The following is a 115,343-nucleotide window of genomic DNA, read 5'->3' on the forward strand; positions in this document are numbered from 1 at the left end:
TTGCTGTTATGGGGGCCAGAAGCCCAAGGCGACAAGGCGACCTCACCCGTTGGTTCCAATTGGGTGGGTTGTGGCCATTCGTAGCCCTGCACGGAGCCTTCGCATTGATTGGCTTCATGTTGCGGCAATTTGAAATTGCCCGGTTAGTAGGAATTCGTCCCTACAATGCCCTAGCATTTTCAGCCCCAATCGCGGTATTTGTCAGTGTATTCCTGATGTATCCCTTGGGACAAGCATCTTGGTTCTTTGCTCCCAGCTTTGGTGTCGCCGGAATCTTCCGTTTCATTCTATTTGTCCAAGGTTTCCATAACTTTACTCTCAACCCCTTCCACATGATGGGGGTAGCAGGTGTATTGGGTGGTGCGCTATTGTGTGCGATTCACGGAGCCACCGTGGAAAACACCTTGTTTGAAGACGGTGAAGCAGCTAACACCTTCCGGGCATTTAATCCGACTCAATCAGAAGAAACCTACTCAATGGTGACGGCAAACCGTTTCTGGTCACAGATATTCGGTATTGCGTTCTCTAACAAGCGCTGGCTGCACTTCTTTATGTTGTTTGTGCCAGTAACAGGCTTGTGGATGGCAGCGGTTGGTATTGTCGGTTTGGCACTCAACCTGCGGGCYTATGATTTCGTCTCCCAAGAATTGCGGGCGGCGGAAGACCCAGAGTTTGAAACTTTCTATACCAAAAACATTTTGCTCAACGAGGGTATCCGCGCTTGGATGGCTCCTCAAGATCAGATCCACGAACAATTTGTATTCCCTGARGAGGTATTACCTCGTGGTAACGCTCTCTAATAGACCAAATATTTTAGGCGGCACTGGACGCGACCAAGAATCTACCGGGTTTGCCTGGTGGTCTGGTAACGCCCGTTTAATCAACCTATCTGGCAAACTACTGGGCGCTCACGTTGCCCACGCTGGTTTGATAGTATTCTGGGCTGGAGCGATGACTTTGTTTGAAGTCGCTCACTTCATTCCTGAAAAGCCCATGTATGAGCAGGGCTTTATCCTGCTACCTCACCTCGCCACCCAGGGTTGGGGTGTTGGTCCTGGTGGTGAAGTCATCGACACCTTCCCTTACTTTGTTATTGGTGTACTCCACCTGATTTCCTCAGCCGTACTAGGCTTTGGCGGTATCTATCATGCCATCCGTGGTCCAGAAACCTTAGAAGAATATTCCTCATTCTTTGGTTACGACTGGAAAGACAAGAACAAGATGACCAACATCATCGGGTTTCACCTGATTATTTTAGGAGTCGGTGCGCTGTTGTTGGTGCTGAAGGCAATGTTCTTTGGTGGTTTGTATGACACCTGGGCACCAGGCGGTGGTGATGTTCGTATTATTACTAATCCGACACTTAACCCAGCTGTTATCTTCGGTTATTTAATCAAGTCTCCCTTCGGTGGTGAAGGCTGGATTGTCAGTGTCAATAACTTGGAAGATGTTGTCGGTGGTCACATATGGATTGCCTTGATTTTAATTGCTGGCGGCATTTTCCACATTCTGACTAAGCCTTTTGGTTGGTCACGTCGTGCATCCATCTGGTCTGGTGAAGCTTACCTCTCCTACAGCTTGGGTGCCCTCTCGCTGATGGGCTTCATTGCCTCAATCTTTGTTTGGTTTAACAACACTGTTTACCCCAGCGAATTCTACGGTCCTACTGGTCCTGAAGCTTCTCAAGCTCAAGCTATGACCTTCTTGATCCGTGACCAACGCTTGGGTGCTAACGTTGGTTCTGCTCAAGGTCCCACAGGTTTGGGTAAATACTTGATGCGCTCTCCAACTGGTGAAATCATCTTTGGTGGTGAAACCATGCGCTTTTGGGATTTCCGTGGTCCTTGGCTGGAGCCTCTGCGTGGTCCCAATGGTCTAGACCTGGACAAAATCAAGAATGATATTCAGCCTTGGCAAGCTCGTCGCGCTGCTGAATACATGACCCATGCTCCTTTGGGTTCTTTGAACTCTGTAGGTGGTGTGGCTACCGAAATCAATTCCTTCAACTACGTGTCTCCTCGCGCTTGGTTGGCTACTTCTCACTTCGTATTAGGATTCTTCTTCCTAATTGGTCACTTGTGGCACGCTGGTCGCGCTCGTGCAGCCGCGGGTGGTTTTGAAAAAGGTATTAACCGTGAAAATGAACCAGTAATGTCGATGGACTTCCTCGACTAGGTTACAAAGTTTCTTTCATCACTGACAATCAAATAGTTTACAGACTCTTGCATTAAAGCAAGAGTTTTTTTTATAAAAATAGTATTTAAAGGAAAATTAGAGATTATTTATCAAGTAATACTATTTAACCAAAAAATGATAAAGATAGTTAAGTCAGAAATATGTATACTGAAAACCCGTCTCCAAACCTCCCAGAGAAACGGAGAGAACCATTGAAACCCCCATTCCTTGATAGGTGTTGCGGGGCACGGGATTAAATTTAGGAAGTCTGAGCTATAGCTGCTTCCCCTACTTAAGATAGACTTTCATAGATAGCCTGTTAGTAATCTACTGAAGTAATTAATATTATGAGTGATCCAAATTTTATCGACGCTTTGCGCTGGACAGGTGAAGCCAAGGAAAAGTTGCAAAATATTCCCTTTTTTGTGCGTCCTCAAGCTAAAGCTCGAATTGAAGCTTTGGCTCGTCAAGCTCAGCAAGAAGTTGTGACGGGTGATTTGGTAGAACAGGCTAGGCTTGAGTTTGGACAATAAAATATTTGGGATTTAGGATTTTATAGAAATATAAACTAATTATTGATGATTTTTGCTCAATACTGTAAACTTGTAAATTTTGCGTAACACGTTCACAACTAAGTTGTGTGATAGGGATAATTATAAAAATAGTATATAAAGAAAATATCCCTATTTGTCCAATAAATAACCCAATAAATCGAAGCAACTTTGGTTGAATAGTAAAGTTAAGTTTATTTTGCGTTTGCTCATGAATTTTTAGATTTTTGCCTCTAGACAAATCCCAAATTAAAATTAAGTTGATAATTAATAATACATAATTTCAAAAAGAAGCTTTATTTTCCATTTTTTGAGTAAAATGTCTCTGTTTTGAAGCTCAACGATGAGATTATTTATCTACAACCCAAACTATCTCGCGTTGACACACCAGTAACCGGATTTATACCATCGGCTCTTTCACATAATAGTGATGCTTGATAGCGGTCAATTAAAGCATCGCTAAAATCAGCCCCAGTGACATTTGCATCATAAAAGCGGCTACGGGTTAAAGTTGCCTCTGTAAAGATGGCATTTTTCAGGTTAGCACCATCCATAGTCACGCGATCCACTAAAGCCCCAGTCAGATTAGCGCCTTCTAGATTTGCGTTTAATAAAACTCCTTTAGTAAGAATTGCGTTGGTTAAATTTGCTTCCTGAAAATTAGTCCCTCGCATTTCTGCTGCGACAAAAGTTACACCTGCCAAATCAGCATGAGAAAAGTCACGATTTTCTAAATTTATATTGTTGTAATTGATTGTGTTTAGTTGAGCAAAAGCAGGTTTGGGATTAAGTATTATCCACACAAATGCTAGTGTCAAAATTACAATCAAACTCAAAAAGCGGAATAAAATCTTTTTCATAACTTTATTATTTGTCCTTCGTCATTAGTCTTTGTTCTTCGTACTTTGTTTTTAGTCATTAGTCCTTTGTGCTTTGTTAGTTAACAATGACTAATGACTAAGCGCAAAGTCTGAGCCGAAGAAACCTCTGCTCAGAACTTTGTAAGAATGACCAATGACTAATGACCAATGACTATTTCCAATCTTTACCAATGCGAATTGTGAGGTCAGATTCTAAATCCCCAATTGCCGATACGTCTATTTGACCTAAGCCTAAGACTTTTTGCAAATCAACTCCTACTTGTCGGTTACCTTTTTGAACAATAATCTGAGTTTGGCGTTGAGTATCTGACCAATCGGGCACTTTGTAAATATTAGTAAAGCCTTTCTGTTTAAGATAAGCAATAACTTTTTCAGTTAGTTGAGGTTGATTGGAAGCATTTTGAATAGCAATTTTGAGGTTAGGAACCCGGCGGGTATCTGGTTTGAGACCAGGTACATTTACCCCAACATAATCATTCAACAGGCTTTGTTGTCCGGTCATGTTCAGCCAATAGCTATCAGGGTCTTTGCTAAAGCGGCTAAACGTACCAGGCAATACGGTCATTTGGAAGTTATCTCGATTTAAGTTCAGACCGAAGTTCACCAACGCCATCATTTCTTCCAGTTTCAGGTTGGTATCAAAGTATTTTCGCATTAGGCGAGTTAATTGAGGCAACCTAGGTAAAACGGTAGGACTATTAAGGCGTTGCAGTAGCGCTGCTATGAGTGCTTGTTGACGCTGTACTCTTGGCAGATCTCCCAAACCTGGTTCGCGGAACCGGACAAACTGTTCTGCTTGCTCGCCGTTGAGGGTTTGCCAGCCACTGACTAAATTAATTGACAGTCGACTGCTAGAGTCTTTATATTCCATAGATTTGGGAACAAAGACTTCTACTCCGCCTAACTGATCGACTAACTCGCGTAAACCGCTAGTAGAAATACGAATATAGCGATCAATTGGAGCATTATTTAAGGTGCGGCTAACTACCCGTGCAGCCAAGACTGGGCCTCCTTGGGCATTGGCATCAGATACCTTAGTTAAACCCTTTTCTCCCTTTTCTGGGATGGCAATCATTGTATCTCTGGGAATCGAAAGCACCCGTACAGATTTTTCACTAGGATTGAGCCTTACTAGCTGCATGGAGTCGCTTTTACCAGCAAAGCTTTCTGGCGAACCATCAACAGTACCGTTGACTGGTTGAATCCCCATAATTAAGATATTCATCGGCCGTGAAAGCTGGTATTGGGAGAGTTTGCTCCATAACTCCCCTGGTAATGGGATGTTTTGCTCATCTTTACCAGCAGTTCCTAAATCTTCATCTGTTCGATCTAAGTTGTTGCTCCATAACGGAGTCCAAAGTGCTAACGTTGACACCAGTAAACCTGATAAAATGATGCCGATAACGACCGTCATCATCCATAACAGCCATCGAGGCATGGTTAAGCCCAGTCTCTCAGAAAGCTGATTGGTAATTGCACCTACAGATTCGACAACACTACGGCTCGTGTTTGCTGGCGCTTTGATTTCTACCTCCTCTTGGAGGTCTGTTATTGGTGCCGATGTTGCTTGATTTTCCGGGTGTTGAAGTTGCGGTGATCGCACTTCGGTTTCAAACTCTGCTACTTGCCCAGATGTGACTTGATTTTCCGACCATTCGACTTGTTTTATCACAATTATCTCCCCACTGAACCACTCCCTAAAAGTATGTTAATGCAAGCTACAAATATTGCCAGTGGAAAACCTCACTGTAAACTTGTAATGTTCTTCAGTAGACGTGTATGACAACATGAATACTTTATTGTTCCCTGTAATCCTTGCTGGTGGTAAAGGTGAACGTTTTTGGCCCTTAAGTCGGCGAGACCGACCTAAACAATTTTTAAGTCTTGATGGTAGTTCTAGAAGTTTATTACAAGCAACCGCCGATCGCTTGTTAACACTCGCAGGCGGTGAGTCCAGCGCTGTAGCAGGGAAACCCTCGTTAAGCGACTGGGGAACCCCTACGGGTTGGGATTCCTTGTGGGTTATTACTTCTAGTCAGATAGCTGAAGGGGTACGACAACAATTACCCGATTTACCATCTGGGAACTTACTAATTGAGTCAGAAGGAAGAGACACCGCCGCCGCCGTTGCTTGGGCAAGTTTAGAAATCAAACAGCGTTATGGAGAAGACGCTGTGATTGGCTTTTTCCCTGCTGACCACTGGATTGCAGACCAAGAAGCGTTTGCACACACATTAAGTGCGGCTACACAACTGGCGACAAGCACAGCAGCCATCGTCACACTGGGGATCAAGCCTACTTTTCCATCAACTGGTTACGGTTACATTGAACAAGGTGAAAAAATAGGTAGCTTTAATGAGTTGCCAGCTTATCACGTCAACCGCTTTACTGAAAAGCCCAACCGTGAAATAGCAGAAACTTTTTTATCTACGGGACGTTTTAGCTGGAATAGTGGCATGTTCGTCTTTCGAGCAGGAGTTGTTCTCAAGGAACTACACACCCATGCTCCAGAAATCATTGAACCTTTAGAACAACACGGGCCCAATATCTATCCTCAGTTACCTAAAAAGAGTATAGACTATGCACTCATGGAAAAGACAAGTCTAGCATACGTATTGCCAGTTGAGTTTGGTTGGGATGATTTAGGAGATTGGAATGCGATCGAACGCTTACTGAAAACAGAAGATGCTCCTAATGTAGAACTTGCTACCCACGTGGGATTAAACACGCAGGGGGCAATTATTTATGCCTCAAATCCAGAAGATGTAGTTGTTACTATTGGTTTAGAGGATGTGGTGATTGTGCGCGATCGCAATGTCACCCTTGTGGTCAAAAAAGAACTTACCCAGGAAATCAAGCAGATCCTAAAAATTCTCCAAACAGATTCCCGATTTAGCGACCTACTATAAAAGTTAAAACCCCTGGCAGAGGCTAAAAAGCCTATTTTCCTATTATAACTTGACTGCCTATGATTTCATCTAACAGTTATGCAGATTATTAGCTTTGAGCCTCTAGCCAAGACAATAGCAATTGAGTCTATTACTGCCTATCAAAAATATATTTCTCCATCCAAAGGATTTTGTTGCTCCCATCGCTTATTACACGGCGGCGATTCCTGCTCTAATTTCGTCAAACGAATGCTGAACGAACAAAATCTGCACCAAGCCGTACAATTATCCATAAAAAGATTTCAAGACTGTGCCACAGCTAGCAAAACTTTAACAAGTAACAAAGCTAGAGCCGACTTCCGTTGTATCGTCATCCCCTGTTGCTTACCTCTTTAATTCCTCTGCATCTTTGCAGCTGTTTACAAAAATGTTCCTCACCCAAACTGTTCCCCGTCAACGAGAAATTATTGAAGTCTTCCTTCGCAATGGCTGGGACTACATGCGAAGATTGCTTACTGGTGGCAAAACTGATGAACCCCAGCTACCTACACCTGCGGTTTTAAAAAATATCCTAGTAGACTTAGGCCCAGTCTACGTTAAACTTGGTCAGCTACTTTCCACTCGTCCAGATTTACTCAGCGCCGCCTACATTGAGGAACTATCAACTCTCCAAGACGAAGTACCACCAGTTCCCTGGTCAGAAATAGAAGTAGTTATCCGCAAACAACTAAAACAATCACTAGCAGAAACCTTTAGCACAATTAACCCGATCCCAGTAGCAGCAGGATCGATTGCCCAGACACATCGAGCTACATTAATAGATGGTCGAGAAGTCGCGCTCAAAGTGCAACGTCCGGGGATTGATATTACTATTGCCCAAGATATTGCCTTAATTCAAGGCATTGCTGATTTAGTGGCGCGTACTGATTTTGGGCAAACTTACGAAATCAAATCCATTGCTGAAGAGTTCACTAAAGCATTAGAAAACGAATTGGATTTTACCCGGGAAGCGGGTTTTACAGACCAACTGCGGCGTAATTTATCTCAGAGTCGCTGGTACGATCCCACAAAAATAGTGGTTGCAGAAATTAACTGGGATTTGACCACTGAAAAATTACTGGTAATGGAATGGCTCGATGGGGTGCCTTTCTTAGAGGCGGATTTAAACAGCAACAATAACGGTAAAGACCCTGCTGTAGAGCGTCAAGAAATAACCACTTTGTTATTTCGAGTATTTTTTCAGCAACTATATATGGATGGCTTTTTTCATGCCGATCCTCATCCCGGAAACTTGTTTTATCTCAAAGATGGTCGTGTTGCCCTTTTAGATTGTGGTATGGTGGGGCGACTCGATCCCCGCACACAGCAGATATTAACAGAAATGCTGTTAGCGATCGTAGATTTAGATGCTCAAAGGTGCGCTCAGTTAACTTTACAGCTATCGGATTCTGGTCAGCCAGTAATTTTGTCGCGGTTAGAAAATGATTATGATCGCATGTTGCGAAAGTATCACAATGTCAGCCTAACGGAAATAAACTTCAGTCAGATCATTTATGAAGTTTTACAAGTTGCCCGCAACAATAAAATTAGGTTGCCGAGCAATATGGGATTGTATGCTAAAACTCTGGCAAATTTAGAAGGAGTGGCGCGGACATTCAACCCGGAGTTGAATTTTTTCGATGAAATCAAGCCATTAATTACAGACTTGTTTCGTCGGCAATTACTAGGTGATAATCCATTGCGATCGCTTTTGAGGACAGCTTTGGATATTAAAAGTCTGTCTCTCCAATCGCCGCGCCAAATCGAACTGTTATTAGACCGAGTTACCTCAGAAACCTTACAGTGGAATCTATCGCTGCGGGGTTTAGATGGCGTGCGGCGGACTATGGACGATGCGGCAAACCGACTATCTTTCAGTATCTTAGTCGGTTCGCTGATTATGGGTGCGGCAATCATTTCCACCAGAGCGCAGACAACTCAGCTATCCTTTTTAAGTACCGTTCTGTTTGCAGTTGCTAGTTTATTAGGTTTTTGGTTAATTATTAGTACATTGCGATCGGGACGTTTACGATAAAATTGATGCTCTTTGGCTGGATAATTCCCAATATGGGAACTGATGATTACTAAATCCGCATTTAATTATTTAGAACTAGAGATGAACACAGATAAATTTATCTGTGTTCATCTGTGTTTATCATGTGCATTTAAATTGCCAACGATAAATTACCAAGAGTTTAACTAGAAAAATTTTTCTTTCTGACTTTTAAATTGATTCTCTATGGTTATAAGATAAAAAATATGTCAATTATCATTGTTGAAAAGCTAAGCAAATCTTATCCGGTAGCAATCAAAAATCCGGGTATTAAAGGCACAATTAGCCACTTTTTCCGCCGCACTTACCGCACAATAAAAGCAGTTCAGGATGTTTCCTTTGAAATTGCTCCTGGTGAAATAGTGGGGTTTTTGGGACCCAATGGTGCTGGTAAAACCACCACACTCAAAATGCTTACAGGGCTGATTCATCCTTCTAGCGGTGCAGTCACAGTCGCAGGACAAGTTCCCTTTCGCCGCCAAGAAGCATTTTTGCAAAAAATTACTTTGGTGATGGGACAAAAGCAGCAGTTAATTTGGGATTTACCAGCGCTGGATTCTTTGAAAATTAATGCTGCTGTATATAATATCTCTGATAAAGAGTTCCAGCGGCGCGTGGGAGAATTAACAGAAATGCTTTCCCTTGAGGGCAAACTTACCCAACCTGTGCGGAAGTTGTCTTTGGGTGAACGGATGAAAGCAGAACTATTGGCAGCACTTTTGCACCGTCCCCACGTACTATTTCTAGATGAACCAACGCTGGGACTAGATGTCAATGCTCAAGCGGCGGTGCGTGATTTCTTGCGTGAGTACAATCAACGTTATCAAGCTACAGTACTGTTAACTAGTCATTACATGGCTGATATCACAGCTTTGTGTCAACGGGTACTATTGATTCACCAAGGAAGGCTGATGTATGACGGTAGTTTAGATGGATTGTTGGAACGTTTTGCTCCTTACCGTGAAGTCGATATCGAGTTAGCCCAACCTCTACCAATAGAAAAACTCACCAGCTATGGTAATGTGCAACTTTTAGAAGGGCGAGCAGTGCGTTTTCTGATCCCACGAGAGACGCTTACCCGGACTATATCTCAGATTTTAACGGATTTAGAGGTAATTGATTTAACAGTTACCGAACCGCCTGTAGAAGAAGTGATTGGGCGAGTGTTTCAGGCAGGGGTTGTGGATTAAAGACGCGATTAATCGCGTCTCTACTACAGGAGTCGAAAGTGCTGAGTTCCAACTTCTCAATTGTGGGTGGTGGGTAATTTTTGTTCTGGGGAGTGAATAAATGAAGCGGATATTTAGAAAAATTTTAACTTTGCTCTCAGTATACTATGCCTATATGGTTGAGTATCGAGCAGAACTAATTTTCTGGGTTTTGGCTGGGACTTTGCCGATTATCCTGATGGGTGTCTGGATACAAGCAGCCCAAGGTGGGCGATTTGGGCTATCACCTGTGGATTTTGCCCGTTACTTCATTACGGTTTTCATTATCAGGCAACTCACTGTTGTTTGGGTAATTTGGGACTTTGAAAGAGAGGTAGTAGAAGGCAAACTTTCGCCTAAATTGCTACAACCACTCGACCCAGCATGGCATCATATTGCAGGGCATATTTCTGAAAGATTTGCCCGCTTAAGCTTTGCTTTTTTGTTAGTAGGATTATTTTTTATTCTTTATCCTCAAGCTTTTTGGTTACCAAGTTTCAGTAAATTTTTGCTGTTTACGTTGGCGGTGGTGCTAGCTTTTACTTTGCGGTTTACAATTCAGTACACCTTTGCTATGTTCGCCTTTTGGACAGAACGGGCTAGCGCTTTAGAAAATTTTTGGTTGTTGTTTTATATATTTTTATCTGGTTTGATAGCACCTTTAGAAGTTTTTCCTGAACCTGTGCGGAAAATAGTAACATTTACACCGTTTCCTTATTTGATTGATTTTCCTGCGAGTATTTTGGTAGGGCTACCTGTGGATGTATGGCAAGGATTTTTCTCAATGGTGGCTTGGATATTAATATTTTTGGGTGCAAATCGTTTACTTTGGCGTGCAGGTTTGAAGCGATATTCTGGGATGGGAGCATAACAATTACATGACTACGGAGAACAAGGTAGTTAGTAATAGGGTGTTAGGGTTAGAGTGTGGGGTGTAGTGACGTTTGTAACAGCGTTGACGTAGCAAAGAAGTTTATTAATGTCCGCACTTTTATTTACTTTTGTTGATTTTTCCTACACCCCACTCAGCTACCCCCAATACCCTGCCCCCACGCGTGCTTTCAGCTTTTCTTAGTGCTATTCCCCTAAACTCATATCTTGCACCCCACAAATAGCCCCAACGGCGCTTGGTGATATCCTGGGGGATACTGCTATTTCTTGAGAGCGTTTTGAGCATCAGTAAACATCTGTATTTTATCCTTTGAGGCTTAGCCATCCAGGGGCTAGAATTGTTACGATAGTTTCAGATTAGACGTTGAAGCCTTGATCCAATCTGAAACCTTAGAACTATTAGAATGGCATCGTCTGTGCCAGCACCTTTCCACCTTTGGGGCCACTAAACTAGGGGTTATAGCCGCGCGTCATCTGAAAATACCCGATTTTCAGGCAGAAAGCGAACAGTTGTTAGAGCAAACTAAAGAAGTCTATCAACTGGAAACTCGCCTGACTACAGGGCTGTCATTTGAAGGAATTCAAGATATCGGTGATTCCATAGAACGGGCAGAACGCAGCGGAATTTTGGCAGGAGATGAACTCTTAGCGATCGCCACCACCCTAGCTGGTGCAAGAAATCTGCGCCGTGTAATTGACAATCAGCAAGATTTGCCAATACTCACTAATTTAGTTGCCGATTTGCGAACTTACCCAGAACTAGAACAGGAAATTCACCGTTGTATTGATGAACGGGCACAGATAACTGATCGCGCCAGTTTAAAACTGGGCGAAATTCGCACAGAATTGCGGCGATTACGTTCGCAAATTACCCAAAAACTGCAAAACATTATCCAGGCAAAATCAGGTGCAGTTCAGGAACAAATTATTACCCAACGGGGCGATCGCTTTGTAATTCCCGTCAAAGCACCCCAAAAAGACGCGATTCCCGGTATTGTCCACGATACCTCTACCAGCGGTGCGACGCTCTACATCGAACCTAATTCAATCGTACCTCTGGGCAACCAACTGCGGCAAATCATTAGAAGAGAGCAAGCGGAAGAAGAAGCAATTCGCCGCGCTTTGACAGAACAAGTCGCCGCAGTCAAACCGGATTTGGAAAGGTTGTTAGCAATTGTCACGACTTTGGATTTAGCAACCGCTAGATCCCGATATAGTTACTGGCTAAAAGCCAATCCCCCACAATTCATCCAGCCGCCAGAAAATGAAATAATTACTTTGCGGAACTTGCGGCATCCTCTGTTAGTGTGGCAACAACAGCACGAACAAGGGCAACCAGTGGTTCCCGTGGATTTACTCATCAGTCCCTACATTCGGGTAGTGACAATTACCGGTCCAAATACAGGTGGAAAAACTGTAACCCTAAAAACTCTAGGGTTAGCAGCATTGATGGCCAAAGTCGGTTTATTTGTCCCCGCCCGCGAACCAGTGGAAATTCCTTGGTTTGACAAAGTTCTAGCAGATATTGGCGATGAACAATCCTTACAGCAAAGTTTATCTACATTCTCTGGGCACATCCGCCGAATTAGTCGGATTTTAGAAGCGTTGGGCGATGGGGACTCGGGACTAGGGATTAGGGATAAAGAACTTCCCAATCCACAATCCCTAGTTTTACTCGATGAAGTCGGTGCAGGCACCGATCCTGCCGAAGGTAGCGCCTTAGCGATCGCCTTGTTGCAATATCTGGCTAATCACGCCCAGCTAACCATTGCCACTACTCACTTTGGCGAACTCAAAGCCCTGAAATATGAAGATGAGAGGTTTGAAAATGCCTCTGTGGAATTTGATGAAACTACTCTCTCGCCCACTTATCGTCTGCTGTGGGGCATACCTGGGCGTTCTAATGCTTTAACAATTGCCTTGCGCTTGGGATTAAAACCAGAAGTAGTAGAAGTGGCAAAAACTCAAGTCGGAGAAGCAACTGATGAAGTTAATCAGGTGATTGCTGGGTTAGAAGCCCAACGCCGTAGTCAGGAAACCAAAGCTGCGGAAGCTCAAAATTTGTTGCAGCAAGCGGAACGTTTGTATAAACAAGTATCTGCTAAAGCTACGGCTTTGGAGGAGAGAGAAAGCGCTTTGCGGGCTTCACAAGAAATAGCAGTACAACAAGCGATCGGCCAAGCAAAAAATGAAATTGCCCAAGTGATCCGCCGCTTGCAACAAGGTACGCCCACAGCCCAAGACGCCCAACAAGCAACTAACGCTTTAAATAAAATTACCCAGCAATTTCAGCCAGTAACCCCAGCAAAACCAAAACCTGGGTTTATGCCCAAAGTAGGCGATCGCCTGCGCGTTCCCAAACTCGGACAGACAGCGGAAGTGTTAACTGCACCCGACGCCGATGGAGAGTTAAGCGTTCGGTTTGGGCTAATGAAGATGACTGTGAAGTTGCAAGATGTAGAATCTTTAGATGGTCAAAAAGCAGAACCAGTTGTCAAGCCCAAACCAGCCCCAGCCGCAGTTACACCACCACCCCAAAATGTTCCAGCAATTCGCACCTCAAAAAATACCATTGATTTACGTGGTAAGCGGGTAGCTGATGCGGAATTGATTCTCGATAAAGCCATCTCCGAGGCTATAGGTCCGGTATGGATTATTCACGGACACGGTACTGGGAAGCTGCGACAAGGTGTCCACGCCTTTTTGCACCAGCATCCGAGAGTTGACCGCTACGAAGCCGCAGAACAAGCAGATGGTGGGAGTGGTGTTACCATCGCACATATATAGCAGGAGGCAGCTATGCTGTTCTTGCTGGAGGTAAAACATTACTATTCCTAGCATCCAGGCTTGTCATTATGTCCTAACCTTTAATTTGCTTGCGATAAATTGAATTGCTTAGGGGTACTCGTGAGAAACAAAGGGGATTTCTACTACTTCACCCTCAGTTTCTCCGACTCGAACTTTCAAGCCTGCACCACCAGCTTTGGTGCGGATGTAACCTAGTCCAAAGTAACCATCAGGAGTTTGTGTATAACTGGTAAGTTTACCCACCTTTTCATCTCCAATGGCGATCGCACTTCCAACTTCCGCAGCAGCACTGAGGTTTACACCGAATAAGTGTTGCTTTACACCTTTATATGTGTTTAACCGAGCAATGGTTTCTTGCCCAATATAACAACCTTTATTAAAAGAAATTGTTTGCCACAAACCAGCTTCTAAGGGATTGTAATCATCAGTAAGTTCTGCCTCCGGGGCTGGGCGTCCTTGTAAGATTCGCAACATATCCCAGGCGCGATCGCTCATCTCTACTGCTCCAGCTTCTAAGAGTTTGTTCCACACCGTTGCTTTGTCAGTATAGGGAAAATTAAAAGTATATCCAGGAATCGCTAACCCACTACCTACAGCAATTCGCACTCCTTCGGCGGGTGCAATAGTATATACTTGGTGACTACCGTAAGGTTGCCCAATGAGTTCCCCAATACCCAACTTTTGGATTACAGCGTCGCTTCCCGGGCCAATCAGGCTGAGGGTGTTGGTGTATTGTGTAATATCAGATAATTCCACTTTATCGGCAAAGAAAATATATTTGTCCAGCCATTCCATGAGAAACTGGCGGCGGTTAGGCGAAACGAGCAAGATTACCGCATCTTCTCTGACGTAGGCAGTTACTAAGTCAATCGTTCTGGCTGTGGAAGTGACGAAAACTGTATCACAACCTTGTCCTGGCTTGAGTGCGAGGAAATCATTAGTACTTTGGTTGTGTAAAAAGCGGAGTCGGTCATCGCCAGACACTTTAATCCGTCCCCAGTCTGAGCGATCGCATATTGCAACCCCTTCTGTTGCAGCTTGGATAGCAGCTGCGTCTTGAGCGTCAATTGTAGATGTTGGCATGATGAAGAGTTGCCCTGTTTGAATGTTGTCGCACTAGAAATCTTAGCAAATAAGCGTTTGCGGCTTCAATCACTACTGCTGGCGACAGCTATATCAAGATTAGTTACGACCGAATAAAAATTTATGCATTTTTACTCACCATGAAATTAAAGTGTGAAATTTATTTGCTTAAATTTATATCTGGTAATTGTAAACCTGATATGCCTAATCTAGATTAGTAAAAATAGAACACTTTAAAGTATTATCTGCTGCATATTATGGCTCCTAGACGTTCTTCTAAGAAATCTCAAAGCGATACCACCGCAGCTCAAACCTCTACACAAAAGCAGCAGGACGATGAAAAAGAATTATTTCCGATAGTCGGCATGGGAGCCTCTGCGGGGGGATTGGAAGCATTTACACAATTGCTGAGCAATTTACCTAATGATACTGGTATGGCTTTTGTGCTGGTTCAACACTTAAGCCCCGAACATAAAAGTATGTTGAGCCAGATTCTTTCTCAGTCAACCCAGATGCCCGTACATGAAGTACAGGATGGTATGGTCGTAGAACCGAATCATGTTTACGTGATTCCACCAAACAAAAATATGAGTATTTCTCAAGGGGTGCTGAAACTCACAGCGCGCGTGAAGACCCGCGGTCAATATATGACAGTCGATACATTCTTTTTTTCGCTAGCAGAATACGGAAGTAGAGCGATCGCCATTGTGCTATCGGGAGGCGATGGAGATGGCACCCGGGGAGTGCAAAAAATCAAGGAAGCAGGTGGCATTACCTTTGCTCAGTGTGAGAACACGGCACAAATCAGTAGTATGCCCAACACCGCTGTAGCTTCGGGTTATGTAGACTTTATTCTGCCCCCGCAAGAAATTGCATCTGAACTGGCAAAGCAAGTCTGAACCTGCTAAAAATGACAAAAGAAGGATTACGGTTTGAGCTACGCAATGCCATTCAACAAGCAAAAGAGCAGTTAGCGTCAGTAAGAAAGGAAGACTTACAACTTAGAGAGTCAGATAGACTGAGGCTTGTGAGAGTTGATGTGATTCCATTTAAACCTTTCACAGACGAAAGACACTACTTTTTAATTCTATTTGAGGATACACCATTTTTAGAGCATTCTGACTCCGTGGAAGTTAGAGATCGCACAAACAAATCTAGGCAGCGCCAGCAATTGAGTCTTAAGCAAGAGAATATCCTACTCAAACAGGAGCTAGCAAGCACTAAAGAGTATCTGCAATCGAGTATTAAGGAACACCAAGCCACTAATCAAAACCTGAAAGCTGCCAACGAGGAAATTCTATCGAGCAACGAAGAGTTGCAAAGTACTAATGAGGAGCTGCAAACAGCCAAAGAAGAAATTCAGGCAACCAATGAAGAACTGAACACGATTAACGATGAACTGCAACGGCGCAATGTTCAATCAGTTCAGGCTAGCAACGATTTGCAGAATGTGCTTAGCAGTATTAACATTCCTATTCTTATATTGGAAAGCGATTTGCGAGTCCGGCGCTTTACTCCGGTAGCGGCAAGAATCTTCAACCTGATACCGACAGATGTAGGACGACCGCTTAGTGATATTAAACATAACTTAGATATCCAAAACTTAGAGCAAGAGATTTTAGAAGTAATTAGCACCCTCAACTTAAAAGCTCAGGAAGTGCAAGACCAAGACGGCCATTGGTACGACCTACGAATCCGACCTTATAAAACATCAGACAACAAGATTGACGGCGCTGTGGTGGTATTAGTTGATATTGATACTATTAAAACTCGTGCATAGCATGGCTAATAGTTGTTTAAGGTAGTGGTGCTTTGCGAAAAGTCTTAATCTAGCTAGATGAGTCAAGAGGTAGTTAGATGCTATGACATTAATTAAGTAATACAGGTATTGGCATTATGCATGAGATCTCACTACAAATAGCACAAGAGGAACTCGAACATGCCAAAACTTCCCTAAGGCATGGCGAAATCGTCGAAGAAATTGGTCATGCGCTGAAAAATAGGGACCAAACCGAGCAAGAACGCGGTCAACGGATTGTAAAGCATGGAAAAAATATTCAAAAATACGCACAGCAATCTATGCGTAAGGCGCAGGAATTAGCAGAAAATCGCTCAACAGAAGTGCTTGCCGAAGCTTTGCAAGCGCATATAGATGCTACTCAAAGCTATGTTGAGGCGGTGACAGAATTTCAAAAGGGATTGGAGACTCATTTACAGCAGCAGAATGATCGCTCTGAGTAAAGAAAGCAGCGTTGCTGAATTGAGAGATAATATAGTGTCAGGTTAAAGACTTATCATTAAGAACCGCACGGGGGCAGAGGAGCAGAGGGCAAGGAGCATGGGGGCAGAGGGGCACAAGCAGAGGCACAGGAGCAGAGGAGCAGAGGGGCAAGGGAGAGTGTAAATACGATTCATCTCTCTCAAAGCTTCATTTATCCACCTCAAAGATTCGCTCACGAATATTAAAGAGGCATTAATGGAGTTCAAACACTCATTCACAAATATCAAACACTCATTAATGGAGTTCAAACACTCATTAATGGAGTTCAAACACTCATTAATGGAGTTCAAACACTCATTCACGAATATCAAACACTCATTAATGGAGTTCAAATACTCATTCACGAATATCAAACACTCATTAATGGAGTTCAAACACTCATTCACGAATATCAAACACTCATTAATGGAGTTCAAACACTCATTCATCTCTCTTGAAACTTCAAATTCCCCTGCTCCTCTGCTCCCCTGCTCCTCTGCTCCCCTGCCCCTCTGCCCCTCTGCCCCTCTGCTCCCCAAAGCAATTGATTATTCTTTGTTTGGATGTCTCTTAGGTTTCACATTGCCCAAGTCTAGAACTTCCTCGATAATAACAGAGTGCTGCTGAGCATCCTGTGCTTGTTGTTCTAATTCCTCAGCTGCCGCCAGTTGGTTGCGATCGCGCATTCTTGAAGCTATTTGCTGTGATAGCCTAGCTTTCTCTTGCAATGCCCTAATAGCACTCCACAATGCCTCTTCCATTTTCTCTGATTGCATTGCCAGCAAAGTTTCTGCACCAAATGCATGACCTACGTGGCAGCGAAAGCGCAACATTTTCMCCTCCTGGATCTCCCAGAGTGTGCCACCGCAATCAGGACAGGTGAAGGTTGATGGTTTACCAGGGGGGTTAATGCTATTCTCTAGTAGTTCTGTATTCAATTGCGCCATATCTGATTCATACTCCATTTGGCTTGGTACAGAGTTTTGGGCTTCTGTTGCCGTCGGTGTATTAGCCAGAGCTACTAAGATGGATGGAATTTCTGGCAGTGGCAAAATATAATCAATATCTTCTACATTCGCGATCGCACTATTTGGCATTCCTGAATACAATGCATCATCGGGGTTTTGCACAACTGCCACACCACCGCGCATTTTCACTGCTATCAGTCCTGCGGTGCCATCATCCAGCATACCCGTTAGAACTACAGCGATCGTTCGCTGTGCGTAAGCTCGTGCCGCAGTGCGAAATAATGGATCGATAGCTGGGCGATGATGGTTCTCTTTTGGCCCCCGTGTCAATTGCAAATATCCCCGTTTCACCAACAAATGGTAATCAGCTGGGGCAACGTAAATTTGCCCGGTCTTGATTGCTTCACCATCCTCAGCTAGAAAGGCTGGTAATTTTCCAACACCATTCAATATATGGTGCAGAACATTAGGGCTTTGACTGGCTACGTGAAGAACTACAATTACAGCAGCATTTAGGTCGGCTGGTAACTGCTGAACTAAATAAGTTAAAGCCTGCACTCCGCCTGCCGATGTTCCAATAACAATCAGGTCGTGTGTAATCGCTTGCCTTTGGCTATGAACCATTTATATCCTTGCTGGATTAGCACAAACGTTTATTGCCATCCAAATCTTGATGAATTCTATGAATGAGGATAGAGGATTTATCAGAAACTATGCTTATCCCTAAAGTACACTATCAGTATTAATTTATTTTGCTAACATAACCGAACAATTCGTAATTACAACCTGCAAATTGGGAATTGATTTATTATGTTAATAAAAATAAAAAAGCTAAAACTCTTATTCTTATTGCCTATTGCCCGTAATTAGGCTGCGTACTACTTCCTACAAACTGTAGGTTCAACAGGCTTTATTGGTATAACGGCAGAATTATATTCTCCAAGCTTCAACTTTCAGGTAAACTGGCAAACGCCTGCTCAACTAACTCCTTTGCCTTGGCATCCAAACGCAGCCAATCCACTTCACCGAGTTCATCAATCAAACTAGTATCAATATTAGCCGCTTCCTTCTGTTGATTGTATTCAATAAAACACACTTGATAACACAACTCCCATAAATCGATACTCGCTTGTTGCTGTTGACGCTGCAAAAGTAAATGATATCCTGGATGGGGCATCGGCAGACGAGCCAGAGTGTGTCTGATTTCATCGGCTTCTTCGGGTGTTGCAGTTTCCATTGCTTGCAACAGTTCACTCACCAATGCTTTGATTTCATCAGTGGTGCTAGGCGGCCAAATCAGGACATCATGGTAAGTTCCCGTCCAAGAAGATTCATCAAGCTGCTTGCGGATATTATCGATAACGCGAATAAAAGCAGGTTGCATGAGGATTTCAGCCTGTTGCCATGCAACTGAGTTTGTTATTTTAGGTGGCATTGGTAATAAACAGGGGCACTAAAAGAGAAATAAACAGTCTGCGTTTATTAAAAAGCTATATTTTTAATCTAAATCTTTTCTCAAGATAGCGGATTTCATTAAACAAAATTTGGAGATATTTATTACTAGTGGAAAAATTAGGCGATCGCTCTGGGGAGGGAATATGATAGGCAAGCTACTAGACCATCGTTACCAAATAATTCGAGTCCTCGCTACGGGAGGATTTGGTCAAACCTACATTGCGGAAGATACTAGGCGGCCAGGTAACCCTATTTGCGTTGTCAAGCACCTCAAACCCGGAACTGACCCCAGAGTTTTTGATACAGCTAAGCGCCTATTCAATAACGAAGCCGAAACTTTAGAAAAACTCGGTTATCATGACCAAATACCCAGACTACTGGCTTACTTTGACGAAAACCAAGAATTCTATTTAGTACAAGAATATATTGAAGGACATACCTTAGCTGAGGAACTTTTAGCTGGTAAGCGCTGGAGTGAAAGCCAAGTAATTCAATTGTTGCAGGAAGTTCTGGGAATTCTCGATTTTGTCCATCGCCAAGGTGTGATTCACCGCGACATCAAACCAGATAATATCATCCGTCGCACCTTAGATAATAAGTTAGTTTTAGTAGATTTTGGGGCAGTGAAGCAACTGCGTACACAACTGGTGACAGTTGGCGGACAGCCTTCTGCTACAGTGGTTATCGGCACTCCTGGCTATATGCCCACAGAACAAGGACAAGGTAAACCCCGCCCCAACAGTGATATTTATTCCCTTGGAATTATTGCTATTCAAGCATTAACAGGGTTGCAAGCAACAGAATTACAAGAAGACCCGGAAACGGGGGAAATCATCTGGCGTCATACAGTAACCGTGAACCATCGTCTAGCAGCAGTGTTGAGTAAGATGGTGCGTTATCACTTCAAAGACCGCTACCAAAGTGCTACAGAAGCACTGCAAGCATGTCAAGAGGTGATTAATCCTGTAGCTGCACTTTCCATACCTCAAGAATCTGCTAAAAATTTCAGCTACCAAGCAGCCAAATCCCGACCCCAACCAGTATCTCACCAGCACACTATTGCAGTTGCACCCGCAAATCATGTTCCCCCGAGGCCTGTCCCTCAGAACTCTAGCAAATCCGACCCATGGCCGATATTAATTGGTATATTGTTGGCAGGTGGTGCAGCTGCTTTAGTCGCAAATGTATATCCGAATGTGAAAAATTTAGCTGCTAATTTTACAGGTAATGATAGCGCTTTAGTAAACAAATGCTCGGCTATTGTTGTCGGAAATTCTAATATCCGTTCTGAACCTAGTTCGATAAATTCTGATAATATTTTGCAAACCGTTGGTGATAATACCAGCTTCGAGGTAACAGGCAAGCAAACAAAACGAGGCTGGATAGAAGTTAAACTCAAATCAGGACGTTTGGCTTGGGCGCACCCAGATGTGATAGCCAATAAACAACAATCGGCTTCTTGCCTGCGGGAAAAAGGTATTGCAACTAAGACAATAGATGATAATAMCTTAATTAGTACTCGACCAATTCCCCAGGCAAAACCAAAATCTCAGGATGTAGTAACTTCATCACCAGAAAAATCAAAAGCCTCAACTGTTGCTACTGGAAAATTAGAACGATCGCAGCCTAGCGATAATAGTGCCCAGATTTTAGAGCAAGCAAGAAATAAGTATGAATCCGGAGATTTAGTTGGAGCGATCGCACTTTTAAAATCAATTCCGACAAAGGCTGCTTCTGATATCCAAGAAACAGGTAAAGTCATTACCCAGTGGCAACAAGATTGGAGTAAGGCGGAGGCATTATCTAATGAGATTAACAAAGCAATAGATGATGGTAAATGGGATAAAGTTTTAGATTATAGAAACCATCCAGAAAAACTGCCCAATACTCAATATTGGCGAAATAAAATAGAACCATTATTTCAAGAAGCCGCTGAAAATCTCGCTAAACAAGTACTACCTAAAACAGATAATCAAAGTAATCAGAAAAATTCTAAAAAAGAACTTACCAATACTAAGCAACCTGCAACTATAGAAACTCATAAAGGCAGTTTGTAATGTCAAAGTTCGTCATGTCTGCCAAATTACGCATAATAAAAGAATCCCACCCCCAACCCCTAAGAGCAAGTTCTTAGGGGAGCTAAAGCACAGCTTTTGCAGGGTGGGGTTTCAGGTATTTTAGTAATTCAAGCAAGAGCCAATCACTGAAATTATCTCTTGGTAATACTTTTATACTATTAAGTTGCGATCGCGCTGTGCCAGTTGCGTAAGTCCATAAAATAGAACATTCCAGACATCGTAGTCCTGTGAATTTTTCCCTTAACCTTTTATGCGGATTAATTGCTTATTGTTATCAACCTAAGGAACATAGCCTTGGACTGGTTTTTACCTTCTTACCTTTAACCCGAACTCAAGTTATTTAGCATATTTTTCCAATTTCTAATAGGCGATTCAACCTCAGCATTCGACGAAACATCTGCTTGTTGAGCCATACTTACCGCTTTGCTTCGCGCTTCGATAATTTGACTAATCTCACGTCCCAAGCTTGGTTGACGTTCAATCATCATATTTACAGCATCTGAGTAGATAACAAGAACTTGCAAATCGTCAACTGCTTTGATTGATACCGGACTCGGTTCCCCAGTAAACAGTGCCATCTCACCAAAGAACTCACCACGCAAGATAGTCATTACCTCCAATTCCATGCCAAACTCGTTTTTGACGGTGACTAGAGCCTGACCCGCAATGATAATATACAAAGCTTTACCAGGCTCGCCTTGCCGGATAACTTTCTCGCCCACACCGAACTGTTGTACAATAGTTTCCTTAGCTAAGTCATCCAAATTCTTCGGCTCCCTAGTTAAAGGCATAAATCCGGGAATTGAATGCAAGTGGTTTAACTTACTTGCAGCACTATCTGCCTTATCAGCAGCTTTTACAGCTAACTCGTATCGGTAGCGATATAGCGTCAGGTTGTTTCGCTGCGCTGCGTACCAGACTCGCGTCATAAACCTATCAAGTATCTGCTCCACATCCTCAAAGTTTTTGATAAAGAATTCCACTTCATAGATAATTGCAGTCTCATCATAGGATGTAGTTTTGCTCTCTGGTTCGGGTTCGCCTAATATTCCCTGTGTAGCCAAAGCTGTACTTGTTAGTACCTGCTTCACGAGGTTAGGAGGGCTATCGTAGGAAAAGCCAATGTTGATGCGTTGGTTGTAAATGCGTTCTGGTTGGCTGTAATTATGGATTATTTCTTTGCCAATGAACTGATGGGGAACGATAATTACCTCCTGCTGGAGAGTTAGCAGGCGAACAGATCGCCAATTGATATCAATTACCTGCCCTTCGATCGCCTGGTCTTCGCTATTGCCAACGCGCAACCAATCACCGACACTGAAGGGGCGTTCCAGAAGCAACGCAATGCCAGACATGATGCTACCCAATGTGTCCTGAAGCGCCAAACCAATTACAATCCAGCTAACGCCCAATCCGGTAGCTAGACTCGCCAAATCTGCACCCCACACCGCTGCCAGGACGATCGCGCTACCTACATAGCTCTGAGGGAATTCCGACAGCAGAAGCGCTTACTGCCCTAACCAAGCTTCCTAATAAGAAAGCAGCAGCATAAAGCAAAATTGCCCACATAATTGACAGATCGTTGATCTGTTTACGCACCGAAGCTGTACCGCCGGATTCCTTATTGCGAAACTTGACTAGCTCCTCACCACTGAGAGCTTTACCGTTAGGGAGTTTCAGATGTTTATAATCAGTCGGTGGTAAATCACTTAAATAAAGTGCTAAAGGCTCCAATACATATTGGTGGCACACTACTAGAACAGTTTCACCCCGTTTCAAGTGCGGTACAACCCGCTCCTCATAGAAAGAAGCAGCGCGTCCGTAAACTTGTGCAATCTTCTCGCCAGCCGGAGGTGCTTCGTTGTGTGAATGCAGCATTTCCTCAAAGCCTTCGTAGCCAAGGGCAAGACGCAGCAGATTCAAGTTACGTCCCGCAAAGATGCCAAAGGATTTCTCACTAATTCGATGGTCGATTTCAACAGGAATATCGGGTGATTTCAGCGCTTGACTTTCAGCAAGGGCGATTTCACAAGTTTGCCGCGCCCGCCTCATGTGAGAGACATATACTGCATCAAACTTCACACCTTTTTTCTTAATGTCAACACCTGCACGCCGTGCCTGCAACCTACCAAATGCTGTCAGATCAACATCCAATACTCCAGCAAAAATATTACGTTCGTTACTGGTGCTTTCACCATGTCGAATAAAGTAAGCTCGTCCGGGATAATCATCCTTTTGTACAGCAGACAAGTTGATATTACTAGTTTTTGCCACGAGTGTTAATGAACATTTTCAAATCTAATTATGTAAAAGTACAATAATACTAAGTTACAAATTTATCAATAGTTCCTTGAGAAAACTTCATGCTCAGAACTGCAACAACCGAGATCCAAGGGTGAATAATGGTGATTGAAAGGCAATGTCTGACGCCAAACTGCTATGCATCTAAGCTTGGATAATTTTCATCAGCATAGCTTCAACTGTAAGACACGAATTGTGCCAAAGCAAAGTCTCAGGTACTAAATTTTGCTTAACTAACCTTGGTAATGTTGTGAAGAAAGGGGCGGTACATAGCGTTTGCGCCGACTTTGAAAACTCTTCCAAAGCAATACGCAGCCGAAAACTAAGGTTGACAGCAGGACGACACTAGCTCCGGAGGCGATATCTAAGTAGTAGCTCAGGTATATACCTATAAATGCGATCGCTGCTCCTAAAACTCCTGAAATTATAATTACATAAGCAAAGCGATCGCTCAACAATCGAGCAATGGAAGCAGGAATCACCACCGCAGAGATAATTAATGTCACTCCCAAGACGTTGAGTGTCGCCACCAGTAATGTCGCTAGCATTAGAGCAAATAATGTATCCATTGCCACTACAGGTACGCCATGAACCTGAGCAACTTCTCTATCAAAACACCAAAATAGCAAAGGGCGATAAAACAAAAAAACTAAGCTCAAAATCACAACTGTGACACCACTGACGAACCATAAATCAGTAGGAGAAACGCCGAGGACATTACCAAACAAAGCCGCCTCAAAGTTTTGACTAAATTTCCGGTAGGTGCTGATTACGGCGACGCCCAAAGCAAAGCTAGCGGTTGTTACTATACCAATGGCTGCATCTGAATAAACTTTGCGTCCAGTTAAATATTGGATCAGCAAGGCAGCTGCAAATCCCCAAATTCCAGAACCAATATAAAAATTCAGTCCTAAAACGTAACTTAGTACTGCTCCTCCTAAAATTGCATGGGAAAGACCGTGAGCAATATAACTCATACGGCGAGTGATAATATATACACCCATCACACCGCACAATAGCCCCGCCATCATGCCAACAGCAACGGCACGACTAAAAAATTCGTACTGAAAAGGTTTAAGCAGAAATTCCATGTGTTTAATATCTTAATGGTATCCGTGTCGTTGTTTTGATTATGTCATTTCACCGGACTAAGGTAGGTTGGTGATCGCACTTTGTTTGAGTTGATGAATGTTGGATTTCGTTACGTCAACGCAACCTACGAGGATCAGCGATGGCTTCTCTATCAAATCTATCTGCTTTGATGGTGGTGCAGCATCCGCTTTTCCGTAATTATCCAAGAAACTATAACAACTGGCTGAGTTCAAACTTAGAATACTACAGAGCAAGACAGAGACAGTCCTTCGCAGAAAAACAACATTTATAACAAATAGAAATTAGTAATGATACTGATAAAAATCAAACGGAGCGATCGCATATCGAAGCTTTAATAGACTAAATAATATCTAAAATGACAATATAATACTGCTTCAGATTTAATTCAGTGACTTTACGGATATTATTATAACCCTGAATACTTTCAGAAAACTAAGCCCTATGGAGATTCTGCTTTAGTGATTTCCATAGGACTAGTGATTATGAGAAAGCGATCGCTCACTATTCCATCTGATGCGATCGCTGAGTAACTTTTGCGTTGGCATAGCTTGCCGCAGACATTAGGATTGAGGATTGTGGCTATTGTGGTTAGAGTGTGCTGTTCGCAAAATCTGCGGTAAATTATCTTGCATTTGATGGCGCAAAGAAGTGCCTTCATTAGCAATCAAAATGCGATCGCTTTGGTGAAATACCACCATTTCTGCCCCAAAAGTCTTTTTCAAGGTAGCAGAAGTAAAAACGTCGTTAGGTTGACCTTGAGCAATGATGTTATGATTGAAACACACTACCCAAGGTAGATGAGTTGCCACAGAGTTGAGGTCATGGGTAGATAGCAGAATTGTCAAACCCTGCTGATTTAGTTCAGCTAACAGGTGTAACAATTCGTGCTGCACGCGCAAGTCTGAACTACTAGTTGGTTCATCTAAAAGGACAATTTCTGGTTCTCCCACCAATGCTCGAGCAATGAATACTCGTTGTTGTTGTCCGCCAGATAATTCGCCAATTGGTCGATGGGCGACATGAGCCACTCCGACTCGCTCAAGGAGTGCTTTGGCAAAAAGGCGATCGCGTCGTGAAGACCAAGGCAAAAATTGCTTTTTGCGGTAACGTCCCATCATCACTACTTCTAGTGCTGTGACTGGAAAATTCCAATCTACTGTTTCTACCTGGGGTACATACCCGACTTTTGGCGGCGCTGTTCGTGGCTTTAAGCGCTTTCCTTGAAACCAAATTTCACCAGCCCAAGGCTCAACCAACCCTAATATTGCTTTGATCAGAGTGGTTTTACCGCTACCCGAAGGCCCGACTAAGCCAGACAATTGCCCAGGATAGAGGAGCAAATCGACGTTTGTCAAAACTGGTTGAGTTTGAAAACCACAAGTGAGATTTCTAATTTCTAGTATTGGTTCCATGCACTTATTTAGTAAGTACTACTGAGTCGTTGTCACCGCAGTTGCAGTCGGGCCAACGACATTGGTAGTGTTCAGCTTGTCAACCAGCTTGGGATTGCCCCCTAAATTTTCGGCAATGATTCGCAAATTGTTTGCCATCATGCCAATGTAAGTGTGTTGAGGATTGGTATTTTCGATTGCATTAGCCGAACCAGTGCCTGGTAATTCGTCATCAGCTGTATTAGCTGTTTTTATCTTTGCTTCACGGGCAATTTGTTCTTCTACTTTGCTCGGGTATACCTCAGAACCAAAAATCGCAGGTACGCCTACTTTCCGAATTTGATCGATGAGTTTGGCAACGTCTTGAGCAGAAGGTTCTTTAAAATCCGAAGGTTGGATAGCACCAATTACCTGGAAGCCATATTCTCTGGCCCAGTAAGCCCAAGAGTCGTGGTATGTCAGAAGTTTACGATTTTTTGCTGGGATACTAGCCACGACTTCTCGCGTTACTTTGTCCAGCGCGTCGAGGCGTTGTAAGTAGTTTTTCAAATTTTTGTCATAGTATTCTTTACCTTCGGGATCTAACTGTGTTAACTGGTTAGCAGCTAGTTTAGCGTAAGCTTCAGCATACTTGGGGTTTACCCATAAATGGGGATTAGGGTCTCCCTTTTCTTTGGGAAAGCTAAAATCGTAAATCCACTGACTTTCAGTGATAGTATTGCTACCTAGCTCATAAATGTTTGTTTTTTGAGGTTTAGAAGCTTTTGCTAGTTTTTCCGTTGGGCTTTCCAAGTGGAGTCCATTGGCGATAATTAAGTTAGCCTTAGACAGCAGATCGGCATCGCTAGGACGTGGTTCAAAGGTGTGGGAGTCAGTACCTTCGGGAATGATACCTTTGACTTCAAGGCGATCGCCTGCAATATTACTTACTATATTTGTTAACGGAGCTACCGTTGTCACAACTAAAGCTTTACTTTTGCTTTGGTTCTGTACAGGTTGTGCAGTCGCACTACTTTCCGAAGGAGTAGGTGATACTGCTGTATTTTGAGGCGCATTACAAGCGGTCAGTGCCAGACCAAGTGCTAATAGCAACGCAGAGATTTTCATTCCCTAAAGTAATAAATTTTTGATTGTCAAATTACTTATTCAGTACATCTTTTTTCTCATAATTAATGCAATGCCCTAGTAGGGGATATTAAAGTAATTTTTAGATTTTTTTAAGATATATCTACTTTGAGAATTAACTCTGGTTTTTTGATTACTAATTAAATTCTTTCTTCAGATAGATGTAATTTCATCATATACAAATTGCTAATTACGTTTTCATATACTACTTATTATCACGATAACTGCTTAATTCTTTAATTATTGAGCATCAAGCTGGCATCTAAATTCAATAGTTAATAATAACTATTCAAAATCTTATAGCGTTTCCTAATCTACTGAGGTACTTAATACATTGATAAAATTAGGCAAACCTCTGTCTTGAAAAGCCTTTTCGCTACGTACCTTTGCGCTTGACTCTGCGCCCTCTGCGTTAAAAAAACATTAGTTCTATACCTAACTTAACTGGGAGTCACTATAAAAATTTTGTTACATAAATTAAGTTTTTCCCTACACCCTACTTAGCCACACCCTACCCCTGTGTTGACAGAGGTTTTAGGACTCCCCGTGAAAAGTCAGCACTTACTTGCAATCTGCTGTAAATAATTTGCCGAAGATAATATAACTTCTTCAATCACAATTGAGGGGCAACTTCCCCATGCTTGCTTTCACAAATAGAAAGCATTCACAAGGCTATTGCCCCTAAATATTTTGAGCGTTTTTGGTAATTGCTCTTTACCCACAAACGTCTATAAATTATCTTTCATCAAGCTGTCTGGAATGATGACTCTACACTCCACACTCCGCCTTTACTACTTAGTACTGATTACTCCACACTCCACACTCCGCATTTACTACTCACTACTCAGCAGTAACAAGTTCAGTACTACCGCGTGTACGACGCCGTGTGAGGCTATTGTACAGCATTACACCGATCGCTTTAATCAAATTACCTTCCAATTCATTGAACATCTTCATGTTCATGCCAAAAGCGGCGTTAGCTTCATCAACAATGCGATCGCTCGTAGCATCGTCTAAGGGTAATTCATCCAAAGTCTGACGATATTTGGCTTTAAATGCCTTTTCATCAGAGATATCTGCAAATTCATAGAAGGCGGTTCCTTGCCCATCAGACAAATTCATTGCTGTTACAGCAATGCCTTTGAGAATCTGTCCCCCAGATAAGTCACCCAGGTAACGAGTATATGAATGGGCAATTAACAGTTCTGGTTCAGTTGCAGATATTTCCCGAATCCGCTGTACATAAGCTTCACCTGCGGGAGATAGTTGGATTTGCTCTCTCCAGTTCGCACCAAAGTAATAATTCAGGTCTTGCTCTAAGGTATGCTTGCGGTTTAGCTGTGGAAAGTTAATTTTAGAAACAATTGGATGCTGGCGGTGCTTTTCCATCTCCTCTTCCATCGCTGAGTAGATGAAGTAGAAGTTAGCAACTAGTTTGCGGTAAGAGTTTTTCTCGACTACTCCTTTTAAAAAGCACTTGACAAAACCTACATTTTCTGCCATCGTGTGGGCTTTTTTAGTACCTACACGTAATTTGGTTGCTAAATTGCTGCTCATACTAAATTTCTCAACTTTAAAAAGTCAACTGCCGAGTTTTAATTGACGAACGGCTAAAAAAGCCATTAAAACGTTACCTTAAAACTATTTGATGAGAATTTATATTAAAATTTTTTAAGCTCTAAGATTTTTGTAGCTTTTTACACAAAAAAATACTTAAAAATGATAACTTTATATTCCTAATATTTTGATTTTTTGTTTTTCTCAGCTAAACTTTGCTTTATATTCTCAGGTTTGCGAAAAACTCAATATTTTATAGAAGCAGTATTTATTACTAAGCATTAAGATAATTTTTATTTGTGAACTCATACTCTATAAGACTCAAGACTAAGATAGAGGGGACAAAAGAAAGAATTAGCTAAAATAAGTAAACTTTACTAGTAACGTAAAAATAAATACTAACTTCATGAAGAATTTACAATTATCAGTTTATTAGTTAAGTAGTTTTACGTAAAATTAACTTGATCTTGAATAAATTTATCAAGAAAATTAAAGAATGTTGAAATTGCTGAATCAAGTCTCAAGTGCTATTTTTTTGTTTGTTGTGTGGAGTGTTTAAAAATATGGTTTCATCTGTAACTCGGACATCAGCGATTCCTGGGAATTCTGGTTTTGAAGCTAATGGATTGAGCAAAGGAATTGAGAGCAGTTTTGCACTGAATTTACTACCGCTACCAGCAAATCAGTTATTTGGCACAGATGGTATTCGCGGGCGAGTTGGAGAATTACTGAGTGCGCCGTTAGCATTGCAAATTGGTTTTTGGGCGGGTATTGTTTTACGTAATCATGCTACTGGTATAGGACCAGTAATTCTCGGACAGGATTCTCGAAACTCCAGCGATATGCTGGCAATGGCTTTGAGTGCAGGGTTAACAGCAGCGGGGTTAGAGGTTTGGTATTTGGGATTATGTCCCACTCCTTGTGTCGCCTATCTTACTAGTATGACTGATGCCATAGGTGGAGTGATGATTTCTGCTAGTCACAACCCTCCAGAGGACAACGGCATTAAGGTTTTTGGTGCAGATGGTGGGAAGTTACCTCAATTATTGCAGGCAGAAATTGAAGCGGGACTGCGTGGCAAGATATCAACTGCTACTGAGAATAATTGTGGACGGCATTACTCACGTTTGGAGTTAATTAGCCATTATGGCGAGGCATTAAAAAAACCCTTGGCTAGTAACCTGAATCTTCAAGGAATGAAGATTGTTTTAGACTTGGCATGGGGAGCAGCAGTAGGATTAGCACCAACAGTATTTACACAGATGGGTGCAGAGGTAATTTGCTTGCATAATGAAGCAGATGGCGATCGCATTAACGTTAACTGTGGTTCCACTCACTTAGATATTCTGGCAGCAGCGGTACAAGAACACAACGCCGACTTAGGCTTTGCCTTTGATGGCGACGCCGATCGCGTCTTAGCAGTAGATAATACTGGCAGGCAAGTTAATGGCGATTACATTCTCTACCTCTGGGGACGCCACCTACAACAAAACCAACAACTGCCGGATAACTTGATTGTATCTACAGTCATGGCTAACTTAGGCTTTGAGAAAGCTTGGCAAGAAATTGGTGGTAAATTGATTCGCACCGCAGTCGGCGACCAATACGTGCAAGCCGAAATGGTGCGGACTGGGGGAATGCTAGGCGGCGAACAGTCGGGTCACATACTTTGCCGGCATTATGCCGTAACTGGGGATGGCTTATTAACAGCCTTACATCTAGCGGCTTTGGTAAAACAGGCCAATGTTTCCCTAGCAGAATTAGTAGAGCAAAGTTTCCAGACCTATCCTCAATTATTGCGGAACGTGCGAGTTACAGATCGCGATCGCCGTTTAGGATGGCAAGATTGCCAACCTCTGCAAAAAGCGATCGTTCTTGCTGAGGCTGCAATGGGTGATTCTGGTAGAATTTTAGTTCGCGCCTCTGGTACAGAACCAGTAATCAGAGTTATGGTCGAAGCTGTTAATGCCGAACTTACCAACCACTGGACAAATGAATTAGTCTCGAAAGTCGAGCAACATCTGATGGACTAACTTCGCTAATATCTCAGCGTTTAAAAAACGCCAACTTTGATCATAGCTTCTAGAGATTAGCTAGCCTTGGTTATCTGTAGAAGCTGTAAAATTATTAGATTGTGTTTGTCTAATTACTGATTACAAAAACTGACTCCATCGCAATAATTTGTCCTAGCGTAGTCTGAATATGTTATTATTTGCTTCAAGATTCTTAGTTATTTAATCTCATATAATTTAGTGCTTGTTTTTGTTATTCCACTCAAAAGCGCGCAAGTTTCCAATTCTTGGGAGCGTGTTACACAATTATTTGAAAGATGTCTGAAATCAGTTTGTAATCAAACTTCTCTTAATTTTCACGTTATTGTTGTTTGTCACGAAAAGCCTAAAATAGAATTCACTCATTCCCAGATTACATACATTACAGTTAATTTTTCACCTCCAAAGGAGACTGACCCTGTAGCTAAAGGAGACACAGATAAAGGACGGAAAATATTAAAAGGATTGATTTATGCACATCAATTTTCTCCTACTCACACTATGACAGTTGATGCTGACGATTGTGTTAGTAAAAAGTTAGCCAAATTTATTGAACAACACCCTGATTCTAATGGATGGTTTTTAAACAAAGGTTATAAATATCAAGAAGGCAGTAGTTACATATATCTTAAAAGAAGCAATTTTTATAAAATGTGTGGTACTTGTAATATTATTCGATATGATTTGAATGATTTGCCGCAGATTGCAGAATACGACCGTGGCTATGGATACTATAGATATTATATAGACCATGCCAAAGTCAGAGATATTTTAAAAAACAAAGCCCAAGCCATTAAATCATTACCATTTCCTGGTGCAGTTTACATTTTAGAAACAGGAGAAAATCTTTTTGATAATTCCAAAAGATTGAGATTTAGCATTTTTAATCGCAAATTCTTAAATCAATCAGTAAGAGATGAATTCGGATTGTACGACTTACAGCAATCCAAAGAAATTTGTCAACTATAATAGATTCTTTGAGGCTGAAAGACTACAGCATTACTATGCCGAAAATCAAGTCAAAATCCCGGCGATCTAAAAACTCGAAAAAGCAGGCTCAAAAGGAAACTCCTACCCTCAGCCTTAAAGAACAGTTAGCCAAAAAGCGCAAAGCAGCCCAAGCGCGTAAAGAACTCACCAGTTTACTCACCACCGCCACCTTTGGCGGTGTCTTCTTAGGCATTGTACTTTTTTTTGTAGCTGGAATTAAAGCAGCAATTCCTGGTGTTTTGGGGATAATTATCATATCACTTTCCTACAAATATCCTCGCCAAGCCCTATATGCCTTTATCATTTACGTACCTGTTGGCGGTACTATCACTTACTACTTAGGTAATAGTCCCATACTCCAATTAGCTAAAGATGCTTTTTATATTCCAGCGCTTATTGGACTTTGGCAGACTTGCCGTAAACAAGGGCTACCGATAATCATTCCCCAAGGCCTTAAAATTCCACTTTATATTGTTTTGGGTTGCTGTTTATTAACGCTATTGTTTGTTAATGGTGGCCAGCAGTTTAACCCGCCTAGCGTGGGATTATTAGAAAAAGCAGAGAAAGAAATACCCTTAGGAATGGGAATTTTGGGACTGAAAGTACTTTTAGGCTATGTCCCCTTAATTGGTTGTGCTTACTATTTAATTCGCGATAAGCGTGATTTTCTATTTCTATCGCGCCTCCAAATTGGCCTCATACTAATTTGCTGTGTGCTGGGATTTATTCAATACTTCTTATTACTAACTGGTATATGTAAAGGCACTAGAGGTCTTGAAGGAAATGCCCTATTTGTCACATCACTAGAAGCCCGGTGTTACTTTGGGGGAGCACTCTTATATAGTCCTGAAGAAGGAGTGATTCGTCTACCAGGAACATTTGTAGCCCCTTGGCAATGGGCGTGGTTCTTAATTTCCAGCACCTTTTTTACCTTTGCTACTGGCTTCACCGATCCCTCGCTAATATGGCGGGTGGTCGGTTTAGGTTCTTTAGTGACAGTCTTTATCAATGCTGTAATCTCTGGGCAAAGAATCGCCTTAGCTTTAGTACCAACCTGCTTCGGGATTTTGCTATTGCTCACTGGACAAATTGGCAACCTCAAACGATTTATCCCCATAGGTATAGGACTTGCTTTAGTTTTGGGAATAGCAATGGTGACTAACCCTGCTGTTGTGCAAGAAAGAACCGAGAGTTTTACCAGTCGCTGGGACGCATCACCACCTCAAGATTTTATCGTTCAACAATTTGAAGAGAATTGGAAAAACGTAGATGGGCCATTGGGAAGTGGTTTAGGTCGAGCAACTAACTCTGCCCGTGCAATGGGTAAAACTAAGTTGGTAGAAACCTATTACCCCAAAGTACTTTATGAAATTGGAATTGTTGGAGTACTAGCATTTTTGGGTTTAGTCACTACTTTAACAATTATTGCCTTTAAAACCTATCGCTCGATAAAAAACCGTAATTTCCGCAGTTACGGAGCAGCTTTATGGGTGTTTATATTGTTTATTAGCTATAACACTTACTACTATCCTTTAGATGTCGATCCAGTTGCTGTCTATTATTGGTTTTTTGCGGGAGTTCTTTTTAAATTACCAGAACTAGAAAAACAAGATCGAGAAGATGCCGACCCGAAGCAAAAAAACAAGAGAAAACGTCTAAAAACAATTTAAATGCAATCAAAATGGTAAAAGTTATTATAGGAGGTCAAAAACACCTCAGCATTCCTAACCTACCTCGTAATTCTCGGCATACACTCATTCGTCCTAAGCCTTTTCCGGCGGGCAGATATCCCATAGAAAAAATTTGGTATCCTTTAGCTAGTTTTATTCCCTGGCAACCTTTATGGGAAAGATATCAAGCTATTCATTCTTTCAACAGAATTCTCTATACAAATAAACCTTGGTTTCTCACCTTTGAGGATCATCGTGTTTTATATAGAAATCCGAAAAATCAAGGTGAAGCAGCAATTTATGAATTATTAAATAATCGCTTGGCATTAGAAAATTGCCAAAAAATTATTGCTATTTCTGATTATGCCAAGTTGAGATTAACTAAGCGAATACAAGGTTGGAGTATAGAAGAAAAGGTAAATCAGAAAGTGGATGTGATTCATCCAAACTTTCCCATCAGGACTAACCAATCAAAACTTTATCAGGAAGACCAAAATCTCCAACTGGTATTTATTGGAAACCACGTTGCCCGTAAAGGTGGAATTGTTGCTTTAAGACTAGCGAAAAAAGCTGAGAAATTAGCTCTACCTATTACCATACATATAGTTTCTGAACTAGGACATGGTTCAGGAGTCCCGACTGATTTCCCCGATCGCAACAAATATTCAGCAGATTTAAAACTACTAAATTTAAATAACGTTGTCTTTCATAAAAATCTTCCTAATGAAAAAGTTCTTGAGTTACTATCCGAGAGTCATTTTCAATTAATGCCTACATTACATGATACCTATGGCTATAGTATTATCGAAGGTTTTTCTGTTGCCACTCCAGCAATTACAACAAATGTATGTGCCTTACCAGAATTCATTCGTCATAACGAAAATGGCTATATTTTAGAATTACCAATTAATGACATAAAGCACTGGGCTAATTGGCTGCACGGAGAAAAAACCAAAACCAATGAATATTGGGAAATTGTCAATAGTACCTACGACTATTTAGCAGAGCAAGCATTACAACAAATCATGCAATTTCTTGAGAGAAGTGATAAACGAGAACATTATGAATTTTTAAGTGCCGGAGCATTAGCTCAAGCGCAAATTGTACATAATTCCCAAAAGCAAAATGAGTTATTTGATAATTTATATGCGGCAGCAGGAGGAGGTATAAAATAGGTGGGGATAAGGGGAGATGGGGAGAAAAACTAATGACCAATGACTATTAAAATAGTAAAATTACTTAATAAAAATTATGAATAATTGGCCTTTAATTACCGTGGTTATCCCGACATATGGTCGGGAGGAACCGCTACGGGATAGCATTGTAGATGTACTCAAACAGGACTATCCGAATTTTGAAGTTTTAGTAGTAGATCAAACTGCAAAACACCAACCAGAAATTCAAGCTTACTTAGAACAAATGGCGGCGGCAGATAAAATTAAATGGTTGCAGTTAGATTGGGCGAGTTTGCCTGGGGCGCGTAATTATGCTGTACGGCGGTCATCTGGTGAAATAATATTATTTATTGATGATGATGTTCAGCTAACACCTGGATTGTTAGCAGCCCATGCAAAAAATTATTTGCAAAATCAAGAGGTGGGGGCTGTTGCTGGACGGGTATTTGACAGAATGAAATTGGGTGATTCTGGAGGAGATTTAGAGATTGAATATTTGCCTCCCGAAGCTATGGACCCAGGAATTGCTTGGTATCATATTGATTTAGTACATACTATAAAACCCCAGCAAGTATTGACAGCAAGGGGTTGTAATATGTCTTTTCGTCGCGAAATTTTTACTAAGTATGGACTGAGTTTTGATGAGAGATTTCGCGGTAGTGCTGTGCGCGAAGAATCAGATTTTTGTTTGCGGGTGCGAGAAACCGGATATAAGATTTGGTATGACCCAGAAGCTCACTTAGTGCATTTAGGTGAAGAGACGGGTGGTTGTCATGATATTAGTATGCGATCGCTTAAATATCAACTCACGTTTTACCACAACCATTTTTTATTGGGGCTGAAAAACCTCACTGTTACTCAAGCTTTACGCTTATACGCCCGTTTATTTGATTGTCACGTCTTGGGACGCCCACCTTGCCATAAAAGCGGTTCCCCAATCAAAATTATCACTCGCGGTATTTTTTACACTTTGGGCTTTTTCAAAGCCTTGGGTACTGTCATCCAATCAGTATGGAATGATGGTCAGATTTATACTCATTTGGATCAAAAAGTATAAGCATTGAGCATTAGGCAGATGAGGAGAAAAATAACTAACGGCCAATGACAAATAACAAATAAAAATGAAAATTTTAGTTGCTAGTCACACTTATATTGTAGACCTCAACTGTGAAAAATTACGCGCTTTATCTCAATTAGAACCTGACATTGAAGTAACAGTTGTAGTTCCAAAGCGTTGGAATCCTGGTGGTGTGCAAAACAAAATCATTGAAACTGAATATCGTGATGAAGGATCATTTAAAATAGTTCCGGTTTCTAACTTCAGTCAAAATCATCAGGGACTTCTTACCTTTGGTACTGATTTGATATCTTTATTAAAACAATTTCAGCCCCAAATCATCCAGGTAGAACAAGGGTCTAGAGGATTAGCTTACACTCAGATGATTACTCTAAATAAACTTTTAGGTTTTAAGGCCAAAAACGTGTTTTTTACCTGGTGGAATCTACCGTATGAACTCAAATTACCAGTTGCTTTATTAGAAAAATATAACCTTAACCATAGCCACGGAATTATTTCTGGTAATCAGGATGGGGCAGAAGTTTTGCGACAACGTGGATATCAAGGAGTAATCAAAGTTATGCCGCAATTAGGTGTAGATGAACGTTTATTTACTCCCAAAGCACAACCAGAATTAGCAACTAGTTTAGGTATTAAAAAAGAAGAATTTATAGTGGGTTTTGTCGGGCGTTTTGTCCCAGAAAAGGGGTTATTAACGCTTTTAAAAGCTTTAGTGAGTTTAAAAAATCAACCTTGGAAATTACTTTTATTGGGACGAGGAGAATTACAAGCTGAACTAACCAAAATTGCGATAGAAAATAATATTAAAGAACGGTTAATTTTGGTAGAAAGCGTCCCCCATAATCAGGTGACGAACTACATCAATTTAATGAGTACTTTGGTACTGCCTTCAGAAACAACTTATAAATTTAAAACCTTAACTTCTGTTGGTTGGAAAGAACAATTTGGTCATGTGCTAATTGAGGCTATGGCTTGTCAAGTACCTGTGATTGGTTCTGATTCTGGTGAAATTCCCTATGTAATTGGTGATGCTGGTCTAATTTTTCCTGAAGGTGATAGCCAAGCACTTGCTAATTGCTTGCTTCAATTAATGGAAAAACCAGATTTTGCTCGCACTCTTGGCGAAAGAGGTTATCACAAAGCAATGATTAAATACACAAATAAAGCTTTAGCTAAGCAGCAATTTAATTTTTATCAAGAGTTAGTTAATAGTCATTAGTCATTGGTCTTTAGTGAATAATAAATGACTAATGATAAATAAAAAAATGAAAATATTACAAATTGTTCCCTCAATTTCTCTGATTTATGGCGGTCCTAGTCAAATGGTATTAGGATTAGCTCCAGCTTTGGTAAAAGAGGGAGTGGAAGTTACAATTCTCACAACTGATAGTAATGGCGATAGTGGTCAAATTCCCTTAGAAGTCCCTTTAAATCGTCCAATTAAACAAGATGGTTATGAAATAGTTTACTTTCGTTGTGCCCCATTTCGTCGTTATAAATTTTCTCTAGATTTAGTGAAATGGCTAAAACGTCATGCTCACGAGTTTGACCTAGCACATATTCATGCTTTATTTTCACCCATAAGTAGTGCTGCGGCTATTATCTGTCGTCAGCAAAAATTACCTTATATTTTGCGTCCTTTGGGTACTCTCGATCCAGCTGATTTACGTAAAAAAAAGCAATTAAAACAGCTTTATATGGCAATTATCGAACGTCAAAATTTAGCTGGTGCGGCAGCGATTCATTTTACTAGCGAGCAAGAAGCTAAAATATCAGAGCGATTTGGAGTTTCGACGCCAGATTTGGTAATTCCTTTGGGTGTGAAAGAACAGGAGGTGAGTAAGGTAAAAAAGGGAGATATTGTGCATCAGCAATTCAATATTCCTGTGGATATGCCGTTACTGCTGTTTATGTCACGAATTGACCCAAAAAAGGGGTTAAATTTGTTGATTCCGGCGCTAGAAAAACTATTAGCGGTTGGTTGTCAGTTTCATTTTGTTTTAGCTGGGACAAATCCTCAAGATCCAGATTACGAGCAAAAGATAATATCCCAAATTAAAAATTCACCACTACGATCGCACACTACAATAACTGGCTTTGTAACTGGTGAATTAAAAGCTAGTTTACTACAAGCTGCTGATTTGTTCGTCTTACCTTCCTACTATGAAAATTTTGGCATTGCTGTAGCTGAAGCGATGTTAGCAGGAATACCCGTAGTCATTTCTGACCAAGTGCATATTTGTGAACAAATACGTGATAGTCAGTCTGGTTGGGTAGGTACAACAGAAGTTGAAGCACTCCTAGATTTACTACAAGCAGCTTTGGGAAATCCCGCAGAACGCCAACGCCGGGGATTAAACGCCCACAAATATGCTTATATAAATTTTAGCTGGGATGCGATCGCCAAGCAAACAATCCAAGCCTACCAGGAAATTCTGGCAAACTAATTAATTTAACCCAACGCAGACAACAGCATTTTTTGCCAAATAGGCGCTAGAACTGCTTTCACAACAATATCCGCAATCACAAAACCAATCCCAATTAACATATAAAATTTAGGAAATGCGGATTTAGGAACTTCGCCTCTGATGCGAGTTAATAGATTTAATCCTAATGCAGCTAAAGCCACTCCCGTTGCAATAAACCCAATTATCCGCAGAATTGACCAAGGATACCACCCTAAAATAGCTGCTAGCCAAGGTTTAGCACTCAGTTTTACCAATTGTGCAACATAAAAATTCATATAATTTAGCATCCAAGTACCGAAGATCAATGCCACGCTACTTAAGGTAACGACGCAGAGGATACAAAAAATTCCATACTGCAATAAATGATCTGGTAAAAATAAACTTAGCGAACCTTCTGTACCTTCTCCCGTGCGAATCCAGTGCAACATTTCTATAGTGTATGACTGTCCACGGAGGATAGCTTTTGCTGCTGTTTGGGGGGCGATCGCCGTTGCTACAATTACAGCAGTACTCTGTAACACTCCCCAAAGTAGCATCCACCAAAAAGCACTTTTATATTGTTGACGACGCACTTCTAAAAAGAAAATAGGATAGGGTACAGCAGCACCGAAAATCGGCATCAACCACGGAATTCCAAAAACAAAACTCGCAGTTGTGCTGAGAATAACACCAACAAGCAAAAATATTACTATCATCGTCACTAAAAGGGGCTAGGGAGTGAGGAGTGGGGGATGGGGATTGGGGAGAGAATTCTTACCAATACCCAATAGCTAATACTTAATTCCAATCCCCAATTGCTAATTCCTAATTTCTTTTACTAATCTTGACCTTCTCCTCGTACCTGATGCGGGAGTGCTGACAACCTAAAATTTTGTTTCAAACCGCTAAAGCCCGATTGGGGAATAGGGGTTTTGTGTCATGATGGCAAAGTAGAACACTTATGCTTTTCTAACTACAGGGAATTTCACATGGTTCTCCATTTAGGTGATACAGTACCCAACTTTAAGCAAGCCTCAACAGACGGCGATATCGATTTTTACGAATGGGCAGGTGACAGCTGGGTTGTGCTGTTTTCTCACCCTGCTGATTTTACACCTGTTTGCACAACAGAACTCGGCACAGTTGCCAAGCTCAAACCAGAATTTGACAAGCGCAATGTTAAAGCGATCGCACTTAGCGTTGATAATGTTGAATCACATAATGGTTGGGTAGGAGATATTGAAGAAACTCAAAGCACCACTCTTAATTACCCAATTTTGGCAGATGAAGACCGCAAGGTTTCTGACCTTTATGATATGATCCACCCCAACGCCAACGCAGCTGTGACAGTGCGATCGGTTTTCGTAATTGACCCCAACAAAAAACTCCGTCTCACTTTCACCTACCCCCCTAGCACGGGACGCAACTTTGACGAACTTTTGCGGGTGATTGATTCTCTGCAATTGACTGATAACTACAGCGTGGCGACACCAGCTGACTGGAAAGATGGAGAGGATGTTGTAATTGTCCCCTCACTCAAAGATCCAGAAGTCCTCAAAGAGAAATTCCCCAAAGGTTACGAGGAAGTCAAACCCTATCTGCGGTTAACTCCTCAGCCTAACAAGTAAATCTAAAAATGATTTCGGATAAAAAAGCAAAGGCGCAAAGTTATATCTTGGCGTCTTTGTTTCTTTGCGTAAAAATAAAGTCACTGGGCTAAGCGTCCAAACCTGGAGAAAATCCCGATGTTTTCATCCCCTTTGGTTTTGCAAATTCCGTCATCAATGCAAATGACAGACGAACAATTTTTTGAGTTCTGTCAAGTGAATCGTGATTTACGCATTGAGCGCAATAAATTTGGAGAGATATCAATTATGCCACCTACGGGCGGGACAACAGGCAACCGTGGGGGTAACATCTTTGGGCAGCTGTGGGTGTGGTCAGAAGAAAATGGTACAGGTATAACTTTTGACTCCAGTACTGGATTTAAGTTATCAACAGGTGCAAACAGATCGCCAGATGCTTCCTGGATTAAACTAGAACGGTGGAATTCTCTGTGTGCAAAACAACAAGAAAAATTTGCTCCTATTTGTCCAGATTTTGTAGTCGAACTCAAATCTCCCAGCGACAACCTCCAGACTTTGAAGGAAAAAATGGAGGAATATATGAATGAGCCAGGAATACAGTTAGGCTGGTTGATTGACCGTAAACTGCGTCAAGTCTATATTTATCGTCCTCGATTATCAGAGGAATGTTTGGATAATTCTGCGACTGTTAGTGGCAATCCCATATTGCCTGGTTTTATTTTAAATATGAGTAAAGTTTGGTAGAGAAAGTAAGGACGTACAACTGTACACCCTTACAGCCGATTAATTTGTGATCAAGATTAGTACTATTACCTAGAAAACTCGCTGAAAACAAAAAACCCGCCGTAGCGGGGTTACACAACAAAACTATGAACAGTGAAAACTTGATTTAGTTAGTAATACTTCATCTCAGCTTCTAGCTGACGAATCAGCTGTTCGTCACCTTTGACTCTGGCTACTTGCAAGCGATGCTCTAGGCTTTTTTGAATATTCTCTCTATGAGCTTCTCGTGCTTTTCTGGCAGCCTGTAGTCTACCTTGATTCATAGGAATTACCTCTTTAGTTTTTGAATTTATATCTCGTATTCTTAACATAACACATTTTTTGTAGCTGTTGCTACAGAAATTTCTATTTTATACATTTTTAGTAAAATTATGTCTGAAGACTGGATGACTCAACAACCAGTGGTGACTTTGCTGAGCGATTTTGGCGATCGCGATGTCTATGTAGGTGTGATCAAGGGAGTCATAGCCCAAATCAACTCTCAAATCACGGTGGTGGATTTGACGCACCAAATTCCGCCGCAAGACATAGCCGCAGCTAGGTTTTCGCTGATGAATGCTTACCTTTATTTCCCAGTTGGGACAGTGCATGTAGCAGTGGTAGATCCAGGTGTGGGCAGCAGACGACGAGCGATCGCGGTAGAATTTGCTCAAGGGTTTCTTGTGGGGCCAGATAATGGCATTTTCAGCGGAGTATTAAGTCAAAGTCCAGCGATCAGAGCTGTGGAACTCACAAATCTTAATTATTGGAGAACTGGTCAACCAAGTAAGACTTTTCACGGTAGGGATATTTTTGCACCAGTGGGAGCTAATCTTGCCAGTGGTGTCCCCTTCAAACAACTAGGACAAGAAATCGACAAAGCCAGTTTAGTCAAGCTGGATATCGACGAGTGCAAGCAGACAACAACTGGTGTATTGGGTTGCATTCAATATATCGATCACTTTGGCAACTTAATCAGCAACATTCCTGGAAGTTACGTTGAAGGTAAAACTTGGTCGGTGCAAGCTGCTGGATTGAGTATACCAGGGTGTGAAACTTATAGTAATGTCAAACTGGGAGAAGCGATCGCTTTAGTTGGCAGTCACGGCTGGATAGAAATTGCCATCAATAGCGGCAATGCTCACTCACAGTTACAGCTTAATTTAGAAGGTGCGCTACAAGTCTTGTTTTTCTGACAAAACTAGAACTGTTTATAAATGTGACGATTAACAGTAGCTAGTTTAGTAGGGCAAAAATAAACCATCCATTCTAAATCGCTAAAAACTCTACACTATAAGCTTTTTGACTTTTGAATGCGTGACTGACAAAGCACACTAATACTGCTGGCAGTTTTGGTGGTTGTAAGAGTTGAACCAACTGACTCTCAACGCTCAACGTCAATAGTCAACACATCCTATCGCAAGCTTTTGATTAGATTTAAAAATCTAATTATTCATATATCCTAGAGCATACTTTGAGAAATACTTACATGAAATTCGTCTGATTGCCCATAATAATAAAAGTAACCACTGAGCAATCTACTCTACCACTCCACTAACGAATCAATAATTATATTCTTTGACTATGACTACGCAAACACTACCTGTACCAGAAGTTTATCAAGGTCAGTTTGGGGAATTTACAATCACTCAGAGCGATCGCACTGGGGTAATTATCTACCGCACTGGGTTAATGATAGCTGCACTCAGCTTTGCCATCGGTAGCGCTTTGGTTTTGTTTAACAATAGCCCGAGTGTTGTAAGTACGCTGACACCTCTATATGTTTGTTTTCTTTTAGCTCTCGGTGTAAGTTTATTTACTATTCATATCTACATGAGCTTACTACACCGAATGTTGCAACTTTTTTGGGCGATCGGTACTATCGCATCCCTAATCTTGGCACTGTCTAGTAGTCAACCTTTGGCTGTTGCTGTTTACAATCAGCCTATTACCTTATTCGGAGTTGGTTTTATCTTCGTTGCTCTGACAGGTATTTATTTTAAAGAAGCATTTTGCTTTAATCGCTTGGAAACCAAAGTTTTAACACCAATAGTACCGCTACTTTTGTTAGGACATTTGGTAGGAGTTTTACCAATTCAATGGGAAAGTATTTTATTAGGAATTTGGGCAGTTTTATTTTTAGTATTTGCTCTGCGAAAGACAGTACAAGCAATTCCTGCTGATATTGGCGATAAGTCTGTATTTGCTTATTTGAAAGAACAGCGCTTAGCTAAAGTTTAATGCAGACAAAAAAAAGTCGGCGTCAAAAAATTCCAAATATCAAACTAATAAAACGCCAACAAATGTGGACACTTACGGCTCCGGGGTGGGCGATTGCAATCGCTGTGGTTGCTTATTTAATGTTTTTGAGTATTACTCATGTACACTCATATCTCGCCGTAACTTCCCCTATCAAATCAGCAGAAATATTAGTTGTTGAAGGATGGCTACCAGATTATGCTATAGAACAAGCGTTAATTGAATTTAAAAATGGCTCTTATCGTCAAATAATTACTACTGGAGGCTCATTAGGAAAAGGAACTTATCTGACTGGATACAATAATTTTGCAGAAGTGACAGCCGCCACCTTCAATAAACTTGGTTTAGAAGCAGAAAAAGTAGTAGCTGTTCCCACACCTTTTGTTGTTAGGGATCGCAGTTATGCATCTGCTGCTGAATTTTCTCGCTGGCTATCCAATTCCAATTTAAAAGTAAAATCAATTAATCTTTTTTCTCTAGACGTTCATACCCGTAGGAGTTGGTTAATTTTCAAAAATCTCTTGAATCCTGACATTAGAGTTGGTGTGATTGCTGGCAAAACTCAAGATTACGATCCAAAGAAATGGTGGGATTCTAGCCAAGGTGTGCGGACAGTTCTTGATGAAATAATTGCTTATATTTATGCCCGGTTTTTGAGTTGGAAAAACTGAAAGTTGTTATAATTCAGAAGTCAGAATTAAGATCTAATCCCCAACTTATTTTAAAAGTCGGGGATCTTGCAAGCTATTAAAAATAATGTGAAAGACTATTAGTAGTCTGTCAAGTCAAGTTTATAAAGGTAAATTGAGATGATAGCTGGATTGATCGTATACTGTACTAGATTACTGATAAATTCTGGCTTCTGAATGACCAAGGCCCGTTGGGGCGGGTGCAGGGTTGCAGGTTTAGGGTGTGGGGGAAAGGACAGCCCCAACACTGGATGCAAGCCTCCTGTTTAAAGAGGAAAAAAAGAAGAAAATGTTTTTCGAGACGCAAAGCGCGAGAAACACAGCCTCATTGTTTGAAACCTCTTGTTTAAAGAAGAGGTCACCACACCCCACACCCCACACCCTGTTCATAGTTTGACGATCGCGTTCTTGGAAGTTATTTTTCTGTCAGTTCTGGGAACTCTATGAATACGGTTCAGTAATTCACGCAGCGTTAACCACAAAAGAAAGCTGATATAGGTACAACTGACAGTGGTTACTTATGCCGTTCTGATCCGGATTGTAAGAATTGTTTAGAGTTTTGAGGAGCGGCTGATGGATAAATCAATTATTCAGTAGGCAGTTCTTGCTGGAGGTAAAACTATTACTATTCCTAGCATTCACGCTTGTCATTTTGTCCTAAAGGGTGTGACTACAGCTATACATTGAAAAATAATTCTTCCACTCACAATTCTTCTTGAGATAAAAGATGAATTACAAATTGTCTTGATACTTGCGCTACGATATCCCCTATTGCCTTTGTGCAATGTGAGGAGTAGTCAGGTCAAGCAGGAATATGATAGAAGAATTCAATACACAGGGTAGAGAAAATTTAGTTGCGATCGCTGACCAATTCGCTCAAGTGGGCAAGGTTATAGATACCAAAGCCTTTGGTAGTGGTAATATCAATGACACATTCTTAGTAACTCTAGATTGCTCAGAACAAAAGAATTTTGTCCTCCAACGCATTAATACACAGGTCTTTCGCCAGCCGAAACTGATTATGCAGAACATGTGTACCTTTACTGAACATGTTCGTGAAAAGTTACAATCGACTTCTTTAAATCGTCGCTGGGAAGTACCGCAGGTACTACTGACTAAAAACAAACAAGACCACTGGCGAGATGCTGACGGTTCATTTTGGCGGGCGATTAGCTTTATTGAAGATTCACAATCCTTTGATACCATGCACGATCGCTCACATGCACCAGAAATCGGTTATGCCTTGGGGATGTTCCACAATCTGATTAGCGATTTGTCACCAGAAAAACTCGCCGATACCCTACAAGGCTTTCATATTGCACCGCTTTACCTCCAGCAATATGACGAAGTTTTGGCAACAACTAAAGTGCGTAAAACTCCTGAGATTAATTATTGCTTGCAATTTGTTAGCGATCGCCAAACCTTTGCACATATCCTAGAAAATGCCAAAGCACAAGGTATTCTACCATTGCGCCTGATGCATGGTGATCCAAAAATCAATAATGTCATGTTCGACACTGTAACCCAGCAAGCCGTCAGTGTCATAGACCTCGACACAGTAAAACCCGGTCTGGTACATTACGATATTGGCGATTGTCTGCGATCGGGTTGCAATCGGGCTGGAGAAGAAACGGAGAATTGGGACAATGTTTATTTCGATACCGATTTGTGCCAGGAAATTTTAGCAGGTTACCTTGGTGTGGCAAAGGCTTTTCTTACCGAAAATGACTATGCCTATATTTACGATGCAATTCGTCTGATCGCTTTTGAATTAGGATTGAGATTCTTTGCTGATTATTTAGCAGGAAATGTCTACTTTAAAGTCAAGCACCCAGAACATAATTTGGCAAGAGCGATCGTCCAGTTTAAACTCACCGAAAGTATCGAATTTCAAGAAACGCAGATTCGCCAAATTATTAAAGATATGAAATGAATAACCAGACATTTTATTTGCAACCTTTTGCTTCTACCGCATCCCTAGCTAATTTAAAAATTGCAGGTAATATCAACCGAAATATTAATCAACTTAGCATCTGTTATACCGTTACAGGCGATTTAAAAGAAATCACACTTCCCCCACCATCAAACACACCATCACGCAAGCATCAACTGTGGGAAGATACTTGCTTCGAGTTTTTTCTTGGGATCAAAAATTCTCCAAAATATTGGGAATTCAACCTCTCCCCCGCTGGACACTGGAATGTCTATCGTTTTGATGCATACCGTCAAGGAATGCAAGAAGAAACAGCCTTGACAATACTTCCGTTTCATGTTAGCAATCAAACTGATAAATTAGTACTGACCTTGAAGATGGATTTGGATAAAATCATTTCGCCAAAACAAATAATAGAAGTTGCGATTACGACTGTTATTAAATATATAAATAATGGCGTTACTTACTGGGCGTTAACTCATCAAGGCGGACAGCCTGATTTTCATTTACGAGATAGTTTTATTATTGAATTGTAATATAATGTTCGGTTGAATAACTTATGATATTTGTGAGGGTCGGTAATGGGGAATGGGGAAGAAAAACATAACTGTTCACCTCTTGGCAATTAGCTTTTTCCCAATTAGCTTTTTTCCAAAAAGACCAATCATATTGTAAGTAATTAGCCCAACTTGATACATAGGGAACAAGTTAAAAGTAACTAAATTTTGTCAATATATCTTTGAGCATAAATATCTTTTTCTAAGAATGATAATCGTAGCGAAGGGGAAGAATGCAAGAGACGCTCGCATTTTTCCCCACCCCCCCAATTTTTGATTATTATTATCGTGCTGGTTTACTAGAATGATTTGTTCCCAACAAAATTATGTGGAACTCAGTTAAGACAAATAATTGAGCGACCGGAAGCGACCACGAAGCAAGAGCGGCTGGTGTTGCTGGCACAGGAAGGAAGCGCGACGCGATCGCTTGGTTGCAGGCGCAGGGTGAGAAGGTGACGCAGCAGTGCGTGGTCGGGTGTTTTAGCTGGATGATGGAAGCGGACAAACTTCCATGCTTCGGATCAGACCATGCTCGATGGTGAAGCGATGACCAACGTACTCATCGGCGAGAAGGTTCCCCGTCAGGTCGCGCACGACCTGATGCACATTGACCAAAACACGCCCGTCATCTTCTAGGTGAAAGGAAGTCGGTTCCACGTGCGGGTTGATCTCGTCCCATTGCTCTGTCCAATAAGCGCGTACTTCCTGAGGTCCATGGACAAAACCACCTTTGAACGCTTTGGGCCAAGCCACGTCAGGAGTCATGATGGCGAGGGCGGTGTCGATGTCTCGTGCGTTGAAGGCTGCGTAAGCCGCGCGCAGCAGTTCGATTTTTGGCGAAGAATTATCTGGCATAAAGGTGCGATGAGCTATGGTTGTTTGTGGTGTATGACTAGAATGATTTGTTCCTAACCAAATTATGTGAAACTCAGTTAAGACAAATAATTGAGCGCGCCAGAAAATCAAGATTTAGGCATTGTTAAACGACAACGAAAACCCAACGTTAGGTTAATTGTCGCACCCTTCCCTGATCAACAACGAGGAACCAAGGATTTTTTCTTTCAAGCACCCTCTCAAACTCTCTTGACAACTGCCTCACAGTCTTAACTTGTGACCAATGAACTTGATATAAGTTATCCCTCCAATCGCAAATCATAACTTACGCGCTAACTTACTCTATCACCCCAAGTCGGAGGCCATTATTTTTGGTGAGTTTTAAATTTTGTATAAATAATTATGCTAGTTCCACTAACTATCAAAACTAAAATAGAGGGTACTAGCGGTATCCAGGCTCCTTGGAGCAATAGACAAAAGGACACCCCATATAAAACGCAAATACTTGCCACTCCTGCCAATCCCAATCTTAACCATGACCGAAATTGCCAAACAATTATGCCACCAACTAACGACCAACCCCATACCCAAATAAATTCACCCCACTTCGGTAAGATCCACAATAGCGGACGATGATCTAAAACAGCACTGAGAATTTGACTCACCATATGTGCTTGAAGCATTACCCCTGGCATTTGCTGATATGACGACTGACTGACACTATAGGGTGTAGACCAATAATCATGAAAACTTTCAGCAGTTGTACCAATAAGGACGACTCGATTTTTGACTAAATCAGGAGTGAGTTTATTGTTTAAAACATCTCCAAGAGTTACTTGTGTAGCAGGTTGATGAGAAGAACGATAATTGAGCAGCACTTGATGACCTAGATTATCAATTTGATGATAGCCGCCGCTATTTTCCTCCAAGTTTTTAAAGACAACATTGCCAAACTGCCAGTTTTTTTCTGTGGTAAGTTTAGAGTGGATACCCTCAGCAAGCAAGTAACGGTTTGCTAATTGAAAGCTAAAAGATTTATCAGTGTTGCAGGGCGATGCAGGAGCCATAGCCAATATTTGACGGCGGATAATGCCATCAGAATCGGGTATAACGTCACTAAAACCTAAGTTTTGCTTGGAAACTTCTGGTGGAGGCGAAACGCCACTGTTTTTGTTTTCCTCACTAACTTCGCAGATAGCAAAAAAGCGATCGCTTTTTTGCATTAGTCTAGATAAATTCTTGAATTCTGCTCCCACATGATTTTCCCGATAGATATCCAAGCCAATGACTCGCGGTTGAAACTGCTCTAATTTTTCTACAACTTGAGCTAAGGCGCGGTCTGAAAGTGAGGCTCCACCTCTTTCTTTAGCAGATTGCGATCGCACATCAGCTTCAGTGACGGTAACTAGTAAAATGCGTTTATCCTGTCCTTCATCGGGACGCGATCGCATCATTGCATCAAAAGCCGTCAGCTCCCATGATTGCAATATGCCAACGGAGCGCATCCCCATTATTAAGGCAGTTGTGGCGATACTGACTTTGAAAATTGTCCCTATAATATTTCGGCTGTGCAAGCTAGGAGGTTTTGAACCGACTTTATTCAATACGAGCGACATAGCCGTGGGATTTTGACAAATTACTGGTAACCAACTAGCACAGGCAAAACTGCTTTCTAAACCCTGTAACTTTTCTGTAGCTTCCCGCATCGCCAAATGGCAAGATTCTCCATTGACAAAAGCTTCTAGAAAATGCTTCAAAAATTCTTGAGCAACTCGATCTGGTACTGCTTCCCGCATGACAATCGTTTGGGGAATGTGCAGCGATGCCAATTCTCGGACTAATCCTAGTCCATCACAGCAGTTAAAAATTGCCAATTGTAAACCCCTAGTGATCGCTGCTTTCAGACCATTTTTTAACTGAGCGATCGTCAAACTCTCAGTTTGATTAATATAAATTTCACCTATTTCACCATCAATTTGACTCGAACCATGTCCTGCAAAAAAAAGAATATCCCAGCCCTGCTTGTCCCATAGCCATCGGTCTAACTCCGAGCGTTGTGGCTCAACCAGAAAAACAGTCTCTGTTGCTGGTAGTTGTTCGAGTATTACTCGGTCTTTTTGAATATCAATTCCTTCACTATTACCAAGAATGGCTAATATTCTAACTTTGTCCCTAGTATGTTTGCTTAATTGTTTAACTTCATCTACTTCCGAAGCGCTTAAACCAAATACTGCCTTTTGATAATCCTCAAAGAAATTCCATAAATGCCAAGGTAAGCGACGAACTTGGTTATCTTCAGTTTCTAAAATCACCCGAATTTCTTCATGAGGATCTAACTTTGTGCGTAATTTTTGGTCAATATTGCGAAATAGCTCAGATTTAAGCCAAACGTTAATTTTATCTTGTAAGTTGTTACATAAATTACTAAACTCAACAGAGGAAATATTAGTTATATCTTCTACATCAATTTCAATTTCTGCATCGCTTGCTACATTTCTATGCCAACGTTGACCAGGAAAAAGAGCTTCATGCAACAACAAATATAGCAACTGCCAACGTCTGTAAAGTTCTATAAGTTCTGGTGCCGCAGGCAAGCTGCCTGTAAATTGTATTGGTATAGGGTTGCTATAGTTGTACAACTGAGCTGTAACAGTAGCAAATCCCTGCTTCAAGTTACCCTTTCCTAAGTTCAACACGACTAATTTAGTCATGGCTATCAGTCATCAAGTGCTTCCAGTACAAAATCTTCTTTTATACTGACATTTTCCAGAGCAACTTGGATGCTGAAGCAAATTCCAGGAGAAGATTTAAATTTTTTGAGTTGAATATAATGATCCTCACTTCTAGAAGTGACTTCTTGAAGAATTGCCCCTGTTTGTGAAAGTAGAATTAGTCTGAGATTAGGTATTAAGTAAGTTTCTGCATTTGCTGGATGTAATTGCACGCGCAGACCTATTTTGCCATCGACCTCTGTTTTCAAACCAATTAGTAATACAACTGCACTACCTCCAAGTTGCATCTCTAAATCAATTAACTTAGCTCGTTTGATATATCCCTCGTTAAACTCAAAATTACTTCTGAATTGAACAGCCAAAGTCTTTTGTTGTGCTGTTAACAAAGCATCCAAATTTTGCCAACCTGCACTAAAAATATTTTGAAACCATAAACTCAAATTACTATCCACAGAGTAGCCAGCTTCAACTAAATTATTTCTTTGCTTTTCTAAGCGTTGCTGATAAAGATGCTGGCGAAACTCATCCACAGCCAGAAATGCTCCCCATTTCTCAAAGGGGACATTGAGTCTAGGGGAAGAAAAAGTCCACTTATTTAATTGTTCTAGTAATTGCTCTGCTTCGGCTTGTGACAAACTAGGTAAAGGTTTAGCTTCTGGTATCTTGGGGGGACAAAATTCTTGTGCTACCCACATTATATTCAAGTCTGCAATTAAATCTTCTACATTTAAACAATAAGTTCGATCCATTACATCATAAGTAGCTTCTTGCCGGATTTGCTGATAGTTAGCATAACCACATATCCGTAACCAACATTCTTCTACATTTAACTGTACTGCTAGATAATAATGCGCTGTCCAACTAGGAATATCAATCCATTCTTGGGGAATCCGAAACTCTGAAAAGTAGCTTTTATCGCTAGGTATTAATGCTAATTTAGTGTCACCAACAGTTAAGATACAGCCATTTAATACTTCCCAGATACTTGAAAAATCAGCTTTGTGAAAGCCTAACTTAGGTATTACTTGTAAATCAGGGTCTTCTTGTAACCAAGTTAAAAAAGTATTTAAAGATAAATGATTTAGGTAGGCATTCCAGCGAGCAACTGTATTAGAGTAAGACTCTTGCATAGTTTGCCACCATGCAGCTTCTCGCTCTTGAGTTGATATATTTAAGCATAATTGTTCAGGATAGATTAGAGTCAAATCATCTAAGTTAATTGTCATAATTATTAATTCCTGTTTATTAATTAAATAAAATTATCTTTCAGCCATTCATCTACAAAATCAGCTAACTTATCACTGACTGCTGCCAAAGAATTTGTAGGTAAATTCATATCTATTTCTAATTCCTCAATAAAAGCTGTTTTCAAAATTTTATTTGAATTATTTATATCAAGAGATAAATTTAATGTATTTTGTCCAAAATCTTTATCTGTTAATCCAAATTGTAAAGTACTTTTTTTACTTTTAACTTGCCATTCTTGAGCAATTTTATTTAAAATATTTTTGGATACTTGCTGGCAATGTAGCTGTAAGCATTCATCCAGTGATGTTTTGATTCTTTCAATATCTTTTTCCTCATTAAAACAAACTTCAGGATAAATTTTCTGAGATTGATTAATAAAGTCTTTTAATAAAGTTTTATTATATTTGGCTAACTGCCGAGCTACTTGATATTGTTTTTGCATTTCAGGATATTTATTTTTTAAAACTACTGCCATCTCAGTTTGAGTTAAGTTTAATCCTAGCCAGAGTCTTAACATTATTTGACCAGTCTCTGGGATAGCTGAAAATAAATTTGAAACAAGTAAATTTACTTGTTGCCATTCTTCTTCTTGGACAAGATTATCTAAAGCACTATGCTGACTATCTGTTAAGTTATTGTAGTCATCTAAAGGCAGAAAATACTTTGTTCGGTAATCACGAGCTGCTTGGATACAAATTTCTAATATTTCTTTAATTCTATCCTTTGAAACTGGTGCTTCCAGAAATCCTAGTTGATTGCACCGTTCATTATATAGTAGTGCAATATGCTGAAAATATTCAGCGCTAGGTGTTTCTAGACTGCGATTTCCTTGCTTTTGGCTTGGTTGATAAATTTCATCTAGGCATTGCCAAGCTAAACAGTATAAGTTTACACGATTTTGATTTATTCCTTTTATAGTTAGAGCTTCCTGCATCTCTTTTTTAGTCAAATCTTTTAAAAGACCGTAATTAGAAAACTTTTCTCTTTTACCTTCTAAGTCTTTTTGATAAATTGTATTACTAATAAAACGGATAATAGCCGTTTTAGCATAACCTTCTATATTAGTTTGAACATAATCAAAATTAAAATTTTTGAGAAGTTTAGTTGGAGGATAAATAGCTGAGTTAGCAATTTGAAAGTATTCTTGTAACGAATATTTATGCTGAATAAACTTAAATCTTTGAAAGCTTTTTCTTGCTGCCCAAAGGCAAGCTTCCTGTAAGTATGCACATAAATGTCTCTCTATTGTTAACGAAGAAACTGAGAGTTTTTTATCTGTTTCTGAATTTACTCTAAGTAAACTTTCCTGTGAGATATCTCTGATATTTTTTAGAAAATAACGTGCCCAATATTCTTTTTTAGCATCTGGTTCTGACTGCACTAAAGAACTTATATTACGTTCTAGTTTTACATCAATTTGCCAAATAAAGTTGAAATTATTGTTAGAGCTTTTAAAACTGAGAAAAGTTGAAAATTGTTGGATGATACTTTGACGTTGTTTCATAATTGTTCTGAATCTTACATAAATTAGCCAAAGAGATTTTTTAATAATAGTTGAAATTACTCTTTTAAATATATTGTTTTTTATTGCTAAACTGATAGAGGTTCAAATCAATCTGAAATTAAAGTCAAACTGTTGTAATTGATTGTTTGAGCAGAAGTTTAATTTTGTTTATTACCCTCTATACTGATGATGGGTGTCAGATATAGCGATTTATGCACTTTAAAAATTAAAATTTTATAAATTAATAATCTTTTGAGCATTTGGGCTTGCCACAAGCTACTGTCCTTTCGGTACTATCAATTCTGTATGAAGATGCATATGATAAGACCCCCTATACTCTCCCGCCAGATGTGTCCAGATAGTCGCCTCAAGTCGGGAAACCCTTAACGCTCAATTACTCGTTACCGCCAGGCTAACGGCAGTTCCTCATCAGAGAAACTCCCAAGACTGACTGTGCTTCAGCATAGCGCTGTCTCCCCAACGTAATGGCTTTCTTCGGTAAGGAGGGACGGCGACAGCTAGGGGTAAGTATATGCAGCTTCACAAGCAAATGGTATAACGTTCCTAACGTCGCTAACGCTCTTGAGATCGACAGTCGCAGGGAACTGCTAAAAAATTTGAGGTCTTAGCCAGTGTAGTTTCGTTGCTGCATAATTGAATTCTTCTTCTCCCCATTAACAATATAGGAGATTAGTAAACAAGCTTAATCTTCAGGTTCAAATCTTTTCTAAGGATAATTCACAGATGATATTTGATTCCCGTTGTACTAAAAGATTAACTTAAAAATGATCAGTAAAGTTAGGGGAGTAGAGGAGAACTTTTAACTGATAACTCCTTACTTTAGCAATAATTCTCAAATATTGAGTATTTATATTTAACCATGAAACTAAAAAATATACAGAAAATCTTTTCTCTGTCTCAAAATAAATTTATTATCATTCTACTTTTGGCACTCTTTAGCTATACTAACTATCCTTTAATATTGATAGCAAAGTCTCAGCAGCCAGCTAGCAGTGGTAATCAACCGTCACAAGATGGTTCGAGTAGAGGTAGGCCTTCTCAACGAGGAGGAGCAGGAAGCCGTGGTAGCTGCCCATCTGTGGATGTACCACTTATAGCTTTAATACCTGAAAAAAAAGTGGGTTTAATTGTTGAAAAGAATACTACTTTTTGGGTATTTGTACCTTATCAGTCTAATAATGTACCTAGCGGAGAGTTTGTTTTGCAAGATGAAGCAAATAACGACATTTACCGGACTTTTTTTACCCTACCTGAGATACCAGGTATTGTTAGCTTTAGTTTACCATCAGATGTATCACTGGAAGTGAATAAAACATATCAATGGTACTTTAAAGTCTATTGTCATCAACAACAATTTGACCCAGTCTTTGTACGTGGATGGGTGGAACGTATAGCTTTGACATCTAACTTGGAAAGGCAGTTAAAAACAGCTACTACAGAAAGCGATCGCATTCAACTATATACCCAGTATGGTATTTGGTATTCAGCCCTGACAGAGTTAGCAAAACTCCGCCTTGCTGAACCAAAAAATGCCACTTTAGATAATGAATGGGCTAATTTACTGCAAAATGTTAATTTAGAGAATTTAGTTCAAAAACCTCTTGTAGGAGAAGTCAAAATTAAACAGTAAAAGTAGTTGATGAAAGTCCTTTTAAAGCCAGTTTCCTACTAATATATATGGTGCCCATAAATAAGGAATTTCATAATCATTCAACAGCTTAAGTTGAGCACGACGGACAGCTTCAGCTTTAGTTACTTTGCTATTTTCTAATTCTTGATAAAACTGACTCATAAATTCAGCAGTAGATTCATCATCTATCGCCCACAAAGTTGCTAGTGTACTACGAGCGCCTGCACGTACAGCTATGCCAGCAAGTCCTAAAGTAGCTCGGTTGTCTCCTTGAGCGGTTTCACAAGCACTTAAGACAAGTAATTCAATAGCTTTAGATTCTCTTTGTCCGCTGAGTCGAATTAAATTATCAAAGTCCTTGACTTTTAAGAGTTGCTCCCAAGTTAAAATAAATGTTTGATCGGGATTAGAACTAAACTCACCATGAGTTGCTATGTGAACTACTGTATATGGAACTTTTTTAATCTGATTCTGTAAATTTGCTTTAGTAAAGGTTTGATTAAATAGTTCTGCATTTTTAGGGATAGCTGACTGTATTTGTTGTAATTCAACTTTTACGTTTTTCAGTGGAGTAAATGAACGTCCTTCTATTCTACGTTGTTCGCTGACTCCGGCAATTAATCCATTCAGTTGGATTTTTTGTAAAGATTTGGGTTCAATTAATTGCAAACCTGGAGCTAAGGATATAGCATATTTTTGAATTAAATACTTTTGGTGTTTGTTATCGTATAAAACTGCCATTGGAATATTGCGTAACTCACCATCTAAGACAAATACTAGGGTTTTTATCTTCTTTCTTTCTAATTCAAGTTCTAACGGTTGAATTAGCCAGCTATAAACCTGTTGAGATAACTGATTAACATCTTTTATCCGGTCTGGTTGTCTCAAATATTGTTGTAATTTATCTAAAATGCTTTCAACTTCACTTGCTTTTATATTAATTGTGTAATGAGCTAGTTCAACTTGATTTGGTAATTTGAGAATAACATCTAGACGGTCTGCCAAAATAATCGGATAAATTACTGCTGCTGTAGCATCTGTTTTGTCAACAATCTCATCAATTTGTTCCGGTGCAGCTTTTAAACAAGCTTCCTGGAAGAAATTCTCTAGTTCAGCTAGTTGTAGTGTTTCAAGTATGCCACGAGCTTGCTTTAAATTTTCTTGACTAATACTTTCTTTTGTACTTGCTGTAGATGTAGGTTGTAAAAGTAAATTAATTAACTGTCGATAAACGGGTTCTATATTATCCCGAAAGGAAAACTGGACATCTGGATTGAGAGCAATTAAGTCATTGCGGAGATATTTGAGAGTATTTACTGCTTCAGTGTAAGATGCGATCGCCCCTGCCATATCTCCTTTTATTCTCAGTATGTATCCTAGTTGCCATTGCCACAAATAAGCTATATCTCCAGCTTTTATTGCTTGGGCTTGCATTAAAGCTTCTTGAGTCAGTTTTTGAGCATTAGCTATATCCTGGTTTTCTAGATATAATCCACCCAATGCGCCTAAACCATAAGCAACTGAACGTTGATCATCCATGCTTTGAGCTTGCTGTACAGATGTTGCTAAAATTTGAGCAATTTCTTTCCATGAAGGAATATCTGCGTTGGTAGCTTGTTTCAAGCACACCAAGTTCTGAGCAAAATTAATTTGTCCGTAATTTGCTGTGTGACTTGGGGGTATTTTAGCTAGCTTTAGTTGAATTTGTGAAGATAATTGCTTGGCTTGTGACCATTGCTGAAGTTTCAACAATACACTTAATTTATTAAGTTGGGCTTGGATTTGTGAAAGTGGTGAGGTCGCTGTGGTGTCAGCTTCTTCATAAAATTGCGCTGCTTGTTGATAAAATTTAAGAGATTCTGTAGAGACAGGTTTGTTTGTACAATGCAACGGAGTATAGTTTTCAAAACTGCTACTGTCTTGCTGCAAAATTTGGCTATTACCTAAAGCCAGTGCAGTGTTACCTAAACTCAGCAATGCAGCGCTGATTTCTGAAGGAGATTGTAATTTTTTAGCGATGTCTCGACTCTGTTGTAAAACCTTAAAGGATGGTTCTAAATCACCGACTAATTGCAGAACATCACCAAAGCTACGTAAAGCTATAGCTTTAACAAGCGAATCTGGTTGTTTTTCAAGGCGGGGTTGCAATTGTTCTAAGGTGCTACGAGCTTGACGGTAAAGCCCTAAAGCTTGCTGTGCCATGCTTTGATTAATCAAACTGCGGATTATACCAACCTCATCACCTGCTTGAGCATAGGTATTAACAGATTGCTTCCATGAATTTAAAGCTTGTTCACTTCTGCCTAGTTCTAATTGCAGATTTCCTTGAATATCTAAAGTTTGCGCCAAAATCAGTGCTGATTTCTCAGTTTTGAGGTGTGAGTTTTTTAAGAGGTTGAGGCTTTGTGTAATTGCAGCTTCTGCTTTTTCCCACTGTCCGAGTTGCTTAAAGACTAACGAAAGATTGCTGAGTGCGATCGCTTCTCCTAATTCGTCTTTTTGCAGATTAAAAGTATCTGTTGCTTGTTGCAAAACTGTCACTGCTTCGGATAGCTTTCCAGTTTCGTAGAGTTTTCGACCTTGTTCAACCAACAATTGAGCATTTGCTTGAGTCTGAGTAAATTGAGAAAAAGCAGGAAATGGAATTCCCCAAACGCTTAACAAGGCAACTAAGATGGCTATTGTAATTCTTCTTAACCACTTTTGAGAATAAAAGCGACTTTTGCAAGTCACGATAATACTTTTTATTAAGCGCTGTACTACAAGGAAAAATCGAAATCTTTTTTTTCTCACTGACTTTGCCTCGTACTAATTTTGACTAACGACAGCTTCATATGAGTAATCTATGAGCGCAATATTTGGCTTTGTTACCTTGCTCAAATGTATATAGCCATATCAAAGAGTAGTCATTACCCAATAATAAGCACTCATTACCATACTTTGATTTAATATCTAGCAAAAATATATTTTTTTTATATTTTTACATAACATAACAGATAATTTAAAATTTTTATCAAATCAAACCGTTTAATTCTTTCTTGCTAGTTGCATAATATTGATTCCTCGATACCCATAAACATATAGAAATAAATCACATCATTAGAAAAATATATGTCAACTCTCACTTATAAAATTGAACAAAATAATTCTTTTGATACTGTCAGTACTACGATTAATGCTATAAAGCGTTGTACACAAAGAAGTCGTAAATTAGTTTTTAATAAAAGATATTTACGCTTTAGTGCTTTAAAATTAGCTAAAAAAGGATATTACAGCCAGGCGATCGCCTTTTTTAATCAGCTAATTTACTGCCATTCTACTAATGCCATCGATTTTAACAACCGAGGACTAATTTATTTTCAGATTGGTGAAAAACAAAAAGCATTTTGTGACTATAACACTGCTCTACAACTAAATCCAAATTTAGTGGCTGCTTATAACAATCGAGCAAACTACTATGTTGATTGTGGAGACTTAGCAGCAGCACTTGCCGACTACGACCAAGCAATTGATTTAAATCCTACCTATGTTCGAGCTAGAATTAATAGAGCTATTACCTTACGCGACTTAGGGCAATACGAAGAGGCAATTGAGAATTTTGAGATAGCGCTACTTTTCGGTCAACTAGAAGCTTACATTTGGACTGAATATGGCAGAACTTATCATCTTTGGGGTGATTGGAATTGTGCGATCGCTGCTTATAATCGTGCTTTTACACTACTGTCCTGTATCGATTATAAAAAGGAAGTTTTTAATTATCGCTTGCATTTACAACTTGAAAGTTGGTCAAATGAACTATCATATTAATTCGTAATTAACAAAGTCTATCTCAATCTAAGTTTGAAGATTTGAATCTGTTGTTTAATTTTAGAGAATTGGTATTGTTTGAACTTCTCCCAATCTCCAGGTCATCGAAAAACAACTTGCATTATTTCTGAATAGTGGCGGCTTGGGATGGACAAGCTGCGATCGCAGAATTCAAAACATTTGTCTGCGTGACTATGGGTGCAGCAGTTATTAACTCCACTGCACCAGACTTGTCAATTACCCAACCAGTAGCTTCCACAATCGGAGTGCTTATTTGTTGAACTTTTAATTGACGGTTTTTGTGCGCCAAACCCCTGATAAAATGTGAATTCTCCTCTACATTTGTGTTTGTTTCTTGTTGAGGATTCAACGTTACCCAATCAACGGTTGCAGTTTGATTAGTGCGAAGCGCTTGGGTTGGTAGAGGTGGCAAACCACCGCGTCCAGCGATAGTAAACGAATTACCTTTATTTGCAGGACAACCTTGGGCAATCAAGCCAGAGCGGTCTACAAAATTGGCTGGCAATTCTACCAATCCCGAACTGGGATCTACATCGGGTGTATTGACTTGCACTGAGCCATTCAACTGCTGATTTTTACCCGTGGCAGTAATATCGCTGTTTGGGGTAGGTGCATTCTCAGGTTTAATGCCAAAAAGCGCTTGAGCATTAATAGTTACATTCCCACCACGAAAATCTTTAGAATTAGCGCTGATATCACTATTTTCTTGAGGAACAGCAACGATGAAACCATTTTTGGCATCAATATTAATGTTGCCTCCAGAGATATTTTCGCCAGTGGCGTTGGTAGTGATAGCACTGCCATTGCGTAATAGCAAAAAGGGAGTACGCAAGAAAATATCTCCTCCACCGCCTGTGGTGTCAGCATTGATTTTTGCTCCATTGTAGAGACCGATGGAGTCAGCTGTTACAAGTAATGAACCAGCTGTTCCCGAATTTGTACTGCTGACGCTCACCTGTGCCCCATCTCGAATCGTTAAATCTCCTGCTTGCAAGGTCAAATCTCCACCTGCACCACTACCTGTTGTTTCTGCTGAAATTAGCGAACCATCGCCAGTTAAGATAATCGCCTGCGGAGCAGTCACACTCACGGTTCCTCCTTTACCAGCGCCAGAAGTCGCAGCCGATGCTTTTGATTTACCTGAAAAATTGACTGCTAAGGTTTGCCCATTATTATTGGGTTGAATTCTCAAGTTACCGCCTGGTGCAGCCCCTGTTGTCCCTGCTTCTAAAATACTGCCATCTGTCAGGTTTAATTGTGCAGCTTGCACGGTTAGCTCACCTCCACTAGCTGCGGGGTTAGTAGAATTCGTCGCCGCCGAAACCCGCACCCCATTAGCAATGTCAAGCTTATTAGTAGCAATTTTTACATCTCCTGCAACTCCTGCACCACTATCTTCAGCTGTCGCTGCTAAAGTACCGTTACCAGTTAGGGTAATAGACTCAGGAGCAGTGATACTAAGAATTCCTCCTTTACCCTGACCGGAAGTAGATGCAGATATCAACGAATTATCTTGGAAATTAATCCTCAAGTTCTGCCCTTGATTACCTGGTTGAAGAGTTAAATCTCCAGCTGAGCCTGCACCACTGGTTTGAGCAAATAGACCGCTAGTAGAACCAGAGATTTCTATTTCTGGAACGTTGATTGTAACATTACCAGCTTCACCACTACTGGAGGTAGAGGTGAGGATTTTTCCACCGTTAACTGCACTCAAGCTATTAGCATTGACTGTGATATTGCCTCCAGTAGAGTTAGTCAAGGTTTGAGCATCCAAAGCCGCTCCATCAGTTATGCTCAGACTATTTGTTGTTAGGTTGATGTCACTGCCCTGGCCTATCTTGCTACTAATAGTTCCTAACTGGTTATTGCTACCACCACTACTTGAACGCAGGCCACTACCATTACCAGACAAATTGACTTGCTGTGTTGCATTTACGTTAATGTTTCCAGCCTTCCCCTGTCCCAAAGTTTGCGTTTGTACAACACCTCCTCCAGTAATAGAAAGTAAACGAGTTTGCAGGTTAATAGAACCACTATCGCCTTTTGCCCCTCCTGCTACTCCACTCAAAATTGAGCCGTTATCTACTGATATTGAGTCTGCTTGAATTGAGATGTTACCTGCATTACTATTCTGTCCAAATGTTGTAGTGGCAACGGCTGCTCCATCTTTGATTATTAGTCGCCCTGTTTCAATTCTTAAGTTACCTGCATTACCAGTAGAGCCGACTGTTGTCTGAGTAAAAACACCACTGGGAAATAAAATATTTTTGGAAAGATTGCCTTCCGAAAATGTAGTAACGCCAGTAGGAATATAACCACCTGGATAAGTACCTTCTGGCAGGCCAGTATAAATAAAATTGTCAGTATCACCAAAAGGAGCTTTGTCTGTTGCCCCACTTATTTCTAGAAAATCCCCAGCGTGTAAACTGATATCACCACCCTGTCCACTACTATGGCTGCCTGCCGAGATTTGTCCACCATTAGTAATAGAAATGGACGGAGCTGTAATCTGTATATCTCCTCCCTTTCCAGAGCCAAAAGTATCGCTAATAATGAAATCACTTAAAGCAAAAGGTGTCTGAGTATCGATAATGATGTTGCCAGACCCAAGAATTCCTGAAGTGTTTATTGTATAGAAATCTCTGTTAGGTTTAAGACTTCCGGCTGTTCTAAGAGTGACATTGCCCCCTTTTCCTCCAATTCCCACACTAGAATAGACGTTAGAAGAGAGATAAGATGTAGAAATGCTACCTTTGGGAGCAGTTAAAGCGATATCCCCTCCATTGCCTGCTATTCCAAAAGTAGAGTACGAATACGACGATATCTGACCAGTAGAAATGTTACCAGTGTCAGCAGTTAAAGATATTGCTCCTGCGTTGCCTGATTTACCATTGCTATAAGACTGCGAAGCAGAATATATCGGCCCAATAGAAATGTTACCACTTGTGGTATTTAACGTGATTGCTCCTCCATTGCCTGCTGTAGCAGAATTAGAGCTAGAGTTAGAACTAGAGCCAGATTGAATGCGATCGCTAACAATGTTATTAGTGGCGCTCAAAGTGATATTGCCTCCATTGCCTGCATTGCCATTGTTAGTAGAACTGTCAGCGTACGATCGTTTTGTGTAAATGCTGCCGTTAATGGCACTCAAAGTGATATTTCCTCCATTGCCTGCATTGCCAAAATCACCGTCAGCGTTAGCTTGAGCAAACAAAAAGTATGTAATAATGTTGCCGTTGCTGGTGCTTAGGGTAATATTACCTGCATTACCCGCATTTAAAGGAGAAAATGAGCCAGATCTAGTTAAGCCTACAGAGATATCGCCATTGATGGTACTCAAGGTAATATCTCCTCCATTACCTGAATCAACTAACGATTGGTATGAGTGAGTAGATGAAAGAGAGGATAAATCACCTGTACTTATGCCGTTTTTTGCAGTAAGAGTAATTGGGCCTCCGTCATTCAGGTCATTGCTGGTGTCTAAGGTTTTTCCGTTAGTTGTGATTGACCCGGCACTGTTGATGCTTATTTCCCCATCCTTGGCGGTAATTGCCTGGATATTCACATCTTCTGCTGCTCCTGAACGTAAAATCAAAGCTGATTTCTGACTGAGCATCGCTGCATCAGCTCCAGTTAGCAGTCCGCTTTTATCTGGTTGAGTGATAGTAATGTCACCTCCAAATCGGATACCGCCCTGAGTTTCCACCAATAGTGACGGCCCAGTATAGCCACCAGTAATATCAACATTGCGCCCATAAATCCCCAGACTGCCACTACTACCAGTCGCAATGTTCACTCCACCAGTATTATTTAAAGAAATATCGGCTCGTGGTATCTGGTTGGTAAAATCTACTTGCAAGCAATTACCGACTAAATTTAGCCCTACCGTTCCTGCTCTATCCACACCTCCTAATATTAGCCGCCCGTCAGGTGCAATGGCTTGTCCACCATTTACCGTCACATTGCCACCTATGAGCGCTAAGGTTCTCCCTTGTTGAACCTCAAACAATGAGCTGGGGGTAGGAGCTATCTGGTTGGTAAGCGCGATCATATAAGCTCCACTAGCAGAACCGAAATTTTCATCCCAGCCATTAACTGGCAATCCTGCACCAATACCTATGGGGCTACCATACTTAAATATTGCACCCTTTGAACTGTGCGGATTGTTTTCATAACTGGAAATGCCCAGGTAATACTTGCCTGAAGTTGGTGCAGTGAAAGGTTCAAATAAAGGCAATGTTGATTGTCGAGTTTCATCATTAACGCTGTAATCGTCATCGTTCATGACTAGACCTAAGCCATTGCTATCAAATAGAAACAATTGAGTATCAATATCAGTACCGCCCACAGTTGTTGCTGTGAATTTCTGCCCCTGCCTCAAAAAAAGTTGGTACAGGTCAATATCGTTATCATTATCTAGTGTCCCAGAGATGGAACTCACCACTGTCCCTGAAATTGAACTATTGGCAGTCTGGGCTGTAGATGGCAACTGTCCTGCATCACCCACTTCTGTATATGGGATAGCAGGTGGTGAACTGGCTGTTTCCACAACAATATTGCCTTCACCACCGTTGAACTGTAATCCAATCGGTACACTAATAGTTAGCAATGGAGTCGTTGAAGGATTTGTGGCACTAAATTCAAATCCATCAGCAAACTTGATGCTACTTGCTGTACTTCCCACAAATGAGCCGCTGATATCCAATTTGGCATTCGGACCAAAAATAATCCCATTAGGATTTATAAATAATAGGTTTGCAGTGCCATTAGCACGAATCAATCCATCAATATCAGATATAGATTTACCTGTGATTCGACTAATAATATTTTGAATATTCAGGCTATTGTTAAAATAAGCTGTATTCTCAGTGGGTAGAGAAAACTCGCTGAAGCTGTGGAATAAATTGCTTCCGGCAGTGGTTCCACCTTCAATTTTGATAGTGTTACCAATTTTTTGAATATTAGAATTAATCGGGAGAGTATTATCTGGAGTGATTTGAGCGTAGGCGCAGCCCAACCTGGGTATTGCACAATTACTAGCGTTAATTACTGCACTAGTTACAGCAATGTTTAAGCATTTAAAAAGATTGAAATATCTCATTGTTTTTAAGATAATTTTTATGCGATTATTGGATTATGTATTTGACTTGAATAATCTTCAAAAGTTCACAACAAAAAACTTAAGTTTTTTTATAAAAATATTTTATCTATTATTTATTTGAGATAAATAGCAGCTAAATTTCTGATTAATACATGCAACATAGGTTGACTTGATTTAAAAGAGTTTATATCAAAATCGTTATAATTAATAGCATTGAAAATTTTAATTTTTAAATCAAAAGTTTAAAAATAGGCAATTAGTAATATTTTTAATATTTATTGTAGTAAGTTCCTCCGTGAAGTGATAATGAAACCTGGGGATAATAAATAAGATTGTCTAAAGAAGAAAAATCGCAAAAGTTTTTTGCTTACTGACCTATGAATTTGGACAAGCTGCAATGAGTGTTCGCGTAGCGTCTCGGAGAGAAGCCCCGCCAGAGGCGATCGCTGAAGTAAAAGTGTTAGTATGATTAGCTACGGGTGTAGAGACTGTTAGCTGCACCTTACCAGACTTATTTATTATCCAACCAGTAGCTTCCACAATAGTTGGGCTGATTTGTGGAACTTCTAATTTACGGTTTTTGCGCCCCAGACTCAAGTGTAAATTCTCCCCTACAGTTGTGGTTTTTTGTTCTTGAGGATTCAATGTCACCCAATTAACAGTTGCAGTTTGATTGGTACGAAGCGCTTGGGTTGGTAGGGGTGGCAAACCGCCGCGTCCGGTGATGGTAAAGGTGTTGCCTTTAGAGGCTGGACAACCTTGAGCAATCAAACCAGAACGATCTACAAAATTGGCTGGCAATTCTACTAATCCCGAACTAGGATTTACATCGGGTGTATTGATTTGCACTGAGCCATTCAACTGCGGATTTACCCCTGTAGCAGTAATATCACTTGCACTTGTTGGGAAAGTGCGAAACTGAGTCCCATAAATCGCTTGAGCATTGATATTCACATTCCCGCCACGAAAGTCTAGTGAATTGGCGCTGATATCGCTATTTTCTTGGGGAACAGCAATAATGAAACCATTTTTGGCATCAATGCTGATGTCACCCCCTGGGATGTTTTCACCAGTGGCGTTGGTAGTGATAGAACTTCCATTGCGTAACAGTAATAAGGGAGTACGCAAAAAGATATTTCCTCCGCCGCCTGTGGTGTCAGCTCTGATACTGCCTTGATTATTGAGATAGATGCGATCAGCATCCACAAACAACAAACCGGCACTGCCTGTCCCCAAACTGCTGACTGTGACTTGTGCCTGGTTTTGAATGCTGAGGGTTCCTGTTTGGAGATTTAAGTCCCCACCCTGACCGCTGCCAGCCGTACCAGCGGCAATGATTGAACCATCACCTGTAAGAGTAATAGACTCTGGGGCTGTAATAGTCAACTTTCCACCTTGACCGCTGGCCTTGGTAGAGGCGGAGATTTGTGCGCCATCTTGAAGATTCACCCTGACACTTTGCCCGTTCCCGCGTGGCTGAATAGTCAAGTTGCCTGCATCTGCTGCACTGGTCGTATCGGCAAATAAACCACTGGTTGCCCCACTTAGTTGCAGGTCTGGGCTATTAATTGTGATATCGCCAGCACGACCGCTACTAAAAGTTGTGGTCAGCAGTTGCCCACCGCTGCTCAATCCCACTGCGTCTGCATTGACGGTGATATTGCCAGCGTTTCCAGATCCAGCCGTGGAAGCAGCGAGTTGAGAGCCATTCAGCAGTGAGAGCGATCGCGCGGTAATATCAATATCACCTCCTGTGCCAACTCCACTCGGGGAGAGCGTACTGATGGCATCTCCCCCATCAAACGAAACTGTATCTTCCGCCTGAATCTGGATATTCCCGGCCTTGCCTTGCCCCTGAGCGTTCGTGTCGATTCTCCCTTGGTTGGAAACCGAGAGTGAGTGTGTATTGATACTGACATCGCCTCCGCTTCCGACAGATCCTGCTATTGTGGAGGTAAACACTCCACTGCGGTAGTAGTTGGTACGCTCGCCGCGAGAGTTAATTCGAGTCGGGGAGGTTCCATTAATCTGGACATCACGCGCCTGAATGGTGACACGACCGGCATTGCCGATTCCACCTTCATTAGAGGTATTCACAGCACCCCCGTTGGTGAGAAACAGCGAATCAGTTGCGATCGTCACATCTCCGCCTTTACCCACGCTGCCTTGACCCACTTGGGAAAAGATACTACTGGAGGTGATGAAAAATGAATAAGATTCTTGACCATCTAAGGAAACGCGATCGCGGGCATTGATATTCACGTTGCCTGCATTTCCCTGTCCATAGGTGTTGGAATAGAGGTAAGCGCCATTGCTAAGAGAAAGCGACCCCGTAGTGATGTTAATATCGCCAACTTGACCGATGCTGCTTTCTGCCAAGGAATTGTATACACCACTATCATCCAAAGAAACGGTATCGCGGGCATTGATATTCACATTGCCTGTACTTCCTTGTCCCCACATGCTAGCAAATAGTTGAGCCTTAGACAGAGAAAGCGACCCTGTAGTGATATTAATATCGCCAACTTTACCGATATTGGTTGGTTCCAGGGGATTGAATACGTCATTGACTACAGCACTGCTAACCAGAGAAATGCGATCGCGGGCATTAATATTCACGCTGCCTACATTCCCTTGTCCGCGCGTCTCGGAATACAGTACAGTGCCTCCTGTTAGAGAAAGTGACCCTGTAGTAATGTTGATGTTGCCAACGTTACCCACACCACTGTCTTCTAGAATATTCTGTACTTCACTGCCATCCAAAGAGACGCGATCGCCTGCTGTTAGATTGATGCTACCCATAGTTCCCTGTCCAAATAACCAGTTGTCCAAGGAGCCAAAATCGCTGATTGTAATAGAGCCAGTTGCATTCAGATCCAGATCTCCGGTTTTACTATCAGGTAATCTCGAATCGCTGGGAATTTCAATTCTGAGTTCACCTCCAGAGATATCAATGTTGTGGGCAAGAATTCTAATACTGCCACTAGCTCCTTGAACGTAAATGCCACTTCCATTGGTTAAGGATACATCTGCTCTGGTCACTCCATCAGGTATAGTTAGTTGCCAATCATCACTTTTAGTTGATAAACCAACGGTTCCTAACCCACCAACAGCCGCTAATTCGACATAGTTTCCACTACTAATTGCTCGTCCACCAGATTGTCCCCCGTCAAATTGAATCGGTCCCCCAATCAGCAAAAGGTTTTGTTTAGAAGGAACTTGTAAACCCATGTTACTATTAGACCGATTAATAATCGGCTGGGGCGTCAGTTGATTAAACAACAAAGCATTAGGATTAATGGTTAGCAATTGACTGGGTAAAGGTTGAGTCACATCGCTACTGAAAACTTCACGATTGGGAAAGGCGATCGCGTTGGCGGTCGTACCAACAAAAGAACCCCCTATATTAAGTGAAGCACCTGCACCAAACACAATGCCGTTAGGATTAAGCAAAAATAGATTCGCTGTGCCATTTGCTTTAATCACACCATCAACATTGGAAATTGACCCACTTGTGACGCGGCTGAAAATGTTCTGCACATCTGCGCCATTGTTGAAGTAGGCAGAGCCTCCAGTGGGAATAGAAAACGATTGGAAGCTGTGAAACAAATTGCCACCTCGCTTCGCCCCACCGTCAATTTGGAAATTGGAATTGCCAGAAACTTGCGATCGCTCTCCCCCAGGTAGCGTATTATCGGGAATCACTTGAGCTACAGTAGGTTGATTGCAACCCAGTATCCACAAAGTACTGCACATCAGAAGCCATAGATTTGGACGCCACTGGCTCATCTTGCTGTCTTACCTCCAGCGATGCTCGAACAAAAATGTTCAGCGCAGTTCCCACATTAAAATATTTTAAGCATAAAGATTACAGTAGATGACTCAGCAATTGCAAATAATTATGAGATTTTCTTTACAAGATAAGTTCACAGATAGCAGGGTTTTACACTGTTAATGACTGTAATTTATTTTAGCTATCTTTTTATTTAAATTCATTAGAAACTATCTTCAAAGTCAATATTTAGTTGAATAAGAGTATGAATACAGAGAGTGTTCTGTAGTAAAGTTATTATCTTCTATAACTAGAACTAAAAGCTACAATTCGCTATGTTCGACAAAAAGCTTACTGTGGAAGATCGCTGTTACCGCTCCTGAGCGCTAGGACGATGTATCAAGATATTTTTTCTCCCTAGTACTGCAGAGCGGAAATAAACCAACCATTTTAAATGTCTGAAACCCTTGTGAATTATGAATTACGAATTACAAATTACGAATTACGAATTACGCCTTGCGGTACTAACTGCATAATTTTGATTTGCCCACACCCATAGATTTATAGAACTCAAGTTTCACATCATCATATAAACAATATATATTATCTCAACTAATGCCTCACATCTAAAATTGTTAAATACTTTAAACATATAGGCATTTCAAATTCAATCAATACTCGTTAGTCAGCATAAGAAGCCAGAGGAATGATTATGTCTAAAAACAGAGCCTTAATAGACTACGCAATTTATGAATTTCTCAGAGTAAATCAAGGTTTTTAAGCTTGTATTTACTGCTTATTTTGGATAATTACTATAAATTCTATTAGTTATCAAGGAGAAAACACATGACAACAATAACTACAACCAAAAAAACAACTAATCTTGAACAGTTTTATTTTCGGATTACTGCTGTTGTTGGTCTAACTTTACTAACAGCGACAGTAGCAAGTCCTGCTTTTGCACGTTCACCTAGTACTTTCCAATACACTTGCAGAAATATGAGTCTAAAATCAAATGTGCTTTATGCTATTTGTAGGAAAAGAGATGGCAGAGAAAAAAAAGCTCGTATTGTGTTAAGAGGTATAGACAATCAAGATGGATTGTTAGTAGATAATGGTAGAAATTCTCCTGCTTCTTTCCAAGCCAGTTGCTATAGTGCAACTGTTGTTGGTGACGAATTACTTGGCACCTGCGCCAAAATTAATAGACAAGAGGCGGTCTTTAGCAAAATAAAGATTGAAGGAATCCGCAATGAAGATGGGAATTTGAAATATTAGAAGTGATGCCTTTGTTTCGTTCATCTTGAATGTACTAAGTAATAACTGGATGAATGAAGCAATTGCACAAATATCAATGCGGCTACCGATTATCTTGGTGAGTAGAGAAATTTTTTGTCAAAAGCAAAATGCGATTATAAATCAATAAATATTTGCTTGATTAACAGATTATATCGTATCTAAAGGATGCTAAAATATGCCAGTAAACTCTCTAGAAATTGTGAAGCAGGCTTACACTTACCTGAACGAAAAAGATATTCGTAGTTATTTTTCTTTAATGTCTCCTGATGTTGAGTTTTATCAAACTGAAGAACTCCCTTGGGGCGGTCACTATCGTGGCTTTGATGAAAGCAAGGTTTTTTTCTCCAAATTTTCTCCATTGATTGATTCTTCAGTCGAGATATCTAATTACATTCAAGCTGGTGATAAAACCGTTGCGATTGGCAAAACGAGTGGCGTAGCAAAGCAAACTKGAAAAAAATTTAGTTGTAACTTAGCTCATATCTGGACAATTCAAAAAGAGAAAATTGTGCGACTAGAGGTTTATATCGACACTGATGTAATGAAAGCTGCCATATCATAAGTTAAACAAAATGTAAATGTTTCACAAACTTCAACAGAAGGTTCGCAAATGAAAATTTTTGTTGCAGGGGCAACGGGAGCCATCGGTCGTCCGCTAATCGCGCAATTACTTGCTAAAGAACATGATGTAGTTGCGTTGACCCGTTCTCCAGAAAGAGCCAAGGTTTTGGCTGAACAAGGTGTAGAACCTGCGATCGCAGATGTATTCGATGGAGAAGCTGTCAAAGCCGCTGTAATCTGCGCTCAACCGGAAGTGGTAATTGAACAACTCACCTCCCTACCCAAAACCTACACAGGCGAGTCGATGAGTGCCGCAGCAGTCCTGAACACTCGCATCCGTAAAGAAGGGGGTGCTAATGTGCTAGCAGCGTCGCAAGCGGCAGGTGTGCGGCGTTACTTGAGACAGTCGATCGCATTCTGGGGAGTTCCCGATACTGGATTAGCAGATGAAGAAACACCACTAGCTTTTGATGCTTCACCCGCAGTTGCAGCTGATGTTCGCACGGTGATTGAAATCGAGCGTCGCTTACTCGAAACGCCCAATCTAGAAGGGATTATCCTGCGTTATGGCTTCTTTTATGGGTCAGGTACTTGGTTTGCCCCCGATGGCGACGTTGCTCAACAAGTCCGACAGCAACAGTTCCCGATTGTCGGCAATGGCGAAGGCATGTGGTCGTGGTTACATATTGAAGATGCAGCGATCGCTACGGTTGCAGCAGCAGAGCGAGGTAATCCTGGCATTTATCTAATTACGGGCGATCGACCTTTAAAGGTGCGCGAATGGCTCTCTGCTTTTGCCCGGTGGCTCAATGCTCCACCGCCTCCGCAGATATCGGTTGAAGATGCTTTGCAAACTGGTGGTGCGGATGCCGTTTATTACGGAACTCAGATGCGAGGCGCATCGAATGCCAAGGCAAAACGCGAATTAAATTTTCAGCCACGACCTTTGGAATGGATGGTTGACACTGCTGTTGGTCGTGCAAGCTAACTCACATAAGTTGACTAAAAGTTCCAGAACCAAGAACCGATGCAACAGTGCTTGTCATCGAAGCGATCGCCGCTAGTGTTCTACTACGTCGCCGTAACAAAGTCCCTTCTAGCTTACAAATGGTTATTCCGATCCTGATTTTCCCGCTAATCATTTGCATATAAGCCGTGAGGCAGTGGAGAAAAATGTCTCGTTTGAGGATATATGAGTTAGTAAGTATCATTGTTCCCATAGATTGCAGCACTGGAGGAAACAGCACTGCAAACTAGCAATCGACTAACAGTTAGAGTTTATAAAGTCCCATCTGCAACCCTCATTTTCTCAGTCTTGAAACACTCACAATAAGGAGAAAGAACCATGAGCCAATCTAATCTATCCACTGCTGTCGAAGAAGTAGCTAGTGATACCATATTGAACACTGCTGCCCAAGAAGCGGCAACTGATACCATCGTGAATATCGATCTCAAAGTTCAAGCTGAGAAAGGCCCAGACCTGCGAAAAGACCATCCTAAAAGTCATGCCTTAGTTTGGGGAGAGTTCAAAGTAGAGGAAGATATTCCGGAATCGTTGAAGGTGGGTATCTTTGCCCAACCCAAAACCTACCCGCTTTGGATGAGGCTCTCCAACGCTTCTCCCGCACAAAAGCGCGGTAAACTCGCCTCAGACCTTGATCCCGATGTTCGGGCACTTGCTATTAAACTCTTACAGGTAGAAGGCGATAAAGTTCTCGATGATGAGCAGGAAACCCAAGACTTTTTGCTGATTAATCATCCGGTGTTCTTTGTCCGCGATGCCCAAGGGTTTGCCAACCTGACGAAAGCAAGCGTCGGTCAAGCAAATGAAGAAGAACTGCGGTCGCTACAACCCACGTTTGAAGTCCTCAAAGCGGTTACAAGCAAACAAGTTGCAAATCCGCTGCTGATCCAATATTGGAGTACGACTCCTTATCAACTTGGCTCTGTATCTATCAAGTTTTCTGTAAAACCTCATGAGCAAGATACTCCCGGTTCACCTCCCACTTCCGAGACTTACTTGCGCGAGGCAGTTGTCGAATACCTCTCAGAAAAGGGCAAAGATGCAACTTTTGACTTCTTGGTGCAGCTGTATGTCAACGATGAACAAACTCCTATTGAAGATCCAATGCAGGAGTGGAAGGAGGAAGACTCACCTTTTATTAAGCTTGCAACCATCACAGTTCCGGCTCAAAAATTTGACTTCGAGGAGCGGAAGCGACTGGATGAGGGTCTATCGTTCATGGCTTGGCATACCCTCGCGGAACACGCACCTCTGGGTAGTGTCAATTTAGCTCGCAAAAAAGTTTATCAAGAGATAGTAAAGGCTCGACGGAAATACGCACAACACCGTATTGAAGAGCCGCAAGCACACAGTTCAGTTTTGGACGATCCTGAATAATCTTGCTTATTAACTACTTCCACCAAAATATTGTTGGCGGAAGTAGTGTCTGGTAATATCTAGAACACTAACGATTGCTCTTTTAGCTAATCGATCAGCACTAACACAAGTCCCTTGACAACATTTATCAAGTATGCAGTCTAGCGTTCAGAATCAGTGGCATTGGCGCGAATACTTTGCAGAATTTCTGGGAGCTGCTTTCAATATTTTCATCGGCTTGAGTGCAATCGTCTTTAACTTTGGACATGGTTTGCCAATAGAAAAGCTTGCACCAGATCCAAGCATTCGGCGACTGATTACCGGACTAATTTTTGCTGGAAGTGGAGCGATTGTAGCCATTTCTCCCATTGGAAAATTGAGTGGCTCTCACATCAATCCTTGTGTCTCACTCGCATTTTGGATACATGGCAAAATGCACCTTAGAGATTTCGTTGGCTTTGTGATTGGACAATTTCTGGGAGCAATCACTGCTGTGTTACTGCTGGTGACTTTATGGGGAGATCATGCCAGAAGTGTTAGTAATGGCATGACGCTACCTGGATTGAATTATCCACTGTGGATTGTCTTTTTCTCAGAAGTCACGATTACATTTGTGTTGGTGTTGACGATTTTTATCTTTGTCAGTCATCATCGGCTGATGCGCTGGACACCTTTAGTCGTTTGGCTATTAATTGCCGGGATGGTGTGGCAAGAAGCTCCAATTTCAGGAACAAGTCTCAATTCAGCGCGGAGTTTCGCTCCGGCACTGGTAACAGGAAATTGGCATCATCAGTGGATTTATTGGATTGCTCCGCCAATGGGTGCAGTGATCGCAGTGGGGGCGTTTCGGCTGATCGCGTTAGGTGAACGGGATGTTTTGACTGGAAAACTCTATCAAACTTTTGATTACCMCAGTATTTTCAAAAATGTCAAACTGCCTCATTTCCAGTATCACCCTCACTCCCACAAATGAGCCTAGATGGGTATGTCAATTTATTGGATAGCCATTGCCTTAGACTCTGTCTCTAGTACAGAACACACCTCTGGGTTAACGCTTTTGGCAGAAAGACTATTGCAAGAATTCGCAATGTTTTTGAAAGTTGTTCTGGAAGGCATTGCAATTTTAACAGTTGCGATCGCTGTGATTCTTACACTCCGAAAAATCTTGCGTTTCTGGAGACGCGATCGGGTTCTCCAAGAAACAATCCGTTTAGAACTGGGAGTCGTATTAGCCTTAGCGCTGGAATTTCTCTTAGCTGCCGATATCGTCGGCACAGCTATTTCCCCCTCGTGGGATGCAGTGGCAAAACTTGCGGCGATTACTGGAATCCGTACCTTTCTTAACTTCTTTCTACAACGAGAAGTACGAGAATTACGAGAAACAGCCCATCCTCTTGATAACGAAGTCAGTGAAAAACTCAGATGAATTAGCAATCTATGTGCAGGAACATGAGTAATCCTGGGCAGGCTTGTAAAGGTGAAATCCTTGGAACGGGTGGAGTGTGGTGTAGGAGCAAGCCATAACAATAGTTGACTGTTTATACCTTGCCCAAAGGGCATTAACCAAGCTAATCATTCATACTTCAAGGAGATTAATTATGCAGTTTCATAAACTTGTCATCAGTATAACCTTAGCGATCGCTGCCACCACTGCTATACAATCAGCAACTAACACCTCAACCAAAGCCGAAAGCATTTCAATCGACCAATCTGAGCAAACCTTCTTTAATCACCCTCCACAGTTAATTCGGGCTGCTGCCCCTCAAACTGCAAGAGACACATCCTCTACTTATGAATTTACGCTGACCGTTCCTAAAGATGCAGGACAACCTTTGAAAGCAGTTAAAATTGCTCAGGCGAAAAATCTAGAAACAATCAAATTTGATATCAACAAGAGCAAAGCCTTTGCCAGTGAGCGGTTTGCAGCCGGACCGGAAATCCGATTAGCCAGTATTGGCGGCAACGATCAGCCTTCCACCTTAGGTGAAGCGATCGTTGTGTTCGATCAACCTGTGCAACCTGGTAGTACTGTCACAGTTGCACTTGCAGCCCAGAAAAATCCCAGTTTGGATGGTGTTTATCTGTTCGGTGTGACTGCATATCCAGTGGGAGACAATGGGCTGGGTCAGTTCTTAGGCTATGGACGCATTAACTTTTACAACAACTAGAATTGCACATATTGCGAGTAAAGCTTATAGCTGCAATAACCAATAAGCAAAAGGACACTAAATCGTTCGTCTATTCAACACGAATTGATATTCTCGCAGCAATGCGATCGCAAGTGAATACCTTACTGAATCAAAGTTTAGCAACTGCGATCAATTTAAAGGGTCAAACAAATATACTCACAGGAATGTCAAAGTTCAAAACTTTCTATCAACTCATGAACTGTTTGATGAAATTGCCTCAATGGAAGTAGATATTTAGTTGAAGATATTGTTTTTTGAACAAATATTCCCAATAGTATTGGAGATTAAATATATGCAATCTGTCGATGTCTATCGCCCTCTGGGAGCCGGAGAGCAAATCTTCTGGCTTCATGATCGAGCTCATCCTTTACATTTCGCTCTCACTGCCCAAATCAAAGGAAAATTCACGGTTCCTCAACTTCAGCAAGCACTTCACCTTGTACAGCAAAGGCATCCACTCCTGCGAGTTCGGATTGCTCTGGATGAATCAAAGCACCCTTGGTTTGTCGAACACCCTGCTGACATTCCACTGCGGGTTGTGCACCGCCAATCGGAACAACATTGGCAGCGAGAAGTTGAGCAAGAAATTGCAACGCCCTTTGTCTGGTGGCAAGCTCCGTTAGTGCGGGTGGTCTTGGTTCACTCCAGCAATAGTGCAGAATTATCAGAATTGATTGTGACATGTCATCACTCAATCGCAGATGGAATTTCTGTGACTTACTTAATTCGAGATATTTTGCAGGCTATTGCTACACCCACTACCTTCACAGAGTCTTTATTTGTTCCTCCGTCACTAGAGGAGTTGATTGTTGAGAAAGCTCCTGAAAGGGTTTCTTGGTTAAAACTGCTCCCTAAGTTCATCAGCGATTCCTTCTTGCTTGAGCAACCTGCGAAGCAAAATAACCGTTCATTTGTCAGTTCTAGTTCGCTTTCAGCCGAAACAACGCGGTTACTCATAGCTCGCTCTCAGCAAGAGCAGACGAGTGTTCATGCTGCGATTTGTGCCGCCTTTCTCTTAGCAGTCCGCCAGCAAAATCATTCCCAACAGCCCCAGAACATCAACTGTTCGTCACCGATTAATCTCAGACCCTACTTGACATCTGCAAATCAGGAAGATATCAGTTTTTGTATTAGTGCCGAACGGACATTGCACTTGCTAAGTTCTGGTGCCAATTTCTGGGAAGTTGCTCGTTCTGTTAAACAGCAGCTCAAGCAAAGTATGACTTCTAACAAACTGTTTGAGAAGATTTTCCAACTTCAAGAATGGCTGTCTACCAATCCCAGTCCTGATGATGCTTTACAAGCCTTTAAAGACCAGCTGGAGTATGATATAGCCGTTAGCAATCTCACGCGATTGACGATCACGCAACAGTTTGGAGAATTAGAACTTCAAGCAATATATGGACCTGTTGTGAGGACAGGTGTGAAAAACGACCGCTTAGTTGGCGTGGCAACTTTGGGAGAGCGGCTATTCTTTACGCTCGTGTGTTCAGAACAAGTGATGCTGCGATCTCAAACGGAAACACTTCATCAGGAAGCTATACATCTACTAAATGAGGCGATCGCATCTAACTTTGTTGTAGTCTAATAAGCTAATCAACATTGCATATTGCGGTTTACGCTCCCACTACGATCAATGAATGATGTCTATTGAAGTTTTCTACTTAGGAGGAATAAAGATGAAGATTGCTCAATATGGGACAACTATTGTAGTCATCCATACGCTTACTAACGGATTACATGGTTTAGCACATGTAGAAATCCCTGTTGCTCTGTCTTTGCTTCAAAGTTCGTTTGTGATTTTTGTGATTTTTCTGACTCCCATCGTTGCAGCCGTTTTACTTTGGACACAATTCTACCGCCTTGGTAGCTGGCTGCTGCTCTTTTCAATGGCAGGATCGCTGCTTTTTGCAATCTACAATCATTTGATTGTAATTAGCCCCGATCATGTTTCTCAGGTTTCCTTCGCAGGTTGGGGTCTGCTTTTCCAAGTCACAGCTATCCTCATATTAATTGTCGATGGATTGGGATGTTGGATTAGCGGATGGGCATTGAAAGGGACTCGGCAACAACAGAAGGTTATATAAGTTTTCAAGGGTGATAAGTTCCTCAAATATTTTCTTTAAAGCCATTGTTTCAAGATTGTTTAATTCAGGAGATTCTATGTTTCGCAAGATTCTAGTTGCAATTGACCGTTCACCAAATGGCAAGGCTATTTTTAATGAAGCGCTTGCTCTGGCGAAGGTAACTAAAGCAAGCCTGATGCTATTGCATGTCCTGTCTAGTGATGAAAACGATAGCCCCCAAATCCCTACACTGACTACCCTGCAATATTACCCATTAGATAGAGAACTTCTAGAGGATTATTGGAAACAATGGCAAACTTACGAAGAACAAGGTTTCAAATTATTGCGATCGTATACAGAGGAAGCAACCAATGCAGGGGTAAGTACTGAATTCACGCAAAATTCTGGCAATCCCAGTCGAAATATCTGTGAAGTTGCTCAAACTTGGGGTGCTAACCTAATTGTTGTCGGTCATCGAGGACGTTCTGGCTTGAATGAGTTGATTTTAGGCAGTGTGAGTAATTATGTGTTTCACCATGCTCCTTGTTCTGTGTATGTCGTTTATGCTCCAGTTACTCTCAAATTTGAAGCACATATAATTAATCAAACCCAGGTAGTTCATTAAGTTTAGATAATCACTCAAGTAGCAAATCTGATTATTGAACCAGCAAAAACAGGAGCTTCAAGCTAGAATTTAGTAGCCTTAATTATTTATTAGAATGAGTCAAACCTATGCAGACGTAGGGTTGACGCCGGAAAACAAACCTACATCTATCGGCTTTCAGAATTAGCTAATCAGTAATGTATTCTGATTTTGGAGGAATCCACCATGAAAGTTTTGATTAGAGCGATCGTCAGTTTTTTCGTATTCATTGTTGATATTGTGTACGGAAATCGTTCCTACGCTCGGTTTTATATGTTGGAAACCATCGCCCGCGTTCCTTACTTTTCTTATCTATCGGTATTGCATTTTTATGAGACGCTGGGTTACTGGCGCAAAGCTGACTTGTTAAAAGTTCACTTTGCTGAAACCTGGAACGAATTACATCATTTGTTGATTATGGAATCCCTGGGCGGCGGTAGCCTCTGGATTGATCGCTTCATCGCTCAACATGTTGCTGTGGCTTACTACTGGGTGGTTGTGCCGATTTACATGTTGTTTCCTGCTTACGCCTACTACCTGATGGAACTGATTGAAGGTCATGCTTACCACACTTATGACGAATACTTGCAAACCAATGAAGCCCAACTCAAAGCTCAAAAAGCGCCCCAGGTTGCAATCAACTTCTACCGCGATGGCGATCTCTATATGTTTGATGAAGTTCAGACTGCACCAGGTCATGACTTTCGCCGTCCCAAAGTAGATAATCTATACGACGTGTTTGTGAACATCCGTGATGACGAATCCGAACATGTGAAAACTATGGTGGCACTCCAGAAACCAGAAGCACGACTAACTTTCAAAAGTCCACATACAGTTTTTGAAGTGACAAAAGTTTTATCAAGCGAAGCAGAAGTTTGAGGAGATAATTACTAATAATAAATTATCCAATTTCTAATCGACGGTATCGAATATGAACTACATACTCAAAAATAAACGCGCACTGATCACCGGAGGAAGTCGCGGTATCGGGGCGGCGATCGTTAAGCGTTTGGCAACTGAAGGTGCTGATGTCGCCTTCACCTATACCAGCTCACCCGATCGCGCCAAGGAAATCGCCGAAGCAGTGCAGGCGCTCGGCGTTCAGGCTTTGTCCATCCAAGCTGATAGTGCTGAAGCTAGTGAGGTAGTGGCTGCTGTTGAACAGACAATAGAGAAATTGGGCGGCATTGATATCCTTGTAAATAACGCAGGTGTAGCGCAGATGGCTCCTATCGATGAGTTCACGCTTGCGGACTTTGATCGCACCTTTGCTATTAATGTGCGTGCCGTATTTGTGGCAACCCAAGCCGCAGTCAAGCATATGCAAGAAGGCGGACGCATCATCAACATTGGCAGCACCAACGCCGAACGTGTCTCATTTGCCGGCGCCTCTGTTTATGCCATGAGTAAATCTGCTTTGCAAGGGCTTGTGCAAGGGCTGGCGCGTGACCTCGGCCCACGTGGAATTACGATCAATAACGTCCAGCCCGGACCGATCGCTACTGATATGAATCCCCCAGAGGGTGAGTTTGCCGAGATGCTCAAAAAGCAGCTAGCACTGCCCCGCTACGGTACTGTTGAGGAGGTTGCAGGGATGGTCGCTTATCTGGCTGGGCCAGAGGCAGCTTACATCACTGGTGCAAACCTAATGATTGATGGAGGATTCAGCGCCTAAGTGCCACTGGTGTAGCGAATTGCAAACATCAATCCTCAAAACCGCGTATCCTCACCCATCAGTGATACACTAACTGCAAGTATACTGTAACCCATAGTCAGAGCTATTTTTAGCTTCTTGAGTGAAATCAGCAATTCGCTACAAGTGAGGAATAACGACCATATTTATCTGAACTTGTCAATGACTATATTCAGTGTATTTCCAGTATGTGGAATCCCAAGGAGGTACCTTTGTCAAAGATTTACTTTTATTTATATATCTGGTTAAAACAGTACCGGATGTCGGTTGGTGGAATGCTACTGGCGATCGCCCTCATAGGCTGTAATGACTCTGTGAAATCACAGCCACCTTCCGTGAATACCCCATCGGTTGAAAATTTCATCGCCTCCACTCCCACACCGTCACCAGCCTCTCCGACACAAAGCCCTGCTAGTGCTGAGCCGGGGCAGCAAGCAATCCAAGTGATTCGTGACTATTATAGTGCGATCGCCCGTCGAGACTATAGACAAGCTTACTCGGTTTGGGACGGAGATGGGGCTGCTAGCAAGCAATCGTTTGACCAGTTCAAGCAAGGTTTTGCCAACACCACATCTGTTGCTGTAGAGATTGGAAAACCTGGTAGACCAGACCCAGGGGCAGGCTCAACCTACATTCAGATTCCGGTTACTATAACTGCGATCGCAACTGATGGAACTCCACAGCGATTTCGGGGCAGCTATGTTCTCAGACGAGTCAATGATGTTCCTGGCTCAACTCCAGAGCAGCGAAAATGGCATCTCTACTCGGCGAGAATTACTCAAGTCAAGTAGCCTGTAGCAAAACGCTGGTTTGGCAAGATTCAAGGCTAAAACCAGCTTTGCTTCAACGCAAAGAAAATACAACTGAAGTGGGATTGAGAGATTTCAAATGATAACCACAGGTATAGCGAACCTTCAAAAGTCCCTATACGGTTTTTGAACTGATGGTTACCAGCACAGATAAAATAGGTTAATTCTAGAGGATACTATGCACTTTTTATTAGCCTAAGAGGCATGATATTGGGCAATCGCCCTCAACCGCACTATCATCCTCTTTAACAGTAATCAGATTGCGAAATGCTAGAGATCGAATTCACTCAAAAGCATGATGTGGAAGTTCAATTCGCCGCACAAGTGCTGCAAGACCTTGCGTCTCGGTTTGACTTGGAACCATTTCTCTTCACGCACCGCATTCGCCTCGATCCCGCTCTCGGACGTGGTGGCGTAAGTCATCCAATTCTATCGCTTGGTATCATGCACGCTAGAGACCCAGACCGTTTTCTCTCAGTGTTTCTTCATGAGCAGATGCATTGGTTTTTGTGCATGTGTGACCTGAGTGCTGTTGATGCTGCTATTAATGAGTTTCGGGCTGGTTGGTCAAATGCACCTGACCCATCAATGCGTGATGAAGTAGGGGTAGATGAGTATTCTACGTATCTTCATTTTGCAGTGAACTGGTTAGAGCTTGATTCACTTTCTACATTACTTGGTGCTATCCGCGCCCGTGAAGTTTTGTCTAGTCACCCGTTCTATCGTTGGATCAACTCATGCGTGCTTCGCGATACAAACAAAATTGCTGCTGTTATGGCTCGACATGGTTTATTGCGTCAAGATGCTCGGTTGTTGCGCCCAAGTCAAAGTTCATGACACTCTCTAGTACTCTGTCACAGTAACTTTGCATGGTGGCAAGCTGGGGAGGCAAGGGAGGAAAAAGCGTCATTGAACAACCACTGCTTTCTTTACCTGTTGCACCTGTTTCCTTGCTCTCCCTGCTCGACCTACATAGCAATTTTGGGTTGCCAAACCACTAGACTATACATCGTATTCAGCTTGGGCGATCGCAAGCGCATCTAACTTCGCCTACTCTAACATCAGAACTTTACTACCTGGATAATAATCGGTGATCGCCTAGATTTGCTCGAACAAACATATCTAGCAAGGTAACAACTACAATCAAAAATCTTTACTGCTCAAATGTCATTAAATAATTCACCAACAAAATGAATAGAAGATTGGGTGAAACTCAAAACATTTAACTTGTCAGGAGAAATTCGAATGAAACTATCACTATCAACAAATTGGATAGCAAGTATTAGTTTACTTATCGGCACTTATGCTTTAGGAATTGCTGTATCTCAAGTTAACTTCAAGGCTTCTGCTACGGCACCAGATATTGCCCCAGGATTGACTAAACTTGGCAACAAATCTTATTTACTGACTTGGACAGACAATTCTGTTGTATATGTCTCTTGCTATCCCACAGTTAAACCCAAAATGAAGCCTGCACCAATTAAGGAAACACCAAATCGGTATATCCTTACCTGTAAAAATAAATAGATTAGGAGCAAAAAATGAAACTTTACTATCGCGGTCTTACTTACGAATACAACTCAACAGAAGCAGCCAAAAAAGCAACACGACCATTTGCACCAGTTCCTCATCAAGGTTCTGCTTATAACCTAACTTATCGTGGTCTAACCTATCGTCTTGACCCGAATATCGAGCCTGCAAAAGTTTTTACACCATCAGTAACTTATCAATTAATTTATCGGGGAGTAGCCTATTTAGTGGAGAAAACACATACAGGACAAACATCTACAAAATTCTCTCAACCTGTTAATGCTCTAAAAGTTAGAAAACTTTTCATCAATATTTTGGGATTGCAAAAATCATAAAAAGTTTTCTTTAAAAGTTTTGTCTAGCTGACAATTTTTTTACCTACAAAACAAAGAAGGAGAATGGACATGACTCAATATGACTATATTGTGATAGGTGCAGGTTCAGCAGGCTGTGTTGTCGCCAACCGTCTGACAGAAGACAGTGAAACAACAGTGTTGTTGCTTGAAGCAGGCAATCCAGATACAAAGCCGGAGATTCATATCCCAGTGGAATGCACGCGCTTACTAGGCACAGAGGTAGACTGGGGCTATTTCTCTGAACCAGAACCGTATATCAACAATCGCCAAATCTTCTGTCCTCGTGGCAAAGTCTTAGGGGGTAGCAGTTCGATTAATTTCCTAGTGTACATCCGGGGTAATCGGCACGATTATGACCATTGGCAGGAACTAGGGAATCCTGGTTGGAGTTACCAGGATGTTTTGCCCTATTTCAAGAAATCTGAACACCAGCAACGTGGTGCCTCTGAGTACCACGGAGTTGATGGAGAGTTGAGCGTTACCGATGTCATTTCCCCGGCTCCCATCTCAAAACGATTTATCGATGCAGCAGTCGGACTAGGCTACGACTACAATCCTGATTTCAATGGAACACAGCAGGAAGGGGCGGGGCCGATTCAGTTAACGGTCAAAGATGGTAAACGGCACAGTGCTGCTGCTGCATTTCTGGTGCCGATTCTCCATCGTCCGAATTTAACAGTGCAAACAAGTACGCTCGTAACACGGTTGTTGTTTGAAGGAACCCAGACGGTTGGAGTGGAATACCTACATGAAGGAATGCTGCATCAAGTGAGGGTCAATCAGGAAGTAATTTTAAGTGCAGGTTCGTTTGATTCGCCCAAGCTACTGATGCTTTCTGGCATTGGAGATAAAGCACAATTACAAGCAATGGATATTCCAGTTGTTGTTGATTTGCCGGGTGTGGGTCAAAACCTGCAAGACCATATTCTCGTTCCTGTACCCTACGAGGCAACTGGTGATTTGCACACGGCAATGACCAGCAATGGGTGTGGTGAAGCTGGATTGTTTTTGCATAGTCAGAGTAATCAGGAGGCTGCACCAGATTTAGAATTAATTTTCGGCCCAATTATGTGGGCACCGCCTGGCTATCCCAACTCTGGTGTGGGTTTCACGGGTATAATCGCTTTGGTTCATCCTGAGAATATCGGTAGTGTCAGTTTGCGATCGCCCAATCCTCAAGATGCACCAGTAATTCGGCTGAACTATCTCCAAAGTGAATTCGATGTGCAAAAGTTAGTTGAAGGAATTAAACTAATACGCCAATTGTTCCAAACCAGTGGCTTCGATGAGTTTCGCGGTAGAGAAGTCGCTCCTGGTGCTGACATTCAAGGCGATGCAGCACTCGAAGCTTATGTACGCGAAGTTTGCGGTACTGTGTATCATCCGATTGGCACGTGCAAAATGGGGACTGACCCAATGGCAGTTGTAGACCCCGAACTACGGGTACGTGGAGTTGAGGGATTGCGTGTCGTTGATGCATCGATTATGCCAACTCTCAACACAGGACATACGAACGCCCCCGCCATTATGATCGGCGAAAAAGCAGCCGATTTAATTAAAGCCGCTCTTCGCCTTTCCCCGCGAGTACCTTCAGCAATTGCAAACTAACTCGCTGGCGCGATTTCTAAATCTCATATTCACCTTGGGCGATCGCGTCCAGTTCTGCCCAATCTAAGGAACTGACAGATAAAAAACATCCCAAATTTTCTTGTGGGATGGGTGTCCTCACCCGTCCTATATTTAAGGCGGGCTTTCCTGCCCACCCCACAAGAGGAATAATTTATTTTATGGAAATGTTCCCTGTGCGATCGCCCGAAATACCATGCCAGAAGTTTGAGAAAATGATTACTTTATACACTGCCCTATCTCTATGGGAGCTACCAAGCATTAGTCCAGCCTGTATGGAGCTTGAAACCTGGTTTCGGATGGCGAAGCTGCCTTATAACACCGTCATCGTTACAGCAGACAATCTAAAGCTAGCTCCCAAAGGTAAAGTTCCATTTATTGACTATCAGGGAAAACTGGTGAGTGATGCCACCTTAATCATCGAGATGCTCAAGCAAAAACAAGCAATCGATCTCGATGGTGGTTTGACAGATGTTGAGCGAGCGATTTCTTTAGCGTTCCGCCGCACAATCAAAGAAAATACTTTTTGGGGAATACCTTACATTCGCTACAACATACAAGAAAACTGGCAACACTTTCGAGCAGTATTAGCACATACGCTATTTCCTGAAACTCCAATAGAATCATCACAACTGTTTGCTGAAGAGTTTCGCAAAACGGTACTCTCTCAAATGCATGGTCACGGAATGGGTCGTCATAGCAGTGAGGAAATTATCCAAATTATCTGTACTGATTTCCAAGCCCTGTGTGACTTTCTAGCAGACAAACCGTTTTTTATGGGAGAGCAACCCACAACGTTAGATGCAACAACTTATGCCTATATTGGTAATTTCATTAAGCCACCTTATGGCAGTCCAATTGTTGATTATGTTCTCCAAAGAGCGAATCTCTGCCAGCATTATGAGCGAATGACTAAGCAGTTTTTCAGCGAGCGGTTTTTAAATCAATCAATTCCCGTTCATTCCTGACTACATTAATCCATTACAGACAATAAAGAAAGAGAATTTTTATGACTCAATATGACTATATTGTAATTGGTGTGGGTTCGGTAGGCTGTGTTACCGCCAACCAAATGACACAACACCCTAAACTCAAAGTACATGGGGTTAAGGGACTTCCAAGAATTAAATTATCTCAAAAAAATCAAATATACAGTAATGCAAATGCGTGAAAAATCTTTAACCTAATGTATGAGAATGTTATAAAAGCAAACTATCCTCAGGGAGTCCAGCACAAATGGAAACAGCAGATGTCATTGTGATTGGGAGCGGTCAAGGAGGCATTCCACTGGCAGTTGATTTTGCCAAAGAGGGGCGCAAGGTAGTTTTGTTTGAGCGGGATGCTTTAGGCGGCAGTTGTATCAATTATGGTTGCACTCCTTCCAAAGCATTCTTGGCAGCAGCTCATGCAGCGGGGCGTGCCCGCCAGGCAAAGAAATTAGGCATTCACACGGAAGTCAAGGTGGATTTTCCCGCTGTGATGGAGCGAGTACGGGAAATCCGTAATAGTTTTAATCAAGGTATTCAAAAGCGTTTGGATAATGCAGGCGTCAAAATCGTTTGCGCTGAGGCTTCCTTTGTTGGTGAACGTACCGTTAGTGGGGGTAATATCACCGTTGAGGCTCCTTTAGTAATTATAAATACTGGTACATCTGCACTGGTTCCTGAGACTCCTGGTCTTGCAGGGACTCCCTACTTGACCAACCGTAACTTCTTTGATTTAAAAGCATTACCATCCCGGTTATTGGTAATTGGAGGTGGCTATATTGGATTGGAACTAGGGCAGGGATTGGCGCGTTTGGGCAGTCAGACCCACTTAATTGTGCGGGGCGATCGCGTCCTCGACCGGGAAGAGGCTGATGTCAGCAAGGTCTTAGCAGAAGCATTGCAGCAGGATGGCATTGAGCTTCACTTTGGTGTGAATGTAAATCAAGTTGCACACGAGAATGATGTATTTAAAGTGACATTGAGTAGTGGTGAGCAACTCCAAACAGAGGCGTTATTGGTTGTGATTGGACGCAAACCAAATACAGGCGGATTGAATGCAGCCAAGAGTGGAATTGAGCTAGACGAGCAGGGATTTATCAAAATTAACGACCAGTTCCACACCACCTGTTCTGGAGTCTATGCAATCGGAGATGCTGCCAAACAGCCTGCTTTTACTCATGTGTCGTGGGAGGACTATCGCCGCTTGAAGGCAATTTTGTGTGGAGAAAACCGGACGCGCAACGATCGCGTTCTTGGCTATGCTATTTACACAGAACCTCAAGTTGGGCGAGTGGGAATAACATTAGAACAGGCTCAAAAGCACGGCATCAACGCGCGTGCTGTGACCTTACCCATGAGCCAAATTGCTCGTGCGATCGAGTGGGGACATGATTTGGGGTTTTACCGTATGGTAATCGACAGCGACACAGACAAAATCTTGGGAGCCACCCTAGTGGGGTATGAAACGGCTGAATTAGTACATGTTTTTCTGGATTTGATGGAAGCAGGAGCAACTTGGCAGTTGTTAGAGCGATCGGTTCATATCCATCCCACCTATGGTGAAGCATTACCAAGCCTAGCAAGGTTGCTGCTTGGAGATAATATGCCAGGTTGTCCTAACAGGTGAGGAGGTTTGATGAAATTTCTGTTTTATTTGACATGCTTGCAAACACTTCAACCGTTTAATCGCCTACTCGATTGATAACTTTAACAACTAACTATTGGCGCAGATAAAACAGGTTGATTCTAAAGATTGTATCCACCTTGGGCGATCGCATCTAACTTCGCTTGGTCTAACACTAGAATTTTACCGCCTCGATGGTAAGTGACGATCGCCTGAATCTGTTTGAACAGTCGTACACATTCTTCGTAGGTAATCCCGATGCTACGAGCAATTTGGTAGTAGGACAAATGCGATCGCAATAGTAATCCTTGTTGAGTCACTTGCGTTCCTTCAGCAATTGCTGCTGCTTGAATAAATTGCGCTAACCGCACGATTGCCCGTTCCGAAGCCAATCCATGGACAACTTGATGAAGCTGCTGGAGACGCTCTGTAAGTATTGCAATAATCTGTAATGCAACTTCTGGAGTGTTCTGAATCAGCGCTAGTAAAGCAGTGCGTTGGATTGTGAGAATCTGACAGTCTTGGTGTGCGACGACGGTTGCGGGGGAAGAGCCATTGCCAAGTAGTGCAGGTGCAGCAAACAGTTCTCCAGCAGGTAACGTCCGCAAAATCGTTTCTTTGCCTGTAGAAGCGGTTTTCTTGATTTCAATTCTACCATCCACAACAGCAAACAGTTGAGCAGGCAAGCGATCGCCTTCATGGAGAATAATTTCCCCACGTAAATATTTATTAACTACAGCATGAGCTTGCAACTGTGCAAGTCGATCTAAATCGAGTCCACAAAAGAGTGGAATTTGCCTTAGCTGTTCAACCGTGACTTGCATCGTTGAAACCCCCAGCAAGTGGGCTTGACTTTTTCTTTTTCAATTTAACTTTTTCTGTTGCAACTATGAGCTAGCTCAAACAAATTGTAGAGAAAAATTGTCATTCTAGAGATAGCTCAAGATTATCAAGGTAGCGATATGACTTTCACAAAAGCAAAGATAACCGCATCTGGTCAAACTTCACCCGTAGAAAAAACCATGAAAACACTACTAAAAAGATCCACCTTACTTTTTGCTCTAACAACCTGTGTTTGGGCTAATTTCTCCTTAAAAGCTTCTGCTGATTCTACTGCTGACTTAATCCTAAGTATGAAATGCCGAGGTGGATACAATATCAATGTTTGGAAAAAGCATTCATCGGGTGAACTTCTCTACCGCTCTACTAGTTCCCACGGGAATTTAAGTATAGACACAGGAAGTGCCAAAGCAACAGAAGGAGTTCGAGTATATAAGTTTCAAAATGGCAATTATCAATACTGGGTATGGGATGGCACACTCGATAGCCAGCAGTCTGGAACTTTAGAAGTGTATAAAGACAATAATCTTTTAATGCAGCAGGCTTGTACGAAACTTTGATGGCAAAGTAAGTGCTGCTTGATTCTTCTAGTCGTAATACCTATCTGCTGGAGTTATTCAACTGTGATTTGCATCGTTCCTAAGATTATTTTTCTATAAGTAATGACAGAGGTAAACGATTATGCACGACTGTCCTTATTGCTCTTACCGATTACTACGGCACATCCAACAGCATGAAATTTGCTGGTTCTGTTCCCACTGTCGGACAAAGGTGGCTGTCCTTTCTGAATTCAGAGGGTTGCATGGTTAGGGTGTGGGGTGTAAAAGAATAGGGTGTGGGGTTGCAGGTATTGGGTGTAGGGAAAGACGGAAGAGGGGGGGAATAATTTGATTAAATAGAATTGATTTATTATTCTTAACCCCACACCCTGTTTTTTGTAAAAGCACTTCAAAATATTACATAGGGTAACTCCAAGAAATAAATTATCGAGGAAGGCTGGAGTTAGGAGGCAGTTCTAGCTGGAGGGCAGTTGCCACACAGAAATAGAACTGCTTCTAAAAGATTGTGGCAACTATCTCTTCACAGAAAATTCACAATATTCAAGATTTTTAGATCAAATCAATATTTATTTTTCTTAGCAAAGCCAGATTTTTCAAAATTGTCTTGGCCGATTATAAAAACTGAGGAAAAGTTTTCTAATACTCAATAGGCAGGTGGTTGGATAAATCCCTGGCGATCGCATTTTATATGTTATAAAGCTCAGAGAAATTTATGTTAGACGGAAACTACTCTATGGAACCAGATAAACTGGCCAGTTTTAAAGAGTACGGTGAATTCATCCTCCGGAAGATAGATTCTGTACCTCAATACCCTTCAAAACAAGAAGATTGGGTTCCGGCTAGCCTTGATGAGTGTCTCCGTCGTCTTTTAGAAGCTGCCGAGAAAACTCTAAATCTCGCTACTTCGCCTGTGAAAATTGGTGTGATGGGAGAATTTAGCAGCGGCAAAACTTTACTTTTAGGCAGTTTGATTGGATATGCAGATGCTTTACCAATAAGTGAAAACCCAACTACAGGGAATGTTACCGCGCTTCACATTATACCCGAAGATGACTTTGCAACAACTCAACTCAGCAATTTTACAGTAGAATATCTTTCCCATGAAGGGGTACATGAGTGTCTGCGCTTCATGCTGGGAGAAGCCAATAAGCGGACAACAGCAGCAGGACTTCCAGCTATACCAGTGTCAAAGCTCAACTCTGGCAAAGATATTATTGATTGGTGTGAGGAAGCATGGAACAGTTCTAACAATTTAGAATTACGGTATTTACTCAGAGAATTAGTATTATTCCTGCGGGCTTATCAAGCTTATGGGGAAATGATGTGTGGTGGACGCTACCAGCTCGATCCGCTCACCGCCCGCGAAGGGCTACAGCTAGTAGAACAGCCAATGGCCATCCAAACTCTCAGCTTTGAAGATTTACCGCCAGCGCATATCCGGTTACCGAGTCCACCCCAGAGGTTACCAACGAAATTATTACAAAACAGCTTTCCACTGATTCGCCGCGTAGATATTGATGTCAAAATATCACGGGAAATTTGGGATGTTACGGGTGCTGCTAAATTTATTTTGATTGATTTTCCGGGATTGGGAGCTGCTAATTCTGGGGCTAGAGATACCTTTTTGTCGCTGCGAGAATTAGCAGAAGTACAGACGATTTTGGTGTTGCTAAATGGTAAATCTCCGGGAAGCGATCGCGCTAATAAAATCTTTACGATGATGCAGCAGCAGCGACCTGGACAAGACTTGAAAGATTTAATTCTCGTGGGTGTAGGTCGCTTCGATCAACTGCCTTTAGAAAGTGAGGGAGGTGAAAGAGAACTCGACCAATTGACTGAAGATAGGGATTTGCACGAGGAAATTGTTTTCCAAAAACTCAAAGTTCTGCAAACCACCATTGAGGGTGCAGAGGCGTTTACAACCCAAAAAGACCGCATTGTTTTACTGTCGCCACTCTTAGGATTGGCTGATTTAGCAAAACGTTCGAGTAAAGTCAAAGCAGGTTCACCAGAGTTTTTAACTAACTTAGATTATCCTGATTATTTAGACAGATCTAAACGGCTACAAGATAAATGGGGACGCTTAAGTCAACGGCTATTAGAATCTGATACTCGCAGCTATTTGGGCAGACAATTAGGTTACTTTGCTCAAGATGGTAGTCTTGCCAAGTTACGGGAATTAATTCAAAACCACGTCACTACTCATGGTTTAAAGCAATTGTATGAAGATACTAAAAGAGCTGCCGATGTGGTGAGTCAGCAGCAAGATCATTTGAAAGATATCATAGACGAAATTCACGAGCAAGGTATCCCCACAGGAGACAGTCCTGCTTTTATTGAGTTGCGTTTTCTGGTAGAAACTTTAGACAAAATCTACAGGAATTTTCAAAAAGATTTAGGGAAAGAACCCCTTAAAGACCGACGTGGTGTTGTTGTCAGCGATATAGTTAAAGACGAACTTACCTTTAAAATACTTAATTGGAACCAGTGGACTTTATTATTTAATAAAGTCAATAATGGTACTATCACCCTCGCTGAATCCAAAGGTGCTGCTGGCAAATTATTTGATAGAGGAAACCGCTTCAATACTTCTTTACCTACCAAGAGTGATGAGTTTTATCCAGTATTTGAAAAAACCGTTAAAGAAGTAGAAGAATTTGCCCGCGATCGCATTCGTCAGGCTGTGGGAGATTTGTTAAATCAATTGTCAAATCAAGTAGCTCCAGAACGCGACCAATTAAAAGTAATTCTCTACCCAGAAATGGAACAAGAAATTGAATCAAAATTTGGTGTGGAAGAAGCCGACCTTTTTTATAAGTTATTACTAGGATGTGACCCTAACGAATGGAAAGAAGCAATTATTTCAGAAATTAATCACAAAGACAAATTCGTTGCACCCGAAATCATTTTTCCCTTAGCCCGTCAAGATGAGAAACATAATGTAGGCCAAATCTTTGACTGGGCACCAGAAAAAAGCCAAGGCTTACCTAGATCCACTAACCATCAACTTTTAATACTGCGACTGCGAGATGAAATTACTGCTAGCGCCAGCCTTCATCTTGTGCAGTATGTTAGTGAGGTAAATCAGCAAATTAATTTTGAACTAGAAGGTATTTTGGATCAAATTATTCCGAGTCTGCAAAACCTTTCTAAAAAAGAAGCATTACTGAGATATTTAACGGCTGGTGACTTACCATCTGAGATAGCAGTTCCTACTTGGTTGCAGATTCTTTCAGACATTGCCGCCGTTTCTTATTTAGATGTTTGACGCGTAAAAATTTTCATGGATTTGGGATAGGTAGTTTATTTCCGCACCCCTATACTAGGTTGGGCTACGATTACACTCTAAATAACAAAGTTAGCGTTCAACAGAACAATTTTATACAATAATGAACCTTTTTCAATTGAACAATTATACTGAGAAACCAAACGAGAAGCAACAAAAAAGATTTCCGGGATGGTTTGCATTAGATTTTGGTACGTCAAATTCTACTGTCACACTTTTCGATCCAATTGAAGTACCGATCGCCGAAATTTTACCCAAAGAACAAGAAATGCGATTGCGCGATCGCTTATCCCAATGGCTCAGTTCTCCTGCTGCTGTAGCTTTACCAGATGTCAGTAATGAGGATTGGGAAAAGTTTATTATAGAAATAAGCAAAAACTTGGAAATAGAACCAACTAAATTAAGTGAAGTTTTTGAAACTGATAACAAAGAACGATTTTTAGAAGCGATTCGTCAGATTGAACTTTGTTTAGGAAATAGTGAAAGATTCCGTCGGGCTGTCAGCAAAAAACTCTATCAAATCTATCATGAGGTGTTCCGGGTTCCTACCTTGGAATCGCAAAATCTGATTCCAGTTGTGTTAGATATCGACCGCCGTGAAACAGAAATTCCTAGCGAGTCGGAAATTTCTCATTTACCCGAATTGCAACTGCGGATGGGTAGGGAAGCTAGAGATAATAGAAAAAAAGCGATTGCCCAAGGTACAAGCGGTACTTTAAAGGAAATTATTAGTAGGTTTCATCATTCACCCAAACGCTATTTTGGTCAGGAGCGAGCATTTTCAGTTATTTTGGATGGTCAGGAAGAAACAATTACCGCCAAAGAACTAATTCAATCTGCTTGGGCACATTTAATAAAGTTAACCGAAGACTACCGTCAACGAGCGCAACGCAGGTTTTCAGAAGGGAATTTGTTAACAGCAGTTGTTACCTACCCAACAGTCGCTCCACCTGTTGTTCGCAAAGAAGTTAAAGAATTAGTTGAGCAGTTGGCGATTGATGATGTCCAAACTGCTTATGATGAAGCTGTTTCTGTGGCGATATTCTTTCTGTGGCGAGAATTTGGTGGTAATTTAAATATTGGTATCGAATCATTTAAAACTCGTTGTCGCCAAACTGGAAATAAATGGTCACAAAATGTCCTCGTTTTAGATATCGGCGGCGGCACCACAGACTTAGCTTTGATTGAGTTAACTTTGTCAGATGAAACCCCAGCTTTTGCTGGTTATGAAGACCGGGGTTTGGGAGGACGTTATTATAAACTGACTCCCAAACTATTAGGCTCATCTGGTCATTTACAGTTAGGCGGTGAATTAATTACACTACGAATCTTTCGACTTTTGAAAGTAGTGATCACTGATTTTTTATTAACAGCAGTCAGTACAGGTGACCTCGAAAGCGAAAAGCTAGAAGATTTAATTAACTCTGAATTAAACGAGCGTTTTTTAGAACAAGGCAAATTCAAAACTGGCAGTCTTTTAAAATGTCTGGATAAAGAAAATCCCGAAGGTGATATAGCTTATAAAGATGCTTTAGATACTGCCGAGAAAGTATTGCCCACTCGTTGGCAACAAGCACCACAACGCCTACAAACATTTTATCTTCTGTGGGATTATGCAGAAGCAGCTAAACTGAAACTTGGGCAAAAACTACCGACTGATGATTCTCTATTAACCTTTACACTTTCCGAACAAGAAATTTCCGAACTTCTTAGCCAAAGCGCCGTTAAATTGCAAGTTAAAGACCCAAATAACATCTGCGTCACCTTGGACAATCAGCAATTTGAACGAGCTGCAGTTTCCGGAATTAAAGAAGCGATTGGGATTGCTAAAGGATTGATGGAAAGCCGTTTGCGTCCCGATAATCTTATTAACGATTCTTGGAATTCTCAAAAAGTTGATTGGTTAATTTTGTCTGGTAAAACTTGTAATCTTGACTTAGTACAGCGCCAAATCTATCAAGAATTTAGTAAGTCACCATATTTTGTCTGGAATCCAGAACGGATTACTTTTGTTCTCGAATTTACCAAATTAGCCACCTCTGCTGGTGCTTGCTATGCCGAAAAATTACGAAGATTGAGATTTGACCCCGAAGAATCTAAAAATTTACTGCGTAAAGGAGCCAATCAGTTAGAAATTGATGTTAAAAATTTGTTTTATTATTTGCCCTGTAGCTTCAAACGCAAAACCCAAAGCAACGATTTATTGACTATCTTCAAAGCCGGTCAAGAACTTTATCAACTAGCACCTTGGGAAACTGTTGCCAAAGTTCGTACTCCTTGGCAAGGAATACAATTAATTAATATTATCTACCGCCAAGATTACGAAGAAGGAGATTTACGACTTTGGGGTAGCTTCGACGGCAAAAACCTGATGAATAAATTAGGAATACAAGAAGCAGAATTTATCAAAAAAATAAAAATTCAGTTTGAAATTGACCAAAGTCTCGAATTTAAGGTGCTGCTTTGTCAGGGAAATCCCCATTATTTAATTGATATTCCTGGCATTGATTTGGGAGCAGTGGTTTCAGAAACATCAGTGTTATTTGCAGAGGGAAAATTGAAGTGGAATATCGCTGTAGAACGCTCTAATAAAGACTTAAGTGATGGTGATATTGCTGTTAATGTTATTGAGTCTGCAACTGTGGATCAACCAGATGCTTATCATCTAGTATTTGAAGTCGAAAATGATGTTCAATCATTCCAAAAATTTCATTATTTGCGCGATGGTGTTACACAACCAGGAATCGGATTAATTAGTAATCCCTTACCTCCCTTCCCGAAAACTGGACAACATACCTTTTATATTTATCAAACAGACGCCGAAACCCAAATCAAAAAATGGATACGAATTGGCGCACTTAGTAAACCAGACATCACAACAGATTACCCTTGTCAATATCATGTGACTCTTGACAACCAGGGTATTTTACGGATGCACGCAGGTGAAGTGCCTTATTGGACATCTACAAATCAAGAATCTCTCAAACAAGAAGGATGTGTTTATATTGCTGAATTAGAATTACAACCTAATGAAGTTGATAAAGAACGCGATCCATTTTGCGGTATACATTAGAATTGCTTCACATAAATACGCAAAGGTTTTCTTCGCCTGTTGCGTCTTAAGTGTGCCAAAGGCAATCACTTTGCTGCTGCTTCAGTAAAAATAATAATTTAAAACTTAATATTTGAAGTGGCAAAAAATAGAGTTAAAGCAACTAAAAGGTATACTTGGGAAAGCAAATGAAATCTCATTAGATTTACTATCAAAAAGTAGTAGCCTTTAGCAAATGCGCTCTCTTTTTTAGCAAAGACTGGCAGAAATTGATAAAGTTATTGCAAGTACAAAATACGTGAAATGTATAGAATTGATATAAACGCATGAGTAACAACACTGCGAGAAATGATCTCATGATAGACAAATTAGCCCAGACTGAATATCCAATTGAAGATTTGTTGCGTCAACGCTGGAGTCCTCTAGCTTTTTCAGATCGAATGGTTGAACCAGAAAAGTTACACAGTGTCTTAGAAGCAGCACGCTGGGCAGCTTCTTCTTTCAACGAGCAACCGTGGAGCTTTATTGTTGCAACTTCAGACAATCAAACTGAATTTGAGCGTTTAGTGAGTGTTCTTGCAGAGGCGAACCAAGATTGGGCGCGGAATGCTCCTATACTGATGCTCTCAGTCGCAAAACTCCATTTTGAGCGTAATGGCAAGCAAAACCGCCACGCTTTTCACGATGTTGGCGCTGCATCTGCCACCTTGGCGATTCAAGCAGCCGCTGTTGGGTTATTTATTCACCAAATGGCTGGGTTTGATGTTGCCAAAGCCCAACAGATTTACAGTATTCCTTCAGGTTATGAGCCAGTCGCGGCGATCGCCTTGGGTTACATCGGAGATCCACAAACCCTGTCTGAAAAGTTGCTGCAACGAGAGAAAGCCCTCCGTACCCGCAAGCCCTTAGAAGAATTTGTGTTTTCTGGCAGTTGGAACCAAACTTTTCCACTGACATAGAATCGCACCCTCGTAAAGATGAAACCCTTGCTAGGGAGCTTGTGTAGGTGCGTAGGGGAAAAATAATGCGGAGAATGATTACTCTAAGAGTGTACAAATAGCCAAGTGATATGCGTACCGCCTCGCTTCCCTAATACGTTCCGACTTATGCCACTGCATTAACAATAGTCGCGGGTGCAACAAATTCCGGCTCGTAGTCCTAATAATTGTACAAGTATAAATAAGGAAATCTTAGATGCCTCTAATTCAACATATAGTTTTGTTAAAATTTAAAGCACAAACCCCTGCTGAAAAGATTGCAGATATATTTAGACATCTCCAAGAAATCACGAAATTGATTCCTGGTATCACCTACTTTACAGGTGGTAGATATTCCAGCAATGAAGGCTTGAATCAGGGCTATACGCACGGATTTTTAATGACTTTTGAGAGCGTTGCTGCCCGCGATGCCTATTTACCTCATCCTATTCATGAAAAAGTCAAAGTCGAAATTTTATCGTGTATTGATGATGTGATCGCATTTGATCTTGAAGGTTGAACTACCTAACTCAATGCGAAGCAGTAAGCTTCTAATGGCGCAGGAAGAGGCTTTCAAGGGCAGGAAAATTTGGGGACTTCAACAGGATGGGGCAATAACTACGCCAACGCTCCTCGGCGAACGCGCTCAGATTGTTGCTGCTGAAAAATCCTTGATATCGCTTTGCGATTATAACAAAAAAGCAAGTTTGTACAATTAAGTGTGAAATAGAAAAAAGGGCGTTGCTGAATTGAAGTATGAAATTTGAAAACTCAATACCTCAAACTCTTGCTCTGTGCGTCTCTGTCTTGGAAAGTGTCTCTGTGTGAAGTATAGCAGGAGGCAGGGGGCAGGGGGCAGGAGGTAAAACTATTACTATTCCTAGAATTCATCCTTTCAAAATGTCCTAAAGGGTGTGACTACGGCTATAAATTCATACCTGAATTCAGCAACACTGAAAAAAGGATCTTTCTCTCCGTGCCTCTGCATGAAATAAAAAAAGGTAATATTAATGCAGTATTTACGTCAATTATTAGAAGTAGAAAACTCTCAATTAGCTCATTTATTGCGGTTTACTCTCCACGGACTCGAAGCTACTTTAAATCAGGCTCGCATAGAATTTCCATTAGATCCAGGAGTTAAGGTATGCGATGAGGTTCTGCAAGAAATTCACAGCTTATTGCAACCTAAGCCTACACTTTTACAGCCAGATATTGGTTGGCAAGATACCATTATACCATCCCAAAATCAATTAAAACTCAGTCATTTAAAAGATGCTTTTGATTCTGATTCAGAACTTAATTATTATCTAGGTAATTCCCAACTTCAAAGCCAAACTGACTCAGATTTGTGGAATGAAATTCAACGCAAGCTATTACGGATACCAGAAGAATTGGCTGCATCTTGGCGACAGCGCAGCTTAGATATGGCTCAAGAAGTTGGTGCGAACGCTGATATTTCTAATCTCTATCAACTTCCCTTTATCCGCGATGAAATTATCTACCCCGGACTTAGTGGTACTATTCAGACTAAGGGCTTGAGCTTATATCAACAAGCATTTTCAAATTCTCAAATTATTCAGAGTAATGCATCCGATGTGCCAGCGGGATTCCTATTTTTATATATGAATTTTATCGAAATAGACTCAGATTTACATCATGCTTTAAAGAGCGTTTTTAGCTTTGATGTTATTTCCTTACACTCTAAACTAGAACAGCGAAATGAATACGTCAATGCTTTAAGTGAACGCTGCCAACGTATCAAAAAAGCTGAAGAAAATGCCGATCCCCTGTCTATTTTGCGTAGCTGGATTGACATGGATGAAGCAATACATTCTTTGGTTTTTGTACCACCCGCTGAACGATATTCTTGGTGGGGTAAGCTGCAACACGAATCACGACGCATCCTGAAGAAAGTCGCCGATCAAGCTATGAATGCAGGTTGTGAAGTCCGAATTCGCCAATTATCTGGACTTTATGCAGATATCTGTGCTTCATCCAAAGATGACTTACAACTAGATTTTGGTGGTACTCCTGGGGAAGTATTAACTTGTCTGCGGGTGTATGCACGAATGAACCAGGAAGAATCTCCAGGGCGTGTAATATTTCGCTCATCACGCTAGTACCAATGCGCCTAAGTCAAAAGTCAAAAAATTTGTATTTTCGGCTTTTGCGCCATTTTGCAGAGGTAAAGCGGCTACTCTTCCGAGAACGCCCAAAGGCTAACCTCAATGGTATGGTATGTTGATTTGCGGTGTGATGAACTATTTACTGGCTATTTTTAACCAAAATAGAAAGTTGTATGGTATGCCAAAGGCAGATGACTCGGAAAATCACTGCCTTCGCTGATAATCTAATGAAGATAGAAAACGTTTAAATTTATAAAATGCCCCAGAAGTGTAAAATTCCTTGACCAGTAAACACCTCAAGTAGAATGGCGGATAAAAAACCAATCATTGCAAAACGACCATTCCAGTTTTCACTCTGAGGAGTAAAGCCCCAGCGTAAAGCATTAGGGTCTTGTGAAACCGAAGGCGTAGTCTTGTTAGCATTCGACATAATTAACACTCCGAGCTTCTATGTTGTAACAGTTATAGCTATACGTTAAGTAATGTAACAGATTTTTACAAAATTGCAACAAAAATCACACTTTAGTTAGCCCATTTATACTACAAGCACGTAGTTTCTTGTGGTATGTTGGCGATCGCCGCAACCGCAAATTATCTATGTTATTAGGTCAGTATAAAGATTTCTAGGAATCATGCTCAAAAGTCCTCTCCGATATCCTGGTGGTAAGTCAAAAGCAATAAATCAAATAGTTGAATACTTACCAGAAAATTTTTCCGAATTTAGAGAACCTTTTGTCGGTGGTGGTTCTGTATTTATTTACTTAAAACAAAAATTTCCTAATATCAAAATTTGGATTAACGATTTAAACTGCGAACTCTTTTTATTCTGGAAATTTGCCCAATCTGATATAGCTCAGTTAGTTAAAGAAATTCGCTATATTAAAGTTAAGTACACAAATGGTAAATCACTGTATACAGAATTGACTAGTATAGATGTCAACAATTTATCTGATTTTGAAAGAGCCGTTCGCTTTTTTGTCCTGAATAGAATTACGTTTTCCGGCACTGTAGAATCAGGCGGTTTTTCACAAGAAGCTTTCCATAAACGTTTTACGGATTCTTCAATAGAAAGGTTGGAAAAGTTAGAAAATATTCTAGAAAAAAATGTAATAATTACTAATTTAGATTATAGCTATTTATTACAAAAAGAAGGTAAAAAAGTATTTTTATTTTTAGATCCACCATATTTTAGTGCTATTAAATCAAAGCTTTATGGTAAGGATGGTGACTTGCACATCTCATTTCAACATCAAAGATTTGCTGAACTTTTGCAATCATGTCATCATCGCTGGCTAATCACTTACGACGATTCCCCACAAATTAGAGAAAATTTTCAATGGGTTAATATTTCAGAGTGGGAATTACAATATGGGATGAATAATTACAAGCAGAGTGGTGCTGCTAAGGGAAAAGAGTTATTTATTACTAATTACAAACATAAACTCGATTGTAAGAAAAAATTAAAAAATCAGAATCTTGTGAATCCGGCTTTGCAGTAAAGCCTCGAGCTTTGAACTGAACTTTGATGAAAGCCTATTTTTCGGTAGGATAGCTCCCATGCCCTGCAACGTAGCTACACCCTACAACACACAAACCCTAGCGATGACAACTTCTCCAATCCCTGCACAAGAATCCTATTATGTTCTGCTGCAACAATTAATAGATGGCCAATCATTGTCGCGTACTCAAGCTGCTGAATTAATGCAAGGTTGGCTTAGTGAATCTGTTCCTCCAGAGTTATCAGGAGCAATTTTAACAGCACTGAACTTTAAAGGCGTTTCTGCCGACGAATTAACTGGCATGGCTGAAGTATTACAATCGCAGTCAATGCTGGAGACTGGGCAAAAATCCACCCAATCTCCAATCCCTAATCCCCAATCCTTAATTGATACCTGCGGCACTGGTGGAGATGGAGCGTCAACTTTTAATATTTCCACGGCAGTTGCCTTTGTTGCGGCAGCGTATGGGGTACCTGTTGCCAAACACGGTAATCGTTCAGCCTCAAGTCTCACCGGAAGCGCCGATGTTTTGGAAGCTTTGGGTGTAAATTTGAGTGCGCCTAGTGAAAAGGTACAAGCTGCTTTACACGAAGTGGGGATCACTTTCTTGTTTGCCCCTGGCTGGCATCCAGCACTCAAAGCAGTTGCCTCATTGCGACGAACTCTTAAGGTACGAACAGTGTTTAATTTACTTGGCCCCTTAGTAAATCCCTTGCGTCCAACTGGGCAAGTGGTGGGATTATTCACTCCTAAACTTTTGGCAACGGTTGCTCAAGCTTTACAGAATTTGGCCAAGGAAAAAGCAATTGTGCTGCACGGGCGAGAAAAACTCGATGAAGCTGGGTTAGGAGATTTAACTGACTTAGCGGTGTTATCAGAGGGAGAAGTGCAGTTAACTAGTATTAATCCCCTAGATTTGGATCTAACTCCTGCTCCCATAGGTATGCTTCGGGGTGGGGATGTGCAAGAGAATGCAGCGATTCTCAAGGCTGTACTCCAAGGTAAGGGAACTCAAGCACAACAGGATGTAGTAGCTTTGAATGCCTTGTTGGCATTGCAAGTAGCGGGAGTAATACCATTACTCGATCACGCTCAAGGTATTAAAGTTGCTAAGGATATCCTACAAAGTGGCGCGGCTTGGACGAAGTTGGAGCAGTTAGTTCAATTTCTAGGGAATTGATTTGTGATCGCAATTGCGGGCGAAACTCTACCACATTACGTTTGATTGTGACATCGTAATTGCCAAAAAAGTCATGTCCTAAAAGTCCGGTCTCGAGTTCCGTACCAGCGATCGCTACTGGTACTCGATTCACCTTCACCCCTCCAAGTGCCATTGAATCAACATAGCCCACAGGAAATTCTACAGATCTGGAACTGGCGGTGTTTGCCTTAGCTCTCCCTACTGGCACTATTCCCAAAGCATTTGCCATCTCTTGCGTGATCACAGTACCACTGGCTCCTGTATCTACAATCATTTCAAACTTTTGCTGACCATTGAAGGTGACTTCCACAATTGGCGTACCACCAGCGCGCCTTTTAATCGGCGCTGTAAACACTGCTTGATCTGGAATTACCACTGCTGATGAAGGTCTTTGTGATTCTGGTGGTAATAGTTTTTTTTGTACAGGAATCGTTATCGGTGAGCTAAACCTTGGTATAGTTGCTGTTTGGGGAACTACAACTACTATTTTTCGGGGTTCCTTAACTACTATGGGGCGAGGATTAGCTTTTTGTTTGGCATATTTGATTTGGCGCTGATATTCTGTGATTTTCGATTGAGCGAAGGCAAACTCTGGGGTTTGTCGATGCACTTTTCGCATCAGAGCGATCGCATCTTGGTATTGACTCGCGACCAAATTCCAATCATCTGGAGATTGAGCAGATTGGCTAATACTCCAAGCGCTAACAGCTTTATCTAACGCCAACTCAAAAACACTAGGTTCAGTTTCAGACGGCTCTTGCGGCTGTGCTTCTGGGGTAGCTGCTGATGTTGGTGGTTTGGTAGTGGGAGGCTGTACTGATGCCAAATCCCCAACTGAGGCGGGTTGCTCGTTGCCAGCAGTCGTAGTGTCTCGTTTGTCTTCACTACAGGCAACAGTCAAAACCGCTAGAGCGCTGAGTACAAAAAAAATTAGGGTTGCACGGGATAAAAAAGTCGGAAGCATAATTAATATTAACTGCCCAAGCTCCTGCAAATCCACTCTCGCGTACCTATTTAAAGATTGTAAGTAAAAGACAACAGACATCAGGCAACAAGCAATTTTAATTTTTAATTAACAACCTGAAAATTTGTAGTCGCTCAACTTATGGCAAAATTGAGGATCGCAGTCTTGGGAAGTAGGGAGTAGAGAATAAGCAGTAGGGACTAAAGAAAAGTTTTCTCAATGCCCAATCCCTAGACCCAATTCCCAGTAACCAATCCCCAATCCCCAATCTATGTTCTTGTCTGAGGCAATACCAGCTTTACTTGTTTTAGCAGATGGAACCGCTTATCATGGTTGGTCTTTCGGTGCTACGGGAACCGCCATCGGAGAAGTGGTATTCAACACTGGTATGACTGGCTATCAAGAAGTACTAACCGATCCTAGTTACTGCGGTCAGATTGTGATTTTTACTTATCCAGAATTGGGAAATACTGGCGTCAATCCTGAAGATGAGGAATCAGACCGACCCCAAGTGCGGGGTGTGATCGCCCGTAATATTTGTCATCGACCAAGTAACTGGCGATCAACACAATCCTTACCTGACTACCTCAAACAGCATCAAATACCAGCTATCTATGGCATTGATACCCGCGCCCTCACCCGGAAAATTCGCATGTTCGGAGCCATGAACGGTGGCATTTCCACGACTATTTTGGATCAAGGGGAATTATTAGAGCAGGTGCAGGCAGCTCCTTTGATGACAGGATTAAATCTAGTTCGTGAAGTGACTACACCAACGACTTATCAATGGTCAGATCCCACAATTCCAGCTTGGGAATTCAAGCTAGAAACTGCGAATAATAATATTGAAGAACCCTTTATCGTTGTTGCTCTTGACTTTGGCATCAAACGCAATATTTTGCGTCGCTTAACCAGTTACGGTTGTCGGGTAATTGTTGTGCCTGCTGATACGCCATCAGAGGAAATTCTCAACTATAATCCTGATGGTGTTTTTCTTTCTAATGGGCCTGGCGATCCTGCTGCTGTCAGCGAAGGAATTGCAACTGCCAAAGCGCTGCTGCTGAGTCAAAAACCCATCTTTGGGATTTGTATGGGACATCAAATTTTAGGTCATGCTTTGGGAGCAGAAACCTATAAACTCAAATTTGGTCACCGTGGTTTGAATCAGCCTGCGGGTTTACAACAAAGGGTAGAAATTACCAGTCAAAACCATAGTTTTGCCATCGATCAAGATTCTCTACCTGCGACAGTTGTGGAAGTTAGCCACCTGAATTTAAATGATCGCACTGTTGCCGGGGTACGTCACAAGTCTCTGCCTATATTCTCCGTACAGTATCACCCAGAAGCCAGTCCTGGACCTCACGATGCTGATTACTTGTTTGAGCAATTTGTTCAAGCCATGCGAATAGCACGTCAAGGTGATGGGGACTAGGGGCTGGGGATGAGGGAGAAGCAGGGGAGCAGGGGAGCAGGGAGCAGGGGGAAAAGAGGTAATTTTTCATTCTCCCCCTTGCCCCCTGCCCCTCTGCCTCTTGTGCTCCAATCCCCAATCCCCCTTACTCCAGCAGATTGTAGACAACTTGCTCAAAAACCATCTATACTTGAGCGTTCACTTTAAACTTATGAGGAGGGAATTATTGCTGAGCCACTAAATCTAACCGTGAGCCTGAGAGGCACTCGTGAAATCCGGGATAACTGCCAGCTATTCCGCCTCACAGGTTTGTTAGATGCTTTTTCTGAACCGACATTTCGCAAGGTACTTGAGAGCAAGATTGACGAGGGTCCTAAGCATATTATTTTGGATCTTTCACAAATCGACTTTATTGATAGCTCTGGCTTGGGTGCTCTGGTGCAGGCAGCCAAGAAGGCTCAAAACGCTGATGGCACTTTGCAAATTGTCACGAATGCTCGGGTAACTCAAACGGTCAAGCTTGTTCGTCTAGAGAAGTTTCTCTCCCTGCAAAAATCAGTTGAAGATGCTCTAGAAAATGTCAAGTAGTCTTGATTGCTCGACCTCTTGAGATTAACTTAGCTATCCAGATTCAACATTGGATAGCTCAATTATTAAAACTTCTGGCAAAAACCTCTCTCCTTGTGGGAGAGGCAAAAAGCCAGTTGAGCTATTATATTTAAAACTGAATCAGGATAAAGATATAAACAGTCAATTTGGAGACCATACAAAGCAAGTTTGGAGATTTGTTCATAAAATTACCAACCTGTTGGTTAGGATATTTTGATAAAATATCAAACCAAAGATAATTGTTAGAAAACAAAGCCAACAGATTAATATATATTTAAACTTTACTTGATATTTCCAGCTTGGAAACCGTTGCTTACTAAGTAAATATGGCAATGTGGTGAATTAAAAAAAAGAGCTACGATGTCAAAATTTTATCTGATGTAAGGCATAGACCACAATCAGTATACGAAATTATATTCACCGAAGGTTGACATCAGGGTGATCTAAAATGCGAAGTTTTAATCAAAAAAGATAAAATTTAGTAAGTAATTTTGATAGTGTTGATTATGCTAGGTGTATTATGATGGCATACTTCAGAAATATCAATTTTTGCGAAGAATGCCTGAAAATTTGAGCTAGTCAAGGAATTATTTATTTGTGAAGTCAAAGGAGGAAGAGCTATTAGATGGACAAGATGAAACTCCAAAAGAGAATTTATCTTGGACTCAAGCACTCTTGGCTACTACAGCGCCATTATCCCAACAGATTTCGCTTTCACAAGTACAACAAATTTCTCCCAATGCTTTAGCATATTTGGGGGATGCAATTTATGAAGTGTATGTTAGAATGCTCTATCTGTTACCACTACAGCGACCAGAAACTTATCATCGTCTGGTAGTGGCACAGGTAAGAGCAGAAACACAAGCGCTACATTTGCGATCGCTGACTCCTCATCTGAGGGACACCGAATTAGAAATTGTCCGCCGGGGTCGAAACGCTGCCATAGGACGCCCTAAGCGACTTGATCCCGAAATTTATCAACAGGCAACTAGTCTGGAAACTTTAATTGGCTACCTGTATCTCACAGATTACCAGCGCCTAACCGAACTATTGGAAATACTCCATCTAAATAAATAGTGAGAACTTTCACAATCATCAAAACAGTAGAGATAGGTCTGGAAAATTGGCTCGTCAGGATGCCTACTATACGCTATATCCTAAAACTCAAATGTCGAATAAACCGAGGAAAATGAAGACTTCTAGCGAACCGAATCGTGGGCAACCTGTAAAACTCCAGGGTAAACGTGTTGTTACCAGTCCGATTCGCAATCCCAGAAAAATAGATAGTAAGCCTATTGCTAACTCACGCCCACAAAATAGCAACTTCTCCCATCCGTCTTTATCTACAAAACTAACAGAAGATAGCGACTTAATTTACGGTCGTCATCCTGTATTGAGTGCATTGCAAAATCAGCGCGGTCTCAACCGCATCTGGATTACTAGCCGTCTGCGCTACGATCCCAACTTTCACCATTTACTGTTGCAAGCAAAAGAAAATGGTACAGTTATTGACGAAGTTGAACCCAAGCGCTTAGACCAAATCACCAATAACTCTAATCATCAAGGTGTGGCGGCACAAATTGCTCCCTACACATACATCGAATTACCGGATCTGATTGAGCAAGCAAAATCTGTAACCGATGCTGTAATTGTTGTGGCTGATGGAATTACCGATCCCCACAACTTAGGAGCAATTATTCGCACTGCTGAGGCAATTGGCGCTCAAGGATTAGTGATACCTCAAAGAAGGGCTTCTGGGATCACTTCCACTGTTGTCAAAGTTGCAGCAGGTGCTTTAGAAAATTTTTCCGTAGCAAGAGTTGTCAACCTTAGCCGCGCTTTAGAAGAATTAAAAACTGCTGGATTCTGGATTTATGGTACTGCTGCAACTGGTAGCGAACCCTTACATACAGTCAATTTTAGCGGACCTATCGTTTTAGTAATTGGTTCTGAAGGTGAAGGTCTGAGTATGTTAACTCAACGCTCATGCGATGTCTTAGTGTCAATTCCCTTACAGGGCAAAACTCCTAGCCTCAATGCCTCAGTAGCAGCAGGTATGGCACTTTATGAAATTTATCGCCAGCGATCGCTAAATACCCTGCATTTAGATAAATTACAAAAAACCTCTTTGAAAAAATAACCGTAAAAGAGTATAAAGAAATGTAAATGTTAATCAAGTAACATATTTTTTGACACCCTGTAGCACGTTTATAAATCCGCGAAAACTATGAAAACCATTTGGCATAACCTTAAGGAAGGGTTGATCAATACGTTCGACTACTTCGGCTTGGCTTGGTGGGTAGAGATTGTAACGCAAAATCCCCGCTGCACGTATTACTTCGGACCATTTCTGAGTTCTTCTGAAGCAAGATTGGCTAGCATTGGATACATAGAAGATTTGGAGATCGAAGGAGCGCAGGGAATTATTGTAGATGTCAAACGTTGTAAACCCAATAATTTAACAATTGCTGAAGACTTGGGGGAAAAGTTTGACCGCAAAGTACAGCCTGCCTTTGGCGGTCAGATTTAATTCAGGCAAGAGTTAAGATAATTCGCAATTCGTAATTTAGAGTAGTAATTACGAATTATCTAGTTAATAGTCAAAAAAGTTTGAATGGACTATTGACGACGAATTACCTGGGGATGTTCTTCCAACCAATGGTCAATATCATTTAGTACTAGGTGGGGAACTTCCCATGGGAAAAGGTGAGCAGTGTTGGGGTAGCATTGCCATTGGCAATTGTTCAGATGTCCAGCAGTTTCTAAGCTAGAATCAACTGTGATGTGACGGTCTTGGACGCCAGCAAGCATTAAACTAGGACATTGAATTTGTGGCAAGTCTGAAAGTCTGTCATACCCGGCTTGAATTGCGCTATAAAGAGCGCGAGTCGCAGCAGAAGAGGTTTGCAAATATGCCGGCACTGCTTCGGTGGCAATATAGCTGTAACTAATAAATGTATGTTGTTGGATTAAGTGGCGAAAAAGCGATCGCTTACCGAAAGTTTCAATATTCCACTGCCAACTCGGTTTTATATAGTTCAGTAAAGCTGCAACACCAGTATATAAATTATCTTGCCAAGTGATGGGAGGATGACTACCACGGGGTTTTGCGGCTGTCGCTACCAAAATCAAACCTGTAACGCGCTTTGGCAAACGTAATGCCAGTTCCATTGCCAAAATCCCGCCAAGTGACCAGCCTAATAAAAGGCATTTTTGAATATGAAAACGGTCTAGCAGGGCTTCTAAGTCGTTTAAATGGTCATTCATCTCAAAATTGCCATGATAGCGACTTTTGCCATATCCACGTAAATCTGGGGCAAAAGTTTGGTAGCGTTTTGATAAATGATTGGTGAACACAGAAAGACTACGACCAGAACCAGGATGACCGTGTAGGGCTAAAATGGGAAATCCTTGACCTTGGACGTAGACGTTGAGATTTGCAGCAGCAGTAGTGTAAGTGTGGCGATCGCTCATCACTCGCCGTTCTCCTCTCTGGGGAATAAATGTTCTAAAATAMCTGGAGTTTTAGTTTTTAATCCTCTAATTTCAGTCATAATTTCATCTAAATTCGCTTACAAAAAATAGGGTGTGGGGTGTAGGTTGAAAAATAAAAAACTTTAGTTATGAGTTGAAAGCTCATTTAAGAAAAAGATGTTTTAAGAGGACACGAAGCGCCTTGAAAACGTCGGTTCCCCACACCTGACCCCTTTTGAATTTAAGAAATAGCTTCAAAAACCATTTGGGGGATCAACACTTCATCTTGTAATTGTCCAATACCTAAAAAGCGAGTCTGTTGATCATAAACTCTCACTATTCCAGAAACATCGAAAGTTTGAGAAATTCGCTGACCATGGCACCATTTTTGAGCAGCTGTTAGTGGTAAAGTGACAGATGACAAATGTTGTAATGGCACATCTGGAGAAATGGGTTGAAATATTTCAGCTTGTAGTTGTGTTTCTAAGTCTGTCAAAGTTAGACTATTTGTTAAATTAAAACCACTGCTTTCGGTACGAATTAGAGCCGCAAGGGTGCCACCAGTTTCTAAAATTGCACCCAAGTCACGAGCGATCGCTCTAATATATGTACCACTTCCACAGGCGATCGCCACATCCAATTCTGGGAAATCCCCTTCTCGCCAGTCCAAAATTTCTATGTGAAAAACTTCTACTGTCCGTACTGGAACTTCTACTATTTCACCTCTACGTGCTAAATCATAGAGACGTTTCCCATCAACTTGAATTGCACTATAACTTGGTGGTATTTGCTCAATTTTTCCTTGAAATTTTGATAGTGCAGTTTTCACTTGTGCCAAATTCAATTCAGCACAAGCTTGAGAATTAATAATTTCACCTTGTAAATCATCGGTTGTAGTACGCACACCTAACCGAATTGTAGCTTTATAAGCTTTTTCTTCTGGTAGATATTGCAATAGTCTTGTGGCTTTACCAAGGGCAATGGGTAACACCCCGGTAGCTGCTGGATCTAAAGTACCCCCATGTCCCACACGTTTGAGGCGCAATAGTTTTCGCACCCTGGCCACGCAGTCGTGAGAAGTCCAGTTATAAGGTTTGTTTAAATTGAGAAAACCTTGAGATAACACAAAATCGATACTTCCAGTTTTTAAAGTTTTTATTCATTATTCAAGCCACCACATGGGCGGTGTGAAATAATAATTACTAAAAACACGTAGCTTGCTTCTCACACCCAGGCGAGTATTATGAATTAGCTTGAGCGATTGGGAATACTTTCGGTAAGCTGACTGTAACTTGAGTTCCTTGTCCCACTTGACTGGATAAAGTGATATTACCACCATGTAATTCTACACAAGCTTTGGCGATCGCCAACCCTAAACCTGTGCCAGGAATTGTATCAACGTTACTTCCACGACTGAAAGATTCAAACAAATTTTCTTGATCTGACTTTGGGATACCAATTCCCCGATCTTTGACGGAAAAAATGACTTGTGATTCTTTGCTGCTCAGGTGAAACTCTACAGTACCTCCATCTGGAGAATACTTAATTGCATTGGACACTAAATTAATAAAAATTTGTTGCAAAAGTCCGCGATTGCCCCAAAAGCCGTGGTTACTCCCGGTAATTTGAAAAATCAATTCGTGGCGATCGCCTGCTATTTCTCGCTCTTGTTCTATCAGTTCAGAAAAAAATTGCAATAAGTCAAGCTGCGTTGGCTTGAGCTTCGGTTTTTCGACTTCAAATTGGTTAACCAAAAGCATATTATCCACAAGTTTGGACATATACCTGGCTTTTTGTTCAATAATTCCCAGAAACTTTTGTTGTTTCGACTGATCGAGTTGCTGGCTATGTTTTCCTAAAGTTGATGCGGCAGCCAGAATAGAAGTTAAGGGCGTTCGATACTCATGAGAAACCGTGCCAATAATTTGGGATTTAAATAAATTGAGTTGCTTTTCTTTTGCTAGGGCTGCTTGAGTTTGGGCTAGCAGTTCCGCTTGCTGGATAGCGATGGCCAGTTGCACCGATACTTCATTGAGCATCTGAGCATCATCAGCTTGCCACTGTTGCTGAAAAGAATTATGGAAAGCAATCAACAAACCCCAAGGCTTAGGGGCTGGGTTGCCATTGTTGCTCAGATTAATCGGAACCACTAAATTTGATTGAGTATTAAATTGCTCTCTTAAGCTCAGACAATTACACAAGCCCAGCTCGTAAATATGAGGGATTGGGGATTGAGGGTCTCGATACTCCTGAAGGGAATTTGGGGCAATGGGGATTGCAGATTGGGAATAAGAGGCGGTGAGAGGATGACGTTCTGATGCGCTGAAAAAATCTGTGTCTTTGTGTCCTCCAAAATTCCGAGCGCCAGAAGCCGACGCTGGGACTTCTTGTGTTTGTGTCGTTCGTTGGTGCAGCGTCTTTCTTAGCAGAAATTCCGAGCGCTCAAAGGCGCATACACTTTTTTCCGTGTCCTCCTTCTCATCTCCCACCCGATCACACACCGCTATAGTGCAGCATGACTCAACTGAAGAGGCAACTATCTTACCTTCTCTATCTGGGGCAGACTGATATACTATCACGCGATCGCACTTTAAAAGTTGCTGTACCTCCGCTACAGCCGTATTCAAAATTTGCTCTAAGTCAAGAGACTGACGAATTCTTAGAGCTGTTGTAGCAATTAACCGCTGCCGCTCCTGAGTTTTACTGAGTTGGGCTTGCAAGCACAATTGCTTAATGGCGTTGCGGACTATTAGTTGTAGTACATCCTGTGTTAAGTGCTGCTTAACCAAATAATCTAGGGCACCTCGTTTCATTGCTTGCACAGCAATTTCTTCATCACCACGCCCTGTTAACATAATCACAGGTACAGAAGTCTGAAATATCTCCTGCTTGAGCTGATCGAAAAGTTCTAACCCACTCATATCAGGTAGGCAAAAATCCAGCAGAATGACATCGAAGTGCATCTTTTGACACAAAGCAAGTCCTTCTTCTGCACAGTCTGCCTCCCAAATCTGGTAGGACTGGTGCGGATCTTTCAAAAGATATCGACGATAGATTTTCCGATCTGCTGTACAATCATCGATGATGAGTAGCGTCCATGTGTCCAACATATTACGTATGAGGATTCGGGAGCGATATAAATCCCTTTTATCCAGATTGGGTTTTATTGGATTATTCTAAAATCAATAATCAAAGAAATATAAATAAAATCTAAATTCTTTACCAATTCTCAACTGATCTCAATATAGTAAAAGACACTAACAAAAACAGGAAAATCAGCAAAACGAATCTAGGACTATCATTCATCAATAAATCCCACAATAAAATATGGAAAAGCAATCCTTAGCCTACTCCATACCCCTTTTTCTAGCTAAACAAGCAAAAACAGTAACTCAAAGACGAGAATGTCTGTGTGACCCTTGTTCTTAACTACCCGCTCGGCAGAGAATAAACAAATTAATCTAATACGGGAGACGTATTGGCTTCAAGCCAGTAGTCCACGAACGCCTGGATCGTCTTTTTTAGTTCTTGAGCATCCATCGGCTTTACCAGATATCCGTTTGCGCCCTTTTGATAGCACAATTCAATATCTTTGGGGTTGGATGAGGTAGTAAAAACAACGACCGGGATTTGCTTAAAACTATTGTCTTGCTTGAGTCGGTCTAAGATGTCACGCCCATCAATACCTGGCAAATTTAGATCGAGCAAGATCACAGAAGGTCGTGGTGGTACTTTAGAGTTGAGTAGGTCTTCGCCCTTAGTGTAGGTATCGCTGCTTTGTTGATAAAGGAACTCTAAAACCTCATCCCCATTAGTGCAACGATGTATGGGGTTCTGGACAGACATGCGCTGCATCAGACGTTGTAACATCCGATAATCTTCATTGCTGTCCTCAACAACAAGCAGAGGTTCATGAAGTTTTTTCATTTCTGGTCTTAAAAGAACTTAACAAATGTATATAATTGGTAACTATCTTAAACTATTCGAGCGTAAAATAAAATATTGAGCCAATGCTTACGATAGATTTAACCCAAATTTGACCATTGTGAAGTTCAACAATTTTCTTAACAATAGCTAGCCCTGCACCTGTGCCACCGCTGTATTTTTCCTGGGAGTGGAGCCGCTTAAATAGTCGAAAGATGGTTTCTAAATGATGTTCTGGAATTCCAATACCGTTATCGCGTACATAAAAGATGGGGGATTGGAAAGAAAATGTTCTGAGGGAATGACGCTGTGAGGCGGTGAGTAATTTCTCGGTGTTCTCATCTCTCCCCACCTCAGAGTCTCCCCATCTCAGAGTGTCCTTATCTAGGTAGCCAATCTCAATCCATTGCTGTGGCTTATCGTTGTATTTAAGGGCATTACCAATCAGGTTACTGAAGACTTCGTTGACGAGAACTCGATCGCATTGGACTATAGGTAAAGGTCGAGGAATGCGAATATCGACTAGTCCAGAGTTCTGGCGACTAGCACCAAAGACTTCAATTACTTGAGCGACCAATTCGTTGAGGTCGGTTGCTTGCTTTCGTAGGTGTGCTTGTCCTAACTGAGAGAGTCGCAGCAGGGCATTGATCAATGTTTCCATACGTACAGACAAGGAGACTACTGTCTGCAAATATTCAATCCCGTCATCATCTAATATTTCGGCATAGTCTTCTAGCAGTATCGTTGAGAAGTTATAAATACCTCGTAAAGGTTCTTTAAGGTCATGGGAAGCAGCGTAGGCAAAGGAGGCTAGTTCTTGGTTGCTGCGCTCCAACTCTAAGTTAATTTTCGCTAACTCATCGGCCTTCGAGAGTACAATACCAACGATCGCATTCCTCAAACCAACAGCACTCTCAAGTTCACACGCCCTCCAAGGTAGAGAAGTTAAACGAACCGTTTCTTGCCAAGCGGCAAAAGATTTTCGCACAGGCACGGTGAGGCTACCATCTACCTGGGCTTGAATAAATTCGTTGGGATTACCTGCCCAGTGTACTGTTTTAATGACTTCAGGACGAAACCAAAGAATGTAATAGCGCTGGATTTTAGAAATCCGCAGTAGCAGCAAGCCGCTAACAGTATCTTTGAAGGTCAGCGCTTCTGGGTAAAGTTTTGGCAAAGAATCAGTGGAAAACAGGTTGTCATTAACTTGATTATCCGCCCATTCAATTAATTGGTGAACCTGTTCAATGTTCGGTGTTGCTCCCACCAGGGCAACTTCATTATCCAAACAAATTGCTGCTCCTGAGGCACTAACTAGACCCAGCAAACGGATTTCAGGTTTGATTAAGGCATCAATAAAATTGTCTGCTTCAGAAATTGACTGGAGAAACTCAGATTGTAGCGATTTGAGCTTTACTTCATAGTCCCATTCTGAGTGAATAATTTTGTGCGCTAATTCCGAAGAGACTATCTGTCCCAAAAATTCGCACATCTTCCGCACTTCGTAACAAATATACTTTGGTGTTTGATGATGGCAAGATATTAATCCCCAAAGCTTCTGCTCTTGAATCAGCGAAATCACCAAAAGAGCTTTAACTCCCATATTTTGATGATATTCAGTACAACACCAATCAAAACTTCGGAGGACAGAGTAGCTTAAATCAAGATGCTCGTGTGTTGTGAGATTTTCCGTAGGAACTAGCTTGATAGCTTCGGCAGTCAAATCGGGGATGAATCGGAGAAAGCAACGTGTGTATAATTGCCTAGCCTGGGCTGGAATATCTGTAGCAGGATAATGGAGTCCTAAATAAGGCAATAAATCCTCTCGTTTGACTTCTGCAACCACAGAACCGGCTTGTGATTCGTCAAATTGATAGATCATCACCCGATCAAAACCAACAATTTGTTGGATTTCCTGGGCCGCAATCTGCAAAAATTCTCTGAGATTGGATGTACTTTGCATTTTTGCGATCGCTTCACTCACCAAAGCATGAAAGCCCAAGAAACTCAACTCAGATTTGGAGTCAGTCGGTTCTAGCTCCACAATCACAGCCTCTTGTGTACGATGAACAATAGCGTCAAAGTATTGTTCGCCATTTAGAGTATTTATTAAGACTTTAAATGTATTAGAACTACCTATTTTTTTGTCTAAGCACTGCTTAACAGCTTCTACTTTTTTTAGATCGAGCAAATAGCTCAGAGGCTGACTGAGCAAATCTTCTGGCTGTTTACCCAAATATTTTTGAGTATTATTACTTACTTGCACTATTTCTAGCTGGCTACTGAGTGCTAAGAGTACGCCATGAGGTTGAGTAGAGCCAGGTATATGGATAGGTTTCTGCTCGTGGTTAGTCACAGCAGAGGCTTGGGTAGTAGTATCTTTGGACTGGCTCATAAATCAACTTATATAAAGCTGATTTTTACAATAGCGCAATTAAATGTCACATTTCTTTAATATATGCCCGAAAGTGTGAAGGCGATCGCAATACAATAAAATCAGGTTGACAGTTGTCTTGCTGTAATCTGCTGTTTAGCTTAGCTATTGGCTGCGATCAACACTTTTGTTTGTTGTAACTAAAATGACAACACTACTAAAATGTGAAGAATATAGCTATAAGTCAAAACAAATACTAAATTAAAAAAACAAGCAAATTTTATATACCTTCAGAAATAAGACTAGTGACGGCAAAAGTTGATTTAATCAAGTTGATAACATTAATAGTGCCCACTAGGCAGTTAGTTCGCAGCTAGCTACCTGTAGGACTTCCTCCCTAATTGATTAGCCAACTTAGGAGGCTAGTACATCGTGTCAAACAATTTTAAGGATGCACATCCTCTCAAAGATATAGAATGCACAAATTGTGACAATTATCATCATCAAGAAGAAATAAAAAATATAGAGATTTTTCAAGGAAGGACAATTCTGGTTGTAGATGATAATGAAGATATTCTTGCCTTAATTACCTGTGTTCTTAAAAGGTATGGAATTCGTGTAATTACTGCATCATCAGCTTTAGAAGCATTTGAAATTGTTAAAAAATTAACAGTGGATCTTTTAATTAGCGACATTGATATGCCAGGAGAGTCGGGATATTCGTTAATACAAAAAATCCGAAAACTTAGGTCAGTACAAATTAGAGAAATTCCAGCGATCGCGTTTAGCAAGTCTGCTAAGAATAGAGCTTATAAACAGGCTTTGGCCTCTGGGTTTCAAACTTATATGAAAAATCCTTCAAACCCTACACGGTTGATAACAGAAGTAGCAAAACTACTTATGCACTCTTGTAACAGAAGTTTTTCGTTATTTGGCGATTACTCCTATTTACGTAAAAGGTAATTTATGATTTGTCAGCTTTTTTACTTCTAAGAATTGTTTTGATTCCGTAAGCAGAAATCATTAATTTGAAACCTACAGTAGCCTTTCAAATTAATGAAATGCGTTCGTGGGATTGAAACACACGCACAGTCTAGTAACGTTCGGCTTTTTAAAGTAAAAAACCATACACTTACTATTAAATATTTTCACTGTTTGCAACTATATGAGATAAAACTGCTTACTTTCACTGACTGACAAAAGCAAGTGCGATCGCTTAGGCTATTGGGCACAGAGAAAAAAAGCAAAGTATAAATAATTATGCTTCACACTCTCAGCCCACTTGCAGAAGGCTTAAAAAGGTCAAAGGTATCCCCATCCTGATTACTTGCAAACACAGCAGTAGATTCGTTCGCCTATAGACAAATATCTTACAGGCGAAAAACTACATGATGGCTTGCAAGAATTACTTGAAACTACTCAATAGACTTCTTGGAGAAATCAAAAAAGAACCCCAAAGAGCCTGCTGGGGCAGGGGGTCGGATGTTAGGGAACTTTTGCAACAGGTCTAATAAACTTTTTACCGACTCTGTGCGTCTGTGAGTGAAATTTCATACTTTTATTTACCAAAAATACATGACTTCATTACCCGCCGATCTAAACCCCCAATACCTACCCCAACACATAGCCGTCATTATGGATGGTAACGGTCGATGGGCAACCAATCGAGGATTACCGCGCATCGCTGGACATCGCCAAGGAGCAAAAATCCTCAAAGAACTATTGCGTTGCTGCAAACATTGGGGAATCAAAGCACTAACAGCCTATGCTTTCTCAACAGAAAATTGGCAGCGTCCTGTTGAAGAAGTAGATTTTCTAATGCTTTTGTTTGAGCGATTACTGCGCCGCGAGTTAGCACAGATGCATCAAGAAGGTGTGCGAATCTCATTTATTGGAGATTTATCGGTTCTACCCAAGTCTCTGCAAACAGAAATGGAACGTTCAATGGCAGAAACGTTAAATAATCAAGCAATACATTTTACCGTTGCAGTCAACTACGGTAGCCGCAACGAAATCACAAGAGTTTGTCATCAAGTCGCCGAATTAGTAGAACGAGGCGAACTCAGTGCAAAACAAGTAAATGAAAGTCTTATAGAAAAACACCTCTACACAGCAGAGACTTCCGAACCCGATTTGCTGATTCGTACCAGCGGTGAGATGCGATTGAGTAATTTTCTGTTGTGGCAAATGGCGTATACAGAAATGTATTTTACTGATATTCTTTGGCCAGATTTTGACACAGAAGCATTTCATCAGGCTTTGTTGAATTACCAAAAACGCGATCGCCGTTTTGGTCAAGTTAAAGCTTCACTCTCAGCTTAGTATACAAAACTTCCACTTACTACTTCCCCGCAAGGAGACTAAAACCTTTAACAACAATTGAAAGTGCTTTAACGAATCGGCACAAAACCAGCTTGATTTACTAATTGTTGACCTTGATCGCTCAAGAGTAAGTTAGCATAAGCTACTCCCGCCTGTTCATCTAAAGTGCCATCTCGCTTAATTACGACAAACAGCCGTCTAATTAGTGGGTAAGCATCATTGACAAAATCAACTTTATTCACTTGCTTTCCCGTACAAGGAGACACAAAATTTTGATTAGCCTCTCTAGCCAGAGAAAGAGGTTCAATCAACTGGTTACAAACTTMTGAAGGCGTAGCATAACTAATTCCGCCGGGAGTTCTAGCAACTCTTTGTATACCAGTTGTAGTATCTTGGATGTAGGGTTTTACAGATTCGGCAAATGATTCATTCGCCAAAACTGTTTCTTCAATGTATTCAGGAGTACCCCCATTTTTTGGATCGCGGCTCAAAGGAGTAATTTTCAAATTGGGGCCACCGACTTGATTCCAATTTGTAATTTTCATTTAAAAATAACCTGCAATTTACACAGGGAAAGTGTTTGCTAGGATGACGGCTAGCATACGATTGTTAATAATAGCAGGTTGAGATTTGAAAATCTGTTTTTTACTTTTGATCAGAATCACTATTATTGAATACAAGATACTTGCTGTTTTCTTGCCGTAATTTAGCATCTTCTTCATTGTAAAAAAACGACAGTAAAACAAACCGCCGTCCCTCGATTACAGGGGTGGCTTCATGCAGTAACGAGCAAGAAAAAATTACTGCTTCTCCAACATTTGGAGTATAAAGTTGGAGTCCATATTCTGGAAACAGCAAATCGCCGCCTTTATAAGCACCAGTATTTAGATTTAATGACATCGCAAACCGTCGATGAGCGGTGCCTTTGGTAGTGTTATCACGATGACGATTAAAGAAGCCTTTATCAGTTGCTTCATAACACGATACCAAGTAGCGTTCAAACCGAGTAATGCTAAATTGAAAAGCCTTCTCAATTTCTGGTTTTACCCGTCGCATAATCATATTATTGATTTGCTTTAATAGTTGAGGATCCGAAATTAAATAGTCTCTACGCTTTTTAAATCCATAGTCAGTAACTCCGACTGTTTTGCCGTCGATTTGTCGCATAAAGCCAGAATCTTCACCACCATCTGCTTCGTACAAATTAATTAAATGTTGGCAAAAGTTTCGATCCAAAACATTCGGTATAAATAAAACAGGTGCTTGTCTGGCTGCGGGAATATTTTCGGTGATTCGAGGTAAGTTTTTAATCAACTCAAACACTTGCTCACAAGGATGAGTAGCTGAAATTGGCAAAACTTTGATAATTCGTAAGTTCTCATCCAAAACAAAAATTGTTGGTCTGTATTGTAGTTCATTACTTCCCGGATTTATTGGTTGACAAACACCGTATTCAAAGCTGATTCTTTTTTCAAAATCCCAAAGAAATTTAAAATAAGTTTTATTTTGGATTAACTCTGCTAAAAAAGTGTCATCTGGGTCTATACTGACACCAAAAAATGGTACTTCATAGGCAGCAAGCTGCTGCTGTCTGTTCAAAAAATTGTCAATAATTTGCCGAATATAGTTATTTTTAGAACTTCCAAAAAAAAATAAAATGCTTCGGTATCCACCAACTGAGTTGAAGTGAAAAGTTGGATTTGAGGTTGAGGGAAGAATGAACCAAGGAATTGGGTCGCCAATAGTAAGAGGTACCATAAGATAAGTAAGTTAGTATTTGGATTTTTAATTTTGAATTGGTTTGACGGATTAATCAGAGAACTTGATAATTTTGGATGAAATAATTTTCGATTGATTACAATGAGAAATTTACTTATCTATACTCTCAAATAATTATTTATCGAAAGATAAAAGTAATGAAATATAGCGGAAGTCATGAATAGTAAATTAATTTCTTTCAATAATTATTAAACTTTTTATAGCATTTACTAATCTGCTGAGGTACTGAGTACTTACCTTTCTAAATTGGGCAAACCTCTGCTTGACTCTGCGCTTGACTGTGTGCCCCTTTGTATTTAAAAATATTGTTTTTGTACCTCACTTAACTAGTAGCAAAAGGCGTAATTCGTAATTAGCTGTTCGTAAGGGTTTCAGACATTTAAAATGGTTGATTTATTTCTGCTCTGCTGTACTATAAATCGCTATATAACAAATAACGAATGACAAATGATTAAAATCCAAAATTATTATAAGCCGGCTTTAAAGTCCGC

General features: G+C 41.2%; 98 protein-coding genes and 2 pseudogenes (1 of these 100 running past the window's edge). 67 read left to right on the plus strand and 33 right to left on the minus strand.

From position 1 onward, the window contains the following. From FCR06_RS11280 to FCR06_RS11290, 3 genes and pseudogenes are all read left to right on the plus strand, one after another. Nucleotides 1-800: pseudogene (locus FCR06_RS11280) on the plus strand (photosystem II D2 protein (photosystem q(a) protein)); the annotation flags it as partial. Next, a complete protein-coding gene (psbC, locus tag FCR06_RS11285; protein WP_138499631.1) occupies nt 784-2,175 on the plus strand; it encodes a photosystem II reaction center protein CP43 in 1,392 nt (463 codons plus the stop codon). The pseudogene FCR06_RS11280 and the gene psbC, both read left to right, overlap by 17 nt. Before the next feature lie 347 nt (nt 2,176-2,522). Then, entirely contained in the window at nt 2,523-2,708 is a 186-nt protein-coding gene (locus FCR06_RS11290; protein WP_138499633.1) for a PCP reductase family protein, read from the plus strand. Nucleotides 2,709-3,079: 371 nt separating this feature from the next. Here FCR06_RS11290 and FCR06_RS11295 read toward each other — a convergent pair whose 3' ends face one another. Together FCR06_RS11295 and FCR06_RS11300 are read right to left on the minus strand one after the other, a co-directional pair. Beyond that, on the minus strand, nt 3,080-3,586 hold the full coding sequence (locus tag FCR06_RS11295; protein WP_138499635.1) for a pentapeptide repeat-containing protein: 507 nt from the start codon (nt 3,584-3,586) through the stop codon (nt 3,080-3,082). A 172-nt stretch (nt 3,587-3,758) separates the two neighbouring features. Beyond that, nucleotides 3,759-5,279: an LCP family protein gene (locus FCR06_RS11300; protein WP_138499637.1), complete on the minus strand. Its 1,521-nt coding sequence runs from the start codon at nt 5,277-5,279 to the stop codon at nt 3,759-3,761. Nucleotides 5,280-5,394: 115 nt separating this feature from the next. On the opposite strand from FCR06_RS11300, the gene FCR06_RS11305 reads away from it, so the two are divergent. The 6 genes from FCR06_RS11305 (at nt 5,395) to FCR06_RS11330 (ending at nt 13,473) form a co-directional block, all read left to right on the plus strand. After that, the gene (locus FCR06_RS11305; protein ID WP_138499639.1) at nt 5,395-6,516 is read left to right on the plus strand and encodes a mannose-1-phosphate guanylyltransferase; all 1,122 of its coding nucleotides are present in this window, start codon (nt 5,395-5,397) and stop codon (nt 6,514-6,516) included. Nucleotides 6,517-6,594: 78 nt separating this feature from the next. Further along, nucleotides 6,595-6,891 (plus strand): membrane protein insertion efficiency factor YidD, encoded by a 297-nt coding sequence (gene yidD, locus FCR06_RS11310; RefSeq protein ID WP_138499641.1) that lies wholly within the window; start codon nt 6,595-6,597, stop codon nt 6,889-6,891. A 31-nt stretch (nt 6,892-6,922) separates the two neighbouring features. Next, nucleotides 6,923-8,569, plus strand: coding sequence for an ABC1 kinase family protein (locus FCR06_RS11315; RefSeq protein ID WP_138499643.1), 1,647 nt, complete (start codon nt 6,923-6,925; stop codon nt 8,567-8,569). 224 nt (nt 8,570-8,793) lie between these two features. Further along, on the plus strand, nt 8,794-9,777 hold the full coding sequence (locus FCR06_RS11320) for an ATP-binding cassette domain-containing protein (protein WP_138499645.1): 984 nt from the start codon (nt 8,794-8,796) through the stop codon (nt 9,775-9,777). 100 nt (nt 9,778-9,877) lie between these two features. Further along, nucleotides 9,878-10,666, plus strand: a complete 789-nt coding sequence (locus tag FCR06_RS11325; RefSeq protein WP_138499647.1) for an ABC transporter permease — start codon at nt 9,878-9,880, stop codon at nt 10,664-10,666. A 392-nt stretch (nt 10,667-11,058) separates the two neighbouring features. Continuing rightward, the gene (locus FCR06_RS11330; protein ID WP_138499649.1) at nt 11,059-13,473 is read left to right on the plus strand and encodes an endonuclease MutS2; all 2,415 of its coding nucleotides are present in this window, start codon (nt 11,059-11,061) and stop codon (nt 13,471-13,473) included. 108 nt (nt 13,474-13,581) lie between these two features. Here the strand turns inward: FCR06_RS11330 and FCR06_RS11335 are convergent, their stop codons facing one another. Next, the gene (locus FCR06_RS11335) at nt 13,582-14,577 is read right to left on the minus strand and encodes a YgfZ/GcvT domain-containing protein (RefSeq protein ID WP_138499651.1); all 996 of its coding nucleotides are present in this window, start codon (nt 14,575-14,577) and stop codon (nt 13,582-13,584) included. 257 nt (nt 14,578-14,834) lie between these two features. Here FCR06_RS11335 and FCR06_RS34590 point away from each other — a divergent pair, with 257 nt between their 5' ends. The 3 genes from FCR06_RS34590 to FCR06_RS11345 all read left to right on the plus strand — a co-directional run bounded on the left by FCR06_RS34590 (nt 14,835) and on the right by FCR06_RS11345 (nt 16,818). Then, the gene (locus FCR06_RS34590; protein ID WP_317616813.1) at nt 14,835-15,476 is read left to right on the plus strand and encodes a chemotaxis protein CheB; all 642 of its coding nucleotides are present in this window, start codon (nt 14,835-14,837) and stop codon (nt 15,474-15,476) included. Nucleotides 15,477-15,487: 11 nt separating this feature from the next. Then, the gene (locus FCR06_RS34595; protein WP_317616814.1) at nt 15,488-16,357 is read left to right on the plus strand and encodes a PAS domain-containing protein; all 870 of its coding nucleotides are present in this window, start codon (nt 15,488-15,490) and stop codon (nt 16,355-16,357) included. Nucleotides 16,358-16,473: 116 nt separating this feature from the next. Then, nucleotides 16,474-16,818 carry a hypothetical protein gene (locus FCR06_RS11345; protein WP_138499653.1) on the plus strand — a complete coding sequence of 115 codons (345 nt, stop codon included), beginning with the start codon at nt 16,474-16,476 and terminating at the stop codon, nt 16,816-16,818. Between the two features lie 567 nt (nt 16,819-17,385). Here FCR06_RS11345 and FCR06_RS11355 read toward each other — a convergent pair. Next, nucleotides 17,386-18,429 carry a chemotaxis protein CheB gene (locus FCR06_RS11355; protein WP_138499655.1) on the minus strand — a complete coding sequence of 348 codons (1,044 nt, stop codon included), beginning with the start codon at nt 18,427-18,429 and terminating at the stop codon, nt 17,386-17,388. A 322-nt stretch (nt 18,430-18,751) separates the two neighbouring features. Then, nucleotides 18,752-19,240: a hypothetical protein gene (locus FCR06_RS11360; RefSeq protein WP_138499657.1), complete on the minus strand. Its 489-nt coding sequence runs from the start codon at nt 19,238-19,240 to the stop codon at nt 18,752-18,754. 163 nt (nt 19,241-19,403) lie between these two features. Here FCR06_RS11360 and FCR06_RS11365 point away from each other — a divergent pair, with 163 nt between their 5' ends. After that, nucleotides 19,404-21,317, plus strand: coding sequence for a protein kinase domain-containing protein (locus tag FCR06_RS11365; protein ID WP_138499659.1), 1,914 nt, complete (start codon nt 19,404-19,406; stop codon nt 21,315-21,317). A gap of 341 nt (nt 21,318-21,658) precedes the next feature. Here the strand turns inward: FCR06_RS11365 and FCR06_RS11370 are convergent, their stop codons facing one another. The 7 genes from FCR06_RS11370 to FCR06_RS11395 all read right to left on the minus strand — a co-directional run bounded on the left by FCR06_RS11370 (nt 21,659) and on the right by FCR06_RS11395 (nt 28,825). Then, on the minus strand, nt 21,659-22,786 hold the full coding sequence (locus FCR06_RS11370; protein ID WP_138499661.1) for a cyclic nucleotide-binding domain-containing protein: 1,128 nt from the start codon (nt 22,784-22,786) through the stop codon (nt 21,659-21,661). Nucleotides 22,787-22,805: 19 nt separating this feature from the next. Beyond that, entirely contained in the window at nt 22,806-23,612 is an 807-nt protein-coding gene (locus FCR06_RS11375) for a histidine phosphatase family protein (protein WP_223280105.1), read from the minus strand. Nucleotides 23,613-23,872: 260 nt separating this feature from the next. Next, complete coding sequence (locus FCR06_RS11380; protein ID WP_138499663.1) at nt 23,873-24,730, minus strand: metal ABC transporter permease; 858 nt, start codon at nt 24,728-24,730, stop codon at nt 23,873-23,875. A 57-nt stretch (nt 24,731-24,787) separates the two neighbouring features. After that, nucleotides 24,788-24,937, minus strand: coding sequence for a hypothetical protein (locus FCR06_RS32520; RefSeq protein ID WP_189523381.1), 150 nt, complete (start codon nt 24,935-24,937; stop codon nt 24,788-24,790). 375 nt (nt 24,938-25,312) lie between these two features. Beyond that, a complete protein-coding gene (locus FCR06_RS11385) occupies nt 25,313-26,164 on the minus strand; it encodes a metal ABC transporter ATP-binding protein (RefSeq protein WP_138499665.1) in 852 nt (283 codons plus the stop codon). Between the two features lie 18 nt (nt 26,165-26,182). Then, nucleotides 26,183-27,250, minus strand: a complete 1,068-nt coding sequence (locus FCR06_RS11390) for a metal ABC transporter substrate-binding protein (RefSeq protein ID WP_138499666.1) — start codon at nt 27,248-27,250, stop codon at nt 26,183-26,185. Nucleotides 27,251-28,108: 858 nt separating this feature from the next. After that, a complete protein-coding gene (locus FCR06_RS11395) occupies nt 28,109-28,825 on the minus strand; it encodes a heme oxygenase (biliverdin-producing) (RefSeq protein WP_138499668.1) in 717 nt (238 codons plus the stop codon). A gap of 563 nt (nt 28,826-29,388) precedes the next feature. Between FCR06_RS11395 and glmM the strand changes: the two genes are divergently transcribed. From glmM to hpsP, 7 genes are all read left to right on the plus strand, one after another. Beyond that, nucleotides 29,389-30,858 carry a phosphoglucosamine mutase gene (gene glmM, locus FCR06_RS11400; RefSeq protein ID WP_138499670.1) on the plus strand — a complete coding sequence of 490 codons (1,470 nt, stop codon included), beginning with the start codon at nt 29,389-29,391 and terminating at the stop codon, nt 30,856-30,858. A gap of 219 nt (nt 30,859-31,077) precedes the next feature. Further along, the gene (locus tag FCR06_RS11405) at nt 31,078-31,845 is read left to right on the plus strand and encodes a glycosyltransferase family A protein (RefSeq protein WP_138499672.1); all 768 of its coding nucleotides are present in this window, start codon (nt 31,078-31,080) and stop codon (nt 31,843-31,845) included. 35 nt (nt 31,846-31,880) lie between these two features. After that, a complete protein-coding gene (gene hpsL, locus FCR06_RS11410) occupies nt 31,881-33,536 on the plus strand; it encodes a hormogonium polysaccharide biosynthesis protein HpsL (protein WP_138499674.1) in 1,656 nt (551 codons plus the stop codon). Between the two features lie 11 nt (nt 33,537-33,547). Continuing rightward, nucleotides 33,548-34,711: a glycosyltransferase family 4 protein gene (locus FCR06_RS11415; RefSeq protein ID WP_138499676.1), complete on the plus strand. Its 1,164-nt coding sequence runs from the start codon at nt 33,548-33,550 to the stop codon at nt 34,709-34,711. A gap of 76 nt (nt 34,712-34,787) precedes the next feature. Continuing rightward, nucleotides 34,788-35,768, plus strand: coding sequence for a hormogonium polysaccharide biosynthesis glycosyltransferase HpsN (gene hpsN, locus FCR06_RS11420; RefSeq protein WP_138499678.1), 981 nt, complete (start codon nt 34,788-34,790; stop codon nt 35,766-35,768). Nucleotides 35,769-35,832: 64 nt separating this feature from the next. After that, nucleotides 35,833-37,008, plus strand: coding sequence for a hormogonium polysaccharide biosynthesis glycosyltransferase HpsO (gene hpsO / locus FCR06_RS11425; protein ID WP_138499680.1), 1,176 nt, complete (start codon nt 35,833-35,835; stop codon nt 37,006-37,008). Between the two features lie 46 nt (nt 37,009-37,054). Further along, nucleotides 37,055-38,236, plus strand: a complete 1,182-nt coding sequence (gene hpsP / locus FCR06_RS11430; RefSeq protein ID WP_138499682.1) for a hormogonium polysaccharide biosynthesis glycosyltransferase HpsP — start codon at nt 37,055-37,057, stop codon at nt 38,234-38,236. A 5-nt stretch (nt 38,237-38,241) separates the two neighbouring features. Here hpsP and FCR06_RS11435 read toward each other — a convergent pair whose 3' ends face one another. Beyond that, nucleotides 38,242-38,952 carry a hypothetical protein gene (locus tag FCR06_RS11435; protein WP_138499684.1) on the minus strand — a complete coding sequence of 237 codons (711 nt, stop codon included), beginning with the start codon at nt 38,950-38,952 and terminating at the stop codon, nt 38,242-38,244. A gap of 273 nt (nt 38,953-39,225) precedes the next feature. Between FCR06_RS11435 and FCR06_RS11440 the strand changes: the two genes are divergently transcribed. Together FCR06_RS11440 and FCR06_RS11445 are read left to right on the plus strand one after the other, a co-directional pair. Next, nucleotides 39,226-39,864 carry a peroxiredoxin gene (locus FCR06_RS11440; protein ID WP_138499685.1) on the plus strand — a complete coding sequence of 213 codons (639 nt, stop codon included), beginning with the start codon at nt 39,226-39,228 and terminating at the stop codon, nt 39,862-39,864. A 117-nt stretch (nt 39,865-39,981) separates the two neighbouring features. Further along, the gene (locus FCR06_RS11445; protein WP_138499687.1) at nt 39,982-40,566 is read left to right on the plus strand and encodes a Uma2 family endonuclease; all 585 of its coding nucleotides are present in this window, start codon (nt 39,982-39,984) and stop codon (nt 40,564-40,566) included. Nucleotides 40,567-40,715: 149 nt separating this feature from the next. Here FCR06_RS11445 and FCR06_RS32525 read toward each other — a convergent pair whose 3' ends face one another. After that, a complete protein-coding gene (locus FCR06_RS32525) occupies nt 40,716-40,868 on the minus strand; it encodes a hypothetical protein (protein WP_189523382.1) in 153 nt (50 codons plus the stop codon). Between the two features lie 108 nt (nt 40,869-40,976). On the opposite strand from FCR06_RS32525, the gene FCR06_RS11450 reads away from it, so the two are divergent. The 5 genes from FCR06_RS11450 to FCR06_RS11470 all read left to right on the plus strand — a co-directional run bounded on the left by FCR06_RS11450 (nt 40,977) and on the right by FCR06_RS11470 (nt 46,001). After that, nucleotides 40,977-41,780, plus strand: coding sequence for an S-adenosyl-l-methionine hydroxide adenosyltransferase family protein (locus FCR06_RS11450; protein ID WP_138499689.1), 804 nt, complete (start codon nt 40,977-40,979; stop codon nt 41,778-41,780). A gap of 388 nt (nt 41,781-42,168) precedes the next feature. Continuing rightward, nucleotides 42,169-42,825, plus strand: a complete 657-nt coding sequence (locus FCR06_RS11455) for a DUF2301 domain-containing membrane protein (RefSeq protein WP_138499691.1) — start codon at nt 42,169-42,171, stop codon at nt 42,823-42,825. Next, nucleotides 42,825-43,514: an ElyC/SanA/YdcF family protein gene (locus FCR06_RS11460; RefSeq protein ID WP_138499693.1), complete on the plus strand. Its 690-nt coding sequence runs from the start codon at nt 42,825-42,827 to the stop codon at nt 43,512-43,514. Before FCR06_RS11455 ends, FCR06_RS11460 begins: the two co-directional genes overlap by 1 nt. An 832-nt stretch (nt 43,515-44,346) precedes the next feature. Further along, complete coding sequence (locus FCR06_RS11465) at nt 44,347-45,465, plus strand: phosphotransferase enzyme family protein (protein ID WP_138499695.1); 1,119 nt, start codon at nt 44,347-44,349, stop codon at nt 45,463-45,465. Continuing rightward, nucleotides 45,462-46,001 (plus strand): DOMON-like domain-containing protein, encoded by a 540-nt coding sequence (locus FCR06_RS11470; RefSeq protein WP_138499697.1) that lies wholly within the window; start codon nt 45,462-45,464, stop codon nt 45,999-46,001. Before FCR06_RS11465 ends, FCR06_RS11470 begins: the two co-directional genes overlap by 4 nt. A 501-nt stretch (nt 46,002-46,502) precedes the next feature. Here FCR06_RS11470 and FCR06_RS11475 read toward each other — a convergent pair. Further along, nucleotides 46,503-46,877 carry a nuclear transport factor 2 family protein gene (locus FCR06_RS11475; protein ID WP_138499700.1) on the minus strand — a complete coding sequence of 125 codons (375 nt, stop codon included), beginning with the start codon at nt 46,875-46,877 and terminating at the stop codon, nt 46,503-46,505. 93 nt (nt 46,878-46,970) lie between these two features. Between FCR06_RS11475 and FCR06_RS11480 the strand changes: the two are divergent. Further along, nucleotides 46,971-47,129 (plus strand): annotated as a pseudogene (locus tag FCR06_RS11480) (IS4 family transposase); the annotation flags it as partial. A 92-nt stretch (nt 47,130-47,221) separates the two neighbouring features. On the opposite strand, the gene FCR06_RS11485 reads toward FCR06_RS11480, so the two are convergent. From FCR06_RS11485 to FCR06_RS11495, 3 genes are read right to left on the minus strand one after another with little or no spacing between them, the layout of a single operon-like run. Next, a complete protein-coding gene (locus FCR06_RS11485; protein WP_138499702.1) occupies nt 47,222-49,567 on the minus strand; it encodes a CHASE2 domain-containing protein in 2,346 nt (781 codons plus the stop codon). 5 nt (nt 49,568-49,572) lie between these two features. Then, nucleotides 49,573-50,814 (minus strand): DUF1822 family protein, encoded by a 1,242-nt coding sequence (locus tag FCR06_RS11490; protein WP_138499704.1) that lies wholly within the window; start codon nt 50,812-50,814, stop codon nt 49,573-49,575. Nucleotides 50,815-50,837: 23 nt separating this feature from the next. Then, on the minus strand, nt 50,838-52,340 hold the full coding sequence (locus FCR06_RS11495) for a sigma-70 family RNA polymerase sigma factor (RefSeq protein ID WP_138499706.1): 1,503 nt from the start codon (nt 52,338-52,340) through the stop codon (nt 50,838-50,840). An 880-nt stretch (nt 52,341-53,220) separates the two neighbouring features. On the opposite strand from FCR06_RS11495, the gene FCR06_RS11500 reads away from it, so the two are divergent. Continuing rightward, complete coding sequence (locus tag FCR06_RS11500) at nt 53,221-53,991, plus strand: DUF928 domain-containing protein (RefSeq protein ID WP_138499708.1); 771 nt, start codon at nt 53,221-53,223, stop codon at nt 53,989-53,991. Between the two features lie 21 nt (nt 53,992-54,012). On the opposite strand, the gene FCR06_RS11505 is transcribed toward FCR06_RS11500, so the two are convergent. Next, on the minus strand, nt 54,013-56,724 hold the full coding sequence (locus FCR06_RS11505; RefSeq protein ID WP_223280106.1) for a CHAT domain-containing protein: 2,712 nt from the start codon (nt 56,722-56,724) through the stop codon (nt 54,013-54,015). A gap of 378 nt (nt 56,725-57,102) precedes the next feature. Between FCR06_RS11505 and FCR06_RS11510 the strand changes: the two genes are divergently transcribed. Next, on the plus strand, nt 57,103-57,798 hold the full coding sequence (locus FCR06_RS11510) for a tetratricopeptide repeat protein (RefSeq protein ID WP_138499712.1): 696 nt from the start codon (nt 57,103-57,105) through the stop codon (nt 57,796-57,798). 121 nt (nt 57,799-57,919) lie between these two features. Here FCR06_RS11510 and FCR06_RS11515 read toward each other — a convergent pair whose 3' ends face one another. Further along, nucleotides 57,920-62,920 carry a filamentous hemagglutinin N-terminal domain-containing protein gene (locus FCR06_RS11515; protein ID WP_138499714.1) on the minus strand — a complete coding sequence of 1,667 codons (5,001 nt, stop codon included), beginning with the start codon at nt 62,918-62,920 and terminating at the stop codon, nt 57,920-57,922. Nucleotides 62,921-63,295: 375 nt separating this feature from the next. Then, a complete protein-coding gene (locus tag FCR06_RS11520) occupies nt 63,296-66,709 on the minus strand; it encodes a filamentous hemagglutinin N-terminal domain-containing protein (RefSeq protein ID WP_138499716.1) in 3,414 nt (1,137 codons plus the stop codon). Nucleotides 66,710-67,538: 829 nt separating this feature from the next. Here FCR06_RS11520 and FCR06_RS11525 point away from each other — a divergent pair. The 3 genes from FCR06_RS11525 (at nt 67,539) to FCR06_RS11535 (ending at nt 69,540) form a co-directional block, all read left to right on the plus strand. Continuing rightward, nucleotides 67,539-67,970 carry a CVNH domain-containing protein gene (locus FCR06_RS11525; RefSeq protein ID WP_138499718.1) on the plus strand — a complete coding sequence of 144 codons (432 nt, stop codon included), beginning with the start codon at nt 67,539-67,541 and terminating at the stop codon, nt 67,968-67,970. A gap of 196 nt (nt 67,971-68,166) precedes the next feature. Then, complete coding sequence (locus tag FCR06_RS11530) at nt 68,167-68,553, plus strand: nuclear transport factor 2 family protein (protein ID WP_138499720.1); 387 nt, start codon at nt 68,167-68,169, stop codon at nt 68,551-68,553. A 48-nt stretch (nt 68,554-68,601) separates the two neighbouring features. Next, the gene (locus tag FCR06_RS11535; RefSeq protein ID WP_138499721.1) at nt 68,602-69,540 is read left to right on the plus strand and encodes an NAD-dependent epimerase/dehydratase family protein; all 939 of its coding nucleotides are present in this window, start codon (nt 68,602-68,604) and stop codon (nt 69,538-69,540) included. Between the two features lies 1 nt (nt 69,541). Here FCR06_RS11535 and FCR06_RS32530 read toward each other — a convergent pair whose 3' ends face one another. After that, nucleotides 69,542-69,763, minus strand: a complete 222-nt coding sequence (locus FCR06_RS32530; RefSeq protein WP_189523383.1) for a hypothetical protein — start codon at nt 69,761-69,763, stop codon at nt 69,542-69,544. 134 nt (nt 69,764-69,897) lie between these two features. On the opposite strand from FCR06_RS32530, the gene FCR06_RS11545 reads away from it, so the two are divergent. The 18 genes from FCR06_RS11545 to FCR06_RS11620 all read left to right on the plus strand — a co-directional run bounded on the left by FCR06_RS11545 (nt 69,898) and on the right by FCR06_RS11620 (nt 84,457). Next, nucleotides 69,898-70,953, plus strand: coding sequence for a catalase family protein (locus tag FCR06_RS11545; RefSeq protein ID WP_138499723.1), 1,056 nt, complete (start codon nt 69,898-69,900; stop codon nt 70,951-70,953). Between the two features lie 133 nt (nt 70,954-71,086). Further along, complete coding sequence (locus tag FCR06_RS11550; protein ID WP_138499725.1) at nt 71,087-71,905, plus strand: MIP/aquaporin family protein; 819 nt, start codon at nt 71,087-71,089, stop codon at nt 71,903-71,905. Nucleotides 71,906-71,917: 12 nt separating this feature from the next. Beyond that, nucleotides 71,918-72,358 (plus strand): DUF1622 domain-containing protein, encoded by a 441-nt coding sequence (locus FCR06_RS11555; RefSeq protein WP_223280107.1) that lies wholly within the window; start codon nt 71,918-71,920, stop codon nt 72,356-72,358. Nucleotides 72,359-72,530: 172 nt separating this feature from the next. Further along, nucleotides 72,531-73,100 carry a DUF2808 domain-containing protein gene (locus tag FCR06_RS11560; RefSeq protein ID WP_138499726.1) on the plus strand — a complete coding sequence of 190 codons (570 nt, stop codon included), beginning with the start codon at nt 72,531-72,533 and terminating at the stop codon, nt 73,098-73,100. A gap of 313 nt (nt 73,101-73,413) precedes the next feature. Continuing rightward, nucleotides 73,414-74,709: a condensation domain-containing protein gene (locus FCR06_RS11565; RefSeq protein WP_138499728.1), complete on the plus strand. Its 1,296-nt coding sequence runs from the start codon at nt 73,414-73,416 to the stop codon at nt 74,707-74,709. A gap of 91 nt (nt 74,710-74,800) precedes the next feature. Next, entirely contained in the window at nt 74,801-75,208 is a 408-nt protein-coding gene (locus FCR06_RS11570) for a hypothetical protein (protein ID WP_138499730.1), read from the plus strand. A 76-nt stretch (nt 75,209-75,284) separates the two neighbouring features. Continuing rightward, nucleotides 75,285-75,812, plus strand: coding sequence for a universal stress protein (locus tag FCR06_RS11575; RefSeq protein ID WP_138499732.1), 528 nt, complete (start codon nt 75,285-75,287; stop codon nt 75,810-75,812). Between the two features lie 204 nt (nt 75,813-76,016). After that, nucleotides 76,017-76,709, plus strand: a complete 693-nt coding sequence (locus tag FCR06_RS11580; RefSeq protein ID WP_138499734.1) for an alternative oxidase — start codon at nt 76,017-76,019, stop codon at nt 76,707-76,709. A gap of 52 nt (nt 76,710-76,761) precedes the next feature. After that, entirely contained in the window at nt 76,762-77,505 is a 744-nt protein-coding gene (locus FCR06_RS11585) for a 3-oxoacyl-ACP reductase family protein (protein ID WP_138499736.1), read from the plus strand. A gap of 230 nt (nt 77,506-77,735) precedes the next feature. Next, nucleotides 77,736-78,314, plus strand: a complete 579-nt coding sequence (locus tag FCR06_RS11590; RefSeq protein ID WP_138499738.1) for a hypothetical protein — start codon at nt 77,736-77,738, stop codon at nt 78,312-78,314. 285 nt (nt 78,315-78,599) lie between these two features. Next, on the plus strand, nt 78,600-79,169 hold the full coding sequence (locus FCR06_RS11595) for a hypothetical protein (RefSeq protein ID WP_138499740.1): 570 nt from the start codon (nt 78,600-78,602) through the stop codon (nt 79,167-79,169). Nucleotides 79,170-79,201: 32 nt separating this feature from the next. Continuing rightward, nucleotides 79,202-79,333 carry a hypothetical protein gene (locus FCR06_RS34230; protein WP_262984662.1) on the plus strand — a complete coding sequence of 44 codons (132 nt, stop codon included), beginning with the start codon at nt 79,202-79,204 and terminating at the stop codon, nt 79,331-79,333. 244 nt (nt 79,334-79,577) lie between these two features. Beyond that, complete coding sequence (locus tag FCR06_RS11600; RefSeq protein WP_138499742.1) at nt 79,578-79,859, plus strand: hypothetical protein; 282 nt, start codon at nt 79,578-79,580, stop codon at nt 79,857-79,859. Between the two features lie 14 nt (nt 79,860-79,873). Beyond that, nucleotides 79,874-80,197 (plus strand): DUF4278 domain-containing protein, encoded by a 324-nt coding sequence (locus tag FCR06_RS11605; protein WP_138499744.1) that lies wholly within the window; start codon nt 79,874-79,876, stop codon nt 80,195-80,197. Nucleotides 80,198-80,266: 69 nt separating this feature from the next. Then, entirely contained in the window at nt 80,267-81,826 is a 1,560-nt protein-coding gene (locus FCR06_RS11610) for a GMC family oxidoreductase (RefSeq protein ID WP_138499746.1), read from the plus strand. Between the two features lie 179 nt (nt 81,827-82,005). Continuing rightward, nucleotides 82,006-82,812, plus strand: a complete 807-nt coding sequence (locus FCR06_RS11615; protein ID WP_138499748.1) for a glutathione S-transferase family protein — start codon at nt 82,006-82,008, stop codon at nt 82,810-82,812. A 41-nt stretch (nt 82,813-82,853) separates the two neighbouring features. Further along, the gene (locus FCR06_RS32535) at nt 82,854-83,015 is read left to right on the plus strand and encodes a hypothetical protein (protein ID WP_189523384.1); all 162 of its coding nucleotides are present in this window, start codon (nt 82,854-82,856) and stop codon (nt 83,013-83,015) included. A gap of 65 nt (nt 83,016-83,080) precedes the next feature. Beyond that, nucleotides 83,081-84,457, plus strand: a complete 1,377-nt coding sequence (locus FCR06_RS11620) for a dihydrolipoyl dehydrogenase family protein (RefSeq protein ID WP_138499750.1) — start codon at nt 83,081-83,083, stop codon at nt 84,455-84,457. Nucleotides 84,458-84,576: 119 nt separating this feature from the next. Here the strand turns inward: FCR06_RS11620 and FCR06_RS11625 are convergent, their stop codons facing one another. Then, the gene (locus FCR06_RS11625; RefSeq protein ID WP_138499752.1) at nt 84,577-85,278 is read right to left on the minus strand and encodes a Crp/Fnr family transcriptional regulator; all 702 of its coding nucleotides are present in this window, start codon (nt 85,276-85,278) and stop codon (nt 84,577-84,579) included. A gap of 138 nt (nt 85,279-85,416) precedes the next feature. Here FCR06_RS11625 and FCR06_RS11630 point away from each other — a divergent pair, with 138 nt between their 5' ends. From FCR06_RS11630 to FCR06_RS11655, 7 genes are all read left to right on the plus strand, one after another. Continuing rightward, nucleotides 85,417-85,854 carry a hypothetical protein gene (locus FCR06_RS11630; protein ID WP_223280108.1) on the plus strand — a complete coding sequence of 146 codons (438 nt, stop codon included), beginning with the start codon at nt 85,417-85,419 and terminating at the stop codon, nt 85,852-85,854. Nucleotides 85,855-86,587: 733 nt separating this feature from the next. Further along, on the plus strand, nt 86,588-89,122 hold the full coding sequence (locus tag FCR06_RS11635; protein WP_138499753.1) for a proteasome protein: 2,535 nt from the start codon (nt 86,588-86,590) through the stop codon (nt 89,120-89,122). A 121-nt stretch (nt 89,123-89,243) separates the two neighbouring features. Beyond that, entirely contained in the window at nt 89,244-92,213 is a 2,970-nt protein-coding gene (locus tag FCR06_RS11640; RefSeq protein ID WP_138499755.1) for a virulence factor SrfB, read from the plus strand. 335 nt (nt 92,214-92,548) lie between these two features. Further along, nucleotides 92,549-93,151: a nitroreductase family protein gene (locus FCR06_RS11645; RefSeq protein ID WP_189523385.1), complete on the plus strand. Its 603-nt coding sequence runs from the start codon at nt 92,549-92,551 to the stop codon at nt 93,149-93,151. Between the two features lie 235 nt (nt 93,152-93,386). Further along, entirely contained in the window at nt 93,387-93,689 is a 303-nt protein-coding gene (locus FCR06_RS11650; protein ID WP_138499757.1) for a Dabb family protein, read from the plus strand. A gap of 34 nt (nt 93,690-93,723) precedes the next feature. Continuing rightward, complete coding sequence (locus FCR06_RS32540; RefSeq protein ID WP_189523386.1) at nt 93,724-93,888, plus strand: hypothetical protein; 165 nt, start codon at nt 93,724-93,726, stop codon at nt 93,886-93,888. Between the two features lie 291 nt (nt 93,889-94,179). After that, on the plus strand, nt 94,180-95,289 hold the full coding sequence (locus FCR06_RS11655) for a hypothetical protein (RefSeq protein WP_138499759.1): 1,110 nt from the start codon (nt 94,180-94,182) through the stop codon (nt 95,287-95,289). A gap of 256 nt (nt 95,290-95,545) precedes the next feature. Here the strand turns inward: FCR06_RS11655 and FCR06_RS11660 are convergent, their stop codons facing one another. Then, the gene (locus FCR06_RS11660) at nt 95,546-95,725 is read right to left on the minus strand and encodes a high light inducible protein (protein ID WP_138499761.1); all 180 of its coding nucleotides are present in this window, start codon (nt 95,723-95,725) and stop codon (nt 95,546-95,548) included. 202 nt (nt 95,726-95,927) lie between these two features. Here FCR06_RS11660 and FCR06_RS11665 point away from each other — a divergent pair, with 202 nt between their 5' ends. Further along, nucleotides 95,928-96,794: a DNA adenine methylase gene (locus FCR06_RS11665; protein WP_138499763.1), complete on the plus strand. Its 867-nt coding sequence runs from the start codon at nt 95,928-95,930 to the stop codon at nt 96,792-96,794. A 103-nt stretch (nt 96,795-96,897) separates the two neighbouring features. Then, a complete protein-coding gene (gene trpD / locus FCR06_RS11670) occupies nt 96,898-97,974 on the plus strand; it encodes an anthranilate phosphoribosyltransferase (protein WP_138500010.1) in 1,077 nt (358 codons plus the stop codon). On the opposite strand, the gene FCR06_RS11675 is transcribed toward trpD, so the two are convergent. Beyond that, nucleotides 97,904-98,959 carry a TIGR02281 family clan AA aspartic protease gene (locus FCR06_RS11675; RefSeq protein ID WP_138499765.1) on the minus strand — a complete coding sequence of 352 codons (1,056 nt, stop codon included), beginning with the start codon at nt 98,957-98,959 and terminating at the stop codon, nt 97,904-97,906. The genes trpD and FCR06_RS11675 overlap by 71 nt on opposite strands. A 271-nt stretch (nt 98,960-99,230) precedes the next feature. On the opposite strand from FCR06_RS11675, the gene carA reads away from it, so the two are divergent. From carA to FCR06_RS11705, 5 genes are all read left to right on the plus strand, one after another. Then, nucleotides 99,231-100,391 carry a glutamine-hydrolyzing carbamoyl-phosphate synthase small subunit gene (gene carA / locus FCR06_RS11680; protein ID WP_138499767.1) on the plus strand — a complete coding sequence of 387 codons (1,161 nt, stop codon included), beginning with the start codon at nt 99,231-99,233 and terminating at the stop codon, nt 100,389-100,391. A gap of 228 nt (nt 100,392-100,619) precedes the next feature. After that, a complete protein-coding gene (locus tag FCR06_RS11690; protein ID WP_223280109.1) occupies nt 100,620-100,958 on the plus strand; it encodes an STAS domain-containing protein in 339 nt (112 codons plus the stop codon). Between the two features lie 618 nt (nt 100,959-101,576). Then, complete coding sequence (locus tag FCR06_RS11695) at nt 101,577-102,056, plus strand: Mini-ribonuclease 3 (RefSeq protein ID WP_138499773.1); 480 nt, start codon at nt 101,577-101,579, stop codon at nt 102,054-102,056. A 91-nt stretch (nt 102,057-102,147) separates the two neighbouring features. Continuing rightward, complete coding sequence (gene rlmB / locus FCR06_RS11700; RefSeq protein ID WP_138500012.1) at nt 102,148-103,119, plus strand: 23S rRNA (guanosine(2251)-2'-O)-methyltransferase RlmB; 972 nt, start codon at nt 102,148-102,150, stop codon at nt 103,117-103,119. 87 nt (nt 103,120-103,206) lie between these two features. After that, the gene (locus tag FCR06_RS11705) at nt 103,207-103,509 is read left to right on the plus strand and encodes a DUF1816 domain-containing protein (RefSeq protein ID WP_138499775.1); all 303 of its coding nucleotides are present in this window, start codon (nt 103,207-103,209) and stop codon (nt 103,507-103,509) included. A gap of 89 nt (nt 103,510-103,598) precedes the next feature. Here FCR06_RS11705 and FCR06_RS11710 read toward each other — a convergent pair whose 3' ends face one another. From FCR06_RS11710 to FCR06_RS11730, 5 genes are all read right to left on the minus strand, one after another. Further along, nucleotides 103,599-104,453 carry an alpha/beta fold hydrolase gene (locus FCR06_RS11710; protein ID WP_138499777.1) on the minus strand — a complete coding sequence of 285 codons (855 nt, stop codon included), beginning with the start codon at nt 104,451-104,453 and terminating at the stop codon, nt 103,599-103,601. A 241-nt stretch (nt 104,454-104,694) separates the two neighbouring features. Beyond that, nucleotides 104,695-105,579, minus strand: a complete 885-nt coding sequence (truB, locus tag FCR06_RS11715) for a tRNA pseudouridine(55) synthase TruB (protein ID WP_138499779.1) — start codon at nt 105,577-105,579, stop codon at nt 104,695-104,697. A gap of 115 nt (nt 105,580-105,694) precedes the next feature. After that, nucleotides 105,695-107,563 (minus strand): ATP-binding protein, encoded by a 1,869-nt coding sequence (locus FCR06_RS11720; RefSeq protein ID WP_138499780.1) that lies wholly within the window; start codon nt 107,561-107,563, stop codon nt 105,695-105,697. 346 nt (nt 107,564-107,909) lie between these two features. Beyond that, a complete protein-coding gene (locus tag FCR06_RS11725) occupies nt 107,910-108,380 on the minus strand; it encodes a response regulator (protein ID WP_138499782.1) in 471 nt (156 codons plus the stop codon). A gap of 52 nt (nt 108,381-108,432) precedes the next feature. Then, the gene (locus tag FCR06_RS11730; protein WP_138499784.1) at nt 108,433-110,772 is read right to left on the minus strand and encodes an ATP-binding protein; all 2,340 of its coding nucleotides are present in this window, start codon (nt 110,770-110,772) and stop codon (nt 108,433-108,435) included. A 411-nt stretch (nt 110,773-111,183) separates the two neighbouring features. Here FCR06_RS11730 and FCR06_RS11735 point away from each other — a divergent pair, with 411 nt between their 5' ends. Further along, nucleotides 111,184-111,714: a response regulator gene (locus tag FCR06_RS11735; RefSeq protein ID WP_223280110.1), complete on the plus strand. Its 531-nt coding sequence runs from the start codon at nt 111,184-111,186 to the stop codon at nt 111,712-111,714. A gap of 612 nt (nt 111,715-112,326) precedes the next feature. Next, complete coding sequence (locus FCR06_RS11740; RefSeq protein ID WP_138499786.1) at nt 112,327-113,073, plus strand: isoprenyl transferase; 747 nt, start codon at nt 112,327-112,329, stop codon at nt 113,071-113,073. Nucleotides 113,074-113,141: 68 nt separating this feature from the next. On the opposite strand, the gene FCR06_RS11745 is transcribed toward FCR06_RS11740, so the two are convergent. The 3 genes from FCR06_RS11745 to FCR06_RS11755 all read right to left on the minus strand — a co-directional run. Next, nucleotides 113,142-113,618, minus strand: coding sequence for a substrate-binding domain-containing protein (locus FCR06_RS11745; protein WP_138499788.1), 477 nt, complete (start codon nt 113,616-113,618; stop codon nt 113,142-113,144). Between the two features lie 100 nt (nt 113,619-113,718). Next, complete coding sequence (locus FCR06_RS11750; RefSeq protein WP_138499790.1) at nt 113,719-114,831, minus strand: 2OG-Fe(II) oxygenase; 1,113 nt, start codon at nt 114,829-114,831, stop codon at nt 113,719-113,721. A gap of 472 nt (nt 114,832-115,303) precedes the next feature. Then, on the minus strand, nt 115,304-115,343 hold the end of the coding sequence (locus FCR06_RS11755; protein ID WP_138499792.1) for an alpha/beta fold hydrolase. It continues 782 nt past the right edge of the window; 40 of the gene's 822 nt are visible here — the last part of the coding sequence; its start codon lies beyond the right edge, outside the window; the stop codon is at nt 115,304-115,306.

The sequence above is a fragment of the Nostoc sp. PA-18-2419 genome, from assembly GCF_005869855.1.
In the GTDB taxonomy this organism is placed as follows: Bacteria; Cyanobacteriota; Cyanobacteriia; order Cyanobacteriales; family Nostocaceae; genus Nostoc.

Coding starts and splice junctions, on each gene's coding strand:
- FCR06_RS11290 (WP_138499633.1), top strand. CDS start 2,523: ATGAGTGATCCAAATTTTATCGACGCTTTGCGCTGGACAGGTGAAGCC.
- FCR06_RS11295 (WP_138499635.1), bottom strand. CDS start 3,586: ATGAAAAAGATTTTATTCCGCTTTTTGAGTTTGATTGTAATTTTGACA.
- FCR06_RS11305 (WP_138499639.1), top strand. CDS start 5,395: ATGAATACTTTATTGTTCCCTGTAATCCTTGCTGGTGGTAAAGGTGAA.
- yidD (WP_138499641.1), top strand. CDS start 6,595: ATGCAGATTATTAGCTTTGAGCCTCTAGCCAAGACAATAGCAATTGAG.
- FCR06_RS11315 (WP_138499643.1), top strand. CDS start 6,923: ATGTTCCTCACCCAAACTGTTCCCCGTCAACGAGAAATTATTGAAGTC.
- FCR06_RS11320 (WP_138499645.1), top strand. CDS start 8,794: ATGTCAATTATCATTGTTGAAAAGCTAAGCAAATCTTATCCGGTAGCA.
- FCR06_RS11325 (WP_138499647.1), top strand. CDS start 9,878: ATGAAGCGGATATTTAGAAAAATTTTAACTTTGCTCTCAGTATACTAT.
- FCR06_RS11335 (WP_138499651.1), bottom strand. CDS start 14,577: ATGCCAACATCTACAATTGACGCTCAAGACGCAGCTGCTATCCAAGCT.
- FCR06_RS34590 (WP_317616813.1), top strand. CDS start 14,835: ATGGCTCCTAGACGTTCTTCTAAGAAATCTCAAAGCGATACCACCGCA.
- FCR06_RS34595 (WP_317616814.1), top strand. CDS start 15,488: ATGACAAAAGAAGGATTACGGTTTGAGCTACGCAATGCCATTCAACAA.
- FCR06_RS11345 (WP_138499653.1), top strand. CDS start 16,474: ATGCATGAGATCTCACTACAAATAGCACAAGAGGAACTCGAACATGCC.
- FCR06_RS11360 (WP_138499657.1), bottom strand. CDS start 19,240: ATGCCACCTAAAATAACAAACTCAGTTGCATGGCAACAGGCTGAAATC.
- FCR06_RS11380 (WP_138499663.1), bottom strand. CDS start 24,730: ATGGAATTTCTGCTTAAACCTTTTCAGTACGAATTTTTTAGTCGTGCC.
- FCR06_RS11385 (WP_138499665.1), bottom strand. CDS start 26,164: ATGGAACCAATACTAGAAATTAGAAATCTCACTTGTGGTTTTCAAACT.
- FCR06_RS11390 (WP_138499666.1), bottom strand. CDS start 27,250: ATGAAAATCTCTGCGTTGCTATTAGCACTTGGTCTGGCACTGACCGCT.
- FCR06_RS11395 (WP_138499668.1), bottom strand. CDS start 28,825: ATGAGCAGCAATTTAGCAACCAAATTACGTGTAGGTACTAAAAAAGCC.
- glmM (WP_138499670.1), top strand. CDS start 29,389: ATGGTTTCATCTGTAACTCGGACATCAGCGATTCCTGGGAATTCTGGT.
- hpsL (WP_138499674.1), top strand. CDS start 31,881: ATGCCGAAAATCAAGTCAAAATCCCGGCGATCTAAAAACTCGAAAAAG.
- FCR06_RS11415 (WP_138499676.1), top strand. CDS start 33,548: ATGGTAAAAGTTATTATAGGAGGTCAAAAACACCTCAGCATTCCTAAC.
- hpsN (WP_138499678.1), top strand. CDS start 34,788: ATGAATAATTGGCCTTTAATTACCGTGGTTATCCCGACATATGGTCGG.
- hpsO (WP_138499680.1), top strand. CDS start 35,833: ATGAAAATTTTAGTTGCTAGTCACACTTATATTGTAGACCTCAACTGT.
- hpsP (WP_138499682.1), top strand. CDS start 37,055: ATGAAAATATTACAAATTGTTCCCTCAATTTCTCTGATTTATGGCGGT.
- FCR06_RS11435 (WP_138499684.1), bottom strand. CDS start 38,952: ATGATAGTAATATTTTTGCTTGTTGGTGTTATTCTCAGCACAACTGCG.
- FCR06_RS11440 (WP_138499685.1), top strand. CDS start 39,226: ATGGTTCTCCATTTAGGTGATACAGTACCCAACTTTAAGCAAGCCTCA.
- FCR06_RS11445 (WP_138499687.1), top strand. CDS start 39,982: ATGTTTTCATCCCCTTTGGTTTTGCAAATTCCGTCATCAATGCAAATG.
- FCR06_RS32525 (WP_189523382.1), bottom strand. CDS start 40,868: ATGAATCAAGGTAGACTACAGGCTGCCAGAAAAGCACGAGAAGCTCAT.
- FCR06_RS11450 (WP_138499689.1), top strand. CDS start 40,977: ATGTCTGAAGACTGGATGACTCAACAACCAGTGGTGACTTTGCTGAGC.
- FCR06_RS11455 (WP_138499691.1), top strand. CDS start 42,169: ATGACTACGCAAACACTACCTGTACCAGAAGTTTATCAAGGTCAGTTT.
- FCR06_RS11460 (WP_138499693.1), top strand. CDS start 42,825: ATGCAGACAAAAAAAAGTCGGCGTCAAAAAATTCCAAATATCAAACTA.
- FCR06_RS11465 (WP_138499695.1), top strand. CDS start 44,347: ATGATAGAAGAATTCAATACACAGGGTAGAGAAAATTTAGTTGCGATC.
- FCR06_RS11470 (WP_138499697.1), top strand. CDS start 45,462: ATGAATAACCAGACATTTTATTTGCAACCTTTTGCTTCTACCGCATCC.
- FCR06_RS11475 (WP_138499700.1), bottom strand. CDS start 46,877: ATGCCAGATAATTCTTCGCCAAAAATCGAACTGCTGCGCGCGGCTTAC.
- FCR06_RS11485 (WP_138499702.1), bottom strand. CDS start 49,567: ATGACTAAATTAGTCGTGTTGAACTTAGGAAAGGGTAACTTGAAGCAG.
- FCR06_RS11490 (WP_138499704.1), bottom strand. CDS start 50,814: ATGACAATTAACTTAGATGATTTGACTCTAATCTATCCTGAACAATTA.
- FCR06_RS11495 (WP_138499706.1), bottom strand. CDS start 52,340: ATGAAACAACGTCAAAGTATCATCCAACAATTTTCAACTTTTCTCAGT.
- FCR06_RS11500 (WP_138499708.1), top strand. CDS start 53,221: ATGAAACTAAAAAATATACAGAAAATCTTTTCTCTGTCTCAAAATAAA.
- FCR06_RS11510 (WP_138499712.1), top strand. CDS start 57,103: ATGTCAACTCTCACTTATAAAATTGAACAAAATAATTCTTTTGATACT.
- FCR06_RS11515 (WP_138499714.1), bottom strand. CDS start 62,920: ATGAGATATTTCAATCTTTTTAAATGCTTAAACATTGCTGTAACTAGT.
- FCR06_RS11520 (WP_138499716.1), bottom strand. CDS start 66,709: ATGAGCCAGTGGCGTCCAAATCTATGGCTTCTGATGTGCAGTACTTTG.
- FCR06_RS11525 (WP_138499718.1), top strand. CDS start 67,539: ATGACAACAATAACTACAACCAAAAAAACAACTAATCTTGAACAGTTT.
- FCR06_RS11535 (WP_138499721.1), top strand. CDS start 68,602: ATGAAAATTTTTGTTGCAGGGGCAACGGGAGCCATCGGTCGTCCGCTA.
- FCR06_RS32530 (WP_189523383.1), bottom strand. CDS start 69,763: ATGATACTTACTAACTCATATATCCTCAAACGAGACATTTTTCTCCAC.
- FCR06_RS11545 (WP_138499723.1), top strand. CDS start 69,898: ATGAGCCAATCTAATCTATCCACTGCTGTCGAAGAAGTAGCTAGTGAT.
- FCR06_RS11555 (WP_223280107.1), top strand. CDS start 71,918: ATGTCAATTTATTGGATAGCCATTGCCTTAGACTCTGTCTCTAGTACA.
- FCR06_RS11560 (WP_138499726.1), top strand. CDS start 72,531: ATGCAGTTTCATAAACTTGTCATCAGTATAACCTTAGCGATCGCTGCC.
- FCR06_RS11565 (WP_138499728.1), top strand. CDS start 73,414: ATGCAATCTGTCGATGTCTATCGCCCTCTGGGAGCCGGAGAGCAAATC.
- FCR06_RS11570 (WP_138499730.1), top strand. CDS start 74,801: ATGAAGATTGCTCAATATGGGACAACTATTGTAGTCATCCATACGCTT.
- FCR06_RS11575 (WP_138499732.1), top strand. CDS start 75,285: ATGTTTCGCAAGATTCTAGTTGCAATTGACCGTTCACCAAATGGCAAG.
- FCR06_RS11580 (WP_138499734.1), top strand. CDS start 76,017: ATGAAAGTTTTGATTAGAGCGATCGTCAGTTTTTTCGTATTCATTGTT.
- FCR06_RS11585 (WP_138499736.1), top strand. CDS start 76,762: ATGAACTACATACTCAAAAATAAACGCGCACTGATCACCGGAGGAAGT.
- FCR06_RS11595 (WP_138499740.1), top strand. CDS start 78,600: ATGCTAGAGATCGAATTCACTCAAAAGCATGATGTGGAAGTTCAATTC.
- FCR06_RS34230 (WP_262984662.1), top strand. CDS start 79,202: ATGGTGGCAAGCTGGGGAGGCAAGGGAGGAAAAAGCGTCATTGAACAA.
- FCR06_RS11600 (WP_138499742.1), top strand. CDS start 79,578: ATGAAACTATCACTATCAACAAATTGGATAGCAAGTATTAGTTTACTT.
- FCR06_RS11605 (WP_138499744.1), top strand. CDS start 79,874: ATGAAACTTTACTATCGCGGTCTTACTTACGAATACAACTCAACAGAA.
- FCR06_RS11610 (WP_138499746.1), top strand. CDS start 80,267: ATGACTCAATATGACTATATTGTGATAGGTGCAGGTTCAGCAGGCTGT.
- FCR06_RS11615 (WP_138499748.1), top strand. CDS start 82,006: ATGGAAATGTTCCCTGTGCGATCGCCCGAAATACCATGCCAGAAGTTT.
- FCR06_RS32535 (WP_189523384.1), top strand. CDS start 82,854: ATGACTCAATATGACTATATTGTAATTGGTGTGGGTTCGGTAGGCTGT.
- FCR06_RS11620 (WP_138499750.1), top strand. CDS start 83,081: ATGGAAACAGCAGATGTCATTGTGATTGGGAGCGGTCAAGGAGGCATT.
- FCR06_RS11625 (WP_138499752.1), bottom strand. CDS start 85,278: ATGCAAGTCACGGTTGAACAGCTAAGGCAAATTCCACTCTTTTGTGGA.
- FCR06_RS11630 (WP_223280108.1), top strand. CDS start 85,417: ATGACTTTCACAAAAGCAAAGATAACCGCATCTGGTCAAACTTCACCC.
- FCR06_RS11635 (WP_138499753.1), top strand. CDS start 86,588: ATGGAACCAGATAAACTGGCCAGTTTTAAAGAGTACGGTGAATTCATC.
- FCR06_RS11640 (WP_138499755.1), top strand. CDS start 89,244: ATGAACCTTTTTCAATTGAACAATTATACTGAGAAACCAAACGAGAAG.
- FCR06_RS11645 (WP_189523385.1), top strand. CDS start 92,549: ATGATAGACAAATTAGCCCAGACTGAATATCCAATTGAAGATTTGTTG.
- FCR06_RS11650 (WP_138499757.1), top strand. CDS start 93,387: ATGCCTCTAATTCAACATATAGTTTTGTTAAAATTTAAAGCACAAACC.
- FCR06_RS32540 (WP_189523386.1), top strand. CDS start 93,724: ATGGCGCAGGAAGAGGCTTTCAAGGGCAGGAAAATTTGGGGACTTCAA.
- FCR06_RS11655 (WP_138499759.1), top strand. CDS start 94,180: ATGCAGTATTTACGTCAATTATTAGAAGTAGAAAACTCTCAATTAGCT.
- FCR06_RS11660 (WP_138499761.1), bottom strand. CDS start 95,725: ATGTCGAATGCTAACAAGACTACGCCTTCGGTTTCACAAGACCCTAAT.
- FCR06_RS11665 (WP_138499763.1), top strand. CDS start 95,928: ATGCTCAAAAGTCCTCTCCGATATCCTGGTGGTAAGTCAAAAGCAATA.
- trpD (WP_138500010.1), top strand. CDS start 96,898: ATGACAACTTCTCCAATCCCTGCACAAGAATCCTATTATGTTCTGCTG.
- FCR06_RS11675 (WP_138499765.1), bottom strand. CDS start 98,959: ATGCTTCCGACTTTTTTATCCCGTGCAACCCTAATTTTTTTTGTACTC.
- carA (WP_138499767.1), top strand. CDS start 99,231: ATGTTCTTGTCTGAGGCAATACCAGCTTTACTTGTTTTAGCAGATGGA.
- rlmB (WP_138500012.1), top strand. CDS start 102,148: ATGTCGAATAAACCGAGGAAAATGAAGACTTCTAGCGAACCGAATCGT.
- FCR06_RS11705 (WP_138499775.1), top strand. CDS start 103,207: ATGAAAACCATTTGGCATAACCTTAAGGAAGGGTTGATCAATACGTTC.
- FCR06_RS11710 (WP_138499777.1), bottom strand. CDS start 104,453: ATGAGCGATCGCCACACTTACACTACTGCTGCTGCAAATCTCAACGTC.
- FCR06_RS11720 (WP_138499780.1), bottom strand. CDS start 107,563: ATGTTGGACACATGGACGCTACTCATCATCGATGATTGTACAGCAGAT.
- FCR06_RS11725 (WP_138499782.1), bottom strand. CDS start 108,380: ATGAAAAAACTTCATGAACCTCTGCTTGTTGTTGAGGACAGCAATGAA.
- FCR06_RS11730 (WP_138499784.1), bottom strand. CDS start 110,772: ATGAGCCAGTCCAAAGATACTACTACCCAAGCCTCTGCTGTGACTAAC.
- FCR06_RS11740 (WP_138499786.1), top strand. CDS start 112,327: ATGACTTCATTACCCGCCGATCTAAACCCCCAATACCTACCCCAACAC.
- FCR06_RS11750 (WP_138499790.1), bottom strand. CDS start 114,831: ATGGTACCTCTTACTATTGGCGACCCAATTCCTTGGTTCATTCTTCCC.